This is a genomic window from Kribbella sp. NPDC058693, assembly GCF_042715335.1.
GTDB classification, from domain to species: Bacteria; Actinomycetota; Actinomycetes; order Propionibacteriales; family Kribbellaceae; genus Kribbella; species Kribbella jiaozuonensis.
In genome coordinates, this window is record NZ_JBHXSQ010000004.1 from 720,522 (window position 1) to 834,374 (window position 113,853).

Annotated in this window: 101 protein-coding genes, 2 tRNA genes, 1 other RNA gene and 1 pseudogene (1 of these 105 cut by a window edge); 63 read left to right on the top strand and 42 right to left on the bottom strand. The window is 68.2% G+C overall.

Features of this window, described 5'->3' with window-relative positions:
• Positions 1 to 309: 309 nt before the first annotated feature.
• The 7 genes from ACFWUU_RS29865 to ACFWUU_RS29895 all read right to left on the bottom strand — a co-directional run bounded on the left by ACFWUU_RS29865 (position 310) and on the right by ACFWUU_RS29895 (position 7,807).
• A complete protein-coding gene (locus ACFWUU_RS29865) occupies positions 310 to 1,440 on the bottom strand; it encodes a hypothetical protein (RefSeq protein WP_380180222.1) in 1,131 nt (376 codons plus the stop codon).
• 137 nt (positions 1,441 to 1,577) lie between these two features.
• On the bottom strand, positions 1,578 to 3,017 hold the full coding sequence (locus ACFWUU_RS29870; protein ID WP_380180225.1) for a diguanylate cyclase domain-containing protein: 1,440 nt from the start codon (positions 3,015 to 3,017) through the stop codon (positions 1,578 to 1,580).
• A gap of 72 nt (positions 3,018 to 3,089) precedes the next feature.
• Positions 3,090 to 3,845 (bottom strand): sugar phosphate isomerase/epimerase family protein, encoded by a 756-nt coding sequence (locus ACFWUU_RS29875; RefSeq protein ID WP_380180227.1) that lies wholly within the window; start codon positions 3,843 to 3,845, stop codon positions 3,090 to 3,092.
• 20 nt (positions 3,846 to 3,865) lie between these two features.
• The gene (locus ACFWUU_RS29880) at positions 3,866 to 4,681 is read right to left on the bottom strand and encodes a sugar phosphate isomerase/epimerase family protein (protein ID WP_380180229.1); all 816 of its coding nucleotides are present in this window, start codon (positions 4,679 to 4,681) and stop codon (positions 3,866 to 3,868) included.
• Positions 4,678 to 5,928, bottom strand: coding sequence for a dihydrodipicolinate synthase family protein (locus ACFWUU_RS29885; protein ID WP_380180231.1), 1,251 nt, complete (start codon positions 5,926 to 5,928; stop codon positions 4,678 to 4,680). The genes ACFWUU_RS29880 and ACFWUU_RS29885 overlap by 4 nt, the downstream gene beginning before the upstream one ends.
• Positions 5,928 to 7,088 (bottom strand): Gfo/Idh/MocA family protein, encoded by a 1,161-nt coding sequence (locus ACFWUU_RS29890; protein ID WP_380180233.1) that lies wholly within the window; start codon positions 7,086 to 7,088, stop codon positions 5,928 to 5,930. Before ACFWUU_RS29890 ends, ACFWUU_RS29885 begins: the two co-directional genes overlap by 1 nt.
• Positions 7,089 to 7,099: 11 nt before the next feature.
• Positions 7,100 to 7,807: a cupin domain-containing protein gene (locus ACFWUU_RS29895; protein WP_380180235.1), complete on the bottom strand. Its 708-nt coding sequence runs from the start codon at positions 7,805 to 7,807 to the stop codon at positions 7,100 to 7,102.
• 183 nt (positions 7,808 to 7,990) lie between these two features.
• Between ACFWUU_RS29895 and ACFWUU_RS29900 the strand changes: the two genes are divergently transcribed.
• From ACFWUU_RS29900 to ACFWUU_RS29935, 8 genes are all read left to right on the top strand, one after another.
• The gene (locus ACFWUU_RS29900) at positions 7,991 to 8,902 is read left to right on the top strand and encodes a nucleoside hydrolase (protein ID WP_380180237.1); all 912 of its coding nucleotides are present in this window, start codon (positions 7,991 to 7,993) and stop codon (positions 8,900 to 8,902) included.
• Complete coding sequence (locus ACFWUU_RS29905; protein ID WP_380180239.1) at positions 8,892 to 10,238, top strand: threonine/serine exporter ThrE family protein; 1,347 nt, start codon at positions 8,892 to 8,894, stop codon at positions 10,236 to 10,238. Before ACFWUU_RS29900 ends, ACFWUU_RS29905 begins: the two co-directional genes overlap by 11 nt.
• Positions 10,239 to 10,352: 114 nt before the next feature.
• A complete protein-coding gene (locus ACFWUU_RS29910; RefSeq protein ID WP_380180241.1) occupies positions 10,353 to 11,282 on the top strand; it encodes an ArsR/SmtB family transcription factor in 930 nt (309 codons plus the stop codon).
• Between the two features lie 181 nt (positions 11,283 to 11,463).
• Positions 11,464 to 12,666 (top strand): 3,4-dihydroxy-2-butanone-4-phosphate synthase, encoded by a 1,203-nt coding sequence (locus ACFWUU_RS29915; RefSeq protein WP_380180243.1) that lies wholly within the window; start codon positions 11,464 to 11,466, stop codon positions 12,664 to 12,666.
• A complete protein-coding gene (locus ACFWUU_RS29920) occupies positions 12,663 to 13,442 on the top strand; it encodes a class I SAM-dependent methyltransferase (RefSeq protein ID WP_380180245.1) in 780 nt (259 codons plus the stop codon). The genes ACFWUU_RS29915 and ACFWUU_RS29920 overlap by 4 nt, the downstream gene beginning before the upstream one ends.
• A complete protein-coding gene (locus ACFWUU_RS29925) occupies positions 13,429 to 13,827 on the top strand; it encodes a cyclic nucleotide-binding domain-containing protein (protein WP_130445803.1) in 399 nt (132 codons plus the stop codon). The genes ACFWUU_RS29920 and ACFWUU_RS29925 overlap by 14 nt, the downstream gene beginning before the upstream one ends.
• Positions 13,817 to 14,797, top strand: a complete 981-nt coding sequence (locus ACFWUU_RS29930; protein ID WP_233714812.1) for an adenylate/guanylate cyclase domain-containing protein — start codon at positions 13,817 to 13,819, stop codon at positions 14,795 to 14,797. The genes ACFWUU_RS29925 and ACFWUU_RS29930 overlap by 11 nt, the downstream gene beginning before the upstream one ends.
• 45 nt (positions 14,798 to 14,842) lie before the next feature.
• The gene (locus ACFWUU_RS29935) at positions 14,843 to 15,562 is read left to right on the top strand and encodes a GNAT family N-acetyltransferase (protein WP_380180247.1); all 720 of its coding nucleotides are present in this window, start codon (positions 14,843 to 14,845) and stop codon (positions 15,560 to 15,562) included.
• On the opposite strand, the gene ACFWUU_RS29940 is transcribed toward ACFWUU_RS29935, so the two are convergent.
• Positions 15,559 to 16,764, bottom strand: coding sequence for an HAAS signaling domain-containing protein (locus ACFWUU_RS29940; RefSeq protein ID WP_380180249.1), 1,206 nt, complete (start codon positions 16,762 to 16,764; stop codon positions 15,559 to 15,561). The genes ACFWUU_RS29935 and ACFWUU_RS29940 overlap by 4 nt on opposite strands.
• Positions 16,761 to 17,090: a PadR family transcriptional regulator gene (locus ACFWUU_RS29945; protein WP_130445805.1), complete on the bottom strand. Its 330-nt coding sequence runs from the start codon at positions 17,088 to 17,090 to the stop codon at positions 16,761 to 16,763. The genes ACFWUU_RS29940 and ACFWUU_RS29945 overlap by 4 nt, the downstream gene beginning before the upstream one ends.
• Positions 17,091 to 17,216: 126 nt before the next feature.
• Between ACFWUU_RS29945 and ACFWUU_RS29950 the strand changes: the two genes are divergently transcribed.
• A complete protein-coding gene (locus tag ACFWUU_RS29950; RefSeq protein WP_137255563.1) occupies positions 17,217 to 18,143 on the top strand; it encodes a helix-turn-helix domain-containing protein in 927 nt (308 codons plus the stop codon).
• On the opposite strand, the gene ACFWUU_RS29955 is transcribed toward ACFWUU_RS29950, so the two are convergent.
• A complete protein-coding gene (locus ACFWUU_RS29955; RefSeq protein ID WP_137255562.1) occupies positions 18,140 to 20,068 on the bottom strand; it encodes a Xaa-Pro dipeptidyl-peptidase in 1,929 nt (642 codons plus the stop codon). The genes ACFWUU_RS29950 and ACFWUU_RS29955 overlap by 4 nt on opposite strands.
• Positions 20,069 to 20,212: 144 nt before the next feature.
• Here ACFWUU_RS29955 and ACFWUU_RS29960 point away from each other — a divergent pair, with 144 nt between their 5' ends.
• Both ACFWUU_RS29960 and ACFWUU_RS29965 read left to right on the top strand, forming a co-directional pair.
• Positions 20,213 to 21,226 (top strand): LacI family DNA-binding transcriptional regulator, encoded by a 1,014-nt coding sequence (locus ACFWUU_RS29960; protein ID WP_380180251.1) that lies wholly within the window; start codon positions 20,213 to 20,215, stop codon positions 21,224 to 21,226.
• Between the two features lie 14 nt (positions 21,227 to 21,240).
• Complete coding sequence (locus tag ACFWUU_RS29965; protein ID WP_380180253.1) at positions 21,241 to 22,143, top strand: 1,4-dihydroxy-2-naphthoyl-CoA synthase; 903 nt, start codon at positions 21,241 to 21,243, stop codon at positions 22,141 to 22,143.
• Here the strand turns inward: ACFWUU_RS29965 and ACFWUU_RS29970 are convergent.
• Complete coding sequence (locus ACFWUU_RS29970; protein WP_380180255.1) at positions 22,140 to 23,087, bottom strand: ricin-type beta-trefoil lectin domain protein; 948 nt, start codon at positions 23,085 to 23,087, stop codon at positions 22,140 to 22,142. The two genes, ACFWUU_RS29965 and ACFWUU_RS29970, sit on opposite strands and share 4 nt — an antisense overlap.
• A 225-nt stretch (positions 23,088 to 23,312) precedes the next feature.
• Here ACFWUU_RS29970 and ACFWUU_RS29975 point away from each other — a divergent pair, with 225 nt between their 5' ends.
• From ACFWUU_RS29975 to ACFWUU_RS29990, 4 genes are all read left to right on the top strand, one after another.
• Positions 23,313 to 23,846: a sigma-70 family RNA polymerase sigma factor gene (locus ACFWUU_RS29975; protein ID WP_380180258.1), complete on the top strand. Its 534-nt coding sequence runs from the start codon at positions 23,313 to 23,315 to the stop codon at positions 23,844 to 23,846.
• Entirely contained in the window at positions 23,843 to 24,886 is a 1,044-nt protein-coding gene (locus ACFWUU_RS29980) for a hypothetical protein (RefSeq protein ID WP_137255557.1), read from the top strand. The genes ACFWUU_RS29975 and ACFWUU_RS29980 overlap by 4 nt, the downstream gene beginning before the upstream one ends.
• A complete protein-coding gene (locus tag ACFWUU_RS29985; protein WP_380180261.1) occupies positions 24,877 to 29,376 on the top strand; it encodes an FtsK/SpoIIIE domain-containing protein in 4,500 nt (1,499 codons plus the stop codon). The genes ACFWUU_RS29980 and ACFWUU_RS29985 overlap by 10 nt, the downstream gene beginning before the upstream one ends.
• Positions 29,377 to 29,684: 308 nt before the next feature.
• A complete protein-coding gene (locus tag ACFWUU_RS29990; protein ID WP_202877763.1) occupies positions 29,685 to 31,535 on the top strand; it encodes a DUF222 domain-containing protein in 1,851 nt (616 codons plus the stop codon).
• Here the strand turns inward: ACFWUU_RS29990 and ACFWUU_RS29995 are convergent.
• Positions 31,519 to 31,827, bottom strand: a complete 309-nt coding sequence (locus ACFWUU_RS29995) for a hypothetical protein (RefSeq protein WP_137255555.1) — start codon at positions 31,825 to 31,827, stop codon at positions 31,519 to 31,521. The genes ACFWUU_RS29990 and ACFWUU_RS29995 overlap by 17 nt on opposite strands.
• Positions 31,828 to 31,855: 28 nt before the next feature.
• A complete protein-coding gene (locus tag ACFWUU_RS30000) occupies positions 31,856 to 32,758 on the bottom strand; it encodes a hypothetical protein (protein WP_137255554.1) in 903 nt (300 codons plus the stop codon).
• Between the two features lie 132 nt (positions 32,759 to 32,890).
• Between ACFWUU_RS30000 and ACFWUU_RS30005 the strand changes: the two genes are divergently transcribed.
• Together ACFWUU_RS30005 and ACFWUU_RS30010 are read left to right on the top strand one after the other, a co-directional pair.
• Positions 32,891 to 43,627 carry an actin cross-linking domain-containing toxin gene (locus tag ACFWUU_RS30005; RefSeq protein ID WP_380180263.1) on the top strand — a complete coding sequence of 3,579 codons (10,737 nt, stop codon included), beginning with the start codon at positions 32,891 to 32,893 and terminating at the stop codon, positions 43,625 to 43,627.
• Entirely contained in the window at positions 43,624 to 46,119 is a 2,496-nt protein-coding gene (locus ACFWUU_RS30010; RefSeq protein ID WP_380180265.1) for a right-handed parallel beta-helix repeat-containing protein, read from the top strand. The genes ACFWUU_RS30005 and ACFWUU_RS30010 overlap by 4 nt, the downstream gene beginning before the upstream one ends.
• Positions 46,120 to 46,666: 547 nt before the next feature.
• On the opposite strand, the gene upp is transcribed toward ACFWUU_RS30010, so the two are convergent.
• A complete protein-coding gene (upp, locus tag ACFWUU_RS30015; RefSeq protein WP_137252017.1) occupies positions 46,667 to 47,308 on the bottom strand; it encodes a uracil phosphoribosyltransferase in 642 nt (213 codons plus the stop codon).
• Positions 47,309 to 47,414: 106 nt separating this feature from the next.
• Here upp and ACFWUU_RS30020 point away from each other — a divergent pair, with 106 nt between their 5' ends.
• The 5 genes from ACFWUU_RS30020 to ACFWUU_RS30040 all read left to right on the top strand — a co-directional run bounded on the left by ACFWUU_RS30020 (position 47,415) and on the right by ACFWUU_RS30040 (position 50,343).
• Complete coding sequence (locus tag ACFWUU_RS30020; RefSeq protein WP_130445811.1) at positions 47,415 to 47,597, top strand: hypothetical protein; 183 nt, start codon at positions 47,415 to 47,417, stop codon at positions 47,595 to 47,597.
• Between the two features lie 98 nt (positions 47,598 to 47,695).
• Positions 47,696 to 48,169 carry a tRNA adenosine deaminase-associated protein gene (locus tag ACFWUU_RS30025; protein ID WP_137252018.1) on the top strand — a complete coding sequence of 158 codons (474 nt, stop codon included), beginning with the start codon at positions 47,696 to 47,698 and terminating at the stop codon, positions 48,167 to 48,169.
• Between the two features lie 31 nt (positions 48,170 to 48,200).
• Positions 48,201 to 48,629: a nucleoside deaminase gene (locus ACFWUU_RS30030; RefSeq protein ID WP_380180267.1), complete on the top strand. Its 429-nt coding sequence runs from the start codon at positions 48,201 to 48,203 to the stop codon at positions 48,627 to 48,629.
• A 13-nt stretch (positions 48,630 to 48,642) separates the two neighbouring features.
• Positions 48,643 to 48,733 (top strand) — tRNA-Ser (locus tag ACFWUU_RS30035).
• A 98-nt stretch (positions 48,734 to 48,831) separates the two neighbouring features.
• Positions 48,832 to 50,343, top strand: a complete 1,512-nt coding sequence (locus tag ACFWUU_RS30040) for a potassium/proton antiporter (RefSeq protein ID WP_137252020.1) — start codon at positions 48,832 to 48,834, stop codon at positions 50,341 to 50,343.
• A 2-nt stretch (positions 50,344 to 50,345) separates the two neighbouring features.
• Here the strand turns inward: ACFWUU_RS30040 and ACFWUU_RS30045 are convergent, their stop codons facing one another.
• Together ACFWUU_RS30045 and ACFWUU_RS30050 are read right to left on the bottom strand one after the other, a co-directional pair.
• Entirely contained in the window at positions 50,346 to 50,909 is a 564-nt protein-coding gene (locus ACFWUU_RS30045) for a LytR C-terminal domain-containing protein (RefSeq protein WP_380180269.1), read from the bottom strand.
• Positions 50,910 to 50,938: 29 nt separating this feature from the next.
• Positions 50,939 to 51,232 (bottom strand): type II toxin-antitoxin system VapB family antitoxin, encoded by a 294-nt coding sequence (locus tag ACFWUU_RS30050; protein ID WP_137252022.1) that lies wholly within the window; start codon positions 51,230 to 51,232, stop codon positions 50,939 to 50,941.
• A gap of 165 nt (positions 51,233 to 51,397) precedes the next feature.
• On the opposite strand from ACFWUU_RS30050, the gene ACFWUU_RS30055 reads away from it, so the two are divergent.
• From ACFWUU_RS30055 to ACFWUU_RS30070, 4 genes are all read left to right on the top strand, one after another.
• The gene (locus ACFWUU_RS30055; protein ID WP_380180271.1) at positions 51,398 to 52,942 is read left to right on the top strand and encodes a helicase HerA-like domain-containing protein; all 1,545 of its coding nucleotides are present in this window, start codon (positions 51,398 to 51,400) and stop codon (positions 52,940 to 52,942) included.
• Positions 52,943 to 53,090: 148 nt separating this feature from the next.
• Positions 53,091 to 54,428: a diguanylate cyclase gene (locus ACFWUU_RS30060; protein ID WP_380180281.1), complete on the top strand. Its 1,338-nt coding sequence runs from the start codon at positions 53,091 to 53,093 to the stop codon at positions 54,426 to 54,428.
• A 21-nt stretch (positions 54,429 to 54,449) separates the two neighbouring features.
• On the top strand, positions 54,450 to 54,983 hold the full coding sequence (locus tag ACFWUU_RS30065) for a SigE family RNA polymerase sigma factor (RefSeq protein ID WP_380180284.1): 534 nt from the start codon (positions 54,450 to 54,452) through the stop codon (positions 54,981 to 54,983).
• Positions 54,980 to 55,483, top strand: a complete 504-nt coding sequence (locus ACFWUU_RS30070; RefSeq protein ID WP_380180286.1) for a hypothetical protein — start codon at positions 54,980 to 54,982, stop codon at positions 55,481 to 55,483. The genes ACFWUU_RS30065 and ACFWUU_RS30070 overlap by 4 nt, the downstream gene beginning before the upstream one ends.
• A 602-nt stretch (positions 55,484 to 56,085) precedes the next feature.
• On the opposite strand, the gene ACFWUU_RS30075 is transcribed toward ACFWUU_RS30070, so the two are convergent.
• The gene (locus ACFWUU_RS30075; protein ID WP_380180288.1) at positions 56,086 to 57,282 is read right to left on the bottom strand and encodes a hypothetical protein; all 1,197 of its coding nucleotides are present in this window, start codon (positions 57,280 to 57,282) and stop codon (positions 56,086 to 56,088) included.
• Between the two features lie 155 nt (positions 57,283 to 57,437).
• On the opposite strand from ACFWUU_RS30075, the gene ACFWUU_RS30080 reads away from it, so the two are divergent.
• Together ACFWUU_RS30080 and ACFWUU_RS30085 are read left to right on the top strand one after the other, a co-directional pair.
• Positions 57,438 to 57,953, top strand: a complete 516-nt coding sequence (locus ACFWUU_RS30080) for a SigE family RNA polymerase sigma factor (RefSeq protein WP_134106098.1) — start codon at positions 57,438 to 57,440, stop codon at positions 57,951 to 57,953.
• Positions 57,953 to 59,005, top strand: coding sequence for a hypothetical protein (locus ACFWUU_RS30085; RefSeq protein WP_380180291.1), 1,053 nt, complete (start codon positions 57,953 to 57,955; stop codon positions 59,003 to 59,005). Before ACFWUU_RS30080 ends, ACFWUU_RS30085 begins: the two co-directional genes overlap by 1 nt.
• A gap of 39 nt (positions 59,006 to 59,044) precedes the next feature.
• On the opposite strand, the gene ACFWUU_RS30090 is transcribed toward ACFWUU_RS30085, so the two are convergent.
• A complete protein-coding gene (locus ACFWUU_RS30090; protein ID WP_380180293.1) occupies positions 59,045 to 59,548 on the bottom strand; it encodes a DinB family protein in 504 nt (167 codons plus the stop codon).
• Positions 59,545 to 60,339 carry a helix-turn-helix domain-containing protein gene (locus ACFWUU_RS30095; RefSeq protein WP_380180295.1) on the bottom strand — a complete coding sequence of 265 codons (795 nt, stop codon included), beginning with the start codon at positions 60,337 to 60,339 and terminating at the stop codon, positions 59,545 to 59,547. Before ACFWUU_RS30095 ends, ACFWUU_RS30090 begins: the two co-directional genes overlap by 4 nt.
• Before the next feature lie 113 nt (positions 60,340 to 60,452).
• Between ACFWUU_RS30095 and ACFWUU_RS30100 the strand changes: the two genes are divergently transcribed.
• Together ACFWUU_RS30100 and ACFWUU_RS30105 are read left to right on the top strand one after the other, a co-directional pair.
• Entirely contained in the window at positions 60,453 to 60,815 is a 363-nt protein-coding gene (locus ACFWUU_RS30100) for a nuclear transport factor 2 family protein (RefSeq protein WP_137252031.1), read from the top strand.
• Positions 60,816 to 60,863: 48 nt separating this feature from the next.
• Positions 60,864 to 61,601, top strand: coding sequence for a phytanoyl-CoA dioxygenase family protein (locus ACFWUU_RS30105; RefSeq protein WP_380180375.1), 738 nt, complete (start codon positions 60,864 to 60,866; stop codon positions 61,599 to 61,601).
• On the opposite strand, the gene ACFWUU_RS30110 is transcribed toward ACFWUU_RS30105, so the two are convergent.
• The gene (locus tag ACFWUU_RS30110; RefSeq protein ID WP_380180377.1) at positions 61,582 to 62,439 is read right to left on the bottom strand and encodes an aminoglycoside phosphotransferase family protein; all 858 of its coding nucleotides are present in this window, start codon (positions 62,437 to 62,439) and stop codon (positions 61,582 to 61,584) included. The two genes, ACFWUU_RS30105 and ACFWUU_RS30110, sit on opposite strands and share 20 nt — an antisense overlap.
• Before the next feature lie 89 nt (positions 62,440 to 62,528).
• Between ACFWUU_RS30110 and ACFWUU_RS30115 the strand changes: the two genes are divergently transcribed.
• Entirely contained in the window at positions 62,529 to 63,329 is an 801-nt protein-coding gene (locus tag ACFWUU_RS30115) for a methyltransferase domain-containing protein (protein ID WP_380180379.1), read from the top strand.
• A gap of 461 nt (positions 63,330 to 63,790) precedes the next feature.
• The gene (locus ACFWUU_RS30120) at positions 63,791 to 64,507 is read left to right on the top strand and encodes a hypothetical protein (RefSeq protein WP_380180381.1); all 717 of its coding nucleotides are present in this window, start codon (positions 63,791 to 63,793) and stop codon (positions 64,505 to 64,507) included.
• 142 nt (positions 64,508 to 64,649) lie between these two features.
• Here the strand turns inward: ACFWUU_RS30120 and ACFWUU_RS30125 are convergent, their stop codons facing one another.
• From ACFWUU_RS30125 to ACFWUU_RS30135, 3 genes are all read right to left on the bottom strand, one after another.
• Entirely contained in the window at positions 64,650 to 64,976 is a 327-nt protein-coding gene (locus tag ACFWUU_RS30125) for a recombinase family protein (protein WP_137252036.1), read from the bottom strand.
• Positions 64,973 to 65,158 carry a hypothetical protein gene (locus tag ACFWUU_RS30130; protein WP_137252037.1) on the bottom strand — a complete coding sequence of 62 codons (186 nt, stop codon included), beginning with the start codon at positions 65,156 to 65,158 and terminating at the stop codon, positions 64,973 to 64,975. The genes ACFWUU_RS30125 and ACFWUU_RS30130 overlap by 4 nt, the downstream gene beginning before the upstream one ends.
• A gap of 378 nt (positions 65,159 to 65,536) precedes the next feature.
• On the bottom strand, positions 65,537 to 66,712 hold the full coding sequence (locus tag ACFWUU_RS30135; protein WP_380180404.1) for an MFS transporter: 1,176 nt from the start codon (positions 66,710 to 66,712) through the stop codon (positions 65,537 to 65,539).
• A 47-nt stretch (positions 66,713 to 66,759) separates the two neighbouring features.
• On the opposite strand from ACFWUU_RS30135, the gene ACFWUU_RS30140 reads away from it, so the two are divergent.
• Both ACFWUU_RS30140 and ACFWUU_RS30145 read left to right on the top strand, forming a co-directional pair.
• Positions 66,760 to 67,191, top strand: a complete 432-nt coding sequence (locus ACFWUU_RS30140) for a helix-turn-helix domain-containing protein (RefSeq protein ID WP_380180412.1) — start codon at positions 66,760 to 66,762, stop codon at positions 67,189 to 67,191.
• 24 nt (positions 67,192 to 67,215) lie between these two features.
• Positions 67,216 to 67,992 (top strand): GNAT family N-acetyltransferase, encoded by a 777-nt coding sequence (locus ACFWUU_RS30145; protein ID WP_380180413.1) that lies wholly within the window; start codon positions 67,216 to 67,218, stop codon positions 67,990 to 67,992.
• Here the strand turns inward: ACFWUU_RS30145 and ACFWUU_RS30150 are convergent, their stop codons facing one another.
• The 4 genes from ACFWUU_RS30150 to ACFWUU_RS30165 form a co-directional block, all read right to left on the bottom strand.
• Positions 67,993 to 68,526 (bottom strand): dihydrofolate reductase family protein, encoded by a 534-nt coding sequence (locus tag ACFWUU_RS30150; protein ID WP_380180414.1) that lies wholly within the window; start codon positions 68,524 to 68,526, stop codon positions 67,993 to 67,995.
• Positions 68,527 to 68,584: 58 nt separating this feature from the next.
• Entirely contained in the window at positions 68,585 to 71,101 is a 2,517-nt protein-coding gene (locus ACFWUU_RS30155) for a Tex family protein (protein ID WP_380180415.1), read from the bottom strand.
• A 179-nt stretch (positions 71,102 to 71,280) separates the two neighbouring features.
• The gene (locus ACFWUU_RS30160; RefSeq protein ID WP_380180421.1) at positions 71,281 to 72,762 is read right to left on the bottom strand and encodes a DHA2 family efflux MFS transporter permease subunit; all 1,482 of its coding nucleotides are present in this window, start codon (positions 72,760 to 72,762) and stop codon (positions 71,281 to 71,283) included.
• A 63-nt stretch (positions 72,763 to 72,825) separates the two neighbouring features.
• Positions 72,826 to 73,461: a DUF624 domain-containing protein gene (locus ACFWUU_RS30165; protein ID WP_380180423.1), complete on the bottom strand. Its 636-nt coding sequence runs from the start codon at positions 73,459 to 73,461 to the stop codon at positions 72,826 to 72,828.
• 75 nt (positions 73,462 to 73,536) lie between these two features.
• Between ACFWUU_RS30165 and ACFWUU_RS30170 the strand changes: the two genes are divergently transcribed.
• The 9 genes from ACFWUU_RS30170 to ACFWUU_RS30210 all read left to right on the top strand — a co-directional run bounded on the left by ACFWUU_RS30170 (position 73,537) and on the right by ACFWUU_RS30210 (position 82,693).
• The gene (locus ACFWUU_RS30170) at positions 73,537 to 74,604 is read left to right on the top strand and encodes a substrate-binding domain-containing protein (protein ID WP_380180425.1); all 1,068 of its coding nucleotides are present in this window, start codon (positions 73,537 to 73,539) and stop codon (positions 74,602 to 74,604) included.
• A 39-nt stretch (positions 74,605 to 74,643) separates the two neighbouring features.
• A complete protein-coding gene (locus ACFWUU_RS30175) occupies positions 74,644 to 75,051 on the top strand; it encodes a hypothetical protein (protein ID WP_380180427.1) in 408 nt (135 codons plus the stop codon).
• Entirely contained in the window at positions 75,048 to 75,677 is a 630-nt protein-coding gene (locus ACFWUU_RS30180; RefSeq protein ID WP_380180429.1) for a hypothetical protein, read from the top strand. Before ACFWUU_RS30175 ends, ACFWUU_RS30180 begins: the two co-directional genes overlap by 4 nt.
• A gap of 167 nt (positions 75,678 to 75,844) precedes the next feature.
• Positions 75,845 to 77,119, top strand: coding sequence for an extracellular solute-binding protein (locus ACFWUU_RS30185; protein WP_380180431.1), 1,275 nt, complete (start codon positions 75,845 to 75,847; stop codon positions 77,117 to 77,119).
• Entirely contained in the window at positions 77,116 to 78,054 is a 939-nt protein-coding gene (locus ACFWUU_RS30190; RefSeq protein WP_380180433.1) for a carbohydrate ABC transporter permease, read from the top strand. Before ACFWUU_RS30185 ends, ACFWUU_RS30190 begins: the two co-directional genes overlap by 4 nt.
• The gene (locus ACFWUU_RS30195) at positions 78,047 to 78,958 is read left to right on the top strand and encodes a carbohydrate ABC transporter permease (RefSeq protein ID WP_137252051.1); all 912 of its coding nucleotides are present in this window, start codon (positions 78,047 to 78,049) and stop codon (positions 78,956 to 78,958) included. Before ACFWUU_RS30190 ends, ACFWUU_RS30195 begins: the two co-directional genes overlap by 8 nt.
• Positions 78,959 to 79,421: 463 nt before the next feature.
• Complete coding sequence (locus tag ACFWUU_RS30200; protein WP_380181777.1) at positions 79,422 to 80,201, top strand: nitroreductase/quinone reductase family protein; 780 nt, start codon at positions 79,422 to 79,424, stop codon at positions 80,199 to 80,201.
• Positions 80,202 to 80,222: 21 nt separating this feature from the next.
• The gene (locus ACFWUU_RS30205; protein ID WP_380180435.1) at positions 80,223 to 81,827 is read left to right on the top strand and encodes a LuxR C-terminal-related transcriptional regulator; all 1,605 of its coding nucleotides are present in this window, start codon (positions 80,223 to 80,225) and stop codon (positions 81,825 to 81,827) included.
• A 56-nt stretch (positions 81,828 to 81,883) separates the two neighbouring features.
• The gene (locus tag ACFWUU_RS30210) at positions 81,884 to 82,693 is read left to right on the top strand and encodes a class I SAM-dependent methyltransferase (RefSeq protein WP_380180437.1); all 810 of its coding nucleotides are present in this window, start codon (positions 81,884 to 81,886) and stop codon (positions 82,691 to 82,693) included.
• On the opposite strand, the gene ACFWUU_RS30215 is transcribed toward ACFWUU_RS30210, so the two are convergent.
• The 5 genes from ACFWUU_RS30215 to ACFWUU_RS30235 are packed head-to-tail and all read right to left on the bottom strand — an operon-like array spanning position 82,669 to position 87,704.
• On the bottom strand, positions 82,669 to 83,418 hold the full coding sequence (locus tag ACFWUU_RS30215) for a class I SAM-dependent methyltransferase (RefSeq protein WP_380180439.1): 750 nt from the start codon (positions 83,416 to 83,418) through the stop codon (positions 82,669 to 82,671). The genes ACFWUU_RS30210 and ACFWUU_RS30215 overlap by 25 nt on opposite strands.
• On the bottom strand, positions 83,396 to 83,887 hold the full coding sequence (locus ACFWUU_RS30220) for a nucleotidyltransferase domain-containing protein (RefSeq protein WP_380180441.1): 492 nt from the start codon (positions 83,885 to 83,887) through the stop codon (positions 83,396 to 83,398). The genes ACFWUU_RS30215 and ACFWUU_RS30220 overlap by 23 nt, the downstream gene beginning before the upstream one ends.
• Entirely contained in the window at positions 83,884 to 84,636 is a 753-nt protein-coding gene (locus ACFWUU_RS30225) for a RibD family protein (protein WP_380180443.1), read from the bottom strand. The genes ACFWUU_RS30220 and ACFWUU_RS30225 overlap by 4 nt, the downstream gene beginning before the upstream one ends.
• A gap of 33 nt (positions 84,637 to 84,669) precedes the next feature.
• Positions 84,670 to 87,000 (bottom strand): FtsX-like permease family protein, encoded by a 2,331-nt coding sequence (locus ACFWUU_RS30230; RefSeq protein WP_380180445.1) that lies wholly within the window; start codon positions 86,998 to 87,000, stop codon positions 84,670 to 84,672.
• Entirely contained in the window at positions 86,997 to 87,704 is a 708-nt protein-coding gene (locus ACFWUU_RS30235; protein ID WP_380180466.1) for an ABC transporter ATP-binding protein, read from the bottom strand. The genes ACFWUU_RS30230 and ACFWUU_RS30235 overlap by 4 nt, the downstream gene beginning before the upstream one ends.
• Before the next feature lie 139 nt (positions 87,705 to 87,843).
• Between ACFWUU_RS30235 and ACFWUU_RS30240 the strand changes: the two genes are divergently transcribed.
• The 5 genes from ACFWUU_RS30240 to ACFWUU_RS30260 all read left to right on the top strand — a co-directional run bounded on the left by ACFWUU_RS30240 (position 87,844) and on the right by ACFWUU_RS30260 (position 91,395).
• Positions 87,844 to 88,638, top strand: coding sequence for a sensor histidine kinase (locus ACFWUU_RS30240; protein ID WP_380180468.1), 795 nt, complete (start codon positions 87,844 to 87,846; stop codon positions 88,636 to 88,638).
• On the top strand, positions 88,635 to 89,300 hold the full coding sequence (locus tag ACFWUU_RS30245; RefSeq protein WP_380180479.1) for a response regulator: 666 nt from the start codon (positions 88,635 to 88,637) through the stop codon (positions 89,298 to 89,300). The genes ACFWUU_RS30240 and ACFWUU_RS30245 overlap by 4 nt, the downstream gene beginning before the upstream one ends.
• 92 nt (positions 89,301 to 89,392) lie before the next feature.
• Positions 89,393 to 89,827 (top strand): VOC family protein, encoded by a 435-nt coding sequence (locus tag ACFWUU_RS30250; RefSeq protein ID WP_380180481.1) that lies wholly within the window; start codon positions 89,393 to 89,395, stop codon positions 89,825 to 89,827.
• A gap of 15 nt (positions 89,828 to 89,842) precedes the next feature.
• Entirely contained in the window at positions 89,843 to 90,253 is a 411-nt protein-coding gene (locus ACFWUU_RS30255; protein WP_380180489.1) for a YciI family protein, read from the top strand.
• A complete protein-coding gene (locus ACFWUU_RS30260) occupies positions 90,250 to 91,395 on the top strand; it encodes an RNA polymerase sigma factor (RefSeq protein ID WP_380180491.1) in 1,146 nt (381 codons plus the stop codon). Before ACFWUU_RS30255 ends, ACFWUU_RS30260 begins: the two co-directional genes overlap by 4 nt.
• A 41-nt stretch (positions 91,396 to 91,436) precedes the next feature.
• On the opposite strand, the gene ACFWUU_RS30265 is transcribed toward ACFWUU_RS30260, so the two are convergent.
• On the bottom strand, positions 91,437 to 93,047 hold the full coding sequence (locus tag ACFWUU_RS30265; RefSeq protein ID WP_380180493.1) for a purple acid phosphatase family protein: 1,611 nt from the start codon (positions 93,045 to 93,047) through the stop codon (positions 91,437 to 91,439).
• A 249-nt stretch (positions 93,048 to 93,296) separates the two neighbouring features.
• A tRNA-Ser gene (locus ACFWUU_RS30270) sits at positions 93,297 to 93,384 on the bottom strand.
• 81 nt (positions 93,385 to 93,465) lie between these two features.
• Between ACFWUU_RS30270 and ACFWUU_RS30275 the strand changes: the two genes are divergently transcribed.
• Positions 93,466 to 93,990, top strand: coding sequence for a GNAT family N-acetyltransferase (locus ACFWUU_RS30275; RefSeq protein ID WP_380180495.1), 525 nt, complete (start codon positions 93,466 to 93,468; stop codon positions 93,988 to 93,990).
• Here the strand turns inward: ACFWUU_RS30275 and ACFWUU_RS30280 are convergent.
• Positions 93,967 to 94,782 (bottom strand): TIGR03620 family F420-dependent LLM class oxidoreductase, encoded by an 816-nt coding sequence (locus ACFWUU_RS30280; protein WP_380180497.1) that lies wholly within the window; start codon positions 94,780 to 94,782, stop codon positions 93,967 to 93,969. The genes ACFWUU_RS30275 and ACFWUU_RS30280 overlap by 24 nt on opposite strands.
• A 106-nt stretch (positions 94,783 to 94,888) precedes the next feature.
• Here ACFWUU_RS30280 and ffs point away from each other — a divergent pair.
• Positions 94,889 to 94,985, top strand: an RNA gene (ffs, locus tag ACFWUU_RS30285) — signal recognition particle sRNA small type.
• A 28-nt stretch (positions 94,986 to 95,013) separates the two neighbouring features.
• On the top strand, positions 95,014 to 95,832 hold the full coding sequence (nadE, locus tag ACFWUU_RS30290) for an ammonia-dependent NAD(+) synthetase (RefSeq protein ID WP_380180500.1): 819 nt from the start codon (positions 95,014 to 95,016) through the stop codon (positions 95,830 to 95,832).
• A gap of 14 nt (positions 95,833 to 95,846) precedes the next feature.
• Here the strand turns inward: nadE and ACFWUU_RS30295 are convergent, their stop codons facing one another.
• Complete coding sequence (locus ACFWUU_RS30295; protein WP_380180504.1) at positions 95,847 to 96,245, bottom strand: SRPBCC family protein; 399 nt, start codon at positions 96,243 to 96,245, stop codon at positions 95,847 to 95,849.
• A gap of 2 nt (positions 96,246 to 96,247) precedes the next feature.
• Entirely contained in the window at positions 96,248 to 96,724 is a 477-nt protein-coding gene (locus tag ACFWUU_RS30300; protein WP_380180508.1) for a MarR family winged helix-turn-helix transcriptional regulator, read from the bottom strand.
• Between the two features lie 161 nt (positions 96,725 to 96,885).
• Between ACFWUU_RS30300 and ACFWUU_RS30305 the strand changes: the two genes are divergently transcribed.
• The gene (locus ACFWUU_RS30305) at positions 96,886 to 98,511 is read left to right on the top strand and encodes a long-chain fatty acid--CoA ligase (protein WP_380180535.1); all 1,626 of its coding nucleotides are present in this window, start codon (positions 96,886 to 96,888) and stop codon (positions 98,509 to 98,511) included.
• A gap of 21 nt (positions 98,512 to 98,532) precedes the next feature.
• Here the strand turns inward: ACFWUU_RS30305 and ACFWUU_RS30310 are convergent, their stop codons facing one another.
• A complete protein-coding gene (locus ACFWUU_RS30310) occupies positions 98,533 to 99,345 on the bottom strand; it encodes a nucleotidyltransferase domain-containing protein (protein ID WP_380180539.1) in 813 nt (270 codons plus the stop codon).
• Positions 99,346 to 99,402: 57 nt separating this feature from the next.
• Between ACFWUU_RS30310 and ACFWUU_RS30315 the strand changes: the two genes are divergently transcribed.
• The 8 genes and pseudogenes from ACFWUU_RS30315 (at position 99,403) to ACFWUU_RS30350 (ending at position 108,511) form a co-directional block, all read left to right on the top strand.
• Entirely contained in the window at positions 99,403 to 100,068 is a 666-nt protein-coding gene (locus ACFWUU_RS30315; protein ID WP_380180541.1) for a hypothetical protein, read from the top strand.
• Positions 100,049 to 101,623 (top strand): annotated as a pseudogene (locus ACFWUU_RS30320) (DNA polymerase III subunit gamma and tau); the annotation flags it as partial. The gene ACFWUU_RS30315 and the pseudogene ACFWUU_RS30320, both read left to right, overlap by 20 nt.
• A gap of 2,083 nt (positions 101,624 to 103,706) precedes the next feature.
• Entirely contained in the window at positions 103,707 to 104,309 is a 603-nt protein-coding gene (locus tag ACFWUU_RS30325; RefSeq protein WP_380180551.1) for a YbaB/EbfC family nucleoid-associated protein, read from the top strand.
• Between the two features lies 1 nt (position 104,310).
• Positions 104,311 to 104,910, top strand: a complete 600-nt coding sequence (gene recR, locus ACFWUU_RS30330) for a recombination mediator RecR (RefSeq protein WP_137252073.1) — start codon at positions 104,311 to 104,313, stop codon at positions 104,908 to 104,910.
• On the top strand, positions 104,903 to 105,547 hold the full coding sequence (locus ACFWUU_RS30335; protein ID WP_137252074.1) for a DUF5063 domain-containing protein: 645 nt from the start codon (positions 104,903 to 104,905) through the stop codon (positions 105,545 to 105,547). The genes recR and ACFWUU_RS30335 overlap by 8 nt, the downstream gene beginning before the upstream one ends.
• Positions 105,548 to 105,554: 7 nt before the next feature.
• Positions 105,555 to 106,205 carry a hypothetical protein gene (locus ACFWUU_RS30340; protein WP_380180553.1) on the top strand — a complete coding sequence of 217 codons (651 nt, stop codon included), beginning with the start codon at positions 105,555 to 105,557 and terminating at the stop codon, positions 106,203 to 106,205.
• A gap of 21 nt (positions 106,206 to 106,226) precedes the next feature.
• A complete protein-coding gene (locus ACFWUU_RS30345) occupies positions 106,227 to 108,020 on the top strand; it encodes a serine/threonine-protein kinase (protein WP_380180555.1) in 1,794 nt (597 codons plus the stop codon).
• Positions 108,020 to 108,511, top strand: a complete 492-nt coding sequence (locus ACFWUU_RS30350) for a GNAT family N-acetyltransferase (RefSeq protein WP_380180558.1) — start codon at positions 108,020 to 108,022, stop codon at positions 108,509 to 108,511. The genes ACFWUU_RS30345 and ACFWUU_RS30350 overlap by 1 nt, the downstream gene beginning before the upstream one ends.
• Here the strand turns inward: ACFWUU_RS30350 and ACFWUU_RS30355 are convergent.
• Both ACFWUU_RS30355 and ACFWUU_RS30360 read right to left on the bottom strand, forming a co-directional pair.
• Complete coding sequence (locus ACFWUU_RS30355; RefSeq protein ID WP_380180561.1) at positions 108,485 to 109,294, bottom strand: hypothetical protein; 810 nt, start codon at positions 109,292 to 109,294, stop codon at positions 108,485 to 108,487. The genes ACFWUU_RS30350 and ACFWUU_RS30355 overlap by 27 nt on opposite strands.
• Positions 109,206 to 109,679 carry a hypothetical protein gene (locus tag ACFWUU_RS30360; RefSeq protein ID WP_380180563.1) on the bottom strand — a complete coding sequence of 158 codons (474 nt, stop codon included), beginning with the start codon at positions 109,677 to 109,679 and terminating at the stop codon, positions 109,206 to 109,208. Before ACFWUU_RS30360 ends, ACFWUU_RS30355 begins: the two co-directional genes overlap by 89 nt.
• An 88-nt stretch (positions 109,680 to 109,767) precedes the next feature.
• On the opposite strand from ACFWUU_RS30360, the gene ACFWUU_RS30365 reads away from it, so the two are divergent.
• Positions 109,768 to 110,979 carry an MFS transporter gene (locus tag ACFWUU_RS30365; RefSeq protein ID WP_380180565.1) on the top strand — a complete coding sequence of 404 codons (1,212 nt, stop codon included), beginning with the start codon at positions 109,768 to 109,770 and terminating at the stop codon, positions 110,977 to 110,979.
• Here ACFWUU_RS30365 and ACFWUU_RS30370 read toward each other — a convergent pair.
• Positions 110,862 to 111,455: a dihydrofolate reductase family protein gene (locus tag ACFWUU_RS30370; RefSeq protein WP_380180567.1), complete on the bottom strand. Its 594-nt coding sequence runs from the start codon at positions 111,453 to 111,455 to the stop codon at positions 110,862 to 110,864. The two genes, ACFWUU_RS30365 and ACFWUU_RS30370, sit on opposite strands and share 118 nt — an antisense overlap.
• Positions 111,456 to 111,489: 34 nt before the next feature.
• Positions 111,490 to 111,813, bottom strand: coding sequence for a helix-turn-helix transcriptional regulator (locus tag ACFWUU_RS30375; RefSeq protein WP_130445872.1), 324 nt, complete (start codon positions 111,811 to 111,813; stop codon positions 111,490 to 111,492).
• Positions 111,814 to 112,044: 231 nt separating this feature from the next.
• Between ACFWUU_RS30375 and ACFWUU_RS30380 the strand changes: the two genes are divergently transcribed.
• Both ACFWUU_RS30380 and ACFWUU_RS30385 read left to right on the top strand, forming a co-directional pair.
• A complete protein-coding gene (locus ACFWUU_RS30380) occupies positions 112,045 to 113,313 on the top strand; it encodes an aspartate kinase (RefSeq protein WP_137252081.1) in 1,269 nt (422 codons plus the stop codon).
• A protein-coding gene (locus tag ACFWUU_RS30385) for an aspartate-semialdehyde dehydrogenase (RefSeq protein ID WP_202877510.1) crosses the window boundary here: on the top strand, positions 113,310 to 113,853 show its beginning. It continues 563 nt past the right edge of the window; 544 of the gene's 1,107 nt are visible here — the first part of the coding sequence; its start codon is at positions 113,310 to 113,312; its stop codon lies off the right edge, out of view. Before ACFWUU_RS30380 ends, ACFWUU_RS30385 begins: the two co-directional genes overlap by 4 nt.

A 113,853-nucleotide genomic window follows, 5' to 3' on the forward strand; every position in this document is an offset into this window, starting at 1 on the left:
CCGGCTATCGCCGGACCTGCGGGCTGCCGCCCGCACCCGTGCGCGCTATCGCGCGTGCGACCGCTGCGTGGTCCTGCTGGTTCGTAAGTGTCGAACTGGCTGCGAGCTGCCCCGCGCCTGTAGGTGCTGCTGCGCGTGCGACCGCTGCGTGGTGTGGCTGGTTGGTGCGCGTCGAGGTGACTACGGCAGCTTCGCGCGAGCGATCGCGGCTGCCCTGCGGTGTAGTCGGCTCGTGCGTGTCGAGGTCGCTGCAGACGCAGGCGACTGCGAAGTCGGAGTCAGCAACCGACCAGCACACCGCTAAGACCTTTACGTGGCTGGGCTCGTGAGGAAGCGCTCGCGTAGTTCCGCCAGCAATCGGGTCTTGTCTTCGAAGGGCTCGGTTGCCAGCCAGATTGTTTCGATTGCCGCGGAGAATGCCTCTACGTTGAAAGTTGCGGTGACCACTGTCACGGTGTTGTCGAACGGGTCGCGGTCGTCGAACCACCCGTAGGCCTGGGTCACGAACTGGTGCACCGTGGCGCTCGCCTCTGCCCCCGGTTCGACCGGGCGCGGCGGTCCGTTCAGGGTTTCGAGCCAGTCGGCGCCGCGGTCCATTCGGTCCAAGATGGCGGCGACACGCTCGTTCCCGCCGTACCCAGCTTCCTCGCACGCGCGGCGCGCCGCCCACCGTGCTATCAATCGCAACGTCTGCGGTTCGGTCCGCTCGAGTGCATCCACCAACGCCCGGTCGAAGAGCGCCAACTGCTGGCCGTTCGTGGTGCGCGCCAGCTGCTCGCTCGGCAGCGCACCGCCCCAGGCCGCCATGCGCTCGGCAAGGCGTCGCGCTTCGTCCTGACGTGCCCTCTCCTGCTTCCTCTTGGCGAGCTCGGCAGGCGTCGGCTGTTCGCGGGCGAACTTGTGCCAGTACGCCGCCTGCTTACTGGTCTCCTTCACCACCCGATCCGGCGCAGGCCGAGCCGGCCAGAACTGCAGCAGGTACCGGTCCACGAGCGGCTCGCCGTCCATCGGCGGGGACGCCTGGTGGCCGGCATCCATGCCCCACGCTGAGAACCTGACGCGGTAGTCGGTTTGCGGCTCAAGATCCAGCGGCCACCATCCACCGTCGCCTGCCCACGTGACCAGCATCGCGTCACCGATCGGCCGGTACGACGCTTCGACAACGTCCTCCGCGCTGTACTCGACCGGAGGCATCGTCTCGTGCAGCTCGACCGCAAAGCCGACCTCTCCGGTGTGGAGGCCGGTAATCAAGTACAACTTCCCCGGCACCGCCGCCCCACACAACCCGTTCCGTTGCCCGGCGAAGCATTCTCCTAGTTCGGCGGAGTTCTCCGCACTCTCCACATAGATCTGCGCATAGGCCACCCAAGCGGGCTCGTTCATCAAAGTGCGCGGCATCCGTCGATCCCCCCAGAAATCAATGAGCTTCATTTCAACCACGGGCCCACTCGCGATACAAGGCACCTGAACTGCAGGTTGATGCAACTCGGCGGCAGGATGATCCGCCTAGCACGCCGGACAGTCAGCGTGGGTGGGAGCCGCGCGTAGCACCGCGTGGGGTAGCCGGCAGCTCGCTGCTAGATGCGGCGGTTCTTCGCGTCGTACATGGCCTGGTCGGCTTCGTGGAGGAGGGTGTCGAGGTTGGTGGTGGTGGGGGTGATGGGGACTGTGCCGACGCTGGTGGTGACTTCTACTGCGATGTTGGGGAGGGGGCGGCTGACGGCGGACTCGAGGCGGGTGATCAGCGTGGTCAGGTCGTCGCCGGAGATGTCTTCGGCGAGTACGGCGAACTCGTCGCCGCCCAGCCGGGCAACCGTGTCGCCGTGGCGGACGGCAGTGGTCAAGCGGTTCGCGATCTCGCGCAGCGCGCGGTCGCCGGCCTCATGCCCGTACCCGTCGTTGACGAGTTTGAAGTGGTTCAAATCGCAGAAGAGGAGCGCCCCGGGACGTCCCGTCATACGCGTCCGCTCCAGCACCTTCGTGAACCGGTGCTGCAACAACCGGCGGTTCGGCAGACCTGTCAGCGGATCATGCGCGGCATGATGGCGGAGCTCGCGCTCGGCATCCTTGCGAGCCGTCACATCGTCGATCTGGATCAGCAGGATCCGCGGCCTATCGGCACCCTGTTCGACGATCGCCGCCGTGCCGCCGAGCCAGATGGCGTTCCCGCTCGGCTGTGTGAAGACCCGCTCGAACCGGTACGTTCCGTTGCTAGTGGCAACGTCTTCGAGGTCTGTCCGGGTCGACTGCGGCTCCTCGTCGCGGAGGAACTGGGCCAGGCGCGCCCCGAGCAGGTCGTTCGCGGCGTACCCCGTGATCCGGCAGAAGGCGTCGTTGACGCGCAGGATCCGGCCGCGGTCCGGGCCGTCGAAGCCGATCGTGGCCATCCCGTTGCCGGCGCCTTCGAAGACGAGCCGGAACGTCGCCTCGCTGGCCTCCAGCCGGGTCTTCTCGGCGAGCAGTTGGTCGGCCAGCCGGGCCTTGTCGATCGCCACGCCGGCCTGGGTCGCGAAGATCTCCAGCAGCTCCCGGTGGATCGGACCGGGCCGCCGCTGGTCCTCGGGGAGGTCGACCGAGAGCATCCCGACCAGCTCGCCGTCGGACGAGTACAGCGGCGCGAACAGTGCGTCGAGTGGATGCCACGCGCCCGGGTCGTCAGACACCGGTACGTCGGGCACCCACCCGACCACCTCGCCCTCGGGCAGCCGCTCGTGCGGCACGAATCGGAGCTTGCCCCACGCGTCCGCGATCGCGAACTCGGTGTCGAAGATGTCCGGGGCGCTGACCCGCCCGAGCAGCGCCTCGCGCGCCTCGGGTGAACCTGCGACCGCGATCACCTCGAACTTCCCGTCCGCGTGCCGCAGGTTCAGTACGGCGATCCCGAATCCGAGCCCGGTCACGACCCCGTCGACGACGGCCTGCAGGGTTTCGGCAAGGCTTCGCCCAGCGCCCATCCGGGCGCTCACTTCGTACAGGCGACGGACGGCGGTCAGCCGCACCGTTGGATCGTTCTGCACCCGTCGAGAATAGGCCGATCTCACCACCTGTGAGCAGACGTAATCAGAATTGATCCGGTTAAGCGTTGGTTCTCACAGTTCTGAGTACCGGATTTCGGTCAGGCCGCGGTAGCTGCGTTCGGCCGACTTCCAGGCGTCGGTGGGCTTGTCGTGCTCGACCAGCCACTGCTCCACGCCGCCCGCCTGGGCGTGTTCGAACATCGCGCCGAAGTCCAGCTTCCCGGCGCCGACGTCCTCCCACGAGCCGTCCTCGGCCATGTCCTTGACGTGCAGCGCGGGGAACCGGCCGGGGTGCTCCTGGAACAGCTTCGCCGGGTCGTGCCCGCCGTCCACCGCCCAGTACAGGTCCAGCTCGAACCCGAGCAGCTCCGGGTCCACGCCCAGCAGGATGTCGTACAGCACCTGCCCGTCGACCTCGTCGAAGTCACGCCCGTGGTTGTGGAACAGCAGCTTCAGCCCGGCGTCGCGCGCCACCTTCCCGGCCTCGGTGAACGCGGCTGCCGCAGCCTTGAACCCCTCGATCGAGTGCTGCTCGGACGGGATCGACGGTACGACGGCCCACTGCGCGCCGAGCGTCTTCACATCGGCGAGCGCGCCGGCCCAGTCGTCGGCCAGCCGTTTGTACCCGACGTGCTCGAGCACGATCTTCAGCCCGGCGTCGTCGGCGTACGACCGGATCTCCTCGGCGCTGTGGTCGAACCGGCCGCTCACCCCGACCGTCTGGTAGCCGATCCCGGCGAGGCGCTTCAGCGTCCCCGGGTAGTCCTCGGCCAGGACGTCCCGCATCGTGTAGAGGTGCATCCCGATACCACCGGCGGGAATAGTCATACAGACAGCTCCTCGATCAACTAGATGACGTGTTCCTTGTACCGTGCGAGCGCCAGGTCGAAGACCTCCTGACCAGGCGCGTCCCACAGTTGCTGGTTGAAGATCTCGACCTCGATCGGCCCGTCGTACCCCGCTGCGTCGCAAGCCTCGCGCAGCCGGCGCAGCTCGATCGAACCGTCGCCCATCATGCCGCGCCCGAGCAGCGTGTCCTCGGGCAGCGGAACCACCCAGTCGCTGACCTGGTACGACAGGATCCGCTCACCGGCCCGCTCGATCTGCCGGTACACGTCCGCGTCCCACCACAGGTGGTACGCGTCCACGATCACGCCGACCTGCGACGCCGGGAACTGCTCGGCCAGCTCGAGCGCGCCGCCGAGCGACGACACCACACAACGGTCCGAGCAGAACATCGGGTGCAGTGCCTCGACGGCGAGCTTCACGCCACGTTGTTCGGCGTACGGCGCGAGCTCGGCCAAACCGTCGCGCACCATCGCGCGCGCGCCGTCGAGGTCCCGTGAACCCGCGGGGAGGCCGCCGCTGACGAGGACGAGGACCGACGTACCGATGGTCGCGGCCTCGTCGATCGCGCGGCGGTTGTCGTCGATCTTCGCCTTGCGTTCGGCGGGATCGGTCGAGGTGAAGAAGCCGCTGCGGCAGAGGGACGAGACCTTGAGGCCGGCGTCGGCGACGAGTTTGGCAGCCTGGTCGACGCCGTACTCCTGGATGGGCTCGCGCCACAGGCCGATCCATTCGAGGCCGGCGTCGGCGCTGGCCGCGACGACGTCCTCGAGCGGCCAGTACTTCGTTGTCGCCTGGTTGAGGCTGTACCGATTCATGCGTCGACACCGCTCACGCGCAACAGTTGGCGGAACCGGTCGACGGCGAGCTCCGGATCAGTGAGCACGCCGGCTTGGTCGGCCAGGCGGAACGTGTCGGCCAGGTGCGGCAGCGACCGTCCTGTCTGGAGGCCGCCGACCATCGTGAAGCCGGGCTGATGGCCGTTGAGCCAAGCCAGGAAGGCGATCCCGGTCTTGTAGTAGTACGTCGGCGCGGAGAAGATCTGCCGGGCCAGCGGGACGGTCGGCTCGAACACCCGGGTGTACTCCGCCAGGTCGCCGGAGTCCAGCGCCTTCAGCGCGGCCGCTGCGGCTGGGGCGATCGCGGCGAAGATCCCGAGCAGGGCGTCGCTGTGCCGGTTGTCGTCGCCTCGGATCAGTTCGGGGTAGTTGAAGTCGTCACCTGTGTAGAGCCGCACGCCTTCCGGCAGACTGTTGCGCAGGGCAACTTCATAGGTGGCGTCGAGCAACGAGATCTTGATTCCGTCGACCTTCGCCACGTTGTCGTTGATGAGGTCGACGACGAACGCCATGGCGGACTCGAACGAGTCGCTGCCCCAATACCCTTCCAGCGCGGGGTCGAACATCGGCCCGAGCCAGTGGAGGATGACCGGTCGGGTCGACTGGTTGAGCAGGTGGTCGTAGACCTTGCGGTAGTCGTCGGGGGATTCTGCGGCCGCGCACAGGGCTCGGCTGGCCATCAGGATCGGCTGGGCGCTCACGTCCTCGGCAACAGCAAGCTGCTCCTCGTACGCGCCGATCACCGCGTCCAAAGCCGCCGGACCCGTCAGCTGATCCGTGCCGACACCAACCGCTATCCGCCCGTCCGGCGCCTCACCCGCCGACCGCCGAATCAGCTCCTGCGTAGCCTTCCAGTCCAGCCCCATCCCGCGCTGTGCCGTATCCATAGCCTCAGCCACAGACAACCCCAACGACCACAAGTACCGCCGAAACGCCAGCGTATGCTCCCAATCCACCACCGCAGGAGCCCCCGGCGAGTTGTCCCCCAACGGATCCGCCACCACATGAGCCGCCGCAAACGCCAACCGCGACGAGGCCGGCCGATAGGTGCCCTGAGCAACCGGCACCCCCGACAGCCGATAGGTCTCCAAGCCCCCGCCGTCGTGCGCCGATCGGCTCCCCCTGGGCGCGCTGTCCGGCTGGCTACCACCACCTCCTGCGCCGGTGGCCGAGGCGGGACCGCCGTGGTTCCCGGCGCCCGTAGGCAGCCTGAGTTCCAGCCCCATCAGCGGACCTCGAGGTCGAGCTTCGGCACCTCGAGCTTTCGGCCTTCGTGCCAGGACTGCAGGCCCAGCTCGGCCAGCTGTACGCCCTTGGCGGCTTCGATGAAGTCCCAGGTGAAGGGGGTGTCGTCGACGACGTGGCGCAGGAACATCTCCCACTGGACCTTGAAGCCGTTGTCGAACGGCTCGTTGTCCGGCACCTCGGCCCACTGCTCGCGGAACTTCTCCGTCGCCGGCAGATCCGGGTTCCACACCGGCTTCGGTGTCGCCGACCGGTGCTGTGCCCGGCACCGCCGCAACCCGGCGACCGCGGACCCCTCGGTCCCGTCCACGTGAAACTCGACCAGCTCATCCCGGAACACCCGCGTCGCCCACGACGAGTTCATCTGCGCGACGATCCCGCCCTCGAGTTCGAAGACGCCGTACGCCGCATCGTCCGCCGTCGCTGCGTACTTGTCGCCCTGCTCGTCCACCCGCGTCGGGATATGCGTCGCGCCCTGGCAGTACACGGATTTGACCGACCCGAACGTCTGGTCGAGCACGTACCGCCAGTGGCAGAACATGTCGAGGATGATGCCGCCGCCCTCTTCGGACTTGTAGTTCCACGACGGCCGCTGCGCCTCCTGCCAGTCGCCCTCGAACACCCAGTAGCCGAACTCACCGCGCACCGACAAGATCCGCCCGAAGAACCCACCGTCCACCAGTCGCTTCAGCTTCCGCAGGCCGGGCAGCGACAGCTTGTCCATCACAACGCCGTTCTTCAGCCCGGAGTCGATCACCGTACGGGCCAGGTCGACCGCCGCCTCCAGGCTCTCGGCGATCGGCTTCTCGCAGTAGATCGCCTTACCGGCCTCGACCGCGGCCCGGACGCCCTTCTCGCGCAGCTGGGTGAGCTGGGAGTCGAAGTAGATCTCCACGTCCGGCTCGGCCAGCGCCTCGGCCAGGTCGGTGGTCCACCGCTCCAGCCCGTACTGCTCGGCGATCCGGCGCAGCTTGAGCTCGTTGCGGCCGACCAGGATCGGTTCGGGGATGATCATCGTGCCGTCCGCGGCGGGCAGCCCGCCCTGCTCACGGATCGCCAGGATGGAACGCTCGAGGTGCTGGCGCAGGCCCATCCGGCCGGTGACGCCGTTCATCACGATGCCGATGCGTCGCTCGTTCACAGTCGTACCTCTCACGCTCGAGTGTCATAAACGTCGAGGCGGCCGCACATGCCGTGCAGGCCGGACTCAGTGGGTGCGGGAAGTTGGTGCAGCTCAGCTGATTCCAGGTGCGGCGCGGTGCCGGCCTCCAGTGCGTCGAGCGCGGCCCCGGTCTCGTCGGCCAGGCGGCGCGCGCCCTGCTCCCAGCGCTTCCGCCAGTCCGCCAGTTGCGGTTGCACGAGCCGTACGGCGGCCGCGTAGAACTCGTCCAGCGCGGACGGCCCTTCCGATTCATAGCGCTCCCGCAGTACGGCGAAACCCTGTACTGCGAGGTCGCGCCGCGCCATCGCGGACTGCGTCCGTGCTTCGTCGGTGAGCGCAGTCGCTTTCAGATACGTCTCGCGGTCGGCGAGAAACTCCGGCGGCAGCGTCATCACGGCATCGCCGGCCTCTGGAAGACCGGAGTTCGACATCAGGGCGAGGATCCGGAGACCGCCGCGGTTCACCAGCCGGTGGATCGTCCCGGGGCCGAACGAGACCACGGCGCCAGCCTGCAGCGGCGTCTCGGCGTACCCCTTCGTCGACAACGTCTGTACGGCGCCGTCGCCGGCGAGCACGTAGTACCCCTCGGAGCAGGCCAGGTGCACATGCGGCGTACCGCCGACGTCGTACACCGTCAGCTTCGAGATACCGACCCCGCCCGGCAGCGCCATGCCTGGTCCGGACTCGAACTCACACATGCGCGCCTCCCTCCTGAGCCTGGGAAAGGGCTTTCCGCAGCCTGTGCCCGTAACCATAGGTGGGCGTCCGGACCGAGTCAACCTGTCACGGAAAGCGATCTCCACCACACCCGGTGACAGCCCGCGGGATGTGAGGCTATGCAGTGACGAATATCTGTTCACCACAGCTCGAGGAGTGTGCGTGTGAAGCCGAGTAGACGACGGGTCATCATCGATACCGATGCCAAGAACGAGGCCGATGACCAGTTCGCGATCGTGCACGGGTTGTTGTCGCCGACGTTCGACATCCGCGGTCTGATTCCCGCGCATTTCGGCACCCACCGGACGGACCGGATCATGGAGGAGTCCCGCGAGGAGATCGATCTGCTGCTGGACCTTCTCGATCTGACCGGAAAGGTCCCGGTCGCGAACGGCGCGACCACCGGCATCCCGGACGAGCAGACCCCGCTCGACTCGCCCGGCGCCCGGCTGATCATCGAGGAGTCCAAGCTGGCCTCGAAGGGCGACCCGCTGTTCGTGTCGTTCCTCGGTCCGCTGACCGACATGGCGTCGGCGATCCTGCTCGATCCCGAGATCGTCGACCGGGACGTGATCGTCGTCTGGATCGGCGGCCGCGGCTACAACGGCTACGCGGCCGACCATCGGATGGAGTTCAACCTTTCGAACGACATCCACGCCGCGAACGTCGTGTTCGGCTCCAGGATCACCGTCTGGCAGGTCACGAGCGACGTCTACACGAAGGTCTCGGTCAGCTATGCCGAGCTGGAGGAGAAGATCGGCGCCGCCGGCCCGCTCGGCGAGTACCTGATCGAGCAGCTGGTCGAGTGGAACGCGACGTACCACGGCGAGCCGATCGAGTCCCGCTCGCTGGGCGACTCGCCCGCGATCTCCCTGATGCTCTACCCGCAGAGCGGTAACTTCCGGACCCGTCCGGCGCCGCGTTTCGGTGTCGACGGCTGGTACCTGCCCGGCACCGACAATCCGATCCAGGTCTGCGAGGAGGTCGACGTCCGCTTCCTGCTCGAGGACATGTTCGCCAAGATCCGCCGCTTCGGCCGGCAGAAGATGGGCCATCGTTTACCCAATGGAGCCTGACGAGCAGCGGGAGGTCTACGCCACCATCGACCTGGCCTTGCGGGTCGGTGAGGTGCTGCTGTCCAGCGGCGCCGGTACGGCGGACGCGACCGCGACGATCCTCGGTGTCACCGCGGCCGGCGGACTGCGCGGGTGCGAGGTCGACATCACGTTCACCTCGATGGCGGTCTCGTACCAGGCCGCGCCGGACGTCGCCCCCGAGACGCACATCCGGCTGGTCCGCTACCGCTCGCAGGACTTCTCCCGGCTGACCGACGTCGACCAGCTGGTACGACGGTTCGCTACCGCTGAGGTGACCCGCGAGGAGGCGTCGCGCGAGCTGGCCCGGTTGACGTCGGCGGGTCCGCCGTACCCGCGGTGGAGCGCCGTACTCGCCTGGGGTGTGATGGCCGGCGGCGCGACGCTGCTGCTCGGTGGCGGCTGGCTGATCACGTTGGTGGCGGTGCTCACCGCGATCGTGATCGACGTCAGCAACCGCTGGTTCAACCGGCAGCGGCTGCCTGCGTTCTACCAACAGGTCGCGGGCGCTTTCGTCGCGACCGCGGTCGCCTTGATCCTGTACGCCGTCCACGCGCCGGTGAAGCCGTCCCTGGTAGTTGCCGCAGGCATCATCATGCTGCTGGCCGGGATCGCCCTCACCGGTGCTGTCCAGGACGCGATCACCGGGTACTACGTGACGGCCGCGGCCCGGAGTCTCGAAGCGATGCTGCTCACCGGCGGGATCATCGCCGGTGTCTCGCTCGGTCTCGCGCTGGGGTTGAAGTTCGGCATGCACGTCGGTATCGAGGCGGAGACGATCCAGCTCGGGAACCTTCCGATCATGGTCTTCTCCGGGGCGTTGATGGCGGTCGCCTTCGCGTACGCGTCGTACGCGCCCCTCCGCGCGCTGCTCCCGGTCGCCGTGATGGGTGGCCTCGGATCGCTGGTGTTCACGCTGATGACCCGGGCGTCGTTCGGCCCGGCGTGGTCCACGGCCGCCGCGGCGTGTGTCATCGGGCTGGGCAGCTACTCGATCGGCCGGCGGGTCGGCGTACCGCCCCTCGTCGTGGTGGTCGCCGGTTCGGTCCCGCTGCTGCCGGGACTCACGATCTACAAAGGCCTCTACGAGCTGATGGGCCTGGGCAACCTGATCGGCATCGTCAGCCTCGGTACTGCGGTCGCCATCGGCGTCGCGCTCGCCTCCGGCCTGATCCTCGGCGAATACCTCGCCCAGCCGATCCGCCGCGAGGCCCGTCGGCTGGAAGACCGGCTCGCGGGCCCCCGCCTGGTAGGCCCGCGCCGACCGGTGCGCCGGCGGACGACCCGACCGCGCCGCCGGCGCCGTACCGGAACCTAGATGTCCTTGCTGAGCATCGGTTTCTCCTTACCGGGACGGGCGTTTGCGGTCCAGATCATGGGAGATCGGTCGATCGGCCGACAACCGTTTGACGTATTCGTCAACAATGGATCCATGAGTGAGCTGCAGGTCACCGTGACGCAGTCTCCGCACCAGTCGGTGTATCTGGCCTTGCGGGAGGCAGCCAGCTGCCGCGGCCCGTTCTCGTCCCGGCACGTACTGCGCCCTTTGCACTCGCTCGTCTCGCGGCCCGACTATGCGCGCGCACTGCATCCGGTCCGACGGCATGGCGGCGGCCAACTGGTGCCCACCGCGCTGGTCCCGTTGGCGCCGGTGCGGGACGTGCCGTTGCCGGAGCAGGTCGAGGCGCTGCACGGGTACGGCGGCCAGAAGCTGATGGACGACATCGCGACCCTCGGCTCGGACGCGCCGATCTGGCGCCGGGCAGTCGCCGATCCCGACCGCTGGCTCCGGACGTACGCCGAGCTGATCGACCTGGGCTGGCAGGCCCTCGAACAACGGTGGAACCTGCTTCGCCCGGCCATCGACGCCGAGACCGAACGGCTGGGGGTGGCGACCGTCCGCGGCTGCCTGCCGAGTGCGCTGAACACCATCAGCCCCCGCCTGACCTTCACCGAATCCGGCTTCAGCGTCGACGGCCACGAACCAGTCCCGTACGACGGACGCCGCCTGGCCCTCGTCCCGGGCATCGGCGCACCGGACACGCTCTTCGTCCACTACCAAGGCCCGTCCGTCATCTCGATCGCGTACCCGCTTCGCGATCTCCCCGACGTCAGCCCAGCCCGGCCGGTCGAGGACCCGCTGGAGGTGGTGCTCGGCGTACCGCGCGCCCGGATCCTCCGCCTGCTGCGCGAACCGCTGAACGTCGGCATGATCGCCGCCGACCTGGCCGTCACCCCGGCCGCGGCCACCCGCCACTGCGACGTACTCCTCCGCGCCGGCCTGATCGCGCGCGAACGCCGCGGCCGCCAGGTCCTCATCAGCCGCACCACCCGAGGCGAAAAACTCCTCGACGTGCTCTGAACGAGGTGTGGTTTACTGCCGATTGGTGCGATTCCACGGTGTGACGGTTGGACGTGATTCCAGGCCCGTCGGCTCTGCCGGAAGGCGGAGTGACCCGGTGCGACCGGGGCCACGCGGTGATACCCCGCTTCAGCTCGGACCTGAGTGTCCCTGGCCATGAACGAGTGGCGGAGAGCGAAGCATGTTCACAGGACGAATCGAGAACGTAGGCACGGTCGCCGAGATCGCCGGCGAACTGTTGCGGGTCACGTCGGACGTCGCGGTTGCGCCGGGTGGCGCGGTCTGCCTCGACGGCATCAGGTTCACTGCTGAGCCGGGGCCGCCGGGGGAGATCCGGGTCGTGGTCACGGACGAGACCCGCCGGCGTACGACGTTCGACCGGGTCTGCGGCGGTACGACGCTGCACGTCGAACTGCCCGTTGCCGTGGGCGATCGGATCGACGGGCATCTGATCCAGGGACATGTCGAGGGTGTCGGCAAGGTGGTGCGCGTCGATGTGGAGCCGGCCGGTCATCGGGTGTGGATCAAGCCGCCCGAGCGATTGCTGGCCCGGTTGGTGGCGAAGACCTCGGTCGCGATCGACGGCGTGAGCATCACGGTCGCCGAAGTGCTGAAGGACCGGTTCTCCGTCGTACTTGTGCCGAACACGCTGACGAAGACGAAGCTCGGTGCGTTGGTCGCCGGCGATCGGGTCAACCTCGAGAGCGATCTGCTGGTGCGGATGGCGCGCGAAGGGCACGGGCCGGAGTTGCAGCGGGCGGTGGCGCAGTTGCCTTGGGCTGGTCAGCTGAGCGGCGAGGCCGGCGTACAGAAGGTGGTTGCGCAGATCGCCGCTGGTGGTGGGGTTGTCGTGTGGGATCCGACGGCTGAGGGGGAAGGGGATGTGGTCTTCGCGGGTGAGCGGTTCCGGCCGGAGGCGATGAGATTCCTGCTCACACGGGCTTGTGGGCATACGACGGTGCCGTGTGCGGCCGACGTACTGCGGAGGTTGGAGATCGGGCCGATTCCGGGGAACGGCGATCGGCAGGGTACGGCGATGCATGTGCCGATCGATCTCGCCTCGTCCGACGGGACTGGCGTGTCTGCGGCCGATCGGGCGGCGACGATCCGCCGGCTCGCGTCGGCGGACGCCGTACCGGATGACTTCCTGCGGCCCGGGCATGTGTTCCCGTTGGCGGCACGACCTGGGTTGCTCGGGGAGCGTCAAGGGCACACCGAGGCCACGGTTGCGTTGTGTGTTGCGGCGGGGTTGGCGCCGGTGGGTGTGTGTTGTGAGGTGATGCGGGCGGACGGGGTGATGGCTGGTGCGGCCGACCTCGAGCAGTTCGCGCTGCGGTGGGAGCTGCCGATGATCGACATCCACGACCTGGAACGCTGGCTGTGAGCCTCTACGACAACCCTGCCTTCCTGCGGGGCTACCGGGAACTGCGCCGCACCGGTCGGTGCATCAACGACGCTCTGGAGATTCCGGCGATGGACGCCGCGTTGCCGCCGGTTGCGGGGGCGCGGGTGGTGGATCTGGGATGTGGCGAGGGCGGGCTTGCCGTTCGGCTGGCGGCGGCAGGTGCTGTTGAGGTGCTTGCTGTTGACGCCTCGGAGCAGATGCTTGCAGCGGCGGCTCCGCACCCGCGGGTGCGGTACGTGCGGGCGGATCTGGCTGACTTCGATCTGACGGCGAGGTGCGTGGATTTGGTGGTGAGCAGCATGGCGTTGCACTACGTCGAGGACTTCGACGGGTTGGTTGCGCGGGTGACGGGCTGGCTGCGGCCCGGTGGCGCGTTCGTGTTCACGATCGAGCACCCGGTGATGACTGCCCCGGTGGTGGCTGAGGACTGTGTGGTGGACGACTACGCCGACGAGGGGCGGCGGGAGCGGTCCTGGTTCGTAGACGGGGTGGTGAAGTACCACCGGACGATCGGCTCGACCGTGGCCACGCTGCGGCGGCACGGTTTCCGCCTGGAGCTTGTCGACGAGCCGCTTCCGACGCGTGAGCAGGTGGCCGCTCACCCGCACCTGGCGATCCATCGCCGGCGTCCGCCGATCCTGCTGGTGTCGGCGTGTTCCGCACCTGCGGGTGACCGTGTGGTACACGAACCGTTAGAGTTACTGACTGGAAACATCGGCGGAGCCGACGAGGAGGATCGACGTGGCACTGGGTAGGACGTCCCCGCGGGATCTGCCGTTGTTCGCGGAGCTGTCCGGACGGGACATCAGGGACATCTTCCGGGCCGGCGAAGAGGTTTCGGTGCCGGCCGGCTGGTCGCTGATCCTGGAACAGACCCCGCCCGACGCGGCGTACCTGATCCTCAGCGGCACCGCGGCGGTCCGGGAGAAGGGCCAGGAGATCGCCGAGCTCGGCCCGGGTGACATCGCCGGCGAGGTCGCGGTCCGGAAGAACACGTTGCGGACGGCAACCGTCACGGCGAAGTCGCGGCTGCAGCTGCTGCACTTCACCCGGGAGAAGTTCGACGACCTGACCCGTCGGCTGCCGGCGTTCCGTGACGCCATCGACGCCACCATCGCCGAGCGACGCGGTGGACGCTGACCCTGGGACGCCGGATCTGGCCGCGTTGGCTCAGGAGTTCGAGCGGACGCTGCTGGGCGGAGAGCGGAAGTTCACCCGCGTGCAGGTGTCCGAGCGGGCCGGGATCTCGATCCAGCGCGCCGAGCGGATGTGGCACGCGCTCGGGTTCGCGACCGTCCCGGACGACGAGGTGGCGTTCACCGACGACGACGTCGAGGCGCTGCGGCTGGTCGCGGCGCTCGAGGACGACAAGTTCATCGAGCCCGAGATGGAGTCCTCGCTGGCCCGCAAGCTCGGGCAGACGCAGTCCCGGCTGGCGTCCTGGCAGTCCGCGATGTTCCTGGACTTCCTCGGCAGCGCGAAACTGTCCGCGGACGAGGCGATCGAGGTCGCGGCACTGTTGCTGCCGGCAATGGAACGGCTGCAGACGTACGTCTGGCGTCGGCACCTGGCTGCTGCTGCCGGCCGCGCGGTGGCGGGGTCCGACGAGCTGGCGCGTGGGGTGCGGGCGGTCGGGTTCGCGGACATCGTCAGCTACACCCGGTTGACACGTCGTCTGACCGAGGCCGAGCTCGGGGAGTTGATCGAGCGGTTCGAGGGCACGGCCGCCGACGTTGTCGCGCTGAACGGCGGGCGGGTGATCAAGTCGATGGGTGACGAGGTGCTGTTCGTCGCCGACACCGCTGCGCAGGGCGCCGCGGTCGCGCTGGCGCTGCAGGATGCGGTGAACGCGGACGAGGAGCTGCCTGAGCTGCGGATCGGGCTCGCGTACGGCACGATCCTGATCCGCCTGGGTGACGTGTACGGCGAGGTCGTCAATCTCGCCGCCCGCCTCACCACCGAGTGCAAACCCGGCCGCGTCCTCGCCGACCGCGAACTCGCCGCCGCCCTCGACGGCCACGCCGCCTTCAACCTCCACCGCCTCCGCCGCGTCTCGGTCCGCGGCTACCGCCACCTCGTCCCGTACGCCGTCCAACGGGCGAACAGCTGACAGCTGGTCGCTTACGCGTCAGCGGCGTGACATACGGTTTGGTATGTGCGGGAGATCAAGACGCCGGCCGACCTGGTGCTGGTGAGTGGGCGCGACTCGGTCATTGAGTGGGCTGCGCAGGGGTTCGGAGCCGGAGTGCGGGCGTGGGCCGGTGGGGACGCGGTGGCGGTTGCGTCGCCGGATGTGTCCAAGCACGATCGGCTCGCGGTGATCGGGTCCGTGGACGATGCGGCGCCGTTGGTGCGTGACGTACTGCGTGAGGTGGGTCCGTCGTACCGCCCGTTCGGGGACGAGGAGCTGGTGCGCGGGCTGGCTGAACGCGTGCCAGGGCTGACGTTTTCGGCGTCGTTCGGGTGGATGGATGCCGCTGAGGTACCGGACCTGACCACGACCGCCGCCTGGCTCGACGGGGACGACGGCGTCGAAGCGCTGCTGACCGAGGCGTCGCCCAAGTCGTACGCGTGGCCCGGGCGTCCCGGCGTACGGCGGTGGGCTGCTCTGACCGGGGATCGTGGTGAGCTGTTGAGTATTGCGGCGGATGCGTGGAGTGCGCCGGAGGTCGGGTTCCTGGCCGGCGTGGCGACGCATCCTGCTGCTCGGGCCAAGGGGTTGTCGCGGCAGGTGTGCGGGTTCGTGACGGCCGAGCTGGTCAAGCGGCACGGGCGGGTCGCGTTGATGGTCGACGGCGACAACGCGGCGGCGATCGCGGTCTACCGGCGACTCGGCTACACCTATCGCCGAGTCGCCGCAGCCGGAATGCGCTAGCGCGTCGGCTGGACCGTCAGGGTTGCGCCTGGCTTGGGGGTCGTCGGAGTGGCGGTCGGGCTTGGCGTCGGCGGCGGGGTCGTCCGCGTGGCCGGGGCCGGTGGTGGGACGAAGGGTGCCTTGGTGGTGTCCTTGCAGTTGTCCGGGCCGGCGTTGCCGTTCTCGTCCGGGACAACGACGGCCTGCGGGAACAGGTTGCTGGTCGTGTCGCGGGACTGCGTGCCGTAGTTCGTCTCGCAGTCCTGCTGCTCGAGGCTGATCGGGTTCCCGTCCTGGTCGTACAGCCGGACCGGGACCTGCTTGCCCTGGGCATCGAACGGGTAGATGTTCGTGACCGTGTTCCCGTTCAGCACCAGCCCGTTCGCCGGCGGGTTGTAGTGCGAGGAGCTGCCGCGATAATCGTTGTAGTTGTTGAGGAATCCGAACGACGCCCCGACGTACGCCGCCGCCAGGAACGACGGCACCACGATCGCCGCGACGACGTTCAGCGGTACGACGTACCACAGCCAGCGCCTGTCCTGCTGCGTCTTCCGCCCGATCCAGATCGACACCGCCGCACCCGCGACCGCCGCGACCACCGTCACCGACGGGGCGCCGAACAGCGCGAAGAACCCTCCCGCGCCGATCACGCCGCGGACCACCCACCAGACCGGCTGGCCGATCGTGACGAGCTCGTGCCGGATGTTCGGCGGGATCTGGTCGATCCAGCCGCGGATCGCCGCCGCGCCGTGGGCGCCGCGTGGGGTGTCGAGGACGATCCGCGGATCGTGACCGCGCAACGCCTGGACGCCGAGGAACGCCGCGACGAACAGGATCCCGAGCCCGAGCAGCCCGAAGAACGCGGTCTCGTCCTGCGACCACGCGAAGATGCCGATGGCAATGAAGAACGGGCCGGCGATCGCCGAGATCAGGCCCCAGCGCAAGGCCTTCCAGCCCGCGTCCAGATCGTCCTGACTCACCGGCGCGGTCCGCGGGGGATAGCCGGCCGCGGTCCGCAGCTCATCGGCGTACTGCGCCGGCGTGCCCAGGCGCTGCTGCAGGTCCGCGAGCGTCGGCTCCGCGCCGAACTCGGCCGCCACCTCGGTCAGGTGACCGCTGACGTCCTGCAGTACGTCCTCGAGCTCGCCGGGCGGCAGATCGTTGAGCTGGGCCCGCACCTGGGCCAGGTAGAGCGCGACCGCTCCGGTCAGGGTGCTGTTCACGCGGCCTCCTTCTCCAGCAGCAGCACCGACATCGTGTCGGCGAAGTGGTTCCAGGTCTTGGTGGACTGGGCGAGCAGGTCGCGACCGGTCTTGTTCAGCCCGTAGTACTTCCGGTGCGGCCCTTCCTCGCTCGGCTGCACGTAGGACGTCAATGCCCCGGCCGCGAACAGCCGGCGCAGCGTCCCGTACACGGACGCGTCCGCCACGTCCTCCAGTCCGGCCGCGCGCAGTCGACGCAGTACGTCGTACCCGTAGCCGTCGGCGTCCCGCAGTACGGCGAGCACCGCGAGATCCAGGACGCCCTTGAGTAGCTGGCTCGTATCCATCAGGTCTCCTCCAGCAGGTGTTCCGCGGAGAACAGTACTACACACTGCGGAGTACTGTGGTAACCAGTCTGCGGTTCCGCAATTTCGATCAAGTCGACGGCGGCCGGATGGGGGACAGTGGTGGGCATGGCGGATGTGTTCGAGGAGTTCGTAGCGGTGGTGGCGGCCGGGCTGGCCGGGCCCTGCGAGTCGGTGCACGGGGCCGGGCTCGCGGAGCGCGTGCATCTGTCCCGGTTCCACTTCGACCGCGTGATCGGGGCGGTGGCGGGCGAGTCGCCGTTCGCGTTCCGGCGGCGCGTGCTGCTGGAGCGGGCGGCGTACCGGTTGCTGTCCGAGCCGGTCGCCGTGTTGGACGTCGCGGTCGAGGCCGGGTACGGCTCGCACGAGGCGTTCACCCGGGCGTTCGCCAGGGCTTATGGGATGTCGCCGCGGGACTGGCGACGGGAAGCGTCGCGGGTGTTCTTCCTGACGGCGCCGAGTGGAGTGCATTTCCAGCCGCCGGCCGGACTACGGCTGCCGGCACGTAGAAAGGTGAGAGGGATGGACGTACTGGTCAGAATGGTCGAACATCACGTCTGGTTGACCGGCGAGATGATCGAACGCGGCGCCCGTCTGGACGCCGCCACGCTGGACCGCCCGATCGAACTGTCCGTCGAGGGAATCGACGACGACATCTCGATCAGGTACCTGCTGGACCGCCTGGTCTGGCAGGAGGAGATGTGGCTCGCCTCCGTCGAGGACCGCCCGTTCCAGGTCCCCGAATGCGGACGCGAGGTCAGGACGCCGATCTCCGAACTCCGCACCCGCCACGCCGACGCCGGCTCACGCTTCGTTGCCCTGGTCAACCAGCTGAACGACGACGGCCGCTTCGACGAGAGCTTCGTCGACACCACCTGCGAACCACCACGAGTCTTCACGTACGGCGGCATGGTCGCGCACGTGCTGACCTTCGCGGCCCATCGCCGATCCCTGTTGATCGGCGCGTTCTACACCGCGGGCATCCAGGACCTGGGGTTCGGCGACCCCATGCTTTTCGTAGCTGAAGGCAACTAGTTCTTCGGGTCGTGCAGGTTGGGCCGCTGGGTCGGCGTGGTGATGTCCACGTCGATCGGGTGCAGCTGGGTGGGGGCGGTGATCTTGCCCGACGTCACCGGAACGTTGAGTTTGCTGCCGGCCAGGTCGATGTCGACGGTCGCGCCGGTGTCGTTCGGGGTCGTCCACTCCGTGTCGGAGAGGGTGACGGCCAGGCCGAGGACGCGGCCCTTGGGGATGACCTGGTCCTGAGCGCGGAGCGGGACGTTGACCGTGGTCCACTTGCCGGGGGTCAGCGGCGTCGGGTTCGTCAGTGACTTGCTGTGGGCGGCGTCGATCCAGCCGCGGCTGACGATGCCGTGATCGCTCTGGGTGGTGAGCTTGTCGACGGTGAAGTAGCAGCTGTCGTCGTAGTCGGTGCTCGAACCCTCGCAGGTGCTCTGGTCGGTGGTACGGATCCCGGAGTACCGCGCCGCGTCGCCGTACTCGATCAGGCGGGCTGTGATCGGGGTCGTCGCGGAGTCGGACTTCACCCGGAGCGTGACCGATGGAGTACCGCTGATCCGCATCGGGGCGGTCAGCGGTGCGGACAGGAACATCTGCCGGCCCGCGATCACCTCGGTCGGATCCGCGACGATATCGTCCTCGGTCAGGTCGGGGTCGTCGGTGATCATCAGCGAACCCTTGCCTGCGGCACCTAGTTTGCCCGCGGACAGCGGCACCGAGGTCGGGCGGTTCACGGCCGGCCAGGTCTTGTAGTTGCGCCAGACATCGGGTGACGTCTCGATCGAGACCGACGGCTCTTTCATCACGCCGTTCTGCAGACCCTGCAGCCAGTAGTCGAACCACTTGTGCAGCTCGTCCACCCACTGGTCCCGGCGGAACTCGAACGGATCCACGTGGTCCTCGAGCCCGAGCCACAGCTTGCGCGGCACGTTGTTGCGGGACAGCGCCGACCACCACTGCGAGAAGTGGTTGGTCTGCACGTTGTAGTCGCTGAGCCCGTGCGTCATGAAGACCGAGGCCTTCACCTTCGACGCGTTCTTCGTGTAGTCGCGCTCGGACCAGAACGTCGTGTAGTTGCCGGTGTCATCGTCGTCGTTGTCACCGAGGTCGCCGCGGACGTCGTCACACGCGGGGCTGTCGTGGCCGACGTACCCACCGAGCCAGGGCATGTAGTCGTCCGAGTACGGAACGCCGCCGGAGCGGGTGTAGTCGTACCACGACGAGATCGCCGAGATCGGCACGATCGTCTTCAGGCCCTTCACCCCGGTCGCGGCGACGCCGTTCGCGAGCGTTCCGTCGTACGACTTGCCGATCATCCCGACCGCGCCGGTGGTCCAGGTCGCCTTCACCGCCTGCCCGTCGGCAGTGTGTGCGGTGTTGCGTCCGTTCAGCCAGTTGATCACGTCGACCACGGACTGGATCTCGTCGCGGCCGCCGACGTCACCGCAGCCGGTGGACCGTCCGGTGCCGAGGATGTCGACGCCGACCATCGCGTACCCACGCGGGACGAAGTAGTTGTCGTAGAACAACGGCATCTTCTGGATCACGCCGTCGCCGTCGTACGTCTTCTTCTCGTTCTCGTTGCCGCGTCCGCAGCAGGAGTAGTACGGCGAGGCGTCCATGATCACCGGGATCTTCACACCGGTGAGTGCGGGCTCGCTGGGGCGGACGATGTCGACCGCGATCACGTCGTCGGTGCCGTCGGAATCGGTGTCCATCGTGGTGTCGACGTACACGGACTGACGGATCGCGTTCGCGTAGTCGTAGACCGGCTGCGTGCTCTTGGTGCGCGCGTCGACATGCTGCGGCACACTGGGTGCTGCCGGGGCAACAGCGGGTCCATCCGGGACAGGAGCAGCCACGGCGGGACCGGTAACGGTCGCGAGGCTGAGCACGGCGGACGAGACCAGGATCGTCACCCTGGCGCGGACGGTCGTCATGGCTGGGAAGGCTAGTCACTCGCGCGCCGCAACGCCAGGTTCTGCCGAGATTGGCAGCGACCTGCCCGATACACAGCGTGAGAACGGGCGATTCGATAGGGTGACCGCCACCGCCCCCGGGGGGACGCACGAAAGGGTAGGCCAGTGAATCTGCGAGCACCGGTGACATTGCTGGACGTTGCACAACGTGCGGGTGTGTCGGTCGCGACCGCCTCCCGCGTGCTGAACGGCGGGGACCGCGTTCCCCGTCCGGAACTGCAGGAACGGGTCAAGGCAGCCGCCGACGAGCTCGGCTACACGCCGAACGCGCAGGCACAGGCGCTGGCCAAGTCGTCGACGAACGTCGTCGGCATCCTGGTGCACGACATCGAGGACCCGTACTTCGCCGCGATCGCCAACGGCGTGATGCGCGCCGCGGACGAACGCAATCTGCTGGTGATGATGGCCAGCACGTTCCGGGACTCCGATCGCGAGATCGCTTACCTGTCGTCGTTGCGGGCCCAGCGGGCGCGCGCTGCGGTGATGATCGGCAGCCGGCGGACCGATGCCGAGAGTCTGTCCCGGACAGCGTCCGAGGTGGAGAACTTCCTGAACTCCGGCGCGGGTCTCGCACTGGTCAGTCAGTCCGGGATGCCGGCGCACACGGTCGAGCCGGACAACCGCACCGGGTCGGCCGACCTGGCCCGGGCGCTGGTCGGGCTCGGGTGGCGGAAGTTCGCCGTACTGGGTGGTCCGGAGACGCTTGCGACGGCACGGGATCGGCGGGCGGGGTTCGTCGAGGGACTGGCCGAGGCGGGGTTGCAGCCGGTAGCGATCGAGGCCGGCGACTTCACCCGCGACGGTGGGTACGCCGCTGCCGAGCAACTGCTTGATCGGCAGGCCGATGTGGACTGCCTGTTCGCGGTGAACGATGTGATGGCGGTCGGCGCGATGTCCGCGTTGCGGACGCGCGGCGTCGACGTACCGGGCAAGCTCGGCGTCGCGGGATTCGACGACATCGCGACGCTGCGCGACGTGTGGCCCGGTCTGACGACCGTGCGGCTGCCGTTGGAGCAGATGGGCCGGCGAGCGCTCGAGCTGGCGATCGAGGGCGGCGACGTGACGACCGAGACGTTCAAGGCTGAAGTAGTACTGCGGGAGAGCACCGCCAAGCCCTGAAATATGCTCACGGGGTGACTGTCTCCGAGATCTTCGACCCGTCGGCCTGGAAGCAGGTGGACGGCTTCGAGCTGACCGACATCACCTATCACCGGGCAGTCGATGCCGGCGTGGTGCGGATCGCGTTCAACCGGCCCGAAGTACGCAACGCGTTCCGGCCGCAGACGGTCGACGAGCTGTACCGCGTGCTCGATCACGCCCGGATGTCGACCGACGTCGGGTGCGTGCTGCTCACCGGCAACGGTCCGTCGCCGAAGGACGGCGGGTGGGCGTTCTGCTCCGGTGGCGATCAGCGGATCCGCGGCAAGGACGGTTACAAGTACGCCGAGGGCACGACCGCGGACACGATCGACCCGGCTAAGGCCGGCCGGCTGCACATTCTCGAAGTACAGCGGCTGATCCGCTTCATGTCGAAGGTCGTGATCTGCGTCGTTCCGGGGTGGGCCGCGGGTGGCGGGCACAGCCTGCACGTGGTTGCGGATCTGACGCTGGCGTCGGCGGAGCACGCGCGGTTCAAGCAGACCGATGCGGACGTGGCCTCGTTCGACGGCGGGTTCGGGTCGGCGTACCTGGCTCGGCAGGTCGGGCAGAAGTTCGCGCGGGAGATCTTCTTCCTCGGCGACGAGTACTCCGCCGAGGAAGCGTACCGGATGGGCATGGTGAACAAGGTCGTCCCGCACGCGGAGCTCGAGGCGGTCGCGCTCGAGTGGGGCAAGAAGATCTGCGCGAAATCGCCGACCGCGCAACGGATGCTGAAGTACGCGTTCAACCTGATCGACGACGGGTTGGTCGGCCAGCAGTTGTTCGCGGGCGAGGCGACCCGGCTCGCCTACGGCACCGACGAGGCCGCCGAGGGCCGCGATTCTTTCCTCGAGAAGCGCGACCCCGACTGGTCGCCGTACCCCTACGCTTTCTAGGGTTTGTGCCACTTCTGGTTGGTGCCGCCGGTGCAGCCGCGCAGGGTCAGGCGGCCTCCGTTGCCGGCGGCATCGGCTGTGACGCATTTGCCGGCGCTCGGGTTGACCAGTTCGTTCTGGTTGCTGAGGGCAAACTTCTGGGCCCACCCGCCGTTGCAGTTGACCAGCTGGACCTGAGTGCCGTCCGCGGTCGAGGCCCAGGCGAGGTCCATACACAGGCCCATCGAACGGACCGTGCCGTCGGGCTGGAAGACCCACTCCTGGTTCGCGCCGCGGTTGCAATCCCAGACCTGCAAGGGCGTTCCGTCCTTGCCGACACCGTCTGACGCGTTCTGTACGTCGATGCAGCGGTTGGATCCGTTGTTCAGCAAGGTGACCGGCGCGCTGGCCACCGCCGGCGGTCCTTGGGTGGTGACGCCGCGCGGTGCGGTGGTCTTCGCCGGCGGCTTCGCGCTGACGGTCGTGGTGACCTTCGTGGTTGCCGTTGTGGTCGCCGTGGTCGTGGCCGTGGCGGTCGTCGTCGCGGTGACCGTTGCGGTCGGCGGTTTACCGGCCAGTGGCGGCTTGGCGGTGACCGTGGTCGGAGGCAGCGTGATCGTGACGCCTGGCATCACGACGGTCTTCACGACCTGTTGCGGATCGCCCTTGACGGTCGTCGTCTTCGTCGGCCCGGCGATCGTCTCCGGTGTCGGCGTGATCGTGACGGTCGGTGTCACCGTCGGCCGGCTCTGTGGCACGTACGCGACGTCGGTCGTGGTCGTCGGGCCGGATCCGCCACCAGAGATCGCGGTGGCGCCGATGACGATCCCGCCGACCATGGCGGCGACGACGGCGGTGGTCGACCAGGCGCGCCGGTCGGGCAGGCGGCTGATCCGGGGTAGGCCGGGTCGACTGGCGAAGGTGTCCGCGAACCGGGTTGAACCGGGTGATCGGCGTGACCGCACGTCAGCTCCTGTGCTCTGGGACGGAAGGGCGGTGAGCGTGTCTGAGGCCGAGGATCACCCGGCCACCCCATCGGCGTCAAACGTTGCGCGAAAAGGTGACCCCGATCACTGCATGAGATCAGATTGTTGCTGAGTGTTCATCTATTGGCGTTGTCATGAGAGCGTTCTCAACCTATTTTGAGCCACGCCAGGTTCTCCGCTTAGCGTCGCCCACGAGGGAGATCCATGTACGACGAGCGAGCCCGCCGGACCACTGTCATGGAGCTCTGTCTGGCAGAGCGGGAAAGCCTTCGCCGGTACGTCGGCAGCATCCTCGGCCGGGACAGCCATGCCGCCGAGGACGTGGTCCAGGAGACGATGTTGCGCGCCTGGCAGCTGGCCGACCGGATCGACTGGCAGAACCGGCCGGTGCGGATGTGGTTGTTCCGCGTCGCCCGGAACCTGGTCATCGATCACCATCGCCGCGACGGCCGCGCCGTACCCGTGGGGCTCGGTGCGAGCGAGCTCGGGGAGCCGCACAGCCAGCCCGACCCGGCCGAGCAGGTCATCGACCGCCGGGTGCTGATCGAGATGATGCAGCGGCTGTCGCCGGCCCATCGCGAGGTGCTCGCCCGCGTACACCTGCTGGGTCACGCCGGCGAGGAGGTCGCGGCGGTTCTCGGCGTACCGGTCGGGACGGTCAAGTCGCGCGCGCACAACGCGGTCCGGCTGATCCGGGCCGAGCTCGCCCGCGCCGATTGGACTGGAGTCGCGGCATGAATTCGGCGTTCGGGGGCGGCGGCGTGCGCGGGGTGCTGGGGTACATCGGCATCGCGCTGGCCGTCATCATCCTGGTCAACCTCGTGGTCCGTCGGCTCGGCGGCTGGAAGAAGTTGCTCGGCTGGATCAGCCGGCAGATCAGGCAGACCGTACGGGCGTTCGTCGAGCCGATCGCCGCCCGTCGTCGATACCGTCGCCGGTTGCGGCTGCTGAGCCAGGTCCTGCGTGACAGCGAGGGTTGGGCAGAGGCCGAGCGCGCGATCGTCGCGGCTGCGGGCATCAGTCCAGGCATGGCGCCGTACGCCGTCGCGCTCGCGAAGCAGCGGATCGGGGTGCTGGTCGCAGGAGCCTCCGAGCTGGAGCCGCCGAAGCCGTGGAGCGCGGACTCGCAGGATCCGCGGCTGTGGTGGATCGACCGCGCGGACCTGCCGGAGAGCGTTTCGGTGCGGGAGATGCCGCTGCTCGTCTGCGTCGGCACGGACGCCGGTGGCGGGTACGTGATCATGCTCGACCTGCTGTCCGGGCCGCGCACCCTTTCGGTGTACGGCGTTGACCGGACGGCGCGCGCGGTGGTGCAGGCGATGGCTGCGCAGCTCGACGTACGCCTGCCGGTCGGTGCGATTGAGGTTGCTGAGGGCATCCATCCGCGGCATGACGGGATGCCGCTCGAGGAGGCTGCGCGACGGCTGGGCGCGTGGTTCGTCGTCGGTGTCGGACCGTTGGCCGGGCCACTGCCGGCGGGTCGGCGGATGCTGAGCCTCGGCGTTGCTCGCGGCAGCAGTCGATTGCTGGAGGCAATGCCTGATCAGAGCCTGCGACTGCTCGGCGCTCCGCCGTGGTTGCGGATCGATCCGTTGCCGTTGGCAAAGGCTGTGGCGCGGTCGATCCGGCGGCTGCCACCGCACGAGTTCGAGAGTGGTGTGCCGTTCAGCCCGGCGGCCGTGAGTACTGACGACCTGAGTGATCTGGACGTGTCGGCCGGCACCGTCGGCGTCTCAGCACTGACCTCAGACGAGGGGAAGACGGCATCGTGGAGCTGAACCTGACCACGGTCGAGTCCCGCTCCGGCGCCCGAGCAGACAAGATCGTGCGGGTTCCGCGCGGCCTGTCGGTCGCCGGTTTCGCGGACGGCCTGGGGAAGCCCGGTACGACGTTGTTCCTCGGCCGCAAGCGGCTCGATCCGAGTGTGCCGCTGTCCCGGTCGGGGGTCCGCGAGGGTCGCGTGATCGGCGTCGGTGGGCCGGTCGACGTACCCGATCTGCTGCAGGGTGCGCCGGAGGGGCACGCGCCGGTCGTTGTCGAGCTGCACGCCGTCTCCGGTCCGCAGGCCGGGCGGGTGTGGCGGGTCGGGCCGGGTAGCCATGAGATCGGCTCTGATCCGCAGTGTGCGATCAGGCTTGAGGGTGACGGCGTACCTGCTCGTGGTCTGTGGGTCACGGTCGGCGCGAGCGGCGAGGCTTATTGGCATCGGACCGCGGATGTCGGTGGCGAGGTGTTGAGCCGGCGGATCGGGCCGCCTGCGGACGACGCGGCGACGGCGGCGACGCGTTCGCGCGACGAGGAGCTCGAGGCCGAGCCCGAGCCGCAGCGGGCCGTCGATCCCGGGACGGTGCCGGTTGGTCAGCTGAGTGAGTGGCCGCCGGATGAGGACCTCGTGGTCGGGCCGGTCCTGTTGCGCTGCAGCGGGGAGCTCGAGCCGATGGCCGCGATCCGGGTGGCTGACGACGGGTTCACCCTCGACTACAACCGTCCGCCGCGGCTCGCGCCGCACCTCGACGAGGAGAAGCTCCGGCTGCCACCGCCGCCGGCGCCGCCGTCGAACCGGCCGTTCCCTTGGCCGGTCGTGCTGATGCCGCTGGTGCTAGGCCTCGTCATGGTCGCGCTGTTCAACTCGTACTACTTCCTCGTCTTTACGTTGGTCAGCCCAATGATGATGGGGATGAACTTCTTCTCCAGCCGGAAGACCAACCGGGTCGACCACATCAAGGCCCGGCAGTTGTACTTCGCCCGCAAGGCCGCGCTCGACGAGGAGATCGCCGTCGCGGTCGCCCGTGAACGCGTGATCCGCAACCTGACGGCACCGGACCCGGTCCGGATCGCGCAGCTCGCGACCCGGCCGGGCAGCCGGTTGTGGGAACGCCGCCGTCACGACCCGGACTACCTGCTGCTGCGGGTCGGGACCGCGGACCAGGCGTCCTTGAAGGAGCTCGACGACCAGGGCCGGGAGGAGAACCACCGGACGATCCGGTGGACGATCCCGGACGCGCCGATCGCCGTACCGCTGCGTGGGCATGGCGTACTCGGTATCGCGGGGCCCGCGTCGACTGTGCGCGGCCTGGCGCGTTGGCTGACGGTGCAGGCCGCCGTACTGCATTCGCCGCAGTCGCTGCGGATCGTCGTACTGGCTGATGCGGATACGGCGGAGGACTGGGACTGGGTGCGGTGGCTGCCGCAGCTGCGGCCGGACAAGGCTCCCGCGGCGGTGCTGATCGCGAACGACGAGGCGACCACGGCGGCGCGGATCGGCGAGCTGGTGTCACAGGTGCAGGGGCGTCATCGGCGGATGGAGGCCTCGAGCGAGCGGCAGCCGATGCTCGAGAACGAGATCATGGTGATCGCGGACGGGTCTCGCCGGCTCCGCGACGTACCGGGTTTCGTGCAGGTGCTCAACGAGGGGCCTGCTGTTGGGGTGTACGCGGTCTGCCTGGATCGGGATGAGCGGCTGTTGCCGCAGGAGTGCAGCGGGGTGGTGCTGGCTGAGGACGAGACGCTCGTCGTACGGCGTCCTGGGATCCCGGATCAGAAGAACGTGCGAGCGGACCTGGTCTCGGCGGAGTGGTGCGAGCAGATCGCTCGGTCGCTGGCGCCGGTTCGCGATGTGAGCCCGGATCACGACGCTGGTCTGCCGAAGATGGTGAAGCTCCTCGACGAGCTCGATCTCGAACCGCCGGTTCCCGACGACATCGTGACTCGTTGGCGACGTCGGCCTGCGAGTACGTCGTTCGTGCTGGGTAGTGACTTCGACGGGAAGTTCACCGTTGACTTGGTTGCTGATGGCCCGCATGGACTGATCGCGGGTACGACGGGATCGGGTAAGTCGGAGCTCTTGCAGACGATGGTTGCGTCGCTCGCGGTCGCTAACCGGCCGGACGAGTTGACCTTTGTGCTCGTCGACTACAAGGGCGGTAGTGCGTTCAAGGAGTGCGCAGGGCTGCCGCACACGCTGGGCATGGTCACCGACCTCGACGCGCATCTGGTTGAGCGGGTGTTGGAGTCGCTGGAGGCGGAGCTGCGGCGGCGGGAGCGGATCCTGGCCGCCGCCGACGCGAAGGATCTGTCGGACTATCAGGCCAAGCGGGCCGCTGACGCTGACCTGGCTCGGTTGCCGCGGTTGTTGCTGGTGATCGATGAGTTCGCGGCGATGGTGCGGGAGATTCCGGACTTCGTGCCGGGGCTGATCGGGATTGCGCAGCGAGGGCGGTCGCTCGGGATTCATTTGATCCTGGCTACTCAGCGGCCCGCTGGTGTGGTGACTGGGGATATCCGGGCCAACACGAACCTGCGGATCGCGCTCCGGGTCACGGACCAGGCCGAGAGCCAGGACGTGGTTGACGTGAATGAGGCTGCGTCGATCAGTCCGGGGATTCCGGGGCGGGCGCTGATCCGGCGCGGGCCGCGGCTGGCGGATCTGTTCCAGACCGCGTGGGTCGGGGCCGAGCGGACGGATGGTCAGGAGGAGCCGGCTGGTCCGGCCGATCCGGCTGGGATGACGGTAACGGATCTGCCGTGGACGGAGCTTGGGAAGGCTGTCGATCGGGACGCGGAGCCTGAGCCGGAGGCGGATCAGCCGGCTGCGCCGGCGCCGACGGACCTGCAGGCGTTGGTCCAGGCGCTGCGTGCGGCGGCAGCTGAGTTGCCGGACTTCGCCGTACAGCCGCAGCCGTGGAAGCCGGCGCTTGGGGCGCAGATCTTGCTCGACGAGCTGCCGGATACGAGCGCGACGCCGATGTTTGCGCCGTACGCGCTGGAGGATATTCCGGCGTTGCAGCAGCAGCGGGTTGCAGGGCTCGACTTTGAGACCTTCGGGCATCTGTATGTGATCGGGGCGCCGCGGTCGGGGCGGACGCAGACGTTGCGGACGATGGCTGGGTCTGCGGCGAAGTACTTGAGTGTGGCTGACCTGCACATCTATGGGATTGACGCTGCTGGTGGTGGGCTGACGCCGTTGGAGAAGCTGCCGCATTGCGGGGCGATCGTCTCGCGGCATGACATGGAGCGGATGACGCGGCTGCTGCGGAAGCTGAACCAGGAGTTGAGTGAGCGGCAGGAGCTGGCCGGCAAGCACCATGCGGCTGGGCTGAACGAGCTGCGCAAGGCGTTGCCGAAGGGTGAGCGGCCGGCTCATGTGCTGGTGCTGATCGACGGTTGGGATGCGTTGTCGGCTTCGTTGGATGACAGCGATCACAACCACCTGCAGCAGGACGTGATGCGGTTGCTGCGTGAGGGCGCTGGTCTCGGGATTCATGTGATCGCTACGTCGGAGCGGTCGTTGCTGGGCGGGAGGCTTGCGTCGCACAACGATCACAAGCTGCTGCTTCGGCAGGCGGATCGGACCGATTACCAGGGCGTTGGGTTGCGGACGAAGATTCCGTCGAATGTGGCGCCTGGGCGTGGTTGGCATGTGCTGACTGGGACTGAGACGCAGGTCGCGGTGCTTGCTGTTGGTGGCGGTGCGGAGCAGGTCGAGGCGATCACGTCGATTGCTGCCGAGGCTGCGAAGCGGGATGCGAAGGTGGCGGCTGCGCGTCGGCCGTTCCGGATCGCTGAGTTGCCGTCGGCGATTGAGTTCGCCGAGGCTTATGAGCGGGTCGCGGCGGCGGATCGGCGGCCGCAGTGGGGTCTGATCGGGATCGGTGGGGATGAGGTAGGGGCTGTTGGGGTGGATCTGGCCGGCGTGGGTTCGTCGTACGTCGTGCTTGGTTCGCCTGGGTCTGGGCGGAGCAATGCGCTGTCCTGCTTGGCGGTCTCGTTGCTTGCCGGTGGGTCGTCGTTGGTTGTGATGACTCCGCGCGAGTCGCCGCTGCGGATGCTGGCGCGGCACCCGCACGTCACGCTGATGGATCAGGCGGACCCGTCCGAGGACGTACTGCGGGGTGCGCTGGATCAGCTGCCCGCGGGCCCGAAGGTCGTGATGATCGACGACGCGGACCTGGTGATGACGTCTGCCGCGGACAAGCTGCTGAAGGACATCGTGGTCTCGGGGCGCGACCAGGGCCTGGCCCTGGTCTTCGCCGCCACCACCGACGGCTTCCAGTCCGGCATGAGCGGCTGGGCCTCCGCGGCGCGACGGGCCCGCAGCGGATTGTTGCTCGAGGCCCGCTCCTTCAGCGACGGCGAGTTGATCGGCGTCCGCCTAGGCGCCAACATAACCCGCTCCACCCCCCGCCAAGGCCGAGCCTGGACCACCGGCCCCGCCTCCCAACCCGTAGCCGTCCAGGTCCCCCTCACGGTCCTGAAGCTCCAGCAGTAAATGAGTGCCTGGCTGGGCCCGGCGGTCCAGCGGCAGTCGTCGTGGGCAGCAGGCATCCGCTGATCGGCTTAGATGCGGGTGAGCTGGGAGAGCGGTGCCCGAGGGCCGAGGGTGCACCCAGGCCGACTACCGCGTCGGCGCGGATCGTCTGCTGGAGCTGGTTCGGTTGACGCAACCAACTCCTGCGAAGCGCCAGCGCGCGAGGCCCGATTGCCTGCTCTCGGCGTGCGTGTTCGTCTTGTAAATAAGGGCCTTTGTCGGTCTGGGTCGATTTGGAGGATGGGACGCGAACAGATAGAATCGAACACATGTTCGAGAATGATCTGGATGAGCTCTCGACGGCCGAGCTGCTGGAGTCGGCCGTCGAGCATCGCGTGATGGCCAATCGGGCCGACGCGCGGCTGCTGGAGCACGCCCAGATCTACGCCGACAGGTTCCACCCGTCCGCGTGTGGCGTCCGGCCTGGTCGCCGTCCCAGTGGTGGGCGCGAGCGGGCCGTGGTGCTGGGTGGTGAAGGCTGCCCGGAGATCGCGGAGTTCGCGGTCGCCGAGTTCGGTGTCGTGCTGGGGATCTCGCCGATGGTGGCCGCGCGGTTCATCGGCGAGGCGTTGGCGCTGCGGCACCGGTTCCCGTTCACCTGGGCGCGCGTACAAGCCGGTGACGCCACCCCGTGGAAGGCGCGTCAGCTCGCGTCGGCCTGCCTGAAACTGTCCGAAACAGCCGCCGCGTACGTCGACCGCCGCGTCGCCCCGCTGATCGACTCGATCACGCCGTACCGCCTCGACAAGATCATCCGCGCCGCCAAACTCCACGCCGATCCCGAACTGGCCCGCGACGAGGCCGCCGAGGCAGCTGATGAGCGCGGCGTGTTCGTCGGCCGCAGCGACGATCACGGCAACAAGACCTTGTTCGCCAAGGCTCCCGCCGCCGCAGTAATCCGCCACGACGCAACGATCGCCGCGATCGCCGACGCCCTGAAAACCTTCGGCGACACCCGCCACCTCCAACACCGCCGAGCCGACGCCATCGGCATCATCGCCGACCCCCGCTACACCCAAGAACTCCTCACCCAAGCCCGCAACCACCCAACTCCCAACCCCCCAACTCCCACAACCCCGACGGATACCGACTCCGCCGACTCCGCCGACTCGACCGACTCGGCTCCTGCCTCGTCCCCGCGCACGAACCGGCGCGGTACAGCGACTCGCCCAGCAAGCCGCCGATACGACGGCACGCCCGCAAGCGAGACAGACCCGACGAACGCCGCTCAACCCGCCGTCCACCGCGACCTGACTAGCCCGCACTGCGGACCCGACCGTAGGACGTCCATGAAGTCGGGCGTGCCCGCTCTCCCCAACCCGGTCCACCTGCCCGATCCGCTTGATCTGGTCGAACCACGCGACTTCGAGCTATGCGAGCCGGATCCGGCGACCGATCCGTTCGACAGTCGGCCGATGAGCTACGTTCCCGGTCCGCGGACCGAGCCCGATTCAGGAACCCCAATGGACGCCGCCGCCCAACGGGCGCTCGACGCTCGGCTGGCCGAGATCAGGCGAGCGGCGCACACACATCCCACAGGCTCGACGGGACAGCTGCGTCCTGCGCGGACCGAGGTCTTCGTGCACCTCACCGATCACACGCTTGCCACCGGCAACGGTGTGCTGCGCGCCGAGGGAATCGGTCCGATGCTCGCCGACCAGCTCACCGAACTCGTCGGACACGGGCCGTACGTCGTCAAGCCCGTGATCGACCTCAACGACGCCGTCAGCGTCGACGCCTACGAGATCCCCACCCGGATCCGCGAACGCGTCCGACTCACCCACCCCGTCGAACTGTTCCCGTACGGCAGCCGCGAAACCCACCGCACCATCGACCTCGACCACATCCAGCCCTACGACCCACGCCACCCCGCCGGCGCTGCCGGCCAGACCAGCACCCGCAATCTCGCGCCGCTCAGCCGCTACGCGCACCGGGTCAAAACCCACGCCCGCGGCTGGAACGTCCGCCGCGTCGACCTCAAAACCCTGGAATGGACGACACCCCACGGGTTCACGTTCCACGTCGACCCCACCGGAACCCACCGCGTGGCGTCAGCCGGGCCGGCGCTGTACGCCGAACCCGGCCGGGCAGTTGCCCTTCGTACTACTTCTTCTGGTTGAGGCTGTCGCTGATGCCCTTGTCGAAGTCTTCGGCGTTTTTCATGATGCTGTTGAACATTTCCTTGAAGTCTTCGATGCCCTTGACGGCGAGGTTCAGGCTGGTGTCGAACTGGTTGTACGTGTTGCGGATGACCTCGCTGGACTGCTTGAAGACCAGGCCGTCCTCGACCAGGTGGTTCACCTTGTTCCGCAGGTTGACGATCAGCGGAACGATCTGCTCGTGGGCGTTGTGCAGGAGGTTGGCGACCTCGGTGATCTTGCCGTACTCGAGGTTGATGCCGTCGTACGCCATGACTGCGGTGCCTTTCGGTCGGTGTGACTCACATGGTCACGGGGATGTAGGTGTCGTCCGGGGTGTTGCGGTCGATGCTCTCCTGGGTCTCGACCCAGTCGGCCGAGGTCCCGTCGGAGTTGTCCGGGCCGCGGGTGTAGTCGTGCGTCGTACCGTCGCTGTTCGTCGAGTGCTTGGTCCCGCTGCCGTCGCCGCTCAGCGCGATGTCGCTGGTGTCCTTCTTGCCGTCGGCATCCGTACTCGTGGTGGTCGTCGTACTGCTGCCGTCGTCCTTGAGGTGCGTGTCGTCGTGCACCGTGCTGCCGTCCGGGTACGTCGAGTCCGTGATCAGGTGATGCTTGTCCTCGGTGTACGTCGTGGTCGACGTGTACGTCTTCCCGTCGTACGTGACCGTGGTCTCCTCCTTCACCACGTTGCCCTTGTCGTCCAGGGTCAAGTGGGTGTGGATGTTGCCGCGGTCGGTGGTGATCGTCTGGTCCAGCGGCTGCTGGCCGGGATCGGTGGCGCTGCAGAAGTCCGGCTTCTTCTGGCCGGCCGGGACCTTGTCGCACTCGTCCTTGTGGGCCTGGTAGTAGTCCCACTGCTCCTTCTGCCGGTTCCAGTTCGACAGCGCCAAGTTGCTGTTGGTCACGTTCATGCCCTGGGCGATCTCGGCGTCGAACTGCAGGAACGCCTCGCCCACCGACCCGAACGAGCCGGCCAGCTGCTTCAGGCCCTTCTCGGCCTTGGTCATCGTGCCCTGCGCGTTCGTGTGCAGGTCGGTGATGGCGGTGTCGATCACGCTGCTGCCGAGGATGCTGGAGCTGTCCTGGCCGGCGAGCGTCGCGAACAGGCTGTCGTTCAGCGTCGGCTCGATGTTGTTCGCCAGGTCTTCAAGATTGCGCTTCGCATCGTTCAGCAGGTTGTAGTTCATCTTGAGCTTGTCCGGCACAGCCCCTCCTTCGAACGCCACCGGTTCCACTCCGACCACGCGCGAGCCCGGGGCCGGGTTCATTTCGATCTGAACCTCGACGGGTGCTGCCGCGTGGTCTGAGTGGAGACCGGATCACCAGGGAGGGTGTCGATGGCACGGCCGACCGACTGGGACGCCATCGGACTCGGTGGGGACCCGACGCCGGGCGAGCCCGAGACGATCGGCCAGCTCGCCGAGGTGCTGCAGAAACTCGGCGGCAAGGCGCGGGACATCTTCAACGCGATCCAGTCGGTGATGAACACCAACAACGACAGCGTGTTCGTCGGTCAGACCGCCGACGCGCTGCGCGGCAAGGTCGACGACCGGTTGCGCGGGCATGTCGAGGACGTCGCGAACGCGTTCGAGACCTCGGCCCAGGCCTTGCGCGACTGGCGTGGAGTGGTCGAGGAGCAGCAGCGCAAGGCCGACGCCGCGCTGGCCGCCGGCCGCGGTCTGAAGGAGGACGACCCGGAGCGCGACACCCAGAAGGGGATCGCCGAGCAGGCCGGGCGGGACCAGTCCGACCAGGCGTCGACGTACTCCGGCCGAATCAACGGCGTCTCCGACATCCAGCTGCCGATCTCCGACTGCGAGGCGTTCTGGGAGGCGTTCAAGTGGCTGGCGATCATCCTGATCATCCCGGCGCTGATCTTCGGCGGCCCGATCGCGCTGCTCGCGCTCGGCGTCAACCTGGCGCTGTTCATCAAGACGATCGTCGACGTCGCCAAGGGTGACGCCAGCTTCCTCGACCTGTTCCTGGCCGGCCTCGGACTGATCGCGCCGACCACGAAGGCGCTGCCGATCTTCAGCATCATCAAGGGCATCGCGCAGGGCATCGGCGCCGGCGTCAAGGGCATCGCGAACGCGTTCCGGACCATCTTCAGCAAGGACTTCCTGTTCAAGGCGATGACCGGGCTGAAAGGGCTGCCGTTCATCGCGACGCTGTCGATCAAGGAGACCGGGCTGTTCGTGGTCTCGAACATCCGGAACTTCGCGATCTCGGTCGGCAACTTCGGCGCGAACTTCGGCTCGATCACACTCGGGGCCCTCGGCAAGTTCGGTACGGCGTTCACGCAACTGCCGGCCACGATCGTCCGCGGCTTCAGCGCGATCGGCCGAGGTATCGGCACGGTCTGGAACGGCGGCAAGCAGTTCATCTCCGCGCACTTCGGCGGCCTGCAGTGGACCCGGCTGATCCTGCCGGTCGCGGCCGACGAGATCCGGGCCTTCAAGGCGCTCGGCATGACCGACTTCCAGGCCTTCACCCAGGCGCTGAAGGTCGGCGTGTTCGGGCGCGGCCTGGCCGGCCAGCACGTGTTCGGTCTGCCGATGGTGAGTGCGCTCGGGCACACGGTCAGCGCGATCCCGATCAATACCCCGAAGTTGACGTTCATGGAGAACGTCAACGTGTTCTTCAAGGGGATGCTGCAGCCGCCGAAGCTCGAGCCGGCCGTCCACATCAACGGCTTCGGCTTCGCGACCGAGTCCGGGATCAACGCCGGTAAAGCATTCGACGACCTGCACCTGCCGCCGATGACCACCAACCTCGGGCAGAGTGTGAACACCCCGACGGTGGTCACGCCAGGCGGCGTACATGTGCCGGCAACGGCCGGTATGTCGAGCCTGACGACCAACTTCCCGTCGCCGCACATCGGGCAGCCGTCGGTCAACGGCGTCAGTGGTGTGAACGGCATCCACGGGCTGGTCGAGAACCTGCCGACCTCCAACCACATCGGGATCCCCGGTGTCGGCGTCAACAACGTGACCCAGAACGTCGCGATCCCCGGCAGCGCGACGTCGTTCACGCACGCGGGGATGAACGTAAGCACGCCGACCACCGCGAACGTCGGCTCGCTGCACGTCGCCACGCCGGCGTCGACCAGCGTCGGCGACCTGGTCAGCTCCGGCCTGCGGAACAACACCCCGACGATCTCGCCGCACTTCGCGAGCTCGATCAACGAAGGCGTCTCGCACGGCTTCCAGGCGAACCATCTCCGGCTCTCGCTCGACGAGATCACGCGTACGCCGACCCCCGCGACGAACGGGACCGGTCACGTGGTGAACACGCCGCCGAGCGTCGACCGGGTGAACGCCGCGCTCGATCTCGTCACCGGCGGGCCGGCCGATCTCAAGGTCGGTGCCCCGGGCAACCTTCGGGCCGATACGCCGTCGTTCGCCGGCGTGCAGAACGTCACGACCCCGCCGACGGCTCATGTCCAGCCGGTGAGCGTGCCGAAGACCGACGTACCGCTGCAACCGCAGGCGCAGACGCATACGTTCAGCCCCGGTAAGAGCGAGATCCCGCTGAACGGGCTGCCCGATCATCCGGGGCTGGTGGTGAAGGTCGAGCGGTTCGAGGGCGGGGTGACGCAGTTCAACCTGCATGGTGGCGGCCCGAACGGGCGGCTCGATCCGTTGAGCGGTGGCGGGCTGCGGTTCACGGACACGTCGACCGGCGCGACGACGCGGTTCGACAGCAATGGGGTTGTCGTTGATCAGGGCGTTCGGCTGACGAAGGCGGACGGGCTTGCGCGGATCGACGACCGGGTGCTGATTCGGCAGCCGGACGGCGGGTTCCGGATCACGAGTCTCGACGGGACCGCCGTACCTGATCAGCTCACGATCCGGGCGCTCGACACCGGCGGCGTGCAGGTGCTGGGCAAGGACGGGATGACCTGGCACTACGGGGCGAATGGGAAGCTCGAGAGTCAGTCGATCAACGCGGCGTGGAACGGGGACCTCGCGGCCAAGGCGGGTGTGTTCAAGAAGCCGGGCGACACCGATGCGATGGTCGACGCGAAGATGGACGACTTCACCGGCGTACAGCAGGCGCAGCGCAACTTCGACCTAGCGAACGAGAACGTCGCGATCCACGGCGAACGGATCGACGGCCCGTCGAACGCGCCGTCGGTCGGCGATCAGGTTCATATCGATCTGCAGGGTGCGCAGCATGATCTGGACCTGGCGAAGAACGCGTTCCAGGACAAGCACGACCTGAGCGTCGACGCGATCCAGAAGCAGCTGGACGACATCACAACCGATTCGCTGAACGTGCGACCGCGGCTGCTCGGTGCGGGTCGGACGATGACGTACGACGTACCTGGGCACGCCGGCGTGAAATTCGACGTCAACGGCGGGCAGGTGTCGGTGCATGGGCCGGGGTCGGAGGAGTTCGCGTCGACGGTGGTCGGCAAGACGCTGACGATCAGTGGGAACGGTCGGACGTGGACGTACAGTCTCGGGTTCGGTGGGCGGGCCAACCATGTGGGTGAGTCGTTCCCGCTTCAGGGCGGTCTGTTTGACGGCAAGCCGGTGTCGCTCGAGGGCAAGCTTGGGAACCTCGACAGCGGGGTCGTCGACGGCAAGTGGTCGGTAAAGGTCGGCGAGGACGGGCTCGTGGTCGCGTCGCCGCAGGGGCCGTTGACGTATTCGCGATCGGGCGAGTTCCACGGGATCGGGGACACCGCGACTGGGCAGATGGCGCGGCCGGTTCCGCCGCCGCATCTGGGCGGTGACGACCTGGCTCGGTGGAATGCGCAGGTTGATCTGTCGCGGACCCACCTGACCGAGGCGTCCGGCAACAAGGCGGTCGAGAACCTGATGAAGGATGTGACCGGCGGGTCGTTCACGTCGAAGCGCGGGTACGGCGGGTACGTGAACCCGACCGCGCTGGCCGACGGGACGCTGGTCGCGAAGGTGAAGAACTTCGACACGGTCGCGAAGGACCTGCAGTTCAAGGGGGCTGCGGACCACATCACGGTGTACCGCGGGGTGTCGATGGATCCGATCGCGGCGCAGGCGGATGAGTTCATCGAGCGGTTGCCGATCTCGACGTCGAGCACGCTGAAGTTCCAGGACGACTGGGCGAAGAACGGTGTCGATTCGAACCGGGTCGTGTTCAAGGTCGACGTACCGCCGAATCAGAGCAAGCTCGCGATGTCGTATCCGGAGGGGTACCACCCCGGCGGTGGCGAGGCGCGGGCGTGGAACCAGGACCAGTGGGAGATCACGCTCGGGCCGACGAAGTTCACTCGGACCGGGCCGGACTTCGTCGAGAACGGGCATCGGATCATTCCGGTGAAGGCGGAGCCGATTCCGGCGTCGGCGTTCGATGAGGTGATCACCGCGAAGTGGCCGGGGATGTCGTCGGAGGCGGCGTTCGGGGACTTCGTGAAGTCGTTCGAGACGGGCAATCTGCGTGGGTTCGAGGGGCTGGGCGATGTCACCACGCGGGCGACCACGAGCGTGGACGGGCTGTCGCACACGGTCCATGTGATGAAGCCGGGGTCGGCGGACGAGCTGACGATCACGGTACTGCGGGATCCGCAGACGGACTCGGTGCGGGTGATCTGGACCGCCGACGGGGCGAACCAGTTCGACAAGGCGTGGAAGGGGCAGGACTTCGCGAACCTGGCCACGGATCTGCGCGGGAACGTGCTGCACAACAACGACCAGTTCCTGGGGATGCCGAAGCCGGCGTCGTGGGACCAGGTGCCAGGCAAGGGCAAGGGGATCGCCCAGGCGTGGGACGCCGACTTCGCGGCGCGCTTCGAGGTGTTTCGCTCGCCGGGGGACACCGACGCGATGGTCGGCGCGAAGATGGACGATTTCGTCAACGTCCAGCGGGCACAGGCTCAGGTCGACGCCGCGCTCCACGACATCCGGCTGTACGGCCACCGCGCCGACGGCCCGTCCAATGGTCCGTCCGTAGGCGCCAAATCCTTCGTCAAACTCTGGACCGCCCAGAACAAGCTGGACCTAGCCAAAACCGCCTTCGAAGCAAAGCACCCCGGCGTAAAGGTCGCCGACATCCAGCAACAGCTGGGCGACCTCCTAACCCAATCCCTGAAAGACCGCCCCCGCCTGGTCGGCGGCATGCACGGCGACTCCACCCCCGACCTCCCCGAAACCCACCTCACCCCACCTCCGCCTCCAGCGGCGGGCCACTCGCCGGTCCCACCCCCGCCACCGCCGCCAGGTGGACACGGAGTGCCGTCATCCGGTGGTCACAGCGCTCCCCCGCAGCCTCCGGCTGCGCACCTCACCCAGCCGCATGGGCCGGCGCCGCACGACGTCCCGACCCCGACAACCCACGGCGCTCCGCCGCCGCCTCCGCCTCCTCCGGTCGGGCAGCTGGCTCCGCCTCCGCCGCCTGCTCCTGCCGTTGGGGGGCACGGGCAGTTGCCGGGGGCGCACCTTCCTGCTCGGCAGCCGCGGGTTGTGGCTCCGGAGTTTGGGAAGGTGTTTGAGGAGGCGTCGTTCGGGACTGAGAGTGAACTGGGTGGGTTTGTGGTTGCGATGCCTGAGGGGTCGCATCGGGTGTTTGCGTTTGTGAAGAAGGTGGATACGGACGAGTCCCTGGTGATGGTGACCAAGGACATGAGTAACGGGATCTACCGCAACCCGGGCAACCTTCCGGTCGCGCACAACGGCAACTGGACCACGCATACCGTCGAGCTCGTCAACTACCCGTCCCGGCTCGGCGACCAAGCAGGGATCGCGCTTCGGGACGACGCCACGCAGTTCCTGCTCGACACGTTCAAGAATCGGCTCAACACCGCGAACCACCACCCGATGGACTCGATCGTCTCCGCCGACGGCCGGTTCAAGCTGGAGATCACCAACACCCGGCACGTGATCGCCGGCGGCAGCGGCATGCAGTTGGACGACGTCGGCTCCGTGACGATGCCGCTCGGCGGGCAGCAGTTGACGGTCGGTGTGAAGGCAGCCGACTTCGGCAGCGGTACGACGAACGAGCTGCGACTGCTCCGCGACAACCCCTGGTACAACGCCGAGTTCCGCAACGACGACGCCGTACGCAACCTCGACCACAACACCCTCGACAACCCCGAGGCCGTCGAATCGGCGTACACGTATCTGAAGTCGATCATCAACTTCACCGCGAAGCAGGTCGACAAGCACGGGATCCCGATCGGCGGCCACCCCGGCGCCTCGCCGTTCCACAGCCTGACCGATCCGGCGGTGAAGAACGACTGGGCCGTACTCCCGCGGACCCGCCCGAACATCGTGCTCGACGGCCTCTCGGACGTCGACAAGGCCGCAACCCTCAAGCTCCTCCGCGACATGCCGTCGATCGGCGACGGCACCATCTGGCGCGAGTCCAAGTCGTACATCCTCGGCGGCGGCGAGGTCGCCGGGCATGGCATCAACGACGCGGTGATCGGCGGCGAGAAGGCGCTGCTGTTCGAGTTCCGCACGGTGCCCGACGGGCTGAAGCACCTCGTCCCGACGCAGAAGCTCCCCGTCGCCTCGATCACCGACCTGCTCGCCGATCTCGGTGCCGGTCGCCCCGCTGCGGTCAAGAACATCAACGGCTACATCAGCCACGCCGACAACAGCGGCGACTTCGCCGGCTGGTTCCGCGACAAGTTCCCGAACCACGCCACGAAGAACGACCAGCGCGTCATCACGATCTCCACGGTCCAGCAGAAAGCCGAGTGGATGATGACGCACAACCCGCGGGCCTGGGACCAGGTCCTCGCCGGCCAGGAACCGGTCATCGTCCGCCCCGTCCAGCTGCCCCAGATCCAGCAACACCCACTGGGCGGCGCCTTCAACAACCACACAGTCGTCCGCCCCGAGGGCGGTACGCCGCACGTCACCGGCCCCAACGCCCAGCACCTCACCCTCACCGACTTCGGCGACGACGGCTTCCGCCTGACCGGCCCCGACGGTCGCACCCAGCTGTACGACGGCAACGGCGTACTGCGGGGCGATGGCGTCCGGCTGGATGCGAACCGCTTCACGCTGACCGTCGACGGTCGCGGCGTGCAGCTCGTCGACGTACACGGCACGCAGATCCCGAACATGCAGGTACACGCGCTGCCCGGCGGCGACTTCCGCGTCATCGGCACCCGCGGACAGATGCAGCGGTTCGGTGCCGATGGCACTCATCTCAGCGACGGCGTCGTACTGCGGGATCCGTTCAACGTGCAGGACACGAGGTTTGCCGACGGCAACGGTGCCGGTGGCTTCCACGCCACGGATCTGAACGGCGCGCAACTGCCGCACACCCGGATCGAGCAGCTCGGCGACGGGACGTTCCGGGTCTCGGATGACGCGATCGGCGACGTGCGCTGGTTCGACCAGACCGGTATCCATCGGGGCAGCGGGATCCGGGTGGCCGACCCCGCGCACCCGGGGCAGGTGTTCCTCTACCGGGCGCACGGGATGGATCCGGTGCTCGTCGACAACGCAGGCGGGCGCCTGCCGGGGACGATCGAGACGCTCGACGGCGGCGGCTTCCGCGTCACCGAGGCCAACGGGACCGCGCGGACCTTCGACGGCGCCGGGATCTACCTCGACCGCCGCATCCCGCTCGGCGGCAACCAGACGATCATCCACAACGCCAACAACACCATCGTCCTGCACGACCCGGCCGGTACGACGGCGACCGCGCAGCACGTGCCCGGCGGCGGCTACCGGGTCGTTGACAACGGCAACTACCGTCTCTACGACAACGACGGTGTCTTCCTGGCGAACGGGCATCAGGTCAACCTGCCCGGCCAGGACGGGTTCCTCGAGATCACCACGACCGGCGCGCGACGGCTGGACGGCGCCTATCAACCGATTCCGGGCCGCGACATCACCATCAACGCCGGCGAGATCACCGTCACCCGCGCCGGGGGCTTCGACGTCTTCGACCTCAACGGCGCAGTACTGCGTGAAGTCACCGACCTCGACGGCCACGCGCTCGGTGTCGTCGGCGGCCGCATCACCCGCGACCAGAACGGCGCGATCACCTGGACCGCAGCAGACGGAACCGCGCTGCACACGCCGTACCGATCGAACATCGACGCGAATGGCGTGATCCGGCTGGACGTCCACAGCCCGGGCAGCCCGCGCCACGGCGAGTTCCACGTGTTCGGGCGCGACGGCCACCTGACCCAACAGGGCTTCCCAGTCGTCCGCAACGGCCACCCGACCGGGTTCACGTACGTCGTCAACCGCACCGACAACACATGGGAGCGGATGAACGGTGCGACCGTCGGCACCGGCGCCTTCCACAAGGGCAAGGTCGACGTCGCCGGTCTGGCGAACGGGCGGATCAAGCTGATGAGCTCAACCGGGAAGCCGGTCGAGGTGTTCGAACGGCGCTGGCTACCGGACGGATCGGTGCTCGACAGCTTCCGCAAGACCGACACGTTGGGCTTCGGCCGGTTCGACCGCAGTACGAGCTGGATCACGTACGACGGTGGCGTGCGCACGGGCCACGGGTCGCGGCACTTCGACACCGCGGGCACCGGCTGGCGCGACACGGATCAGTCGTTCCGCACGATCCGCGAGTACCGCGACAGCCTGCAGAAGTACAACAGCTCGACCGGGCATGTGCTCGCCACGAAGCAGGGCGACGGCAGCTGGAACTGGTTCCGGTACGACGACCACGCGTCGCTGATCGCCCAGGGCGACCGCAAGCTGGAGCGGGTCGGCGACGGCTGGACCGACACCTTCACCCGGCCAGGCGGGACCGAGTCCGTGGTCGCGCAGCAGAAGTGGGGCGCGTGGCACGCACCGGAGACGGCCGGCCAGTATCGCGAGTTCACGATGACGCGCGGGTTGGATGGCGCGACCACGAGGGACGGCACCTGGCTGCAGCACGCTCGCCAGGGCAAGGACTCGGGCAGTGCGATCAACCTCGGTGACGAACTGCTGGTCGTCACCCGCCAAGGCGAGCAGCGGCCGCCGGTGTGGTTCCGCGACGGCATCCAGAGCAACCCGCACCCGGGCGGTCCGGTCGCGCACCTCGGCCAGGACAGCCGGTTCCAGATCTTCAGCTGGGCCAAGGGCGACCAGCCCGGCACCCGGTACGTCGGGATGGACGGCGGCATCGTCGACCTCAACGCTCAGGGCGCCTTCGTGCGATCGTCCGGGACGCTCGGCGACGGGACCAAGATCAAGGTCGGCGACCACGCCCGGCCGCCGGCGACGGCGCATCCGCAGGGTGGCGTGGCCTGGGAAGCGGGCGTGGACCGCGGCTGGCGGGTCACGAACGGCGACAGTTGGCAGGACTTCAAGCTGGTCAACGACGAGTGGGTGGTCGTCCGCGAGAGCCGGCCGGGTGGCGTGGTTCGTGAGTACTCGGACCCGAACATCCGGACGCTCTGGACCGACCGCGACGCGCACGGCAACCTGACCGGGATCTCGACCCGCTCCCTCGACCGCGACGGCATCTTCGTCGAAGGCATCGGTGCGGCCGACTCGTCCCGCTGGACCTGGCGCGAGGTCGATGTCAACGGCACCGAAATCGGCGGCCGCGGCGGCAACCGCGAATACTTCCGCGGTTCCTGGGACGAGAGGCTGTCCTGGGACGACTCGTTCCGCGACTTCGATGCCGCTGGCAACCTCGTGCGGGATCGCCGGATGCTGGACGGCGGTCGGTACGTCGAGTCCTGGTGGTCGCTGGGTCGCTGGCACAGCGGCGAGTTCGACAAGCTCGGCAACCGGGTGGCGGGGTCGGCCGATCTGGAACGGGTCTGGAGCAGCGGGGACGGCATCTGGCACCGCGACTGGCAGGCCGGCCGCGGTTACAGCCGCGACCAGATCCCGGGGGTCGACGGCGCGGCACCGGTCGTCGTCCGCGAGACGCCGGTGCACGTCGACGGCGCGCCGGTGCGGGTCCGCGAGTACCACATCGCGAACGGTACGACGGACTTCGGCCGGTGGAAGGAGTTCGACCACGGCAGCGTCGTACACGAGCGGAAGCCGTCCGGGGACAACTTCCTCGAGACGGATTCGTGGCGTGGTCAGTGGAAGCTGTACGACCGCGACGGGAACGTCATCGGCGAGCGGTCCGACAACGGGCTGGTCTTCGAGATGCGGGACGGCCGGTTGCACCTGACCGGCAACGAGTACGACTTCCGCGGCGCGCTGACGGAGATCCGCGGCTGGGGCCGGCGGGTGCGGGAGCCGCAGCGGATGCCGTGGATGACGCATGATGACTGGACTCTGCGCGGCAGCACGGTCGTACCTCCGGGTGGCGCGGCGTTCCGGGAGGCGCGGTACGCACCGGCGTGGAAGGTGATCGCGCAGAAGGCGATGCTCGAGTTCTCCCAGGAGTTCATCCTGGAGTTCGCCGCGAACCTGATCGTCAACGCGATCATCGCCGAGGCGCAGAACAAGCCGTTCACCGGTCAGGATGCGCTGAAGTCATTGATGAATGCGGCCGTTAGCGCGACCATCAAGACCGGCGTCGGTACTGCACTGACCGAGACCAAGCTCGGCGGATCGTTGCGCGAGCTCAAGATGGGTCTGTCCAACGTTGACGGCGGCAAGCACTGGAACCGGCGTCCGCTCAACCACGACAAGAACTGGTCGAACGAGTGGGCCGGCAACGAAGTCGCTACCCGGTGGCGAGCCGGAAGCTTCGACTTCGGCTTCAACCTCGGGCCGTCGGTGCTGGCCGGTTTCGTCAACGGCACGATGAATGCGGCGATCTTCGGGATTACCGATGCTGACGGTCACAAGGTGAAGCTCAGTGGTTGGGATGCGGTCGGGGATGGCGCGATCAATGCGGTCGCTTCGTTCACGTCGGGTGTCAGCACGGCGTTGGTGAAGAACATTGCGCTCGGGTTCGGTGGGTCGCGGTTCTTCCACCGGCAGGGCTTCGCGGACTTCTTCCTGCAGATCCCGTTCAAGATGTTCGAGAAGTCGATCCAGAGCGTGTTCCTGACCAGTGCGATCCGGTCGTCGATCAATCCGTCGTGGTACCAAGGCTCGGGCCAGGGGACCACGTCGGCGCTGGTGCTGCCGGGGAATGTTACGGTGCCGCAGCCGGTGCTGACGTCGTCCGGTCTGTGGGTTCCGCCGGGCGTGGGAGGGACGCAGTGACGAACCGCTACGTGGCCGCAAAGGGGCGCGGAACGTTCCGCCGGATCTCGGAGGCGCTGCGAGCCGCGGCACCTGGTGATGTGATCGTGGTGAGCGCCGGGGAGTACTCCGAGCAACTGCGGCTGGATCGGTCTGTTGCCGTCGTGGCAGAGGGCGTGGTGACTCTCTCCGGCGTTCCGGGTGAGCCGGTGATCGTTGCTGAGGGCCTCGAATGCACGTTGCGCGGGATCACTGTGCGCGGTGCCGATGACGCCGGGCCGCCTGCTGTCGGGGTGGCGCCGGGCGCGGGATTGTTGCTCGAGGAATGCGTCGTGAGCGGCGGCCGGATCCATGCTCGGGGCAACGAAACTGGGCAGGGCTCGGACCTGAGCGGGTACGGCGTGACGACCGTGATGCTGCGTCGGACGCGGGTCGAGAAGGGGCGACTGGCCGGGCTGCATCTGTCCGGGCGGGTGCGGGCCAAGGTCGAGGACACGGTGATCGACACTGTGGACGGGATCGGTGTGGTGCTGTCCGGCAACGCGTTCCTCGACGCTTCGCGGGTTCGATTGAACATTACGTCCGGGTACGGGTTTCGGCTGCGGGGTGCGAGTCGGCTGGAGTTGACCGATGGCGTGATCCGGCAGAGCGGGATGGCCGGCGTGCTGCTGGAGGATTCGTCGACGGCTGCGCTGACCGACGTACGGATCGATCAGGCCGGTGGGCCGGGGGTGCATGCGGCGGGTACGGCGAAGGTCGTGTTGACCGACTGCCGGGTGCGGGGTACGCGGGCCAGTGCGCTGGTGGTGCAGGATCAGGCGGATCTCACCGGGGCTGACTGCATCGTGTCCGATGCGGGCGCGAATGCCTTGCTGGCCTCGGATTCTGCGACTGCGGCGCTGACGGACAGTCGGTTCGATCGGTCGACGTACAGCGCTGTTCATCTGACCGGTACTGCGGTTGTGCGGTTGACGGACTGCTTGATCCGGCAGGGCGCTGAGCACGGGGTGCATGCGACTGCGACGTCGCGGGTGGAGTTGACGCGGTGTGGGATCGCTGACGTTGGGTTGACCGGGTTGTCGGTGGTGGATGCCGCGAGTGCTGAGGCGGAGGATTGCCGGGTTGGCGGCAGCGGGACCGGCGTACGGCTGGAGTCGAGTGTGGCGACCGGGTTCCGTGGGTCGTCGGTGAGTGGATCGGTCGGGACCGGGATCGAGCTGGCGGGCGAGGGGCTGGCCAGTCTGGAGGCGGTTCGGGTCAGCGGGGGGAAGGCCGCGGGCATCGTGGTCGGGAGTAGTGCGGCCGCGGAGATCGCTGCGACGACGATCGAGGACTGCGATGGGTCCGGGCTCGTGGTGTGGTCGGGGGCTCGGCCTTCGGTGCGGGCGTTGCGGGTGGCGGGGGTGGCGAAGAACGGGATCTTCCTTGCGGAGAAGGCGGCTGGGACGTACGCCGATTGTGATGTGACGGGGACGAAGTACCCAGCGTTGCATCTGAGCAAGGGGGCTGCGCCGACGTTCCAGCATCTGCGGGTGCGGGACTGTGTTGAGGCGCTCGGGCAGGAGGACGGGGCGAACCCGACGTTCGAGGACTGCACGATCGACGGCGTGCCGATGGTTGCCGAGTCTGCTGTTGTCGCGGCTGCTGGCGCTCCCGTCGTGACGCCGGTTGGGACGCTCGCCGAGAGCATGCCGCCGGACGACGAGACGCTCGAGGACGTGCTGGAGGAGCTGGAACAGCAGGTGGGGCTGGATCGTGTGAAGCGCGATGTGCAGTCGATGGTGAAGCTGATGCAGACGGTCCGGATGCGCCAGGAGGCGGGGCTGCCTGCGCCTCCGTTGTCGCGGCACCTGGTGTTTGCAGGTAACCCTGGTACTGGGAAGACGACTGTGGCTCGGCTGTATGGGCGGGTGTTGAAGGCGCTGGGTCTGCTGCGGCGCGGGCACTTGGTGGAGGTTGACCGGACTGCGCTGGTCGGTGAGTACGTGGGTCATACCGGGCCGAAGACGACTGCTGCGGTGAATCAGGCGCTGGGTGGGGTGCTGTTCATCGATGAGGCGTATTCGCTGGCACCTGTTGGCATCGGCAACGATTTCGGCGCGGAAGCTATTGCCACGTTGGTGAAACTGATGGAGGACCATCGCGACGACCTCGTCGTGATCGTGGCCGGGTATGTGAACGACATGTCGCGGTTCATCGGGTCGAACCCAGGGCTCTCGTCGCGCTTCACCCGGACGCTGATGTTCGAGGACTACACCGCCGCCGAGCTCGTCGCGATCGTCGAACACCAAGCCGGCGGGCATCAGTACGAGGTAACCCCCGACGCCCGCGTCGCCCTCTCCGACCTCTTCGAGCAACTCCCCCGAGGCGAAGGCTTCGGCAACGGCCGCTCCGCCCGCCAAATCTTCCAAGCCATGACCGAACGCCAAGCCCACCGCCTCTCCGAACTAACCGCCCCCACCCCCGACCAACTAGTCAGCCTAGAAGCCGCCGACCTCCCAACCACCTACTAAGGTCCCCGCGTACTGCGGTTCGCCCCGCGCGCTACGCAGCCGTCTCTCGTCGCTCCGCTCCTCGGCGCGACTGCTTCGCCCGCTACCCACCCACCCCCGGGCTTATCGCCCGGAGCATCCTTTCCGGCTATCGCCGGACCTACCCGGCTATCGCCGGACCTACCCGGCTATCGCCGGCGTTGTGGGCTATCGCCTGTGGCGACTGCCCCGTGGTCACGCGCGTTCGTGGACACAGGTGCTGGTCGTGGCTGGGCGAGCAGCGGCGACCTCCCCTCAGCACGAACGCCAACGTCGGCGCGAAGCCGAAGCGTGGGGAGCTGGATCGTCCGAGCCAGCTGTCGACGAGTGGCCCGGGCGGTGGATGTGCCTACGCCTCCGGCTCCACCAGCAACCGTCTGCGCCTTCTAGCTGCCGCCGGTTGTTGCGGGGCTGCCGCCGGCGTCGACCGCTCCGCGGGGACGCATGCTCGTAGACGGGCAACGTCCGCCGGCGTCACATCGTGGGGTACATCGCGACCCTTGGCCCGCAGGGCTCCCTCGTTGAGTTCCTACTGAGCCACGCCGTACAGGCGGTCGCCAGCGTCGCCTAGGCCGGGGACGATGTAGCCCTTGTCGTTTAGGTGGGAGTCCATGCCGGCGATTACCAGGTTGCAAGGGACGTCTAGGTGGGTGAGCTCGCGTTCTACGCGTTCTACGCCTTCGGGGGCGGCGAGGAGGCAGATGGCGGTGATGTGGTCGGCGCCGCGGTCGACTAGGAACTGGATTGCGGCGGCTAGTGTGCCGCCGGTTGCGAGCATTGGGTCTAGGACGTAGCACTGGCGGCCGGAGAGGTCCTCGGGGAGGCGTTCGGCGTACGTCGACGCGGTGAGGGTCTGCTCGTTGCGGATCATGCCTAGGAAGCCGACCTCCGCGGTGGGCAGCAACCGGGACATGCCTTCGAGCATGCCGAGGCCGGCTCGCAGGATCGGCACCACCAGCGGCTTCGGTGCGGTCAGTTTCACGCCCTGGGCCTCGGCGACGGGGGTCTGGACGGTGACCGGGCCGGTGCGGACGTCGCGGGTCGCCTCGTAGGCGAGCAGCGTGACGAGTTCCTCGGTCAGCCGACGGAACGTGGGTGAGTCCGTGTGCTCGTCGCGCAGCGCGGTGAGCTTGTGGGCGACGAGCGGGTGGTCCACGACGAGGATCTGCATAAGCCGGAACGGTACCGTCGGCGATTCGCCTCGGGAAACCTCGCTCGCTGTCAGACTGGAAAGTGCACCGGAATCTGCCCTGCCTCGCCCATCAGGGAGTACGCCGATGACCCTCGAGCCCAGACCGCGCCTGGTGGTTCCCCGCCGCGACCTCGACCGGCTGCGCCGGCGTGCCGAGTTCCTCCGCGAGCTCGAGGAGGCGAAGGCCCTCCGCGACCGGATCGCGCCCCGCCGGGCCCGGGTCCGGCAGCTGCGCGAGGCGATGCGGAGAGCGACGTACCATCACTGACTGTTGACCGGTGTTGGCGGATCTGATATCGCACCGAGATCGCCTGGAAAGCTGGAGTCTGGGACGATGAGCCGGTGTCTGACGCCACTGTTGGCCCCGTGACCACCGACCTCGATTTCGCGGTCGCCGCCTACACCGAGGACGGGAACTGGACCGTCACCCCGCTGGTACTTCGTGGTGAACCGGACCTCTCCGCGCTGGTGTCTGCCCTGCGCCGGTTCCCGGGCGAGGGCGGTGTGCTGGGCATGGTCTCGGTCGACGAGGACTTCTTCGTACTGGTCCGGGTGGCCGGTGGCCGGGCCCGGTTGCTGATCTCCGACGTGACCGCCGCGACCGAGTGGCCGATCGCCCGGCAGGTCGTGGACGAGCTCGACATCCCGCTGGCCGATGACGACGACGAGCAGGTCCCGGCCGGCGATCTGGCCATCCTCGCCGACCTGGGGATGAGCGCGATGGACCTCGGCGCGCTCTGTGACGACGTCGACCTCTACCCGGAGGAGATGCTCGAGGAGATCGCCGAGGCGCTTGGGTTCGGCAACCAGTTCCACGACGCGATCGAAGCCGTTGGCTAGCCCGATTCTGCGCCGCGAGTGGTCGCGGTTGATGACGCTCGCGCTGGAGGAGGGCGAGAAGGCGCTGCCCGACGTACCGATCGGGGCGATCGTGGTGGACGCCGACGGGCAGGTGATCGGGCGCGGGCACAACGAGCGGGAGACGACGGGCGATCCGACCGCGCATGCCGAAGTACTCGCGATCCGGGAGGCGGCGCGGCACGTCGGCGAGTGGCGGCTGAGCGGGTGCACGCTGGTCGTCACGCTGGAGCCGTGCACGATGTGCGCCGGGGCGATCGTGCTGTCCCGGCTCGAGCGTCTGGTCTTCGCGGCGTACGACGAGAAGGCGGGTGCGGTCGGCTCGCTGTGGGACGTCGTCCGGGATCGCCGGCTGAACCATCGGCCCGAGGTGGTCGGCGGCGTGATGGCCGACGAGGCGGGTGCGCGGCTGCGCGATTTCTTCATTCGTCACCGGCCTTGATATTGTCCTCGGCGGTGGCGTGTCCGAGCGGCCGAAGGAGCGCGCCTCGAAAGCGCGTGACGGGCAACCCCCGTCCGAGGGTTCAAATCCCTCCGCCACCGCCAACCGCCCTTCGGGGCGGAAGATAGGCCGGAGACCCTGATGCTGTGTGATGCGTCAGGGTTTTCGTCTCTCGGGACCTGACGTTCGACGGGAGGGCCCCATGGATGTTTCGGAGCTCGACCGGATTCTGCTGGCGGGGGCTGTGGTCCTGCTGGTCGCGGTCGTCGCCGTTCGGCTGACCGCTCGACTCGGGCTCCCGTCGCTGCTCATCTACCTCGGGATGGGCCTGCTGCTCGGCGAGTCGGGGCCGGGGCACATCCACTTCGAGGACGCGCAGCTGGCGCATGCGCTGGGGTTCGCCGCACTGGTCGTGATCCTGATCGAGGGCGGCCTGACGACCCGGTGGAACGAAGTACGTCCGGTGATGCCGCTCGGCCTCGTCCTCGCGACGGTCGGGGTCGCTGTCAGCGTCGGCGTGGTCGCCTGCGTGGCGCATTTCGTACTGGGGCTCAGCTGGCAGCTCTCCGTACTGCTGGGAGCGGTGACATCGCCGACAGACGCGGCGGCCGTGTTCTCGGTGCTGAGACGGGTGCCGATCCGGCCGCGGCTGCGTGGGGCGCTGGAGGCCGAGTCCGGTCTGAACGACGCCCCGACCGTGCTGCTGGTCACGCTGGTGAGCACGGGCGAGGTCGGCGAGAAGGGCGTGCTGTCGTTCACCGGCCTGGTGCTGTACGAGCTGGTCGTCGGCGCGCTGTTCGGCCTGCTGATCGGCTGGGTGAGCGTTGGCCTGATCCGACGGATGGCGCTGAGCTCGGCAGGGCTCTACCCGCTCGCGGTGATGTCGGTGGCCTTCATCTCGTACGCCGGTGGGTCCGTGCTGCTGCACGTGTCGGGGTTCGCAGCTGTTTACGTCACCGCGCTGACCCTCGGGCGGGCGGAGTTGCCGCACCGGATGGCGACCCGGTCGTTCGTGGACGGGATCGCCTGGCTGGCTCAGATCGGGCTGTTCGTGATGCTCGGGCTGCTGGCGTCACCTGGGCGGTTCCGGCTGAACGACGTACTCCTCGCGCTGGTGATCGGGATCGCGGTGACGGTCGTCGGGCGGTTCGCCTCCGTGGCGATCTCGGCGGCGCCGTTCCGGCTGCCGTGGCGGGAGCAGGCGTTCATCTCATGGGCGGGGTTGCGGGGCGCGGTACCCATCGTCCTGGCGACGATCCCGCTCGCTGAGGGGGTTCCGCAGGCGGACCGGATCTTCGACGTGGTCTTCGTGCTGGTCCTGCTGTTCACGCTGCTGCAAGGGCCGTCGCTGCCGTGGCTGGCCGGTCGCTTGAAGGTCCTGGACGAGAACGCTGCGCACGAGGTCGACATCGATGTGGCGCCGCTGGAGTCGCTCGGCGCGGACATGCTCCAGGTCCACGTCCCGAGCGAGTCCAGGCTGGCCGGGGTCGAGATCGGCGAACTGCGGTTGCCGCCCGGCGTCTCGGTCTCGCTCGTCATCCGCGGCGAACATGCCTTCGTGCCGGACCGCCGTACCGTCCTCCGGGCTGCCGACTCGCTGCTGGTCGTTGCCCCCAGCCCCGTCCGGGAGCAGACCGTACGCCGCCTACGCGCCGTCTCGCGGGCCGGGCGCCTGGCCGGCTGGTTCGGCGAACGCGGCCGCGAGCAGCACTGAGGTCAGTTCGGGTTCTGGCCGGAGGGGATCGGCTGGGGGCTGTGGATAACCGGCAGGCAGACGTTGGTGCCGGGGGCGACCTGGACCGACGGGATGCCCTTGAGGCGGACCGAGCCGAAGCCGGCGCCGATGACCAGGTCGACGGTGTGGTCGGTGCGGCCGTCGGCGACCGGAACGGCCTTCTGGTTCAGCTGGCCGGCTACCAGCGTCAGCTCCGGCGAGTTCGCGGCGACACCGCGGAGCTCGGCCACATCGACCTTGTTGCCCTTGGGCTCGTTGGAGACCTTGCCGATGTTGAAGCCGCGCTTCTTCAGCGCGTCGGCGACCCGCTGCGCGGAGCCCGCCCTCGCGCCGCCGTTGTACACGTTCAGCACGACCTGCTTCGGGACCAGCCGGTTGTTCGCCAGCTTCTGCTCGACGCAGGTCGGCTCGGCGCTGCTGTTGATCAGGGACTTCCAGCCCCACCAGCCGCCGCCGGCGAGAATGCCGAGCAGGATCACCATCGTGATCGGCGTACGCCAGCGAATGCGTGAATGCGGCCGCGGTTGCGGATGGATCGCTGTCATCGGCTCAACCCCCCGTGAGCAGACATGGGTCAGTCCACTACCAAGACCCGAGCGTGGAGAACAGAACGCTGCTGCAACGCGGCCCGCAGGGCGCGGTGCAGGCCGTCCTCGAGGTACATGTCGCCCTTCCACTCCACCACGTGCGCGAACAGGTCGCCGTAGAAGGTCGAGTCCTCGTCGAGCAGCGCGTTCAGGTCAAGGGTGCCCTTCGTCGTGACGAGTTCGTCCAGCCGCACCTGCCGTGGCGGCAGCGAGGACCAGTCCTTCGGCCGCAGCCCATGGTCCGGGTACGGCCGGTCTTCCCCGACGCGCTTGAAGATCACCTCCCGAAGTCTAGCGGGGTAACAGGTCTCAGGTGCAGGTCATGAATGTCACCGGAATAGTCCGGAGCTGGAAGCAACCTTTTGGTGCCGTTGAAGCGTCCAGATGGATGGTGAGGACTAGCATGCCGACCGGGTAGTTCCGTCAACCGGGGAAGGCACGCTGAGATGGCCGAGTCAGATGTCGTGGAGACCGTCAAGCAGGGGTACGCGTTCGAGGGCGCGGCCCTCGAGCTGGGTGCGCTGCTGGTCGACGGTGAGCCGAAACCGGAGGCGGCGGTCCGGATCCCGCTCGGGATGATGAACCGGCACGGCCTGGTCGCGGGCGCCACCGGTACCGGAAAGACGAAGACTCTTCAGTTAATGGCGGAGCAACTGTCCGCGGCGGGCGTCGCGGTGTTCGCGGCCGACATCAAGGGCGACCTGTCGGGCGTCTCGCAACCCGGCGAGGGGAACGACAAGCTGCTGGCACGGACGAAGTCCATCGGCCAGGACTGGACCGCGACCGGCTTCCCGACCGAGTTCTACGCGCTCGGCGGCCAGGGCACCGGCATCCCGATCCGCGCCACGATCACGTCGTTCGGGCCGGTCCTGCTGTCCAAGGTGCTCGGGCTCAACGACGTACAGGAGTCGTCGCTCGGGCTGATCTTCCACTACGCCGACAAGGCCGGGCTGACGCTGCTGGACATCAAGGACCTGCGCGCGGTCATCCAGCACCTGACCTCCGACGAGGGCAAGGACGACCTGAAGGAGCTCGGCGGGCTTTCCGCGGCCACCGCGGGCGTCATCCTGCGGTCGCTCATCGGGTTCGCGGACCAGGGTGCGGAGGCGTTCTTCGGCGAGCCGGAGTTCGACACCGCGGACCTGCTGCAACAGCGCGACGGCAAGGGGCTCATCTCGCTGCTCGAGCTGCCGAACCTGCAGGACCGGCCGGCGCTGTTCTCCACGTTCCTGATGTGGCTGCTCGCCGACCTGTTTCACGACCTGCCCGAGGTCGGCGATGTGGACAAGCCGAAGCTGGTGTTCTTCTTCGACGAGGCGCACCTGCTGTTCAATGACGCGTCGAAGGCGTTCCTGGCCGCGATCGCGCAGACCGTCCGGCTGATCCGGTCGAAGGGTGTCGGCGTGTTCTTCGTGACGCAGACGCCGAAGGACGTGCCGGACGACGTACTGGCGCAGCTCGGTTCGCGGGTCCAGCACCAGCTGCGGGCGCACACGCCGAACGACGCGAAGGCGCTCAAGGCGACCGTGTCGACGTTCCCGAGCTCGTCGTACGACCTGGGCGAGGTGCTGACCCAGCTCGGGATCGGCGAGGCGATCGTGACCGTGATGAACGAGAAAGGCGCCCCGACCCCGGTCGCGTGGACCCGGTTGCGCGCGCCGCAGTCGCTGATGGCGCCGGCGTCCGCGGAGCAGCAGACGGCGTCGGTGCAGGCCTCGCCGAACAACGCGAAGTACTCGCAGGCGGTCGACCGCGAGTCGGCGTACGAGATGCTGGCGGCGAAGGTACAGGCCGGCGCGGCGCAGGCCGAGGCCGAGAAGCAGGCCCAGGAGCAGGCGAAGCAACCGCAGCAGGAGTCTCGGCCGCGGTCGCAGAAGCAGGAGAAGTCGGTGGTCGAGCAGGTGATCGGTTCGTCGGTGTTCAAGCAGTTCGCCCGGTCGGCCGGCCGGGAGATCGTCCGCGGGCTTTTCGGCGCTGCCCGAAAGCGCTGATCTTCCTTCCGTGCAAGGGAAAACCCGCGTCTGATTGTTGATCAAACGACTGAATACTGAAGGACTGTCGATCGTTTCCACATCGTCATCCACAGCCGCGCCGCCACGGATTGGGACCTGACGCTCACTCGTCGTACCGTGTGAGGTGATGGTTGCACAGAGTAGGCGAGCGATACGTTCCTGGGCGCTCTGGACCCTGACGGTCCCGGCGTTCTTCGTCGTGGTGCTCGTCGACCTGGCCGCCATCGGGTACGGCGTGCAGGCGTTCACGGACCGTCCCGACTGGCGCGGCCTGGATGTGGTGTTCGCGCTGACCGTCTCCGCGCTGATCTCGGTCGAGGGCGCCCGCCGGGTGGAGAACCGGCGGCGCCGCGGCGGCGCGCTGCACAAGGACCTCGCTCCGGCCTGGATGATCGCCGCGGCCGTGATCCTGCATCCCGCGCTGGCGATCCTGGTCGCCGTACTGCTCCGGATCTGGTGGCGGATCCGCGCCGGCAAGTGCATCCCGTACCGGTGGGCCTTCTCGACCGCGGTGCATGTGCTCGCGGTCGGCGCCGCGCACGCGGTCTTCGTCTCGCTCCGCGACGTCACCAGCGGCGGCCTCGGTCTGGTCGTCTCGATGGTCGGCGCCTCGGCGGCGTACGTCGCAACCGACACCCTGCTCTGTGGGCTGGCGATCTCGCTGATCATCCCGGGCAGCAGCCGCCGCGAAGCCGTCGGCGGGCTGGACGACCTGGGCACCGACGCGACCGCCGCCACACTCGGCTGCCTGCTCGCGGCCGCCTGCCTGATCAGCCCGTGGTTCGCGTTCGTGGCGATCCCGATCACGCTGACCGCGCAGCGGGCGTTGCTGCTCGGCCAGTTGGAGTCGGAGGCGCAGACGGATCCGAAGACCAGCCTGACGCGGGTCGACTGGTGGCGCCGGCGGACCGAGGAGATGCTGCGGACCTCGCGGACCCAGCGTGAGCCGATGGCGGTGCTGCTGATCGACATCGACCACTTCAAGCAGGTCAACGACCGGCACGGCCACCTGGTCGGTGACGAGGCGCTGCGTGCGGTCGCGACGATCCTGCGCAGCGCGATCCGCGTGAAGGACGTGATCGGGAGGTTCGGCGGCGAGGAGTTCGTGATCGCGCTGCCGGACACCGGGATCGATGAAGCGACGGTCACCGCGGACCGGCTTCGCAACGCGGTGTCGGCGAGTCCGCTGGCCGCGATGTGTGCCGGCGTACTCGACGATCCGGATCTGGATCCGGACACCTTCCATCTGACTGTGAGCATCGGGGTCGCGGTTTATCCGAACGACGGGGTGACCGTGGACGACCTGTTGCTGCGTGCGGATCGTGCGATGTACGCCGCCAAGGCTGCCGGCCGCGACCGGGTCCGCCTGGCCGCCGACACGATCGCGCTGCCCCGGCTGACCGCGTCCACACAATTCTCCGAACAAGCAGAACCTTTGGCCCAGGCGCAGCGTCCTGTGAGGTGAGGGCGGCAGGACGGAGCGCAGATGGCGGCAACGGGGAGTCGTGACGACGACTTCACGGCTTTCGTGCTGGCCAGATCCGCGCGGTTGGTGCACTTCGCGCGGATGCTGTGCGGCGATGCCGGCCTCGCCGAGGACCTGGTGCAGACCGCGCTCGAGAAGGCGTACCTGCGCTGGGACCGGATCGAGATGGCCGACCCGTTCGCGTACGTCCGGCAGGCCGTGGTCAACCAGCATCTGTCCTGGGTACGACGGCGGCCGTGGCGGGAGCGTCCGAGCGGCGGGGCGACCGAGCTCGATCTGTTCCTCGGGCCTGTCGTCGATGATCCGTCCGGTGCGGTCAATCGGCGGGTGGGGCTGGGGGCCGCACTCGCGACGCTGAGCCGGCGGGAGCGGGCGGTCGTCGTACTGCGGTATGTCGAGGACCTGACCGAGCGGCAGACGGCCGAGGTGCTCGGGGTCGCGGTCGGCACGGTGAAGAGCGCCAACGCGCGGGCCCTGGAGAAGCTGCGCGCTGCTCCGGAGCTGAGCGGCGTACCGGTGGGGGAGCGAACATGAACGACATCGAGGACGAACTGCGGGGTCTGTTGGCGCCGGGGGACGCCGGTACGCCGCTGGATCCGACGCGGGTGATCGCGGGTGCGCAGCGCCGGCGTGGTCGACGGAATCTGGCGATGGTTGCCGCTTCGGTTGCTGTCGTGTCGGTGGTGGCGGGAGGGGTGGTCGGGAGCCACTCGCGCGGCGGTCCGCCGGAACCCGCTCGGCCGGGGCCCGCGCCTACCGCGGTGGTCCCCACGCCAACTCCGATGCCCCCGACCGCTACTCCGACGGCGACACCGACGTACCCGACGCGGATGAGCCCGTCGCCGACACACGCGACGCCTCCCACCGCGATACCACCGACTGCGCCGCCGTCCAGGTTGCCGACGAACGTGCCGCTCCGCCCACCGACCTCCCCCACCGCGTCCTTGCCGACGCCGGCCCGGGGCCTTGTTCCAACCGCCACCCCCAGCCGCTCGGCCCACACGGAGACGCCAACCATCGCCCCGACGCGCTGAGCAGAACCTTTCCGCGGTGGTTCGCGTCCTTCAGCCCGACCGAATACCAGAAGGTTGCGGAGGGCAACGATGAGAGAAGTAGGACCGAACCGGCGCGTCACCCGGCTGGTGCTGGGCGGGATCGCGGCCGCGGCCGTGGTGGTTGTCGCAGTCGCGGGGACGGCGATGGCGCGCAGCGGCTCGGCAGACGACGGTACGCCGGTCCACGCCACCCCGAGCCCGTCACCCACCCAACCAACCGTTTCCCCGAGCCGCACTCCCGACCAACCGACTGCCTCCCCAAGCCCAGTCCCACCCAGAACCCCAACCCTGCCCCCGACGGTGTCACCAACCCGCGGCCCCCGCCCCGTACCAACCCTCCCGCCAACAGCAACGCCAAGCCGCGTTCCGACGGTTGCACCAACCAGAGCCCCGCGACCGGTCCCGCCAACCGCGACACCGACCCGCTGGTCGACGCCGGTGCCGAGCGCAACCCCAACCCAGCCCCCACGCGCAGCCCGCCCCACGCCAACCCAGGCCGGCAAATAGCTCAGTCGGTTACAGACCAAGCGCCGGACCGCACGCACGTTGTGCGTGTGGCCGGCGCTTGTCGGGAGTCGGGGTCAGCAGGTGCTGAAGGTGCCCGCTGAGATCCAGGCTTTGGCTACGTACATGCCGGTGTTTACTCGGAGCCAGATGTTGGTGGTGCCTTGGGAGCCGGTGACGGATTCGCCTGTTGTTTGGCATTCGACGGTTACCTGGGCGGATTTGCCGGCCATGCCGACGACTGCGCCGGTCGAGTTCGGTGCGTTGCGGACGTTCAGGTAGCCGGACGAGATCGAGACCGTCCCGCGGCCGCCGTCGCCTGTCCACAGGTAGGTGACGTCTACGAACGAGTTGTCCGCGAGCTTCAGCGCATCCCAGAACACCCCGTCCGCAAGGTCGATCCCGGCCGGGTTGGCAACGGTCCGGCCGAACTGGTCCTTCCTGCCGTTGTACCCGTCCTGATACGCCGCCTGCGCCTCGGGCTTGCCCTGCGGCAGGTCCTTCCACATCTCGCGGGTCGCGCTCGGGTTCCAGTAGTCGTCCTTCGTGTTCCACGGGCCGACATCCCACACCGGCTCGAAGGCACACCGCGACGCAGTACAGACCTTCACCGAGTACGTGCCGGATCCGTTGCCGGACAGTCCGCGCCGTGAGGGCAGCGCGACGAAGTGGTCGCGGCTGACGATCACGTGGCCGTTCGCCGTCGTACCGCCGACCAGACCTTCGCGCGTGGCGAACACGTGCGACTTGAGCGGTGCGGCCTGAACGCTCATGCGTGGAGCCGCAACCTTGTCGGTCGGCTGCACGGTCAGATCGGCGACGGACGGGCTGCCGCCGGTCGGTGGCGCGGTGAGGATCACCCGCAGCTGGACCTGATCGCTGGCGCCGGCCAACGCGGTCGGCATGCCCGCAGTTGCGGTAGTCCACTCTGACCATCGGTTGTTGATCCACGAGCGGACCGCGACGTCGGCGGTCGAGCCATCCGGCGTACCGGACGTGTAGCCGACGATCACGGCCGAGGTAGGAGCGGCGAAGTGCACCGGCGTGAGCTCGGCCAGACCGATGCGTTGGTTGAGCTTGGTCGAGCCGATGGCCGCAGGTGCGTCGCCGAGGATGATGCGGCTGCCCTCGACGCGAACGTTGCTGGATCCGGCAACAGGTTGGGACACAACGGTGGGATCGGGTGTGGCGGCCGTGCTGGGCAAGGTCGCGGTAAAGATCGCCGCGGTCACGGCCAGACAGGCGGCGAGTGCGGCTGGGCGGCTGGTACGCATGGGCGGAACCTCCGGGGCGGTGAAGGCTTGTGCACCCAATGTGACAAACAAACACCACTCCTGTATAGACCGTGAATAAATTTCTCCTGACCGAACAGAACCTGATCGGTGACTCAGCGGGTTTGGACCGGTGTGACAGAGGCTGAGGAGAATCGATGACCCGGACCGCGGACGCCGACTTCGAGCGATTCGTCGTGGCGCAGTCGACCCCCTTGCTCCGCTTCGCGGAGATGTTGTGCGGCGATCGGCACACCGCCGAGGACCTCGTGCAGCAGGCGTTGATGCGGTCGTATCCGAAATGGCACCGGCTGGAGGGCGACCCGTTGCGGTTCGTCCGGCGGGTGCTGGTCAACCGATTCCTCTCCCAGGCCCGCCGGCGCTGGAACAACGAAGTACCCAGTGATCCGGTAGCAAACGATTGGGACCAGCGAGCGGTGGCGGACTTCGCCGGGGCGGTCCAGACCAGGGAGGCCGTGCTCTCGGCCCTCAACGGTCTGACCGTCCGGGAGAGAGCCGTGGTCGCGCTGCGCTACTCGCAGGATCTCTCCGAGGCCGAGACCGCCGAGCTCCTCGGTATGGCGACCGGGACCGTGAAGAGCACGGCCTCCCGGGCGCTGGCCAAGTTGCGTCTGGCACCCGACCTGATCGACAGCGGAGTTGGAGGAAACTGATGAGTGACGAGCAGCAAGTGCGCAACGCGCTGACCTATGAGATGGAGCCGTGGCAGCCGGACGCCGGTGACCTGATGCGGCGCGGCAAGCGGCTGACCTGGCTGCGCCGGGGACTGGCCGCGGCCGGCGTCACCGCCCTGGCCGGAACCGTCGCGACGGTGTCCGCCGCGGTCGGCGGACCGACCCTTCCCGTCAAGAACATCCTGGCCGGTGGAAAGCCGCCGGTGCCGGCAATGATTCCGGCCGGTACGCCGTCGGCGCCGTCGATCGACCCGACCTGCCTGCCGGCCAAGCCGAAGCTGCCGAAGGTGGTGGTGAACAAGACCATCGACCCGAACAACCCGCCGAAGCCCACGCTGCCGGCCAAGCCCACCCTGCCCGCCAAGCCAACCCTGCCCTCGCTGCCGCCCGGCAAGGTGATGCTGCCCAGCAAGCCGAGCCTGCCAGCCACCCGGCCCTCGTTGCCTGGTAAGCCGACCCTGCCGGCGGGCAAGCCGACGCTGCCGACCCGCCCGGGCATCCCCACCACCAAGCCCACCTGGCCGACGACGAAGCCGACGCTCCCGGGCAGGCCTTCGATCCCGACCACCAAGCCGCCCCTGCCAACACTGCCGACGCTTCCGACCGGCAAGCCGAGCCTGCCGGCGAAGCCGACCCTCCCGTCGCTTCCGACCGCCAAGCCCACGCTGCCGGCCAAGCCGAGCCTGCCGACGGCCAAGCCGTCCCTGCCCGGCAAGCCCGCGGTCCCGGCCGTACCGGACTGCGTGCAGGGCGTGCCGACCGGCAAGCCGACCCTGCCGAGCAAGCCGAACCTGCCTGGCAAGCTCCCGACCGCGAAGCCGACCGCGCCGAAGCCGGAGCTGCCGACCGCGACGGTCTCCGCCGGTGTGACGGTGACGGTCCCGGCCAAGCCGCACAGCAAGCCGACGCTGCCGAAGCCGTCGATCCCGACGACGAAGCCGACGCTGCCGGTCCCGACCTCGAAGCCGAGCTTCCCGACGCCGAGCATCCCGACGGCGTTCCCCACCGGCCACCCCTCCTCCGGCCGGTAGGGCTCCCGGCCACCGGCGAGTAGGCCCTCCCTGCAAGACCTACTCGCCGGTGGCCCCATCCACGAGCTCGCGGGCCACGTCCAAGTGGCCCGCGTGCCGTGCGTACTCCTGCAGGACGTGGAACAAGATCCAGTTCAGCGTGGGCCGATCGTCCGGTCCGAACCGTCCGCCTGCCTCGGCAATCTCAGCCGGGTCCGCACCGCCGACCAGCTGCCGCGTGAACTCACCGCCCGCGTGCAGCTGGGCCAGCAGGCTCTCCAGCGAGTCGTCCGCCGTCACCGCCCAGCGACCGTCGGGATCGTCGCCCGAGTCGCCCCACGGATGCTCGACCTGCTCACCGGTGAAACCCCAGCGCAGCCACCGTCGCTCCATGAAGACCAGATGCTTCAGCAACTCGAGTGGCGACCACCCCGACGGCAACCGGCTGCCGCGCAGCTCGGCGTCGCTCAGGCCGGTCAGCTTCTTCTCGATGATCTCGCGATAGCGGTCGAGGTACTGCAGATGCAGCTCGATCGTGTCGGCGACATCCCTGGCAGGCTTCACGAAAGACCTCGCAGGTACTCCGCTGTCGCGTCGTCAGCGGGATAGAACGACTCGATCATCAGCTCGGACACCGTTACGTCGAGCGGTGTGCCGAAGGTCGCGATCATCGTCAGCAGCGACAGTTCCCGCCCGTCATGCGTGAGCCGGAACGGTACGACGACCTCGGCCGAGCCGGGCGGCGCCGGCCTGTCGTCGGCGGCGTACGCGCGGAGTTCGTCGTACAGGTCCTGGAGCTCGGGGTCGGCCGTGCTGGCGGCCTGGCGTTGCAGGCTGGCGAGTGCGCTGGCGCGGACCTCGGCGATGTTGCCGATCCGCCTGGCCAGGCCGTCCGGGTGCAGGGTCAGCCGGAGTGCGTTGATCGGTGCCTGGAGCAACTTTTCGTCGACGCCGGCGGTGAAGATCTGGATGCCGGCGTTCGCCTCGACGATGTTCCACCAGCGGTCGACGACGAGCGCCGGGAACGGCTCGTGGGCCTTCAGCAGCCGGCGCAGCGTCGTACGGACGGCAAGCATCGCCGGCGAGTGCAGCGACGCCTCGCTGTAGATCGGCGCGAACCCGCCGGCGAGCAGCAGCTGGTTCCGGTCCCGCAGCGGTACGTCGAGGTGCTCGGCGAGCCGCAGCACCATGTCCCGGCTCGGCTTGGAGCGCCCGGTCTCGACGAAACTCACGTGCCGGGTGGACACCTCGACCCGGTTCGCCAGCTCGAGCTGGCTGAGTCGGCGGCGCTCCCGCCACCCGCGCAGAAGCTCGCCCACCGGGCGCTGGAACGTCTCCTCGATCGTTGCTGCCATACCCCGACCGTAGCGGTCGGCGTAGACATCGCCATTACCTCTGACGTCATCGACCGCGTGCCGGGTACGGCGGCAAGGTTCTGGTCATCGAAACCTTCCGAGGAGGAAACACCATGAACGCAACGACTCTCGCCGACCAGTACTTCGCGATGTGGAACGCCGCCGACGCCGATCGCCGGGCCGAGCTCATCGCCGGTACCTGGACCGACGACGCGACCTTCCAGGACCCGAGCTTCGAGACCACCGGCCACGACGAGCTGAACAAACTGGTCGGTGCCGCGCAGCAGATGTTCCCGGGCCTGTCGTTCGTCCGTACCGGCGACATCGACGAGCACCACACGTACCTGCGCTGGACCTGGCACCTCAAGGCCGACGGGCAGGAGCCGGTGGCCGGCGGCACCGACATCGTCGTCCTCGACGGCGACGGCAAGATCCAGAAGCTGATCGGCTTCCACGACTTCGCGCCCGAGCACTGAGCCGTTAATTGGGTGGAAGCCCGGCGGTGGGCGGAGCAGCATGGGCGGATGCTCACCGCCGAAGAGCTGGATGTGTTCGAGCGCGACGGGATCGTGAAGCTCCCGTCCGCGTTCTCCGCCGACGATGCCGCGCGGATGCGGGACGGGTTGTGGGACGAGCTGTCCGCGCGGCACGGGATGGATCGCGACGACCGTTCGACCTGGACTCCGACGCGGCCGACGAGTTTGAAGAGCACGAAGTCGTCTCGCGCGGCCCACGCGATCCTCGGCCCGCGGGTGCGATCTGCGCTCGACGGCCTGCTCGGCGAATGGATCGAGCCGAGGCACCAGGGACAGGTCCTCGTCACGATGCCCGAGGGCGTGCCGTGGGCCGTGCCGCATCGCCAGTGGCACACCGACGTGGGCTACGAGGAAGCCCCCGAGGCCGTGAAGATCTGGGCGTTGCTCGGCGATCTCGAGCCTGGTGGCGGCGGGACACCACAGGTCGCGGGTTCGCACAAGGTGATCGAACGGTTCTTGACCACGACCGACGAGCGCGAGTTCAAAGCCGTGCGAGACGCCGTACTGCGGTCAGACCCGTGGTTCCGCAACCTGACGTCGGAGGAGCGCACGGTGGACCCGATGGCGCCGGCCGATCTTGACGGGTTGCCGGTCCGTGTCATCGAGCTCACCGGTCAGGCCGGTGACGTGTACCTGACCCATCCGTGGATCCTGCACTCGATCGCGCCCAACGCGGCCGACACACCCCGGATGATGCGCAGCCGCTTCATCTACAGAGGGCGTTGACCAGCCGGGCGCAACGCACCGGGTCCTCGGTCAGACCCGAGGTCAGTCCCCACAGCCAGTAGTCGACCGTCCGCCAGATCACCCAGTCGCGGGCGCGGTCGCGGTCCAGACCGGCCTCACGGACCGCGAGATCGAAGTACGGGACGATCTCGGTCATCTTGTCGAGGTCCCACCACAGCACGCGGCCGAGGTCGAACTCGATGTCGCCGCGATACAGCACCGGGTCGACCGTCAGCCACGGCTCCCGATGCCCGGCGAGCACCTGGCCGGAGTGGAAGTCGCCGTTGACCGCTGCGTTCGACGTGGTCTCGGTCGGCGCGACGTCGAGCGCCTCGCGCAGGATCGCGACGTCGAACGGGCGGCCGAGCCGCTCCCACTGCGGCTCCAGTTCGGCCGACCGCGTCGTCACGATGTCCGCGGTCGACAGGGCGTCCTCCGGCCCGGGTACGGCGAGTCTGCGCATCATCTGCCCGAGTACGGCGATCGCCTCGTCGACCGGCCGCGTCGTCAACGGTGTCGACAACCGCTCGAGCAGCATCGCCCCGGCCTCGGCATCGTCGTCGAGCAACAGGACCATGCCGCGGCCGTCCCACCACTTCAGCGCGCGAACCTGCTTCGTCACCTCGTCCCCGGGCAGCGACATCCGCAACGCGAGCTCCATGCCATCCCGTGTGACCGGTACGACGATCGCGTTCGACCCGTGCGCGACCGGACCTGCGATGACAAGGTTCCAGCGGCGGCATTGCGCGTCGACTGCCTGCGGCAACGACTCCAGCCACGCCTGCCCTTGCGTCCACCAACCTGGCATCTGGAGGAACGTCTCGGGCAGCTGGATCACCCTGGAACCGTAGCGGGGCAACCCGGGGCAGCGCTTCCGATTTCCAGAAGGCCTCCCCGGAAACGGGATCGCAGACCATGATGTCGGACATGGGCGGAGAGGTTGATGTTGACGGGTTGCAGTTCGACCCCGGGCTTTCCCGGCAGATCGAGTCGGTGTACAAGACGCCGGATGTAGTCGAGCAGCGACGGGTGGTGCGGGCGGCCTTGGCGTTGCGGCCGGGGGACCGCGTGCTGGACGTCGGTGTGGGGCCGGGTCTGCTGGCGGCGGAGATGGCCGGCGAGGTCGGGCCGGACGGGCGGATCTGCGGGATCGACATCAGCGAGAGCATGCTGGCGATCGCGGGCACCCGTACGGATGTCCCCGGCGGTCCCGGGATCGAATTGGAGCTGGCCTCGGCCGCACGGATCCCGCATCCGGCGGAGAGCTTCGACGTGGTCGTGTCGACCCAGGTCTTCGAGTACGTCGACGACGTGGCCCGCGCGCTCGAGGAGGTACGGCGGGTGCTCCGGCCGGCCGGTCGCGTCGTACTGCTCGACACGGACTGGGGTTCGCTGGTGTGGCGGTCGAGTGACGACGAGCGAATGGCCCGGGTACTGACTGCATTCGAGGACCATCTGGCCGATCCGCATCTGCCCCGGACGCTGGCCGACGTACTGGCCAGGTCCGGTTTCACCCTGACCCACGAGCAGGTGGTGCCGATCCTCAACACGGCGTACGACGCGCGCACGTACAGTGCCGGGTTGATCGACATCGTGTCGGACTTCGTGCCCGGTCACGCCGGCGTGTCGGAGGACGACGCGCGTGCCTGGGCGGACGATCTGCGGAGTCTGGGGCCGAGCTACTTCTTCAGCCTGAACAGGTACCTGTTCGTCGCGTCCGCTTTGTGAGACCCCGTACCCCGGCGGGTGCATCCTGGGAGAGACACACCCGCCGGGCCGGTCGTTCTCCCGCCCCTCAGTGGGAGAACTCGCGGCTCGGTGAACACCACCCATGCCCGAATGGCACTGACCGAACCGCGGGACCACCTACAGGTACCCCAGGTCGCGGGTTCGCACACACCCCGGCACGCTGAGCGGACGGAAACTTCACGTTCCTCAAACCTTTGCCGCTGGTTGCCTGACCTGGCAGCCTCCTACCCTGGATGACGATTTCGCCCGCCGGGGGTCGGCGCGCGATCGATCAGGGGGAAGGAACGGGGCTATGCCGGAAGTGTTCGACGACGAGTTGACCGACGACGAGCTGGACCAGCTGGAGGCGCTCGGCGCCGCCGAGGACGCGGAGCTGATCCTCGGCCCGGCGACCGGGGATAAAGATGCCTGAGGCAAGGATTTCCTGGCGCGGCGTCACGATGAACAGACGGACGGTGGCGATGGTCGAGGCCGCCGAGCAGTTGTACAAGTCCAAGTTCGCGATCCTGCAGGGTTCGTACAACAAGGGTGGTGTGGAGGCGTCGGCCGGTACGCACGACGGCGGCGGCGCGGTCGACATCGACGTACGGACGAAGAGCGCCGCGCAGCGGGCCGCGGTGGTGAAGGCGATGCGCGCGGTCGGGTTCGCCGCGTGGCTGCGGACCCCGGCGCAGGGCAGCTGGCCGTACCACGTGCACGGGATCGCGGTAGGCGACAAGGACCTGTCCCGCGGCGCGGCGGTCCAGGTCACGGAGTACCACCGCAAGCTCAACGGGCTGGCCAACCGCGGCAAGGACGACGGGCCGCCCGGGTACTACGGGATGACCTGGGAGCTGTACCTGAAGGCACACCCGCCGAAGCAGCCGGTGCCGGACTCGACGATCTCGCTCGCCGCGATGGCGTACGCGCGGACCCACGACGCGATGACCGGGGTGTGGGGCGCGGATCGGGCCCGAGTGATCGCGTGGGCGGCGCATCCGCGGGTCGGGGCGATCACCAAGGCCGAGACCGTCCCGGCGGCGGGCGTGCCGTGGCACCTGCACTTCCAGCGGGTGATCCGGAAGGTGCAGTTGCACTTCAAGCTCGAGGTCACCGGGATCTTCAACAACTCGGTCGCCGCGGTGATGAAGCGGTACGGATACACCATCGTCGCGTGAAGCCAGACATGGGCAAGGCCCCACCGGTAGCAGCCGGTGGGGCCTTGTTGGTCCACTACCGCCCGGGCATCCCCGGTGCAGCTGTGGAGGTGGAGAGCGGAACCGACGCCGATGCAGGGGTCAAGACGTCAGCTCCGCTTGTCTATGGAGTTGTCACTACCGAGTCGACCGTCCAGACCTGCGCCTGGTGGAACTCGAGGTGTTGCCGCATCTCCGCCGGCGCACCGACCGAGCCGAGATGGTTCATGGTCGGAACGACGACCGCTCGGACGTCGGACCGCTTCACTTCGTCGAGCAATGCGTGGAAAGCAGCAGACTCGGCCGCATCGCGCTCGGTGTAGACGGTGCCGAGGGTGAATCCCTCCGCGCTGGCGAAGGCGGCGAGTGAATCGGTCGCCGCGGCCAGCTCCTCCGCGCAGCTCAGCGCGTCGGCCCGTACATACCCGAGCAACGTCGGCCGGGTGGTCATCGTTCTGCCGTGTCCACCAGCACCGGCTCGCTCGTCACCCGGAGGGACGCGAACCGCCGACGCATGGCTTCCTCGTACTGCCCGGCCTGCTCCACGCTGGTGGTGTGGTCCGCAATGGGATGTCCGCCGAACCAGACCCGCACCCGACGGTGCGTTGCGGGGGTCTCGAGCGTCTCGGTCATCGCGGTTCCTTCAGCAGTGTGTGGTTGGCCCCGAACGGCTTTGTCCGGCGCTGAGTAAAGAACACAACATCGGCGGGCCCTTCGGAACAGTTTGGAAGGGACCTTTACAGAGGCCTAACGCAGAGTAGGGAAACCCTACGAACGCGCAGGTCAACGGCCACTCCGACCAGTACCCGGGGATCCGGGAAACCATGTCAAGAATGTTTGCAGCAATGTGCCGATAACGATTCGGAGACGCCGTGGGGTATTCAACCAGAGCTAAAACCTATGACGTCCTGCTAACCGTTTGCACCGACCTGCTTACGCACCGAAACGGCCGCGACGACAAATTCCCAGCACGGCGGCCGCCAGCGGTACCGCGAGCCCGGTACGACGCGGTCAGGTCTTCCGCGTGAAGCTTGGTGGGTGACGCGGTACGACGACCAGGGTGAGGGCTGCTGCGCAGACGGCTAGTGCTGCGATGAGGTTGAGGGTCAGGGGTAGGTGGAGGACGAGCGTCATCGCGGGAGCGCCGAGGGCACCGATCAGCAGGGCGAGTGAGTCGGCGGCGAAGAAGAGTGCGCCGACGCTGGCCAGGACGGCGGTTGGTGCGGTCCGCTGGATCGTGGTCTGGACGGTGATCAGCAGGATGCTGCCGGGCAGGCCGATCAGGACTGCGGCGGCGACGGCTATCGGGACATTGGGGGCGTTGAACAGCGCGAAGTACGCCAGGGCTGTGACGAACTGGGTGAGGGTGAGCAGCTCGCGGGTGCCGAGCAGTCGGGCGGCTCTGGTGCTGAGCGCGGCGCCGATGAGGTAGCCGGCGCCGAGGCCGGAGATCAGGTAGCCGACGACGTACCCGGGGGCGTGCAGGCGGTCGACGGTGAACGGTACGAGGAGTGCGGTCAGGCCGGCGTTCGCGGTGAGGAAGACGGTCTGGCCGATGAGGATGCCGCGGAGCGCTGGGTGGCTGACGGCGGCGCTGAGCCCTTCGAGGGGCCGCGGTGGTACGCCGGTGGTGGGGTGCCGGCGGGTGCGGACCGTCGCGATGGTTGCTGCTGACAACAAATAGCTGATGATGTCGACGATCAGCACGAACTTGATCCCGGGACCGGCCAGCAGGAGCGCGCCGAGCGGCGGTGCGGCGAGCCGGATCGCGCTGCTGGTGACGGCGTTGATGGAGTTGGCGGTCGCGAGTTCCTTGCCCGTGCCGACGACGGCCGGGAGCAGGGCGCGTACGGCGGGGCGGAAGACCGTGGTCGCGGTGTTCTCGAGCAGGATCGCGAGGTAGATCAGCCAGACGTGATCCCGGTCGGCGAACAGGATCAGTCCGACCGCGGCGGCGCTGGCGAGATCCGCGATCCACATCGCCCGGGCCAGATCCCAGCGGTCGAGTAGTACGCCTGCCCAGGGGCCGATCAGCAACGCCGGAAGGGCTTCCAGGGCCAAGGTCAGTCCGGTCGCGACCGTCGAGCCGGTCAGCGTGAACACGTAGAACGGGATCGCCACGATCAGCAGCCAGGACCCGATGCCCGACACCGCGCCGCTGAACCAGAGTCTCCGGAAATCTCTCACGAAGCCGGAATCTATCCTCTAGAAATAGACAACGGCAAGAGTGTTCTGTGAAGATAGTGCTCATGGAGTTGGGCGAAGTACTGCGCGACCGTCGGAAGGCGGCCGGGCGGACCATCGCGTCCGTGGCCGTCGACGCCGGTCTGTCCGTCCCGTACATCGCGAACCTGGAGAACGGCCGGGGCAACCCCACGGTCGCCGCGCTGGATCGGCTCGCGACGGCGCTGGGCGCGCAGCTCGAGGTGCGGATCGGGGAGGACGTGCCGCCTCCTGCCGTGTCGGTCGGGGCCGAGTTGGTGTCGGACTCTGATCGGGCCGACTCGGTTGTGGCTGCGCTCGCCGATGGCAGGTCGCGCGCGGCTGTCCGGCGCGAGTTGATCGCGACGCTCGACTCGCTCGGTGTGTTGCTGGGTCGTCCGCCGGACGCGGTCGACCTGGGCCGGCTGCTCGACCTGCTCGTGCTATCCGCTCGCGGGCTGTGATCGGCGCATCGTAGGGTCCGGGTCATGGAGATCGGTGCGCGGATCGCCGCGGCTCAGTTGACCGGTTCGGCGCGGTCGAAGCGGCAGGTGATTGCGGGGCCGTTGGCGGGCATGTTGCACGACGACGACACCTGGTACCTGTCCGGCGTACTCGCGGCTGACCCTGGGCGACCGTTCGATCCGGACGAGATCTCGTGGGCGATCGAGACGATCCGCCAGGCGTTCGCCGCCGAAGGGCGCTGGGTGCACGCCGAGTTCGTCGACGAGGCGAACCCCGGCCTGGCCGAGGCCCTCGCGGCGGAGGGCATGGCGATCGTGTCCCACCTCCCGCTGCTCGTGGTCGAGCCGGCCGGCCTGATCGTTCCCGATCTCCCGGAGGGTGTTTCCGTTCGCGTCGTGTCGACCCCCGAGGAACAGGCCGTGGCGAATGCGGTTGCCGCGGAGGCGTACGAGATGGACAGCGCCGACTTCGCGTACAAGCCGGATCCTGCCGACGGCGGCGCGGTGATCGTTTATGTGGACGACGTACCGGCCGCCACTGCGGCGTGGACCGCGGTCGCCGACGAGGTCTCGGAGGTCGCCGGCGTGGGCACGATCCACAGCCATCGGCGGCGTGGGCTGGGCGGAATCGCAACGGCACACGCGACCCGCAACGCCTTCGGGCTGGGCGGCGCAACCCTCGCCTGGCTCACGCCGGGCGACGACGGCGCGGACCGCGTGTACCGCCGCCTCGGCTATGCGCCGCGGGCTACCGCCGTACACCTGGGCGACCCTGGCGGCCACCTGTCCGACTTGCGGTGACTACGGGCGGTACGTGAGCAGGACGACGCCGCTGGGGAAGGTCGTGCTGCTCGTCAACGTCAGGGTCTGAGGTGAGCCGTCGGGGAAGAGGCGTTGGCCGGTGGCGACCACAGTCGGGTAGATGAAGAGGCGGTACTCGTCGACCAGGCCGGCGGCGATCAACTGGTGGGTGAGGTCGATGCTGCCGGTGCAGACGATGTCTCTGCCGGGGTTGTCCTTCAGTCGACGGACCTCGTCGAGGTTGTGGAGGATCGTGGTCGGCTTCCAGCCCGGATCCTGCAGGGTCGAGCTCACGACGTACTTCTGCACCTGGTTGAGGTACGCCGAGACGCCGGTCGGGTCGTCCGTCTGTGCGGGCCAGAAGCCGCGCATCTGCTCGAACGTGACGCGACCGGTGAGGAACGCGTCCGCTCGCGCCATCTGCTCGCGCAGCGCCTCGAGCACCTCGGGCCCACCGTCGGCGGGTCCGAACCAGTCACCCGCCTCGATGACACCGTCGACTGTGATGTTCTGGGTGACGATCAGGTCGCGCATCAGACTCCTCCTGGTTGGATTCACCTGGTACGTCGGACCCGGCCGTCACCCTTCGACATCAGCGAACTGTGAACCCTGCGTTCCGGAATGCTTCGGCGAGCGATGTCTCGTCCATCGGGGTCTCGGCCTGCTTGCCGCCACGACCCTGGCCGCCCTGACCACCGGGCTTCCCACCGCGACCGCCCTGACCGCCGCGACCGCCGCCTTGCCCACCACGACCGCCGCCGCGACCGTCCTGGCCGCCCGGGCCGCGGCCCTGCTCGCCGGAGCCGCCTCGCCCTTGGCCACCCTGACCACCCTGGCCACGGCCGCCGCCTTGACCGCGACCGCCTTGGCCGCCCTGGCCGCCGCCCTGGTTTCCGCCGGACCGGGCGCCGCGATCACCGGGCCGCCCGCCGCCTGCACCCGGCTCGTCGTCCAGGCGCAGCGTCAGCGAGATCCGCTGGCGCGGGATGTCGACCTCGAGCACCTTCACCTTCACGATGTCGCCAGGCTTGACCACCTCGCGCGGGTCCTTGACGAAGTTCTTCGACAGCGCGGACACGTGGGCCAACCCGTCCTGATGCACACCGATATCGATGAATGCACCGAACGCCGCCACGTTGGTGACCTGACCCTCCAGCCGCATCCCCGGCTTGAGATCCGCGATCTTGTCCACACCCTCGGCGAACACCGCGGTCTTGAACGCCGGCCGCGGGTCACGCCCCGGCTTCTCCAGCTCGGCGAGGATGTCCGTCACGGTCGGCAGACCGAACATGTCGTCGACGAAGTCCGCCGCCTTCAGCCGCTTCAGCTCCGACGATCCGATCAGCGACTTCACGTCCGACCCGGTCGCGTCGAGGATCCGGCGTACGACGGGGTAGGCCTCGGGGTGCACGCTGGACGTGTCGAGCGGGTCGTCGCCGCCGGGGATCCGGAGGAACCCGGCCGCCTGCTCGAACGCCTTCGGGCCGAGGCGTGCGACCTCGCGCAGCGCCGTACGTGACTTGAACGGGCCGTTGACGTCGCGGTGCTGGACGATGTTGTCGGCCAGCCCGGGCGTGATGCCGGAGACCCGGGTGAGCAGCGGCGCGGACGCGGTGTTGAGGTCGACGCCGACCGCGTTCACACAGTCCTCGACGACTGCGTCGAGCGAGCGGGACAGCGAGTTCTCCGGGAGGTCGTGCTGGTACTGGCCGACGCCGATCGACTTCGGGTCGATCTTCACGAGCTCGGCCAGCGGGTCCTGCAGGCGGCGCGCGATCGAGACCGCGCCGCGGAGCGACACGTCCATCCCGGGCAGCTCCTGAGACGCGAACGCGGACGCCGAGTAGACCGACGCGCCGGCCTCCGACACGACCGCCTTGGTGAGCTTGAGCTCGGGGTGCTTGGCGATCAGCTCGCCGGCCAGCTTGTCCGTCTCGCGCGACGCCGTACCGTTGCCGATGGCAATCAATTCGACATTGTGCGCGGCGGCGAGCTGGGCCAGGGTTGCGATCGACTTGTCCCACTGGTTCTGCGGGACGTGCGGGTAGATCACGCCGGTGTTGACGACCTTGCCGGTGGCGTCGACGATCGCGACCTTCACGCCGGTACGGAAGCCCGGGTCGAGGCCCATCGTCGCGCGGGTGCCGGCCGGGGCGGCCAGCAGCAGGTCGCGCAGGTTGGCCGCGAACACCCGGATCGCCTCGTCCTCGGCGACCTGCCGCAGCCGCATCCGCAGATCGATGCCGAGATGCACCAGGATCTTGGTCCGCCAGGCCCAGCGAACCGTCTCGACCAGCCACTTGTCCGCTGGGCGCCCCTGGTTCTCGACGCCGACCTTGCGCGCGATGGTCGTCTCGTACTCCGTCGGTCCGTCGACCTCGACGCCCGCGGGCAGCGGCTCGACGGAGACCGTCAGCACGTCCTCCTTCTCGCCGCGGAACAGCGCGAGGATCCGGTGCGACGGCATCTTCGTGAACGGCTCGTCGAAGTCGAAGTAGTCGGAGAACTTCGCGCCGTCGGTCTCCTTACCTTCCCGTACGGCGGAGGCCAGTCGGCCCTGCTCCCACAGGCGCTCGCGCAGCTCGCCGATCAGGTCGGCGTCCTCGGCGAACCGCTCGACCAGAATCGCGCGGGCGCCGTCGAGCGCGGCCTGCGGGTCGGGCACCTCGGCGTTCACGAACACCGCGGCCGCGGCGAACGGCTCGACGTCCGGGTCGGCCATGAGACCGTCGGCGAGCGGCTCCAGACCGTTCTCCCGGGCGATCATCGCCTTGGTCCGGCGCTTCGGCTTGAACGGCAGGTAGATGTCCTCCAGCCGGGACTTGGTGTCCGCGGCGAGGATCGAGGCCTTCAGCGCGTCGTCGAGCTTGCCCTGGCTCTCGATCGACTCCAGCACGGTCTGCCGACGCTCCTCGAGCTCACGCAGATACCGCAGCCGCTCCTCGAGTGTGCGCAGCTGCGCGTCGTCGAGCTCTCCGGTGACCTCTTTCCGGTACCGCGCGATGAACGGGACGGTAGACCCTTCGTCGAGCAAGCCCACTGCCGCCCGCACCTGGTTCTCACCCACCTCGAGCTCATCCGCGATCCGCCGCTCGATCGACTGCACCACCACTGTCCGATTCCCCTCTACCGACAAACCCGCCGAACATTCTGCCCCGGCCGGGCTCCATATCCTTCCCCATCCCACCCCCCACCCCGAAACCCGTCCCACCCCACCTGTGGACAACCGGTGCACACACAGCAAGCTCCCCGGGACCGTGGGGGTCGCCGGGGAGCTTGGGGTGGGGGTCAGGCGGCTTCGCAGAGGGCGGGTTCGGGGGTTTGCTCGGTCTGCTGCTTCGGCTTGGGCTGGCGCATGACCGTCACGGCGATGGCTACTGAAGCGGCGACGATGGCGGCGGCTACGGCGAAGGAGAAGTGGTAGCCGTCGGTCAGGGCCTGTAGGGCCGGCTTGGTGCTGGTGGCGGAGCGGGTGGCGGAGAGGGTGGCCAGGATGGCCAGGCCCAGGGCGGCGCCTACCTCGCCCATGGTGCCGATCAGGCCGGAGGCCAGGCCGGCGTCCTCGGGCTTCACGTCCGACATCGACAGGCCCATCAGCGCCGGGAAGCAGACGCCGCCGCCCAGGCCCAGCAGTACCAGCACCGGCAGTACGTGGACGAAGTAGTTGCCACCGACCGGCGCCTGGGTGAAAAGCGCCAGTCCGACGACGATCAGGGACAGACCGGCGATCAGCGGGCGACGCGGGCCGAAGCGCATGACCAGCTTCTCGGAGTACTTCACCGACAGCAGTCCCATCACCACGGTCGTCGGCAGGAAGGCCAGTCCGATCTCCAGAGCGTCGTACCCGAGCACCCGCTGCAGGTACAGCGAACCCAGGAAGAAGATGCCGAACATCCCGGAGCTCGACAGCGCCTGGATCAGGTTCGCACCGGTCAGCGTCCTGGAGCGGAAGATCCGCAGCGGCACCAGCGGGTTGGCGGCGGTCGCCTCACGGACGATGAAGCCGGCCAGCAGTACCAGCGTCGCCGCACCCAGCGCCAGCGTCCGCGGAGCGGTCCAGCCGAGCTCAGCAGCCGGCTTGACGATCGTGAACACACCCACCATGAGCGCGGCGGTGATCAACACAGCACCCGGTACGTCGGTGCCCTTGCCGATCCCCAGGCCCTTGTCCTTCTCGATCAGCTTCACCGCGAGTACTGCGGTCAGCACGCCGAGCGGGAGGTTCACGAAGAAGATCCAGTGCCAGCTGATGGCCTGCGTCAGGACGCCACCGGCCAGCAGGCCGATCGACCCACCGGCGGACGCGACGAACGCGTACACGCCGATCGCCTTGGCCTGCTCCCGCGGCTCGGGGAACAGCGTCACGATCATGCCGAGGATGACTGCGGAGGTCAGCGCACCGCCCACGCCCTGGATGAACCGGGCGATGACGAGCATCTCCTGCGTCTGCGCCAGCCCGCACAGCACGGAGGCGGCGGTGAAGACGACCAGTCCGGCGGTGAAGATGTTCCGCCGGCCGAGGAGGTCGCCCAGCCGGCCGGCCAGCAGGAGCAGGCCGCCGAAGGCGATCAGATAAGCGTTCACTACCCACGCCAGCGAGGAGCTGGTGAAGCCGAGGTCGTCCTGGATGGCCGGCAGGGCCACGTTCACCACGGTCACGTCGAGCACGATCATCAACATGCCCGCACAGAGGGTGTACAGAGCCAGCCAGCGCGAGCGGCCGCCCTGCGTGGCCGGCGTAGTCGCCAGGGTGTCGGTCGTCGCGTACATCTCGAGGTCTCCTTGCAGTTCGTCGTTGTTGGGCCTTACACCCATACGTCGAACTGGCGGAGCTCAGATTGACACGTCTTCAGAAGTTTTTTCTCGACGCGGCCGAGACATCGCGTACGCCGTCAGCGCCGGCACCAGTCCGGACCCGACAACGAGCAGTGTGGGCACCTGCGACGCCAGAGCGAACCAGGTGAGCAGTACGACGACTCCACCGGCCACCGGCAGCGGCCGCCGCAGCAGGAACAGGTTGGCCGACCGGAACACCGTCTTCATGGTCGCGTCGTCGCCCGCCTGGGGCAGCACGGCCAGTCCGCTCAGGTAGAGCCCGAGGATCATCCCTGTAAGCGGAATCAGTACCACCAGTGCGAACACCCGCGCCGCCCCGCCCGCGAACGCCCAGAACGACAGGCCGAACGCGAGCAGCACGGCACCGGCGTACAAACCGAATCCGGACAGCCAGAACCGCTTCATCGCCCAGCGGAACTCCCCGAAGTACCGGCGCAGCAGCTTCGGCTTGTCCTGGCTGATCGCGTCCGCCAGCACCCGCTGCAGCGCGAACGCGGCCGGGAAGAGCGTGATGATGCCCAGGCTGAGCACTACGAACACCAGTTGCAGCATCAGCAGGTCGCCGACGACCGACAGCTTCGTCAGCACCGTGCTGGTGCGGCCGGCGCCTCCAGCACCAGGGGGAGCAGCCACCGATCGCCTCCTCGTTCCGTCCGGCGTCCCTTGATCGTATGATCACGAACAATCACGCGAAGATCAGGGGACCGCATGCTTGCACAGGAGCGCCACGAGCTGATCCTGCGGAGCCTGCGGCGGCACGGCCGGCTCCGGGTGGCCGATCTGGTGGCTGAGCTGGGCGTCTCCGCGATCACAGTACGCCGGGACCTGGCCGAACTGGACTCCGCCGGCCTGCTCCGCCGCGTGCACGGCGGCGCGATCGGCACCGGCACGGCCGACCAGGGCGCGCGCGGGAGCCAGCTGACGATCGGCATCATCGTCCCGAGCGCGGCGTCGTACTACTCCGACGTGATCCGCGGCGCCGAGGCGATGGCCGACAAGTACGGCGCCCGCCTGGTCCTCGGCGTCTCCGGGTACGACGCGACGATGGAGCGCGACCGGATCGACAAGGTCCTCGGCATCGGGGTGGCCGGCCTGCTGATCAGCACCGCGCTCGGCGACGGCGACGCGGACCGGCTCGACTCGAGGCTCGACGAGATCGACGTACCCGTGGTGCTGATGGAGCGGGCGTTCGGGTTCCCGCACGTGAACCGCGAGTACGACCACGTCCGCACCGATCACGCGTACGGCGCGATGCTGGCGCTGCGCCATTTCGTCGCGCTCGGTCACCGCCGGATCGCGATCAACCTGCAGGCCACGGTCACGGCGTACTGGCTCCGCAGCGGCATCGAGACCGCCGCGAAGGCGCTCGGCGTCGAGGTCTTCCTCTCACCCGTCGACCTCCCGATGCGCGGCGACGACCCCGGCGCCATCACCCAACTCGACGCCTTCCTCGCCGAATGCGAGGCCTTCGGCACCCGCGCCGTCCTCGTCCACTCCGACGAACACGGCGCCCGCCTGGTGGAACGCGCCATGGAACTAGGCCTACGCGTCCCCGAGGACCTGGCCGTCATCGCCTACAACGACGTAACCGCCTCCCTGGCCGTCGTACCCCTCACCGCGATCTCCCCCGCCCGCCGGGCCCTGGGCGAAACCGCCTGCGACCTCCTCCTCCGCAAACTCCAGTCCCCCACCACCCCCACCCAGCACCTCAGCCTCCTCCCCACCCTCAACATCCGCACCTCCTGCGGCGCCCCCGGCATCCTGGTCCCCGGATAAAATCCAGAGGACTACACCGGAACCCGGGGAGAGCGCGCGATGGAGTACGCCGAGTTCGAGGTCCAGTACAAACAGGTCGCCGACATCATCCTCACCGGCCGTAACGGCGCCGACCTCACCGCCGACATCGCCCGACTGCGGGCCCTGGCCAACCAGATCGACGACGAGGACGACCGCGACGACGCGCTGCTGGAGGTCGGGGGGATCGAGTCCGTCATCGCCCAGGACCCCGGCGAACCTCCGTCCGAGGTCATCCTGGAGGCCCGCCGGATCTACGCCGAGGCCGACCGCGACGACGGCACCACGGCCGAGCGCCTGGCCCGCGCGGAGCAGGGCGTCCAGGCCCTGGAGCGACTCGAGGCCGCCACCCCCGAGGAAGAACAGGCGATCGGCTCCCTGGAGCACACGCTCGTGATGCTGATAGGTGCGTTGCGGCTCATGCGATGAAGGTCACCAGCTTCCGGGAGCTGATGCGCGAGCAGGCGAACGCTGCCGTGCGGATCTCGGGTGCTCATCATTCGTCCTGGAACCAGAAGTTCAAGGTGGCTGCCGAGGCGATGTACGACGCCAGCCGGCTGCCTGAGCTGATGCCGCCGGACCAGCGGGACCAAGCGGTCGCGCGGATAGCGGCGGCGATGAACGCCGGATTCGCCAGGGTGGCGAAACTTCCGGAGAGCGCGGATGCCGAGGCCCGCCGCGCGGTCGGCATGCAGGCTGCCGCCGACGGATCCAAGATGGTCAGCCGGCTGAAGAAGCAATGGCAGATGCCGGCGCCGAACCAGCGGGTCCAGCGCGGCGCTGAGCAGCGACGAACCGCCCAGCCCGAACGCGGCGACGGACCGCAGTCGCCCGCACCCTCAGCACCGACTCCGGCATCTCCGGCAGCTCCAACGATCCAGCCGACTCAGGCGGCTCCGGCCTTGCCGCCTGATATTGCGGCCGCGGCCCGGGCCGGGCTGTCCGGGCCGCCGTTGGCGTCGGCCAGTCGGTTGAGCGCAGAGCGGCAAGGTGCGCGGGGTGCGGGAGCGACCGCCCCCGCGGCCCAACGGCAAGCGCCCGAGACCCAACGCTGAGCGCCGACCGCTGAGCACCGGAACAACTGATCGGTCAGGTTCCGATCTTGATCGAATGTGATCATTCGAGCGGTGAGGTATTGACGAGGAAAGCCCTTTCCCATACTTTCGCTGCACTTGAGGGGTCGCGGGCCCCCGGCTGGAACAGGCAGCGAAGGAGTTCCCCTGTGAGACGAGGTGTGGGACTGACCGTGTTGGCGGCTGCGCTCAGCGTGGTGGTCAGCGGTTGTGGCAGCGGGGTGATCGACAAGAGTACGGACGGCGTACCGCCGGCCGAGGCGACCGGGACGTTGCGGGTGCTGATCCCGTCGTTCCCGCCCAGTACGAAGGGGCGGGAGGCGTTCCAGAACGTCGTCGACGAGTTCCACAAGACCTATCCGAAGATGAAGGTCGAGCCGGACTTCGCGACGTACAACAACCTGAACGAGAAGCTGGCCACCTCGATCGCGGCCGGGATCCCGTACGACGTGATGGTCACCGGCGTCGGCTGGGTCCAGCCGTTCGCGTCGAAGAACATCTTCGAGGACCTGGGCAAGTACGGCGTGACGCCGGACTTCATCAAAGAGAAGAGCACCCCGGCGCTGATCCCGGCGGTCACGTACGACAAGAAGTTGTACGCCTACCCGCTGCTCGCGGACGCCCGGGCGGTCGCGCTCCGCAAGAGCGCGTTCATCGAGGCCGGCCTCGACCCGAACAAGCCGCCGACATCGCTGGCCGACATCAAGGTCGCGGCCGAGAAGCTGACCAAGCGGGACAAGAACGGGAACATCACCCGCAGCGGTTTCGACCTCGCCTCCGCGACCGGTTTCCGGCAGTCGTTCACGACGTTCCTGGCCTCGACCGGTACGCCGCTGTACGTCGGCGGCGAACCGAACTTCGACAACAAGGCCGGCCTGGACACGCTGCTGTGGATCAAGTCGATGATCAACAACGTCCAGCCGTACGGACAGACCAACGCTGCCCAGCAACCTCTGGTGCTGACTGGTGAGGCCGCGATGGGGATCGTCAACGGCGCCGTCGACTGCTCGGACAAGGGCATCGGCAAGAAGAACTGCGACGACCTGGAGTTCTTCCGCTTCAACAGCGGCAAGGAGATCGAGTACGTCGGTGGCGACCTGGCCTCGATCGGGTCCCGCAGCCGGCACAAGGACGCGGCCTGGGCCTTCATCCAGACCATGGTCAACAAGCCGACGCTCGACGCGATCGCCAAGCTGAACAAGAAGATCCCCGCCTACAAGGACCCCGGCAGCTCGCCGCAGGCGCAGTCGAACCCGTTGAGCAACTTCACCGCTAACGGCCTGCAGTACGCCGCGAACGAGAACGAGGTGCCGTCCAACTGGCTCGAGATGCGCGGCAACTTCGACATCCAGCTCACCCAGGCGGTCCTCGGTCAGAAGGATCCCGCCAAGGTGCTGCACAACCTGGCAGGACAGTCCCGATGAGCACAACTCTTGAACGTCCAGCACTGGACACCTCGCGCAAGGTCCCCACGGCCAAGGACACCGGCACGCTGCTCAAGGGCCAGAAGCGCACCGGTTGGGCCCTGCTCACGCCGGCCCTGCTGCACTCCGGCATCTTCATCGTGATCCCGGTGATCGCGGTCCTGGTCCTCAGCCTGACCAACTACAGCTTCGGTGACACCTGGTCCTGGGTCGGGTTCGGCAACTATGCGGACCTCGCCCGCGACGTCGACTTCCAGGCCTCGCTGTGGCACACGGTCCTGTACGCGATCGTGGTGATTCCGCTCTCGATGGCGATCAGCCTCGCGGTCGCGGTCGGGCTGAACCAGAAGATCCGCGGCCTCGGCTTCTTCCGGACCGCGTTCTACATCCCGACGGTGACGGCGACAGTTGCCATCGCGACCATCTGGCTGTGGATCTACAACCCGGGCTCCGGCCTGGCCAACGGCTTCCTCAGCCTGTTCGGGTTCGCCCCGAACCGCTGGCTGGCCGACCCGGCGACCGCGCTGCCGTCGCTGATGGTGGTCGGCATCTGGCAGGGTCTCGGTACCAAGATCATCATCTACCTGGCCGCGCTGCAGGGCGTCTCCCGCGACCTGCTCGAGTCGGCCGACCTGGACGGCGCCAGCCGCTGGCAGCGTTTCGTCAACGTCACCTGGCCGTCGCTCGGCCCGGTGCAGTTCTTCGTGCTGATCACGTCGATCGTCGGCACCTTCCAGGTGTTCGACCTGGTGTACGTGATGACGCGCGGCGGACCCGGCAGTGACACCCGCGTGCTGGTGCTCGACATCTACCAGAACGCGTTCCAGGACCTGAAACTCGGCTACGCGTCCGCGGAGACCGTGATCATGATGATCGTGATCGCAGCCTTCATCGGAATCGGGCGCCTGCTCCAGAAGGCGGACACCAATGACTAGCGCTGCGTTGCCCTCGGCCGGCACCACCGTGAGCCGCCGGCCGTCGTCGTTCCGGCCGGGGCGGATCGCGTTGTACGTCGTACTCATCGTCGGCGCGCTGCTGATGATCACGCCGTTCCTGTGGATGTTGCTGACCTCGTTCAAGAGCGACCTCGAGGTGCAGCAGTTCAACTGGCTGCCCGGGGAACTGCGCTGGCACAACTTCGTCGAGGCGATGAACACGGCACCGTTCCTGCGGTACTTCCGCAACAGCCTGTTCATCGCGGTCGGCGAGACCGCGTTCACGCTCGTCGTCTGCACGATGGCCGGGTACGCGCTGGCCAAGGCGCCGATCCGGGGTGGCAAGTCGCTGCTGAACTACTTCATCATCCTGCTGCTGGTGCCGTTCCAGATCATCCTGGTGCCGCTGTTCATGATCGTGAAGTCGATCCCGCTGTTCGGCGGCAACAACATCCTCGGCCACGGCGGCATCGGCTGGCTGAACTCGTGGTGGGGCCTGATCATCCCGCTCGGCGCGGCGCCGCTGTTCACGTTCCTGGCCCGGCAGTTCTACGTGTCGCTGCCGGACGAGCTGGCCCAGGCGGCCCGGGTGGACGGGCTCAGCGAGTTCGGGATCTTCCTGCGGATCATGACGCCGCTGATCAAGCCGGCCCTGATCACGATCGCCGTCTTCCAGATCGAGGCCGCCTGGAACGGGTTCCTCTGGCCGCTGATGATCACCACCTCGGACGAGATGCGACCGCTGCAGCTCGGGCTGGCGATCTTCTCCCAGAACCCGGCCGAGATTCAGTGGCCGTACCTGATGGCCGGTACGGCGCTGGCGACGCTGCCGATGATCGTACTGTTCGTGTTCGCCCAGAAACGCTTCGTCGAAGGTATGGCGAACGTCGGGATCAAGGGCTGAAACCAGCCCTGATCCTCGAACAGGTGCTCACCCCGCCCCGGGTGAGCACCTGCGAGGCCCCCTCCACATGCGGTGGTCCCGAAGAAACACCGGAGCTTCCCACGTAGTCCCCCCACTGGGTCACTCGTCCGGTTTATCGGCGCAGTGTGCCCGCCGTTACAGCATTCATGAGGTTTTTTCGCTAGTTCCCGAAATGATTTGCCGAACTCCGCCCGAAGTACGACGTTTCGCATGCGCGCGACGACGTTCGGTAAGGATCCGGCCATGTGCGGGCCGACGACCTGCCGGCCTGGGTACGATCGTGGCGTGACTGCCGGGTCGGCTGCTTCCAGCCATGCACGAGTTGGGGTCCCGGCTGCGTTCTGAGCGCGGCGCGGGCACCACCGGGCGTTTCTCTCCCGTCTGTATTTCCTTTCACGACACCAGAGAGAAGCGAACCCTGAACGATTTCACCGCACAGCTCATTGACGAGTTCCGGGCGAACGCCGGCCAGGTCGGCGGTCCCTTCGAGAACTCCAGGTTGTTGCTCCTGACAACAACTGGCGCGCGCTCCGGGCAGCCGCGCACCGCGATCCTGGGGTACTACCCGGACCGCGACCGGGTGCTCGTCGTCGGCTCGGCCGGCGGCAGCCCCAGACACCCGGCCTGGTACCACAACCTGCTCGCCGATCCCGAGGTCACCGTCGACCTCGGCCTCTTCACCTATCCGGCCACAGCAGTCGTACTGCGGGGCGCCGAGCGCGACGAGGTCTTCGCGCGACTCGTCGAGGCCGATCCGGGATGGGGCGACTACCAGGCCAAGACCACCCGGACCATCCCGGTCGTCGCCCTGGTCCAGCGCCCTGGTCCGCCACCTTTCGGCAGTTCGTTTGCCGAGGCTTTGAAGACCATCCACGCAGCGTTCCGGCGCGAGCTCTCGCTGATCCGGGCGGAGGTCGCGAAGTCCGGGACGCTGGGTGCACAGCTGCGGATCAACTGTCTGACAGCGTGTCAGGGCCTGCACTATCACCACACCGGCGAGTCGACCGGCCTGTTCCCAGCGCTCGTGGAGCAGCATCCGGAGCTGGCCGGCGTGGTCGCCGTACTGCAGACCGAGCACGACAGCATCGCCGTACTGCTGGAGGAGCTGGAGCGGTTGGCCGCGACTCCGGGCGCGGAGATCCTGCCCCAGGTCGACGAGCTGATCGCTCAGCTCACTGCGCATCTGGATCGCGAGGAGGCCGAGCTTCTGCCCTACCTCTGAGGCCGGGTCTACGGTCGGAACATGACCGAGGACTTCCTGGCGGCCGGCCGGGCTGCGTTGACACGCGGAGCCTGGTCGGCCGCTCGCGGCCAATTCGAGCGGGCGCTCGAGACCGCGACGACGCCCGAGGCGCTCGAAGGACTGAGCTGGGCGACGTGGTGGCTGGAGGACGTTCCGGCCTGTCTGGAAGCGCGGGAGCGGGCGTATCGGTTGTACCGGAAGGCTGATGACGCGCGCGCCGCGGCCAGGATGGCGTTGTGGCTCGGGGACGATCACAACGAGTTCCGTGGTGCCGGGGCGGTCGCCGAGGGCTGGTTCAACCGGGCGGCTCGGCTGCTCGAGGAGCTGGAGCCTTGCCCGGAGCTCGGGTGGCTCCGGGTGTTCGAGGCACATGCTGCGCTCGGTCGGCACGACACGGGCCGGGCGCGCGAGCTCGCCGTACAGGCTCAGGAGCTCGGGCGTCGGCATCGGGCGGTCGATCTGGAGATGTTCAGTCTGGCCACCGAAGGTCTTGCGCTGGTGGAGGAAGGCGCTGTCGAGCAGGGGATGCGGTGCCTGGACGAGGCGACGGCGGCGGCACTCGCAGGGGAGTACGAGAACCTGGCGCCGGCGGCGTGGACGTGTTGCCGGTTGATCTCGGCGTGCGAGGAGATCCGGGACTACGAGCGTGGGGCGCAATGGTGCCGGCAGGTACAGGAGTTCAGCCGCCGGATGGAGGCGCGGTTCGTCACCGGGGTGTGCCGGGCGCACTACGCGGCGATTCTCGGGTGGCACGGCGACTGGATCGAGGCCGAGCGGGAGCTGACCAAGGCGCATGAAGATCTCACTTTGAAGCGCCCGTACTGGCGGGCTGAGGCCGTCGTGCGACTTGGGGAGCTGCGCCGGCGGCAAGGGCAGGTCGGGCAGGCGGAGGCCTTGTTCAACGAGGTTCCGTCGCATCCGCTGGCTAAGCGGGGGCTGGCGGAGCTGAGTCTCGATCGGGGCGATGCGGCCGCTGCGCGCGACGTACTGGAGCGGATGTTGCGGCGGATCCCGGCTGGTTCGGTCAGTCGGGCTTGGCCGCTCGAGTTGCTGGTTCGGGCCGACGTGGCGTTGGGCGAGACGGCTGAGCTTCATCTGGCTGAGTTTTGCGCGATCGCGGACTTGCTGCGGACGCGGCCGTTTCGGGCGGCGGCGCGGTTCGCGGAGGGCATCTGCGCTGCGGCTCGCGGCGAGCATGAGGAGGCGTGCGCGTGTCTTGAGGAGGCGGTTGATCTTTATGAGGGACTGGCTCCGTTCGAAGCCGCGCACGCCCGGTTGGAGTTTGCCCGCAGCCTGTTGGCGCTCGGCCGGACCGATGCCGCCCGCCGCGAGGCTCGTACTGCGCTCCCGTCAATCCCCGTGCCGCGCCAGGATCAGGTCGAGTTGCTGGTGGCGCTCGGGCTGGTCGGCCCGCCTGTGCTGAGTGCGCGTCAGGTCGACGTACTGCGGTTGATCGCCGACGGACTCGGGGATCGGGAGATCGCCGGGCAACTGGTGATCAGCGAGCACACGGTGCATCGGCATGTGGCGAACATCTTCACCCGGCTGGACTGCTCGACGCGGGCGGCGGCCGTCTCGCGCGCCGCCGGGCTGGGTTTGCTCTAGCGGGATGGCCTGTTCGGGTGACGCGCTCGGGTTTCGTTTGGTCGATTGTGGATGGCATGGAGAGGTTGGCGGAGTACAAGGTGTCTGTCCGGACGACGTGGGCCACCGGGGACTACGACGCGATGATGCGCGAGGAGGGGCTGTACGAGGTCGGTCAACGGTTGGTGGACGCGTTGGCGGTGCAGTCTGGTGAGGACGTGCTGGACGTGGCTTGCGGGACGGGGAATGCGGCTCTTCCGGCGGCACGGTCCGGTGCTCGGGTCACTGGGCTCGATCTGACACCGGCCATGCTGGTGAAGGCTCGCGAGCGCGGGGCGGGGCTTGGGATCGATTGGGTCGAAGGCGATGCCGAGGAGTTACCGTTCCCGGACGGGAGCTTCGATGTGGTGCTGTCGAGCTTCGGCTGCATGTTCGCGCCGCGGCACCAGGTCGTCGCGAGGGAGATGGCTCGCGTACTGCGACCGGGCGGCCGGTTGGGCGTGTGCGCGTGGACGCCGGAAGGGACGATCGGGGAGTTCTTCCGCGTGGTCGGTGGGTATCTGCCGCCCGCCCCGGAGTACGTCGATCCGCCGCTGGCCTGGGGATCCGAGGACGCGGTGCGGGCGCTGTTCGAGGGGATCGAGCTGTCGTTCAGCCGTGAGCTGGGGATGATCGGCCACCCGTCGATCGTCGAGGCGGTGGATTGCTACGCGACGCAGTTCGGGCCGGTGGTGCTTGCTCGCGACGCGCTCGGCTCTAGGTGGCCTGCGCTTCGCGATGACTTGATCGAGCTCTTCGAGCGGAACAACAGTTCTGGATCTGGTCGTTTGGTACTGCCGGCTGAGTACTTGGTGATTCGGGGTCAGCGGCGGGCCAGCAATGCGTAGGAGTTCGGGAGGCGGCCGGACCAGGCGGCGGCGTTGGTGTCGTCCTGCGGTCGCCAGAACGGTTCGGCGTACTCCTCGAGGGTTTCAAGATGCAGGCCGGCTGCGGTGATCGCGGTGACGATCTGGCCGAGGTTCCATTGCCATTCGCGGGCGCCGTTGCCGGGGAACGTGTCGTTGACGTGCGACTCGGCGAAGTAGCTACGGTCCGGCCGGATCCGCGGCTCGTCCTCGTCCCAGGTCCACAACGGCACGGCCGGGTGCGCTTCGAACATGAACAGGTGGCCGCCGGGCCGCAGTACCCGCGCGATGTCCCGCGCCCACGCGTCGAGGTCCCGCATCCAGATCAACGCGCCCTTGCCGGTGTAGACGAGATCCGCACAAGCATCACGCACAGGTACGCCGGGCACCTCGGCCACCAGGTAGTGACACGCCAAGCCCAGCTCCCGAGCCCGCCGCTGCGCCGCACCCGCAGCCACCGAGCTGTAGTCGATCCCAGTGACGTGTTGCGCGCCCGCTTTGATGAGCCCGATGTCATCCAACCCATGCCCACTCTGCAGATGCACAACAACGGGTTCTGCAGCGAGCACCGGCGCCAGCAACTCAAGCTCACGCGTCAGCAGCAGCCCATCTCCCCGCGCCTCCTCGAGCAGCTCGTCATACTCCCGAACGTGCTTGGTCGAAGCCTGCTCCCACACCACCCGATTACCAGCCACCACCTCGTCCATGCTCCAAGTCAATCTCATCCAGCAACCGCATATCGTGCAGATCCTGCGGTCTGAACTCGTACCCCTCATGCGACCGCCGCTGCGCGCTGGCCGGCATGCATCGCACCTGTTGTCCGCCGATCCAGCCGTCGACGGCGGGTGGGATGAGGTAGGTGTTTCCGTCGAAGTCGAGTTGTTCGGTGCCTCCGCCCGGCATCGGCGTACTCGGGTGTAGATCCACTCGATGCCCGTCTGCATGAGTCAGTTGCACGGTGACCTGCACGTACCGCGCGTCCGTGATGTCGTAGCCGAGCCCACCCAACACCTCCACGACGCGATCCAACTCCGGCCGAGCCACGCCGAGATCCAGATCGCCGTGCGTCCGCGTCTGCCGGCCGACCAGCGCGTCCACGCCCCACCCGCCGTCGACCCACACATCCAAGCCGGCCAAGGCATCCAGCACCTTCAGCACTCGCTCCGCTGTCATCATCGAGCCACCTCATAGCGAAGGCTCACCACGCCGTCGGATGTGGTACTGCTGAACAACAGCCGCAGCTGCGTCGGGAGTGCGCCAGGCTCCAACTCAGGGCCGTCGAACACTGTCGGCACCCCCGCACCTCCGATCGCGGCCGGGAACAGAATCAGGTGCAGCTCGTCGACCAGATCGGCCCGCAGCAATGCGCCGTTCAGCCCGCCACCGGCCTCAGACACGACGCAGGTCACCCCGAGCCGTTCGCGCATCCGCCGTAACGCGAGATCCAGATCCACGCGCTCCTCGCCGGCGACGAGGTACGGGATGTTCTTCCGCCGCAGATAAGCGAGGTACGTCGTCGGCGTCGAGCGGGACGTGATGACCAACAGGTCAATTCCCTCCCCGCCCTTCTCCGTCCACAGGACCCGCCCACGACCATCCACAACTGTGAACCACTTGCGATGCGCCGGGTTGTTCACCACGTCGTCCGGCAGGAAGTCGTCGTACGAGCTGGTTGCCTCGGGCAACTCCAGCGGGCCGCTGTCCACGGTGACGAACGTCCCGCTGCCCTCGAGGATCGCCGTCGGCGCGTAGAGGGACTCCAGTAACGCAGTACGCGCACCATCCACCGTCGTGAACCCCTCCGGCCACAACGATCGCCACAGCTGCCCGGCCTCCTCGGTCAGCAGGAGACGGTCCCGGCCGACGGTTACGCGTCCGTCGACCGAGGCCGTCACTGATACCACCACTCGCGGTCTCTCGCCCATGAACACCTTCCTATCAAGGCGTTCCGACAGTTTTCATTCGTTGTGCAGGACCTTCGCGATCGTCGTGTGGGCCGCTGACCGCGCAGGGAAATAGGCGCCGGCGGAGGAGATCAGCACCCCGGCGAGGACCAGCAGGACCAGGAGCGACCAGGGGTACACGTGCAGCATGAAGTCTGGGAGCTCGACCTGAGCCCCGTTGGCCATCGCCGGTACGACGAGGCGATGCGCGAGGATGCCCAACGGGATACCCAGCACGCCGCCGACGGCCCCCAGCGCAGCCATCGAGGTCACGACCATGACGGTGACCTGCGAAGGCGTCATGCCGATCGACTTGAGCATGCCCAGGTCACGGCGGCGTTCGCGGGTGTTGAGTATGACGGTGTTGAAGACACCGAGCGCGGCCACCGTCCCCAGCATCAGAGTCAGGAGTGTGACGGTCGCCACCGCGATCGGTACGAACGCGCCCGACTCCTGCCCCGACGTCTCCTGCAGACCCGGATCGCCCTTCTGCACGGCCTGTACGAACGCATCCAGGTCCGTCCCGGGCTTGACGTTGACCTCGTACAGCGAGGCGCGCAGGGTCGGCGCGACCAGCGCGAGCGTCTGCCAGTTCGACAGCACCTCGTCACCGGAGTTGTACATCGCCTTCCCGACGATCTGCGCCCGGACCGTCTTCCCCTGCGCCTGCAGTGTGATGGTGTCGCCGACAGCCAGACCACGCTGCCGCAGGAACCGCTCAGAGACGACCACCTGCCCCGGACCGTCGAACCAGCGCCCGTCAAGCATCCGATAGCCGAGCTGGGTGAAGTCACCGCGGTAGAAGGACACCTGCAGGTCAGTACTGGTTCCAGCCAGCCGCATCGGCACATTCGCACTCGCCGTCACCGACGTCGTGCCCGCGATTGACCGAATCAGTGCCTCGTCCGCCGCATCGCCGAGCTTGGGTGCTGGTGGCGCATCCGGATCGTTGACCGCCGGCCCGCCATCCAGCGCAGGCGCGAAGAACGAGACGTCCACGGCATTCACCCGACTCGCCGCAGTCTGGTACTCCGTCAGCGACTTCCCCAGCCCCACCGCCAGCGTCACGCTGGTCACCCCGAGCACGACGGCCGCGAGCGTCAACGCCGTACGGGCAGGCCGTGCGAACGGGAGCCCCAGCCCAAGCGACACCGACCGCGGCAATCGAGTACCGCTCAGCCAGCGCTGCACCCGCAGCCCACGTCCGGCCCGCGGCGCACTGCCCGCGCTGATCGCCTCAGCAGCCGACAGACTCCGCGCACGCAGCGAAGGCAACAGAGCAGACAGCGCGACCAGCACCGGCACGCCGATCACGACCACCACGTCCACCCAGATCGGCATAGCGATGCCATCGGCGCCATAGTTCTCGAAAGCCCTTGTCAGCAAGGACTCTGCGAGCACAGTGCCGAGTACGGTGCCGCCTGCGCACCCGATGATCGCCGGGATGGAGATCATGGTCAGGTAGACCGCCATGACCTGCGTCGGTGTGAACCCCAGTGCCTTCAGTACGCCGATGTGCTTGAACCCGGCGACCACAGCACCGCTGACCACGTTGGCCACGATCAGTACCGCTACCGCCAGCCCCAGCCAGCCGAACACCATCAAGAACGGCACGAATGTGTTCGGCTCACCGGTGGCGAGTGCTCGCAGCCCGAGGTACGACTGTGTGCCCACCAACGCGCCCGACGGCAGTCCGGACGTCACTGCGGTCTGACCAGCAGACACCTGCTCGTTGGTCGCCGCCTGGGCGAAGCGGTACAGCATCTGCGTCGCTGTCGGCTTGAGCGAAGTCATCTGCGCCGGCGTGACCCAGGCGTCCGCCGACTGACTCACGCTGTACGCGAAACCGACGATCGTCAGCGTCTGACCTGCCACGCCCATGGTCGATCCCACAGTCGGTGCTCCGCGCCCCTCGGACGCAGTGGGGTTCAGGTTGAGGACGATCTCACCAGGCTTGTCCGCCCAGCGCCCCTTCCATACGTTGAGGCGGTCGACCGGTCCGCCCGGGTCGGCGCGTCCGACCGTCACCAGTGACTGCGGTGCGCCGAACTGCCCGTTGGAACCCAGGTCCAGCGTGGCCATCGCGAACGGACCGGCGTACGCCTTGGCAGCCGACGCCGCCTTGGTCAGCTGACTGTCGCTGACCTTGCTCGGATCGTACGACGCAGCCAGGTGTGCACCGCTCTGCCGCGAGTACGCCTGGTCGAACGGACCGCTCGAAGCGGCCAGCAACCCCAGTGCGACCACGATCATCGTGGTGGACAGCAGTACGACGACACCGATCACCACGGTCTGCACACGACGTCGGCGTACCGCTGCGCGCGACACCGGCCAGACGGCGCTCACGACGTACGCTCCAGACTGCGCTCGCCAGCGATCTGTCCGTCGACGAAGTCGATGACCCGGCTGGCGCACCGCGTCGCGAGCTGCTGGTCATGCGTCACCAGCAACAGCGTCTGGCCGATCTGGTTGAGGTCCAGCAGGAGGTCCATCACCTGCTCGCCGGCACGGGTGTCCAGCGCACCAGTGGGTTCGTCGGCGAGCAGGATCGCCGGACGGTTCATCAGTGCGCGAGCCACGGCGACACGCTGGCGTTCGCCGCCACTCAGCTGCGCCGGGTAGGTGTTGCTGCGGTCACCGATGCCCAGCTCCTCGAAGAGTTCGAGTGCGCGCTTCCGTGCGTGCGGAGCCGACGTACCGGTGAGCTGTGCGGCCAGTGCGACGTTGTCGAGAGCAGACAGGTCGTCCAGCAGGTTGAAGAACTGAAAGATCATGCCGATCCGGCGGCGGCGGAACAGCGCCAGCCCCTTCTCGTTCAGCGAGCCCAGGTCGTCGCCGTGTACTACGACGGCTCCCGAGGTCGGCCGGTCCAGTCCGGCCACCATGCTGAGCAGTGTCGACTTGCCGCTGCCGGACGGTCCCATGACCGCGACTGCCTCGCCGGCGTTGATCTCCAGCGACACTCCGTCGAGTGCGACCGATTCGCCGTACTCCTTGCGTACGTCGGTGAGCCGCACGACCGTCTGTTCGTTGCCTAGGTCCTCCGTCATGCTGCTCACGCTAGGGCCGGTCCGGCGCCGGTGACGTCACCCTGCCGACGTAATCTCCGCGGGCCGTCATCCTGCAGATGTACGGCGTGCGCCGGGCGGATGATGCGCTTTGGTGAACAGCTTTGGGACAGTGGACGGTGTGATCACCCTGTGGCTGCTCGTCGCGGTACTGGCTGTGCTGGCCGGTCTGTTCGCGTTCGCGCTCGTCCGGGCGCGGCGTGCCCACACGCGGGCGCTGGAGGAACGCGGGTGGCTGCTGGAGCGCGAACGGGAGACAGCCGCCCGGAACGCAGTCGACGCGGAGCGGGCGCGGATAGCGCACGACCTGCACGACATCGTGAGTCACAACGTCAGCGTGATGGTCATCCAGACCGGTGCGGCGCGACAGGTGCTGGCAGCCGAGCCGGAGCAGGCTGAGGCGGCTCTGCTCGCTGTGGAAGCCGCAGGTCGCGACACGATGGCGGAACTGCGCCATCTGCTCGGACTGCTCGCCCCGAAGGCGTCAGGTGAGGACGACGAGGCCTTGTCGCCGCAGCCGACTCTGAGCCGTTTGAGTGAGCTGATCGACCGGATCGCCTTTGCTGGGCTGCCCGTGGAGGTGCGGGTCTCGGGCGATCCTCGACCGCTCCCGACCGGGCTCGACGTGACGGCGTACCGGATCATCCAGGAGGCGCTGACGAACGCGCTCAAGCACGGCGACGGCGTCAAGGCTGAGGTGACAGTCCGGTACGCGCCTCATGCTCTGCGGGTGGAGATCCTCAACAGCGGCCCCAGCATCCTGACCGGCGGTCGTCCGCCTGCGCTCGGCGGCGACGGACGCGGTCTGCTCGGGCTGAAGCAGCGGGTGGCTGTGTACGGCGGCGACCTGGATGCGCGCCGTCGTCTGGGCGGCGGCTTCCGGGTCCGCGCCAAGCTGCCGCTGGAGCGTCCATGACTCGAGTGGTGATCGCAGACGACCAGGCGCTGGTGCGGACCGGCTTCCAGATGATCCTCAAGGCCCGGGGCATCGAGGTCGTCGGCGAGGCAGCGGACGGGGCCGAGGCGGTTGACGCCGTACGACGCCTGCAGCCGGACGTCGTGCTGATGGACATCCGCATGCCCGTCATGGACGGCCTGGAGGCCACCCGCCGGATCCTGGTAGGCCAGACCGACTGCCGCGTACTGATCCTGACGACCTTTGACCTCGACCGCTACGTGTACGCCGCTCTCGCCGCCGGGGCCAGCGGCTTCCTGCTCAAGGACGTCACGCCCGAGCACCTGGCAGCCGCAGTACGCCTGGTCACTACTGGAGACGCCCTACTGTCTCCGTCCATCACCCGCCGCCTGGTAGAGCGCTTCGCCGTCCCAGCCGTCTCCCAACCCGCCATCCACCGCGACCTGACCAGCCTGACCCCACGCGAACTGGAGGTCCTCACCCTGATGGGCCAAGGCCTCTCCAACGCCGAACTGGCCACAGAACTGGCCCTCAGCGAGGCAACCGTCAAAACCCACGTAGCCCGCATCTTCGCCAAACTAACCCTCCGCGACCGAGCCCAAGCCGTAGTCCTCGCCTACGAAACCGGCCTCGTCTCCCCAGGCAGCCGTGACGAACAGTAGTTTCAAATTTCCTTCGGCGAGCATGTCGAGAACGCGGGGGTGGCTCCGTCCCGGGTGTGTAAGAGGCCGCGAGAGCTAGGAGAGACACAGTCATGATTCAGATGGACAACGTCGGCATTGTCGTGGAGGACATGGATGCTGCCGTCGCCTTCTTCACCGAGCTTGGGTTGGAGGTGGAGGGGAGGACGCAGGTCGAGGGGCCGTGGGCGGACAAGACCGTCGGGATCGAGGGGATCCGCTGTGAGATCGCGATGATGCGGGTGCCGGACGGGCATGGGCGGCTCGAGTTGTCGCAGTACCTGACGCCGGTGGCGAGTCCCGCCGTACCGGAGGACGCGCCGTACCACATCCTGGGTATGCATCGCGTGATGTACCGCGTCGAGAACATCGACGAGTTGCTGCCCCGCCTGCGCAAACACGGCGGCGAGCTCGTCGCCGAGGTCGTGCAGTACGGCGACAGCTACAAGCTCTGCTACGTCCGCGCCCTCGGGGGCGTCATCATCGGCCTGGCCGAACAGCTCAACTGAGACAGGGAGAATCTGATGGCTAAGTACCTGCTGCTGAAGCACTACCAGGGCGGTCCGACCCCCGTCGTGGACGCCGGGCCGATGGACAAGTGGACGCCGGAGGAGGTCAGCGCACACATCCAGTTCATGAGCGAATTCGGCGCGCGGCTGGAGGAGTCGGGCGAGTTCGTCGACATGCAGGCGTTGACGCCCGAGGGCGCGTTCGTGCGGTACGGCGGTGAGGGGCAGCCGCCCGTGACCGACGGGCCGTTCGCCGAGACCAAGGACCTGATCGCCGGGTGGTACGTCATCGACGTGGAGTCCTGGGACCGCGCCGTACAACTTGCGAGCGAGCTCTCGGCGGCCCCAGGGCCCGGTGGCAAGCCGCTGCACGAGTGGCTGGAGGTCCGGCCGTTCTGGGGCGAGCCGCCCACGGTCACCGAGTGAACGAGCAACTGCTGCGGGACCTCGTACCCGCGGTGATCGGCGTCCTCGTACGGCGCGGTGCCGCCTTCGCGCCGGCCGAGGACGCCGTACAGGACGCCCTGGTCGAGGCCGTACGCGCGTGGCCGGACGACCCGCCGCGGGACCCCAAGGGCTGGCTGGTGGCCGTTGCCTGGCGCAAGTTCCTCGACGCCACCCGCGCCGAGAACTCGCGGCGGAACCGCGAGGAGCGTGTCGAGGCCGAGCCGACGCCCGGCCCGGGCGAGACGTTCGACGACACGCTGCAGCTGTACTTCCTGTGTGCGCACCCGTCCTTGACCCCGGCATCGTCGGTCGCGCTGACGCTGCGCGCGGTCGGCGGCCTGACCACGCGGCAGATCGCGCAGGCGTACTTGGTGCCCGAGGCAACGATGGCTCAACGGATCAGCCGCGCCAAGCGGACTGTCTCGAGCGTCCGGTTCAACCAGCCCGGCGACGTCGCCACCGTCGTACGCGTGCTCTATCTGGTCTTCAACGAGGGGTACTCCGGCGACGTCGACCTCGCCGCCGAGGCAATCCGACTGACCCGGCAGTTGGCGGCCCGGACGAACCACGAGGAGGTCGCCGGCCTCCTCGCACTCATGCTGCTCCACCACGCCAGGCGCCCGGCCCGGACCCGCGCCGATGGCACCCTCGTACCGCTCGCGGAGCAGGACCGCAGCCTCTGGGACACCAAGCTGATCGCCGAGGGCGTCGACGTACTCCAGACAGCCCTCGCCCGCGACCGCCTGGGCGAGTTCCAGGCCCAGGCCGCCATCGCCGCCCTCCACGCCGACGCCCAGACGGCGGAGGAGACCGACTGGATCCAGATCGTCGAGTGGTACGACGAACTGGTCCGCCTCACCGACAGCCCGGTCGCCCGCCTCAACCGAGCCGTCGCAGTAGGCGAAGCCGACGGCCCCCAAGCCGGCCTGACCGCTCTGTCTGCCCTGGACCCCGCCCTACCCCGCTACACCGCAGCCTCGGCCTACCTGCACGAGCGGGCCGGCGACCCAGCCACCGCAGCCCGCCTGTACGCCGAAGCCGCCCGCGCAGCCCCCAACCTCCCCGAACGCACCCACCTGACCCGCCAGGCCGCCCGCCTCAACACCCAACTACGCAACTGAGGGCCGATCGCTTCCGCGACCGACCCGTCAGCTCATGTCCGTCAGTGCCGGCCGCCGTCGCTGCGGCGGCGTTGGAGGGTGAACTTCTCGAAGACCGACAGCTCGCCGGTGGGCGTGATGATGTTGTAGTAGGTGACGTAGATGCGGGTCATGTCACCGGGGTGACGGCCCGGGTCGACACTGAACTCGGCGAAGCCGTACGGATGCTCCGCGTCGCGGACGCCGACCCAGACCGCGGTCTCCTTCTCTTTGCGCGAGTTGAACTTGCCGAGGTGCTCCATCTGGACCAGGGCCGAGTGATGCCCGTGACCGTCGGCGTCGTCGGTGGTGAAGCTGTTGTTGGTGATGCCGGAGACGCCGCCACCGCCGAGGACCATGTGCGTCGTGCCGTGCGCGCTGTCGATCACGTCGAGTGCGGTCTGGCTCGGGTTCGGCGTAAGAGTGACGCTGCCGGCGACGACGCCACGCACCGCCAACGAGCGCTCGTAGTCGTGCTCGTGGCCGCAGACCACCAGGTCGACGCCGTACTTGTCGAACAGCGGTCCGTACGCCGCGCGCAGTGCGACGTCGGGGCCGTTCGCGGCGGTGGCCGAGCTGATCATCACCTGGTGCATGCAGACGACGATCCAGTCGATGTCCCTCGACGCCCGGCCTGACTTGAGCTCCCGCTCCAGCCAGGCGAGCTGCCGGCCGCCGGAGTAGCCGTTGATGTAGATGTCGCCGCCCTCCTGCAGGGCGATGTCGTCGTTCTGCAGGACTATCACCTTCACCGAGCCGACCGTGAAGGTGTACCAGAGGTTGTCGAGCTCGGGCTGGTTCTCGGTCGAGGGCAGCTCGAAGTAGGTCTGGTACGCGTCGAGACCGAGCTTGCCGTTGCCCGACTCGATCTCATGGTTACCCGCGGCCGGCATCCACGGACGGAATCGCGCCGAGCGGCTGTTGTTGGCGAGGAAGTCGTGCCAGACGCGGACGCGGTCGGGGCCGGTGTTGGCGTAGCAGAGGTCACCGTTGAGGAGGTGGAACAGCGGGCCGACCTTCTCGATGCCGGTGACGATGTCGGCAGCGGCGGGTGTGGCGTTGGGCTCGAAGTCCCGGCCCGAGGCGTCGGCCGGGTTCGCTCCGGTCTTCCACGTCACACTGGGCGAACCCTGGTCGCCGAAACTGGTGAAGGTGAACGGAGCCCTGCCGGACGGCGCCGTGTGGAAGGTGCCGGCGTCGGGGGTGGCGCCGTCGTGCTGCGCCGCGTACAGGTAGTCGGTGTCGGCCCTCAGCTTGTCCAGCTGCGCGTGATGGACCCAGACGGTCCGCCCGGAGGTGCCGTCCAAGTAGGTCTTCGTCGTCGCGTGCACCGTGGAGCCGAAGCCGCCACTCAGCGTGCCGTAGACGACGCGCGGCTTCTTGACGGCTGCGTCGGTGACCCACGAGACGACCATCTGGTGGCGCGGGTCGGCGCCGAAGGTCAGGTGCAGGCCCTGGACGGGCGTCGTGGTCGAGCCGGTGGTGAGCCCGGTGACCTCCGACTTCGCCGGGACTGCCTCGGCGTTTCCGGCGCCGAGGATCAGTGACCCGGCGGCGGCGCCGGACACAGACGCGCCGAAGACGCCGAGCGCGTTGCGGCGAGAGATTCGAGTTTGCTTGGGTGCTTCGGACATTCCGGGGCCTTTCGCGTCGTCGGGTGCAGTCGAACACCAACCGGAGAGCAGCGGTTCGAACCTGACAGCGGTCGGCGGCAGGCCAGTGGTGCGCACACAGACGGACGCTAAGAACCACGGACGACCGGCGCAGCGCGACGCGCATGAACGTCAGATGGCAGTCAGCACAACGGAAGGCAACTCCCGACGGCCGCGGGAGGCGGCCGAACGCAAAAGGCCGGACCACGGCAGTGATCCGGCCCTCTGAGATGGCGGAGGATACGAGATTCGAACTCGTGAGGGGTTGCCCCCAACACGCTTTCCAAGCGTGCGCCCTAGGCCTCTAGGCGAATCCTCCAAGCGGAGAGGATACCGAAGGGGACGGGGGAATCCGAAATCGGGGCGTGGACCTTGGAGCCGCTCGTCTAGGGTCGGCCGCATGGACGAGCTTGTACTGCGGCCGATCGCACCGGGTGACGTGGACGCGCTGCAGGAGCTGATCGAGTCCGATCCGGGATACACCGAGCGCATCACCGGCTACCCGCCAGGGCCCGCGGATGCGCAGAGTCTGCTGCTCATGCGTCCGGAGGACCTGCCGGAGGAGTCGAAGGTTGTCCTGGGTGTGTTCGCCGCGGACCAGCTGGTTGCGGTGGTTGACCTGCTCAAGGGCTTCCCGAACGACCAGACTGCGTTCATCGGTCTGTTGGAAGTCCACGCCAAGCACCAGGGGCTCGGCTACGGCAGGACGGCGTACGAACTCGTCGAGCGGTACGTCGGGACCACGCGGCCCGAGATCCGGACGCTGCGCCTCGCTGTCGTGGACACCAACGCCCAGGTCGCCACTGGGTTCTGGCTGGGGCAGGGGTTCGAGCCGACCGGCGAGGAACGTCCGTACCGCTACGACAAGCTCGAGTCGGTCGCCCGCCTCTTCGAGAAGCCGCTACCCGAGCAGAGTGGGAGCTAGCGCCCGCCACTGCTCGATCGGCTGGGGACCGGTCTCACCGGTGATCACGTTGACCGCGACGTGGTCGGCGCCGGCCTCCAGGTGTTCGGTCAGCTTGGCCTTGATGTCGGCCGGACTGCCCCACGCCGCCAACGCATCGATCATGTGGTCGGGCAGCTCAGCCTGGTCGCTCTCACCGAACCCCTGCCGCTTCAACGACGCGATGTACCCCGGGATACGCGTGAAGAAGCCGATCGTGTCCCGCGCGATCGCCCGCGCCCGGTCCGCGTCCGTCTCGAGCACGGCGAGGTGGCTGACAGCCAGGAGCTTGTCCGGACCCAGGACCTTCCGCGCCTCGGCGGAGTACGCCGCACTGGTCAGGAACGGGTACGCGCCGGCAGTCCGCTCGCCGGCCAGCTTCAGCATCTTCGGACCGAGCGCAGCGAGCACCTGACGCTCCACAGGTACGTCCAGCTCGTCCAGATACGCGTTCAGCGTGGCGATCGGCTTGGGACCGTGCGCTCCACCAAGACCAACTGTGAACCGTCTCGGCGCGGTCGCTTCCAGCGCGGTGTACGTCGCAGCCACGTCCGCCGCGGAGTACTTCGACACCGCCAGGATCCCGCTGATGAACTTGATCGCCGTCGTCGCTCCGACCAGGTCCACGATCGTCTGCAGCCCGGGCAGCGGGCCGCCGGACAGCCAGATCGCCGGGTACCCGAGGTCCTCCGCCGCCCGTGCTGCGGCGATCGACTCAGCACTGCTGTCAAGCCCGGTCGTGATCCCGAAGGGGCCGAATTGATGATCCGTCACTCATCCAGGGTGAGCCCGGATCGGGTCAGGCGGCCAGGCTGTTCGCTCAGAGCGTGTGCGGTGGAGTCCGATTCCCGGTTGGCGCGAGGGATCCCGTACACTCATGGCTGGTTCCCCGCGTGGCGGTATCTCGCCCAAACCCCCCAGGGCCGGAAGGCAGCAAGGGTAAGTGAGCTCTTCCGGGTGCGCGGGGAATCCTTATGTCCGGGGCCTGGCGTCGTGAGGAGTCCGATGAATCCCGAGAGCCGATACCTGCAGGAACTGATCATCGCCGAGCTCGGCGTGCCCACGACGTTCGACGTGGACAGCGAGATCGAGCAGCGGGTCGAGTTCCTGGCCGACCGGCTCCGGAAGACAGGCGCGGCAGGCTACGTGCTCGCCATCAGCGGCGGGGTCGACTCCGCGGTCGGGGGCCGACTCGCGCAGCTCGCGGTGGAGCGGATCAGGTCCGAGGGCGGTCAGGCGACGTTCGTCGCGATGCGGCTGCCGTACGGCGTGCAGGCCGACGAGGCGGACGCGCAGCGCGCACTGCAGTTCATCAAGCCGGACGAGACGCTGGACGTGAACATCAAGCCGGCCACCGACGCCATGGTCGAGTCGGTCCGGCACGCCGGGCTGGGCGACCGCGAGGACTTCCACGTGGGCAACATCAAGGCCCGCCAGCGCATGGTCGCGCAGTACGTCGTGGCCGGTGCTCGCGGCGCGCTGGTCATCGGCACGGACCACGCGGCGGAGGCGGTGATGGGCTTCTTCACCAAGTACGGCGATGGCGCCTGCGACCTGACACCGCTGTCCGGTCTGAACAAGCGTCGCGTCCGCGCCGTCGGCGAGCGGCTCGGCGCCGACCCGGAGACCACCGGCAAGGTGCCGACGGCCGACCTGGAGACCAACAACCCCGGCGTACCCGACGAGGCCGTGCTGGGCGTCACGTACGACGAGATCGACGACTTCCTCGAGGGCCTCGACGTGGACGAGAAGGCCGCAAGCACGATCATCGCCACCCACCACCGGACCGCCCACAAGCGCGCAGTGCCCCTCGCCTTCAGCTGACGTGGGCCAGAGCGTCAGGCGGCGTGGCTGAACTGGCGGACGCGGTTGGCGAGGCGGGCCAGGCGGATGGTGGCGATGTTGCGGTACGCCGGGCGTAGGACGGTCGCCAGCGGACCGGACTGCTCGAACGTGTGGGTGACCTGGCTGTCCGGACCGATGGTCCACGTCCCGACCTCGCGGAACCCGGGCACCTGCCAGCTGATCTCGATCCGGTCGGGCTCGACCACTGTGTACTGCAGCTCACCGGCGAAGCCCGGCCGGACCCGCAACGCGTAGCTGCTGCCGAGGTCGGCCTCGTCCGGGCCGTCGATGGCAAGGAACGCCTCGTTCCACTCCGGGAGCGCGAGCGCGTCGAGCAGGACGTGGCGGATCGCCGCGGGGCCGGCGTGGATGATTTCGGTGGCCTGTTCCATGACTAGTTCTCCTGAGTGGCGAGTTCGGGATCCCGGCGCCGGGCCAGGGCTGCGCCGGCCGGGAAGGCGTCGGCGAGCGTGCGGAGCGTGGTGATGGTCTCGTCGAGCGCCTGGCCGGCGACGAGGTCGTGCATGGTGCGGTGCAGCCGGTTTTCCGCGGTGACGATGCGGCGGTGCAGGGCGCGGCCCTGCGTGGTCAGGCTGAGCGTGAGGTAGCGCCGGTCGACCTTGTCGATGCCGCGTTTGACCAGTCCTTGGGCGACGAGGCGATCGACGAGCCGGCTCGGGCTGTTGCCGGTCTCGCAGACCAGCAGGCCGCCGAGCGCATTCAGAGTGAGCGGGCCGTGGTCGCGCAGGACGCGCAGAACCTCTGCCTGGGAAGGCGTTATGCCCAGCGGGCGCAGCTCGGCGGCGAGCAGCCGGTTGCCCTCGCGCTGGATCGCCAGCACGAGATAGCGAAGCTCCTCGACAACCCTCATGACCGATATGTTACACGACACGTGTGTCATGACATCTATTTGGCGCGAGTGTTCCGATCGGTGAGAATCTGTTGCCTGAGGCGACGGGTTCCGGAAGAGTGCCGGAGAAAGTCCGGTTGAGGTCATGGCCAAGGCGACATCGCGGCTGGCACAGTGTCTGCATGAAGGGTCTGATGCAGAACTACCAACTGTCCCTGGACACGATCTTCCGCCGGGCCGAGCAGTTCTACCCGGACAAGACCGTCTACACCGGCGGTCCGGCGCCGACCAAGCTGACGTACGCCGAGTGGGCGGAGCGGACCAGACGTCTGGGTGGCGTGCTCGACACGCTCGGGGTCACCTCCGACGGCCGCGTCGGGACATTCGCGTGGAACTCAGGACGTCACCTCGAGTTGTACTTCGCCGCGCCGTGCACCGGCCGGGTGCTGCACACGCTGAACATCAGACTCTTCCCGGACCAGATCGTCTACATCGCGAATCACGCCGAGGACGAGGTCGTGTTCGTCGACCGCTCGCTGCTGGGGGTGTTCCTGCCGCTGCTCGAGCGGCTCCCGCAGATCCAGCACGTGGTCGTGATGGACGACCTGCCGCCTGGGGCGCCGGGTGCGGAGGTCCCGGACGACTCACGGTTCCACGACTACGAGGAGCTCCTGGCCGCGGCCCAGCCGGTTGAGTTCCACGTCGAAGACGAGAACCAGGCCGCCGCGATGTGCTACACGAGTGGTACGACGGGGCATCCGAAGGGTGTCGTCTATTCGCATCGGTCGACCTGGCTGCACTCGATCGGCGTACTGACGAATGCCGGGATCGGGCTGACCGAGACCGACACGGTCATGCCGGTCGTGCCGATGTTCCATGCGAACGCTTGGGGTCTGGCGCACGCGGCGCCGATGGCCGGCGCCTCGCTGGTGTTCCCGGGGCCGGATATGACTCCGGCCGGGATCCTCAAGCTGCTCCAGGAGCAGGAGGTCACGCTGTCGGCCGGGGTGCCGACGATCTGGCAGGGGCTGTTGCCGTTGCTCGACGGCGTCGAGTTGCCGAAGCTCCGGCGGATCCCCTGTGGCGGTTCGGCCGTGCCCTTAGCGCTGTCGGAGGCGTTCCGGCTGAAGCTCGGCCGGCCGATCCTGCAGGCGTGGGGCATGACCGAGACGAGTCCGGTCGCGACCGCCTCTCATGTTCCCTCGCGGAATGCGGATCTTCCTGAGGAAGAGCAGGCACATCTCCGCGCCCGGGCCGGTCTGCCGCTGCCTGGTGTCGAGGTGCGCATCGTCGAGCCCGGTTCGATCGAGGCGCTGCCGTGGGACGACGAGGCCACCGGTGAGCTGCAGGTCCGTGGCCCGTGGATCGCGGCGGAGTATTACCGTCCCGACGACGGTGTCCAGCTGAACACCGAGGACGGCTGGATGAAGACGGGCGACGTCGCCGCGATCGACCAGTACGGTTCGGTCCGGATCGTCGACCGGACGAAGGACCTGGTGAAGTCCGGTGGCGAGTGGATCAGCTCCGTGGAGCTGGAGAACCTGCTGATGGCCCACCCCGCAGTACGAGAAGCGGCGGTCATCGGCGTGCCGCACCCGAAGTGGGTCGAGCGGCCGCTGGCGTGCATCGTCCTGCAGGAGGGTGCGACCGCGACCGGCGAGGACATTCTCGAGTACCTGCGCCCGCTGGTCGCGAGTTGGTGGGTCCCGGATGCGGTCGAGTTCATCGACGAGGTTCCGAAGACATCGGTCGGCAAGTTCTCCAAGAAGGATCTGCGCACCCGCTTCGCCAACTACCACCTGGAGTGAGGTGCGTGCCTCCGGCAACCATCAGGAGAAGTCGACCCGGAAGTGGTTCCGGAGGTGGGTGAGGGTTGCGTCGACGAACTCGGTCGGCCAGGGGTTGTCGGTCAGCTTGGCCAGTGCGGTGCCGCGGGTGATGAACTCGCGGCAGATGTACTGGTTGGCCGCGATGATGTCGGCGGGCTCGGTGCCGGCGGCCGGAACGGCTTCCAGGGTGGCGCGTTGCTCGTCGGAGAGGAGGGCGTTGAGGCGCTTGGCTCCGGTGGTCCGGCGTACGCCGCGTTCGGCCAGCATGAGCGCGACGAGTTGATCGCGGACGACACCGACGCCCTGGTTGCCGACGATCCGCTCGTCACGACCGAGGACCGTCACCAGGTTCCCGAGGAAGTAGAAGAAGAGGTTGACGTTGGTCGCCGGCCAGTACGGTTCTCCGGGCCGGCCGCCCTTCGCAGCGATATCGCCGTCCGAGAACAGCGTCCCGTCCCGGTCGAACAGGACCCGCACCCCGTCGTACTGCTCCCGCTCGAACGAAGCCATCGGGTGCACGAACAGATCCACGTGCAACCAGTCCGGCGTGATCCCCAGCCCACCGATGAGCCCGGGAACCCTATCCGTCATCACGGTCGGCCCGGTCAGCTCCCGCAGTACGTCGTCCCAGTGCTCGCCGAACCACTCCAGGCTGTCGTCCGTGACCACGAGATGTACGTCGACATCGCTGAACCGGTCGGCCGCGCCGGTCGCGTAGCTCCCGATGAGGTAGACCCCGAGCACCCGCTCGTCCTGCGGCAGGACCTCGGCCGCTCGCGCGATCACTGCCTGCTGCCGCTCGTCCCCAGTCATCGCTCCACGCTAGATCGTGGCTGGCGTTTCCCGGGATCAGGGGCCTACGGTCGAGGGGTGACGACTCGGCAGGCCGTTCTCACGCGGTTGATCGAGTCGATCGTCGGCATTTCTTCGGATCGTCCCGTGCGGGTCGCGGTGGACGGGCCGGATGCGGCCGGGAAGACGACGTTGGCCGACGAGCTGGCGGCCGCGTTGTCCGGCATCCGTCCGGCGATCAGGGCGAGGGTTGACGACTACATCCGCCCCGCGGATGAGCGACCGCAGTCGCCGGGCGTCCCCGCGGCGGGCTACTTCGACGACAATTTCGACTTGGCTGCGCTGGTCGCTGGGTACCTGATTCCGCTGGGGCCGGGCGGCGATCGCAGCTATCGGGCCGCGGACGGCTCGACAGGGCTCGCGCCGTACGACGCGGTGCTGCTCGTCGATGGCGTGTTTCTGCTCCAGGACCGACTACGCGCGTACTGGGATGTCGCTGTCTACCTGCACATCGGCGAGGACGAGATGCTGCGGCGAGGTGTGCTTCGTGATCGGGACAGCTACGGCGGGGAGGACGCCGCGCGGGGGATGTTCGAGACGCAGTTCATCCCGGGCTGGCGTGCGTACCAGGCTCAGCATGATCCGGCCGCGGCGGCCACCGTCGTGATCGACCACGCGGACCCGTTCCACCCGGTCATCCGGCCCGGCAGCGCGGGCGAAGGAAATGTCGGGCGGCAGCGCTAGGGTTGCGGGCGTGGAAGCACCCCTTGCGCTGTACCGCCGGTATCGCCCGGAGACGTTCGCGGAGGTGATCGGGCAGGAACATGTCACGGCGCCGTTGCGGAACGCGTTGAGCAACAACCGGGTCAATCACGCCTACCTGTTCTCCGGACCGCGAGGGTGTGGAAAGACCACAAGTGCGCGGATCCTCGCCCGCGCGATCAACTGTGAGAAGGGCCCGATCGCCGAGCCGTGCGGGGTGTGCAAGTCGTGCACCGACCTGGCGCGTGGCGGTCCCGGCAGCATCGACGTGATCGAGATCGACGCGGCGTCGCACGGTGGTGTGGACGACGCCCGCGATCTGCGCGAGCGTGCGTTCTTCGCCCCGGTCGAGAGCCGCTACAAGATCTACATCATCGACGAGGCGCACATGGTGACCACGCAGGGCTTCAACGCCCTGCTGAAGCTGGTCGAGGAGCCGCCGCCGCACCTCAAGTTCATCTTCGCCACCACCGAGCCCGACAAGGTCATCGGGACGATCCGGTCGCGTACCCATCACTACCCGTTCCGCCTGGTGCCGCCGAAGGTGTTGGCTGATTACATGGCCAAGCTGTGTGAGGCGGAGGGCGTCGCGATCGAGTCGGCTGCGCTGCCTCTGGTCGTGCGGGCCGGCGCGGGTTCGGTGCGTGACTCGCTGAGCGTGCTGGACCAGCTCATCGGTGGGGCTGGGCCGGAAGGGGTGACGTACCAGCTGGCGGTGGCGCTGCTCGGGTTCACTCCCGACTCGTTGCTCGATGCGTGTGTTGATGGATTCGCGGCGCATGACAGCGCTGCCGTGTTCGAGACGATCGAGAAGGTCATCGAGACTGGCCAGGACCCGAAGCGGTTCGCGGAGGACCTGCTGCGGCGGTTGCGGGATCTGGTCGTGCTGTCCGCCGTCCCGAATGCGGTTGCGTCGGGTCTGATCGAGGCTGCCGAGGACCAGGGTGAGCGGCTGCAGACGCAGGCCGCTGGCATCGGTCCGGCGGAGCTGACGCGGGCCGCGGACATCGTCGCTGCGGGTCTGCTGGAGATGCGCGGCGCGACGGCGCCCCGCCTTCAACTCGAGCTGATCTGCGCCAAGGTCCTCCTGCCCGGCGCCGACGACTCCACCAACGGCATCCAAGCTCGCCTCGACCGCATGGAACGCCGCCTGGCCATCGGTGCGCCTGCCGGTACGCCGGACGCCGCGCAGTCAGCCGCCGCTGGTACTGCGCCTGCGGGGCAGCCGGCCGGATCCGGCACCGTGAACGCGGGACAGCGACCCGCGTCCGGTGCTGCGAACGCGGGACAGCGACCCGCGTCCGGTGCTGCGAACGCGGGCGAGCCGCCCGGAGCTGGCGCGGGTACTCCGGGCGCTGCCGCGCCGGGTGGTGCCTCGGACGACTTCGGCGTACCCGGAGGGGACGCGGCGACAAGCAGGGCGGCAGCACGCGCTGCTGCAACCGCGGGTGGCTCCCGGACCGCCGCCGCCGATGGCGCGTCGGACGCTGGTCCTGCCGGAGCATCGGCTGCTGGAGCTGGTGCACCTGGTGGAGCAGGAGTCGCGGCTGGTGGGGCAGATGCAGCTGGCGCCGGTGCCGGATCTGGAGGGGCGGCCGGAGCTGGCGCGGGTGCCGGAGCTGCTGGGGCCGGTGGAGCTGGTGGGGGCGCTGGAGCTGGTGGTGCCGCTGGAGTCGGCGCGGGTGGCGGAGCTGGCGGAGCTGGCTCGGGTGCCGGAGGTGCTGGGGCTGGTGGAGTTGGTGCGGGGGCAGGTGGTGGGTCTGCTTCGGCGGGTGCGCGGCAGGCCGGTGCCTCGACCGGAGCCCCGAGTAGCTCTTCGGCTGGTGGTGGGCGTACGGGGGCTTGGGGTGATGGGGTTGAGTCTTCGGTTGGCGGTGAAGTTCCCGCTGAGGTAGCTGCTGGGGGTGCTGGTTCCGGCGGGGGTGGGGCTGCGGCTGCGGCTGGTGGGGGTGCAGGTGGGGCGGTTGGGCTGGCTGACATTCGGCGGTTGTGGCCTGAGGTTTTGGAGGCTGTGAAGAGCAAGCGGCGGTTTGCTTGGATCATGCTGAGCCAGAACGCGCAGGTCATCGCGATCGACGATCAGACGTTGACGCTCGGGCTGGTGAACGCGGGGGCTCGGGAGAGCTTCGCGCGTTCGGGCAGTGACGAGATCCTGCGGCAGGCGATGAACGACACCATCGGCGTCGACCGCCGAGTCGAAGCCGTCGTCGACCCCTCCACGGACCCAGGCGCCGGCGGTTCGGGCGCCGGTGGTCCCGGTGGTCGACCGGGTGGTGGCCCCAGTGGCAGCACGCCAGCTGGCTCCGGCGGCGGTGCCCAGGGTGGACCCGGCGGCGGTGTCCAGGGTGGACCTGGCGGAGTCGGCCAGAGCGGGCCGAGTGGTGTTGCGCAGGGCGGACCCGGCGGCGGTGTCCAGGGCGGACCCGGCGGGGTCGGCCAGAGCGGGCTAGGTGGTGCTGCGCAAGGCGGAGCCGGGGACCACGATGCACCCGGAGGTCACGGTGGTGGTGCTCCGGGTGATGCCGGTGGTGGTTACGCAGGCGAGTCTGGTGTGGGCGCGCCGGGAGGCCATGGTGGAGATGTGGCGGGCGGACGCGGGCGGGGTGCTTCTGGGATGGGCAGCTCTGGAGCGGGTGGCTCACACGAAGGCGGTCTAGGTGCGGGTGCAGGCACAGGCGGGCCGGAGGCGGACGGGTCTGATGTCGGTGGAGCGGGCCTCGCTGCTACCGGACCGGTTGGCGCGGCCTCGCTTGGCGCGGGCACAGGTGGTTCTGGCACAGGTGGTTCTGGCGCAGGTAGGCCAGGTGATCGCGTAGCCGCTGGGGGCGGCGTGGACGGAGCTGTGGCGACTGGTCCTGCGGCTGGAGGGTCGGCTGGTGGTGGTCCTGCGGCGGGCGGGTCGGGTGTCGGTGGCGCTGATGGGCGCGGGTCGGCGGGGCGGGCAGGAACGGCCGCTGGTGCGTCCGGCGAGCCGGGTGGCGGTCGGGAGTGGGCGGACGGAGCGGGGAGTGTTGCGCTGCGGGAGCCGCCTGAGTCGGAGTACGACGTGCCGCCGGGGGTGGATCCGTGGGAAGACGGCCGAGGAGGTGCGGCCCAACCGGTCCAGCCGGTCCAGGCGGCTCCGGTGGATCGGCGGGAGCAGGCGGCTAGTAAGCGGCGGGCGGCGGAGGCTGCGGTGGCGGCTGAGCAGGCTCGGGCTGCGGCGCGGGCGCCGGTTGTGCCTGAGGTGCCGTTGACGCCTGAGGAGGAAGCCGCCTCGATCGGTGAGGACGACGTGGTGCTGGATGACGATCCGCGGTCGCACACCGACCTGCTGCGGGAGACTCTTGGTGCGCAGATCATCACCGAAGAGCCGAACTGAGTTCAGCTGAAAGTCGCTCGCACAGGATCGTCCACAGCCAGGACTAGACCGGCACGGTGGGTGTCCACATCATCCACAACCCTGTGGGAAAGATGTCCACAAGGTTGTGGATAACTTTGGGGAGACTGGTCGGTTTCTGGGCGTGCGTGGGGTTGTCCGACCGACCGGCTAGTGTGGAGTCTCCGGTCGTCGGACGCGTGTCAGGGGCCGGGTAGGCAAGCTCGGGGCTCGGGAGAGCGGTTCGGACGAGGAGATCGCAGTGTTCGACGGTGGCGGTGCTGGGGGCTTCGACATGTCCAACCTGCTCGCGCAGGCGCAGGCGATGCAGAACCAGCTGATGGAAGCGCAGGCAGACCTCGAAGGTCAGGAGATCGAGGGGTCGGCCGGTGGCGGTTTGGTGACTGCCCTGGTGTCCGGCACGGGCGAGCTGCTCAGCCTGAACATCAAGAAAGAGGCCGTCGACCCGGACGACACCGAGACGCTGGCCGACCTGATCGTCGCCGCGGTCCGCGACGCCTCGGAGAACGCGAAGCAGGCTGCTGCTGCCGCGATGGGTCCGCTGGCCGGTGGACTGGGCGGCGCGTTCGGCGAGGGCGGCATCCCCGGTTTCGGCGGTGGAGCCCCGGCGCAGTCCGCGCCTGCCGGATTCGGGCTGCCGAGTGCGACGCCGCCTGCGGTAGAACCGGGCGACGACAGCACTGCGACCGAGCCGGGCAAGCCTGAGCCGAGCGGTCCGGCAGACGACGAGGGCCGTGCGCAGGCGTCCGAGGGGACCCATGGCTCGGATGACCAGAATCGTGGCGGCGTCGGGTTCGTGAACCCGGGGAGCGGGGCCGGCGCTTCCGGTCAGAACCCGGTCTGACGTGTACGAGGGTGCCGTTCAGGACCTCATCGACGAGCTGGGGCGGTTGCCCGGAGTGGGTCCGAAGTCCGCGCAGCGGATCGCGTTCCACCTGCTCGCGGCCGACGAGACCGACGTACGACGGCTTGCGCATGTGCTCGTGCAGGTCAAGGAGAAGGTCAAGTTCTGCGAGATCTGCGGCAATGTCTCGGAGGAAGTGCAGTGCCGGATCTGCCGTGACCCGCGCCGGGACCTGAGTCTGATCTGTGTGGTCGAAGAGGCCAAGGACGTGGTCGCGATCGAGCGCACCCGCGAGTTCCGCGGCCGGTACCACGTGCTCGGCGGGGCGATCTCGCCGATCGAGGGGATCGGGCCTGACGAACTCCACATCAAGGAACTGATGCAGCGGCTGGCCAGCGGTGAGGTGACCGAGATCATCCTGGCCACCGATCCGAACCTGGAGGGTGAGGCGACAGCCACCTACCTGAGCCGCCTGCTGCGGCCCATGGGGTTGCGCGTCACCCGTTTGGCTAGTGGACTTCCTGTAGGCGGTGACCTCGAGTACGCCGACGAGGTCACACTCGGACGGGCGTTTGAAGGGCGACGATCAATCGATGACTGAACCAACCGATATTGCAGAGCGCGCATTGGCCACGGACTCCGAGGACCTCACCGAGTTCGCCGAACAGATCGCCGACCAGGTCCGGAGCTTCCTGATCTCGGTGCGCGACATCGCCGCGCAGCCGGACGAGGACGGGGTCGACGAAGGCCTCGCCTCGCTGCCGTACCTGCTGCTCGAGGTCAGCCAGCTGCTGCTCGCGGGCGGCCGACTGGGCGCGTTCGAGGACTTCGTTCCGGAGGAGCGGTTCGAGAGCGACGCCGGTCCGGACCCGGACCTGGACGCGATGCGGGACCGTCTCGCGGTGCTGTTCGAGGGCCTCGACGAGTACGCCGAGGTCTTCGACCCGTACGCCGCTCCGCCGGAGATCACCGTGAACCGGCTCTCCGACGACCTGACCGCGATCGCGACCGACCTCGTGCACGGCCTCGCGCACTACGAGGACGGCCGGGTCGTCGAGGCGCTGTGGTGGTGGCAGTTCTCGTACGTCTCCACGTGGGGCGCGGCTGCGAGCGCCGTACTGCGGGCCATTCAGTCGCTGATCGCGCACGACCGGCTCGAGCCGGCGCACGACGCGGAGACCGAGGCGACCGATCGTGAACTCGTCGAGGTTGCCGAAGAGGCCGTCCAGCGCCGTTGACCACGGAGTGTCTGTTCATGAGGTGATCCGGCGGTTGCCGGATGTCGGTACGGTTCGGCGGGTCAGTCGGGCGTTGGCCGTGTTGGACCTGGTGCTCAACGAGGACGAGCGCACCAGGTACTACGAGTTCGACGCGCGCTGGTCCGAGACCGAAGAGGCCGCGTTGATGCGGAACGGGTCGGGGGACGAGTACTCGATCGTGTTCTCGCCGGACGGGGCGTTCGCGTACGGGTTCGACCATGAGTCGCCGATGTCGCCGTACGTGAATGATCAGAAGGTTTGGCCCGGCCTGCTTGAGGGTGTGCCGGAGGTGTTCCATGCGGCGCGGGACGACAAGGCGTTCAGCGATGAGGGCGTGCCGCGCGCGACGGTGTGCTTCTGGCGTACGGCCGATGACTCGGCCTGGCACTCCGGTCCGGTGGAGGACGTGGACCGCGATGGGGCTGATTGGATGTTCGAGCTGGTTGCTGATAGCCGGCCCGAGGCGTACCTGACGTTTGCCGAGGAGTACTACGAGGTGGCGCTCGACCTCGACGCGATCCGGCATGTGTATGCGCTGATGCCGTTGACGGAGTACGTCGTGACGTCGCTGAACAGGCAGCGACGACTGAGCGATCTCTCCGATGGGATCGCCGAGATCGGTTACCCGCGGTCCTGAAGCGCGTTAGCGTGTCGCCCGATGACAACGCATCCACACGATCCGGCCGTGGTCGGATCGTTCGCGATCCAGGGCCGGCTCGGTCGTGGGGCGATGGGTGCGGTCTACCTTGCGCGTTCGCCGGGCGGCCGGTTGGTCGCGGTGAAGGTTGTGCGCGAGGAGCTCTCCGATGATCCGGGGTTCCGGGCGCGGTTCGCGCGTGAGATCGACGCTGCGCGGAAGGTGAGTGGGGCGTTCACGGCGGCCGTTGTGGACGCTGATCCGGATGCGGATCGGCCGTGGCTTGCGACGGAGTACCTGCCGGGACCCACGCTGCAGAAGGCGATCGAGACCTCTGGACCGATGTCGCCGGGTGGTGTGCAGTCGCTCGCGAGTGGTTTGGCCGAGGCGTTGATGGCGATTCACGCGAGCGGTGTCGTGCATCGCGATCTGAAGCCGTCGAACATCGTGCTGACCGACAACGGGCCGCGGGTGATCGACTTCGGGATCGCTCGGGCGTTGGAGGAGGCGAGTCTTACTGCGACGGGGATGGTGATCGGGACGCCGGGCTATCTGTCGCCGGAGCAGATCACGGGGACGGGGATCGGGCCGGCGAGCGATCTGTTCGCGCTTGGTGCTGTGTTGGTGTTCGCGGCATCGGGGCGTGGTCCGTTCGCGACGGGGAATCCGGCGTCGATGCTGCACCGGATCGTGAACGAGCATCCACACATCCCGCCGCTCCCGGGGCCGCTGCATGACGTCGTACGCCGGTGCCTGGCGCGCGATCCCGCGCAACGCCCGACACCGATGGAAGTCCTGCATGCCCTAGGACCGCCGATACCAACAGCCCTCCTCAACCCACCCACGATCCCCATGTCACCCGCCACAAAGGTCCTCCCACCAACGGGACCTTTCCCGACGGCGCAGCTGCCCGATGGTGTGTCGCCGCCGAGCCCGCCTGCGGGGGCGGACGGCCCAGCCTGGTCGGCCGGTGCAGCGGCACCCAGTGGTCCCGCGGGGTCGGGTACCGCGGCATGGCCGGGTGGTGCGGCGGGGTTGGGCGGTGTGTCGGGGCCTGGTGGCGCACCGGCGCCCGCTGGTCCCGCGTGGGCGGCTGGCCCGGCCGGGCTGGGTGGTGCGGTGGACTCGGGCGGCGCGTCGGCCCCGGGTGGTCTGGCTTGGTCAGGTGGTGCGGCGGCACCGGGTGGTGTGGCAGGGCCGGGTGGTGTCGCAGGGCCGGGTGATGTGGCGGCACCGGGTGGTGTGGCGGGGCCGGGTGGTGTGGCGGGGCCGGGTGGTGTGGCTTGGTCGGGGGATGGGGCGGGGCCGGGCCGGGTGGGGGCTAGTTTTGCGAGCAGTCGAGCGCGACCGGGTTTGTTCGCGGGGATTTTCACGGTGCTTTGGCTTGCGTTTGTGCCGGTTGATCCGCAAGTGAAGGCGCTTCATCCTGTGTTGTCGACGTTGTCCGGGTTGGTCTCGTTGGTGTTTTTGTACTTTGCGGTTCGGCATTGGATTCTTGTGCTCAGGCCGAAGGTTGTGCTTCGGCTGTCTCCGCAGGGATTGACGGTCAAGCGCGCCTACCGCGAGGCGACCATCCCCTGGTACGGCGTCACGCGGCTCCATGTTGGTGGGGACAGCAAACGGCCCTGGCTGATCGCATGGCTTGAGCCGCAGTTCCAGAACCAGTTGCCTGTCTCGCATCGCCGCCACCACGGCGGGCTGCGGATCTACCCGATCGCTCATGGCTCCACGCAGGCCCGCCGTCGGACTCAGGTCAACGAGCTCCGCGCAGCCCTCAACTGGTACGCGGGTCGCATCCACGACAATTCCTACTGATGAACATTCGACCAGCCACCGCGGCCGACAGCGCCGCCATCGGCGACCTGCTCCAGCAGTCCTGGGGTAGTCACATCGCGGTCGCCCACGGCGTCGCGTACGACGCCACCACGCTGCCCGCCATCGTGGCCGAGGAGGACGGCCGGATCGTCGGCCTGCTCACCTACAACCTGCAGGACGACGAGCTGGAAGTCGTCACAATCGACGCGCCGGCCCAGCACCGCGGCGTCGGCACAGCCCTCCTGCAGGCCGCCACCGAAACAGCACAAGCAGCCGGAGCACGCCGCCTCTGGCTGATCACCACCAACGACAACCTCGACGCCCTCCGCTTCTACCAACGCCGCGGCCTGCGCATCGTCGAAGTCCGGCCCGGCGCCGTCGACGAGTCCCGCAAGCTCAAACCCACGATCCCACCGACCGGCGCCTACGGAATCCCGCTCCACGACGAACTCGTCCTCGAGCTGCTAATCGGGCAGCATCGGCATCTCTAGCCCCTGCCGCTTACCCAGCAGGATGCCCCGCGTAATGGCGTCCGTCCCGAACTTGTCCTTGACCTGATCGAGCGCCGAGTCGAGCTCATTGTTCGCCGCCTTGTCGAACGGCAGCGCCAACTGCAACGCCGCCTCGTTCTCCAGGTTGCCGACCGAAATGCCGATCATCGTGATCCCTTGAGCCGCGATCAGCGGTTGCGCAGCCCGGAGCAACGCCCGCGCCGTGATCAAAATCGCCCGCGTCTGATCCGTTGCCTGAGGCAACGTGTGCGATCGGGTCGCACGAGTGAAGTCGTCGAACCGCAGCCGCAGCGTGACCGTCCGGCCCGAGCGCCCCGCATTGCGCATCCGGCGCGAAACCCGGTCGACCAAGCCAGCCAGTACGGCGTCAAGCGTCGCCGGCGACTTCGGCGACCGCCCCAGCGCCCGCTGCGAACCGATCGACCGCCGCCGTCGCCCGACCTCGATCGGTCGCGGATCCCGGTTGTGCGCCAGCGCATGCAGATGCCGCCCGGACGCCCGCCCGAGCATCGCCACCAACGCCGCCTCGGGCAGGATCGCGACATCGCCAACCTTCGTGAGCCCCCGGCTGCGCAGCTTCTCCGCCGTCACGTCGCCGACACCCCACAGCCGCGAAACATCCAACGGATGCAGGAACTCCAGCTCCCGATCCGGTGCGACCTCGAGCAGCCCGTCAGGCTTCGCGACCCCGCTCGCCACCTTCGCCAGGAACTTCGTCCGCGCCACCCCGACCGTGATCGGCAGCCCGACCCGGGACAGCACCTCGGCCCCGCAACCGGCGCGCGATCTCCACCGGCGTACCGCGGATCTTCCGCAAGCCGCCCACGTCGAGGAACGCCTCGTCGATCGACAACCCCTCGACCAGCGGCGTCGTGTCCTCGAAGACCTTGAACACCGCCTTGCTGGCCTCGGAGTACGCGGACATCCGCGGCTCGACGACGATCGCGCCCGGACAGCGGCGCAGCGCCTGGCCTCCGTTCATCGCCGTACGCACGCCATAAGCCTTGGCCTCGTAGCTGCACGCGAGCACCACCCCCGCTCCCACGATCACCGGCCTGCCGCGCAGGCGTGGGTCGTCCCGCTGCTCGACCGACGCGTAGAACGCGTCGAGGTCGGCATGCAGGATCGTCGCTCCACCCAAGGGCACGAACACATGTTCGCATATACCACCGACAAAACGAGATAGGGAGAATTCCCGAAGCGGTGGCCGACGATGTCAGGAAAGAATGCACCGTATGGACCTGTCGGCGTACCGCGATCTCTGGAAGACCCACGGCGTGGTGGCGCTCCTGGCCTCGGCGCTGGTCGCGCGGATGCCGGTGCTGGCGACGATGGTCCCGTTGTCGTTCCTGGCGAAGGACGCCGCCGGCAACTTCGGCTGGGCCGGTGTGGTCGCCGGCGCCTACTCCGTCGGTACTGCGGTCGCCAGCGTGGTCTGGTCACGCATGGCCGACCGCAAGGGCGCACGCAAGGTCGTCATCGGCACAGGTATGGCCTGGGGCCTGTGGATGGCAGTGCTCGCGCTGATGCCGTACAGCTGGTACCGACTGCTCCCGATCGCCGCCGTGCTGGCCGGTGTGTTCGTCTCACCGGTCACCTCGGCCCTGCGCGCCAACTGGCCGCGGATAGTCCACGGCTCTCGTCTGCGAGCGGTCTACTCGCTGGACGCCACCGCGCAGGAGCTCCTGTTCGTCTTCGGCCCGATGCTCGGCGCACTGATGGTCAGCTTCGCCAGTCCGCGTGCCGGCCTCCTGGCGTGCGCAGTTACAGCAGCAGGAGCCATCTGGTGGTTCGGTATGAACCAGCGGACCGACGTACCGCACGACGAGACCGCCGGACCGCGTCCTACCGCCTGGCAGCTGATCTTCCACTCGCACCGCACGCCGATCCTGCTCGCCTGGGCCTGTCTGGTGATGGGGTTCGCGTCGATGTCGCTAGGCATGGTCGCCGTGGCCGATGAGCACGGCAACCGTTTGATTGCAGGCATTCTCGAGACGGTGGCCGCGGTGGGCAGTGTCACCGGCGGCATCATCAACGGCGCCCTCCCCGGCGGTCGTACGTCGGCAGTCTGGCGGCGGATGCTGGTGTTCACCGCGCTGGTAACGGTCTGCATCTTCGCCACGTCGTCCGTCCTCGCACTGGCGGTGGCGATGTTCGCAACGGGCTGCATGATCGCACCGACCGTCGCGGCGCTCTATGAGCGCGTAGGCACGCTCACACCGACCGCCGCGCACACCGAGATCTTCGGCTGGACGCAGAGCGGCGGCATGGTCGGTTCCGCGATCGGCTCAGCTGTCGCCGGTGCGGTGGTCGAGGCGTTCGGCGTCCGCTACGCGTGGGTCCTGACGGCTGGCCTCGCCGTACTCGCGACCCTGTCCCTGCTCCGCGTCCCGCCCCACCGTCCGGCCGAGACAAGCGCGGTGGAGGGTACGGCGGTTGCCGCGTAGCGCACGCGGTAGTTCGCCTCGAGTACGCCGCCATCCCGCGCGCACATCGAGATCAGTCGCAGCGGACGGCGATCCAGCAGCATGCCGCGACCCGCAGCGATCGGGTGGATGAGCAGCGAGACCTCGTCGATCAGACGCCACCGCAACAGCGAGCGGACCAGCGACAGACTGCCGATCACGTGCAGGTCGTCGCCGGGCACGGACTTCAAGGCAGCCAGCACGCGGCGAGTGTCGCCCAGAAGCATCTCGGTGCCGGGCCGGGCGACCACCGGACGGGATCCGATCACGAGGTTCCGGGTGTGCTCGAGCCCGGTCAGCGTTCCGGCGTACCGCTCGAACGTCTTGCGGCCGAGCAGGACGGTTCCGGCCCCGGTGACCAAGTCTCCGAGGGCCGGCTGGGGGTCGGACAGCCACTGCTCCGGCCGTTCGACGATGCCATCTTCGGACATGCACAGCCTGGCGACGATGTTCCGCATACCAAGCCTGATGCAGGTGATGGCCCGAAGGTTGTCAGTCTTTCCGGCGACCGCGGTGCAGTTCGGTCTCGAGGGCGTCGAGCCGGTTGATCCAGAACTTGCGGTACCGGTCCAGCCAGGTGTCGATCTCGCGCAGCGGGCCGGGGTCGACGGCGTACAGCCGCCGGGTGCCGTCGACAGTCACGGTCGCGAACCCGTTGTCGCGCAGTACCCGCAGATGCTGCGAGACGGCCGGCTGGCTGATGCCGAACTCCGCGCCGATCGTGCCGGCGATACTGCCGGCCGGCAGCTCGCCGTCGGCGAGCAGCTCAAGGATCCGGCGCCGGACCGGATCGCCGAGGATGTCGAACGCGTGCACCGGACAAGTATTTCAGCGATGACTTATATGAACAAGTCACCGGAGGGTTTGCGGTTGGCGACGACCCGGCGCGGGGAACCTTCCGGTACTGACAGTGATCTGCCGGACGGGGCAGCTCGGGTGATGGTCAGCCGGTAGGCAACGGTCAGGTCACGGCTAGAATGACCGCGAGACTACGCCTGGTGCAACGCCGCACGGCGTACCGCAACCAGTGGTTTGAGGAGAAACACTGTGGGACGCGTCGTACACAAGTACGGCGGTTCTTCGGTCGCCGACGCCGATTGCATCAAGCGCGTGGCCCAACGGATCGTCGCGACAAAGAAGGCCGGGAACGACGTCGTAGTGGTGATCTCCGCCATGGGCGACACCACCGACGAACTGATGGACCTGGCCCAGCAGGTCTCTCCGCTGCCCCCGCCGCGCGAGCTGGACATGCTGCTCACCTCGGGTGAGCGGATCTCCGCCGCGCTGCTGGCGATGGCGATCGCCAACCTGGGGTACGAAGCCCGCAGCTTCACCGGTTCGCAGGCCGGCGTGATCACGACGTCCGCGCACGGCAACGCGCGCATCATCGACATCACCCCGGGCCGGATCGAGGGTGCCCTCGGCGAGGGCCATATCGCGATCGTGGCCGGTTTCCAGGGCGTCGCCCAGGACACCAAGGACATCACCACGATGGGCCGCGGCGCGTCCGACACGACCGCGGTGGCGCTGGCCGCCGCGCTCGAGGCGGACTACTGCGAGATCTACACCGACGTGGACGGCATCTTCACCGCGGACCCGCGGATCGTGCCGGCCGCCAAGCACATCCCGAAGATCTCCTACGAGGAGATGCTCGAGATGGCCGCCTGCGGCGCCAAGGTGCTCCACCTGCGTTGCGTCGAGTACGCGCGGCGCTACAACGTCCCCGTCCACGTGCGTTCCTCCTTCTCGCAGAAGGAAGGCACCTGGGTCGTCGATGCCAAGGAAATGGATGAGATGGAACAGGCGATAATCTCCGGCGTGGTCCAGGACCGCAACGAGGCCAAGATCACGGTCGTCGGCGTACCGGACAAGCCGGGTGAGGCGGCCCGGATCTTCGAGACGGTCGCCGGCGCCGAGACCAACATCGACATGATCGTGCAGAACGTCTCGGCGGTCGCCACCAACCGCACCGACATCTCGTTCACGCTGCCCCGCGTCGACGGCGCCCGGGCGATGTCCGCCCTGGCCCGGATGAAGGACGAGGTGGGCTACGAGCAGTTGCTGTACGACGACCAGATCGGCAAGGTCTCGGTCGTCGGTGTCGGAATGCGCTCGCACCCGGGCGTTTCGGCGAAGTTCTTCTCCGCGCTGGCCGACGCCGGCGTGAACATCGAGATGATCTCCACCTCGGAGATCCGGATCTCGGTAGTCGTGGACGAGAACCTGGTGGATGCTGCCGTGACCGCGGCGCACACCGCATTCGATCTGGACGACGAGCACACCCAGGCTGTCGTGTACGGAGGAACTGGACGGTGACCCCTGTGAGCGCTGTGGAGAACACGATCGAGGACCGGGCGGGCCTGCCATCGCTGGCGGTGGTCGGTGCGACCGGAGCCGTCGGGTCGGTGATGCTGACCCTGCTCTCGACCAGGGAGAACGTCTGGGGAGAGATCCGGCTGATCGCGTCCGAGCGCTCCGCGGGTAAGCGGTTGAAGGTCCGCGGCGAGGAGGTCGAGGTCGTCGCGATCAGCGAGGACGCCTTCGACGGTATCGACGTGGCGATGTTCGACGTACCGGACGAGGTGTCCGCGCACTGGGCGCCGATCGCGGCCGCCAAGGGCGCGGTCGTGGTGGACAACTCGGGCGCGTTCCGGATGGACCCGGACGTCCCGCTGGTGGTCCCGGAGGTGAACGCCGAAGCGGCCCGGAACCGGCCGAAGGGCATCATTTCGAACCCGAACTGCACGACGCTGTCGATGATCGTGGCGATGGGCGCGCTGCACCACCGCTACGAGCTCGAGCAGCTCGTCGTCGCGTCGTACCAGGCCGCGTCCGGCGCCGGCCAGGCCGGTATCG

Bases quoted from the DNA above. Each gene is read 5' to 3' on its own strand.
- ACFWUU_RS30145 (WP_380180413.1), top strand. From the start codon at position 67,216: ATGGAGATCGGTGCGCGGATCGCCGCGGCTCAGTTGACCGGTTCGGCG.
- ACFWUU_RS30115 (WP_380180379.1), top strand. From the start codon at position 62,529: ATGGGCGGAGAGGTTGATGTTGACGGGTTGCAGTTCGACCCCGGGCTT.
- ACFWUU_RS30040 (WP_137252020.1), top strand. From the start codon at position 48,832: ATGGATGTTTCGGAGCTCGACCGGATTCTGCTGGCGGGGGCTGTGGTC.
- ACFWUU_RS30070 (WP_380180286.1), top strand. From the start codon at position 54,980: ATGAACGACATCGAGGACGAACTGCGGGGTCTGTTGGCGCCGGGGGAC.
- ACFWUU_RS30250 (WP_380180481.1), top strand. From the start codon at position 89,393: ATGATTCAGATGGACAACGTCGGCATTGTCGTGGAGGACATGGATGCT.
- ACFWUU_RS30195 (WP_137252051.1), top strand. From the start codon at position 78,047: ATGACTAGCGCTGCGTTGCCCTCGGCCGGCACCACCGTGAGCCGCCGG.
- ACFWUU_RS30370 (WP_380180567.1), bottom strand. From the start codon at position 111,455: ATGCGGAACATCGTCGCCAGGCTGTGCATGTCCGAAGATGGCATCGTC.
- ACFWUU_RS30180 (WP_380180429.1), top strand. From the start codon at position 75,048: ATGAAGGTCACCAGCTTCCGGGAGCTGATGCGCGAGCAGGCGAACGCT.
- ACFWUU_RS29910 (WP_380180241.1), top strand. From the start codon at position 10,353: ATGAGTGAGCTGCAGGTCACCGTGACGCAGTCTCCGCACCAGTCGGTG.
- ACFWUU_RS30045 (WP_380180269.1), bottom strand. From the start codon at position 50,909: ATGACAGCGATCCATCCGCAACCGCGGCCGCATTCACGCATTCGCTGG.
- ACFWUU_RS30150 (WP_380180414.1), bottom strand. From the start codon at position 68,526: ATGCGCGACCTGATCGTCACCCAGAACATCACAGTCGACGGTGTCATC.
- ACFWUU_RS29880 (WP_380180229.1), bottom strand. From the start codon at position 4,681: ATGAATCGGTACAGCCTCAACCAGGCGACAACGAAGTACTGGCCGCTC.
- ACFWUU_RS29915 (WP_380180243.1), top strand. From the start codon at position 11,464: ATGTTCACAGGACGAATCGAGAACGTAGGCACGGTCGCCGAGATCGCC.
- ACFWUU_RS30255 (WP_380180489.1), top strand. From the start codon at position 89,843: ATGGCTAAGTACCTGCTGCTGAAGCACTACCAGGGCGGTCCGACCCCC.
- ACFWUU_RS30310 (WP_380180539.1), bottom strand. From the start codon at position 99,345: ATGACTGGGGACGAGCGGCAGCAGGCAGTGATCGCGCGAGCGGCCGAG.
- ACFWUU_RS29990 (WP_202877763.1), top strand. From the start codon at position 29,685: ATGTTCGAGAATGATCTGGATGAGCTCTCGACGGCCGAGCTGCTGGAG.
- ACFWUU_RS30005 (WP_380180263.1), top strand. From the start codon at position 32,891: ATGGCACGGCCGACCGACTGGGACGCCATCGGACTCGGTGGGGACCCG.
- ACFWUU_RS30130 (WP_137252037.1), bottom strand. From the start codon at position 65,158: ATGACCGAGACGCTCGAGACCCCCGCAACGCACCGTCGGGTGCGGGTC.
- ACFWUU_RS30300 (WP_380180508.1), bottom strand. From the start codon at position 96,724: ATGAGGGTTGTCGAGGAGCTTCGCTATCTCGTGCTGGCGATCCAGCGC.
- nadE (WP_380180500.1), top strand. From the start codon at position 95,014: ATGAATCCCGAGAGCCGATACCTGCAGGAACTGATCATCGCCGAGCTC.
- ACFWUU_RS30160 (WP_380180421.1), bottom strand. From the start codon at position 72,762: ATGTACGCGACGACCGACACCCTGGCGACTACGCCGGCCACGCAGGGC.
- ACFWUU_RS30275 (WP_380180495.1), top strand. From the start codon at position 93,466: ATGGACGAGCTTGTACTGCGGCCGATCGCACCGGGTGACGTGGACGCG.
- ACFWUU_RS30245 (WP_380180479.1), top strand. From the start codon at position 88,635: ATGACTCGAGTGGTGATCGCAGACGACCAGGCGCTGGTGCGGACCGGC.
- ACFWUU_RS29885 (WP_380180231.1), bottom strand. From the start codon at position 5,928: ATGGGGCTGGAACTCAGGCTGCCTACGGGCGCCGGGAACCACGGCGGT.
- ACFWUU_RS30345 (WP_380180555.1), top strand. From the start codon at position 106,227: ATGACAACGCATCCACACGATCCGGCCGTGGTCGGATCGTTCGCGATC.
- ACFWUU_RS30235 (WP_380180466.1), bottom strand. From the start codon at position 87,704: ATGACGGAGGACCTAGGCAACGAACAGACGGTCGTGCGGCTCACCGAC.
- upp (WP_137252017.1), bottom strand. From the start codon at position 47,308: ATGCAGATCCTCGTCGTGGACCACCCGCTCGTCGCCCACAAGCTCACC.
- ACFWUU_RS30225 (WP_380180443.1), bottom strand. From the start codon at position 84,636: ATGGGCGAGAGACCGCGAGTGGTGGTATCAGTGACGGCCTCGGTCGAC.
- ACFWUU_RS30305 (WP_380180535.1), top strand. From the start codon at position 96,886: ATGAAGGGTCTGATGCAGAACTACCAACTGTCCCTGGACACGATCTTC.
- ACFWUU_RS29895 (WP_380180235.1), bottom strand. From the start codon at position 7,807: ATGTGTGAGTTCGAGTCCGGACCAGGCATGGCGCTGCCGGGCGGGGTC.
- ACFWUU_RS30080 (WP_134106098.1), top strand. From the start codon at position 57,438: ATGACCCGGACCGCGGACGCCGACTTCGAGCGATTCGTCGTGGCGCAG.
- ACFWUU_RS29945 (WP_130445805.1), bottom strand. From the start codon at position 17,090: ATGGATACGAGCCAGCTACTCAAGGGCGTCCTGGATCTCGCGGTGCTC.
- ACFWUU_RS30105 (WP_380180375.1), top strand. From the start codon at position 60,864: ATGCTCACCGCCGAAGAGCTGGATGTGTTCGAGCGCGACGGGATCGTG.
- ACFWUU_RS30220 (WP_380180441.1), bottom strand. From the start codon at position 83,887: ATGATGACAGCGGAGCGAGTGCTGAAGGTGCTGGATGCCTTGGCCGGC.
- ACFWUU_RS30125 (WP_137252036.1), bottom strand. From the start codon at position 64,976: ATGACCACCCGGCCGACGTTGCTCGGGTATGTACGGGCCGACGCGCTG.
- ACFWUU_RS30215 (WP_380180439.1), bottom strand. From the start codon at position 83,418: ATGGACGAGGTGGTGGCTGGTAATCGGGTGGTGTGGGAGCAGGCTTCG.
- ACFWUU_RS30055 (WP_380180271.1), top strand. From the start codon at position 51,398: ATGGCCGAGTCAGATGTCGTGGAGACCGTCAAGCAGGGGTACGCGTTC.
- ACFWUU_RS30060 (WP_380180281.1), top strand. From the start codon at position 53,091: ATGGTTGCACAGAGTAGGCGAGCGATACGTTCCTGGGCGCTCTGGACC.
- ACFWUU_RS29905 (WP_380180239.1), top strand. From the start codon at position 8,892: ATGGAGCCTGACGAGCAGCGGGAGGTCTACGCCACCATCGACCTGGCC.
- ACFWUU_RS30210 (WP_380180437.1), top strand. From the start codon at position 81,884: ATGGAGAGGTTGGCGGAGTACAAGGTGTCTGTCCGGACGACGTGGGCC.
- ACFWUU_RS30065 (WP_380180284.1), top strand. From the start codon at position 54,450: ATGGCGGCAACGGGGAGTCGTGACGACGACTTCACGGCTTTCGTGCTG.
- ACFWUU_RS30365 (WP_380180565.1), top strand. From the start codon at position 109,768: ATGGACCTGTCGGCGTACCGCGATCTCTGGAAGACCCACGGCGTGGTG.
- ACFWUU_RS30175 (WP_380180427.1), top strand. From the start codon at position 74,644: ATGGAGTACGCCGAGTTCGAGGTCCAGTACAAACAGGTCGCCGACATC.
- ACFWUU_RS29980 (WP_137255557.1), top strand. From the start codon at position 23,843: ATGAATTCGGCGTTCGGGGGCGGCGGCGTGCGCGGGGTGCTGGGGTAC.
- ACFWUU_RS29950 (WP_137255563.1), top strand. From the start codon at position 17,217: ATGGCGGATGTGTTCGAGGAGTTCGTAGCGGTGGTGGCGGCCGGGCTG.
- ACFWUU_RS30335 (WP_137252074.1), top strand. From the start codon at position 104,903: ATGACTGAACCAACCGATATTGCAGAGCGCGCATTGGCCACGGACTCC.
- ACFWUU_RS29955 (WP_137255562.1), bottom strand. From the start codon at position 20,068: ATGACGACCGTCCGCGCCAGGGTGACGATCCTGGTCTCGTCCGCCGTG.
- ACFWUU_RS30170 (WP_380180425.1), top strand. From the start codon at position 73,537: ATGCTTGCACAGGAGCGCCACGAGCTGATCCTGCGGAGCCTGCGGCGG.
- ACFWUU_RS30190 (WP_380180433.1), top strand. From the start codon at position 77,116: ATGAGCACAACTCTTGAACGTCCAGCACTGGACACCTCGCGCAAGGTC.
- ACFWUU_RS29975 (WP_380180258.1), top strand. From the start codon at position 23,313: ATGTACGACGAGCGAGCCCGCCGGACCACTGTCATGGAGCTCTGTCTG.
- ACFWUU_RS30095 (WP_380180295.1), bottom strand. From the start codon at position 60,339: ATGGCAGCAACGATCGAGGAGACGTTCCAGCGCCCGGTGGGCGAGCTT.
- ACFWUU_RS30100 (WP_137252031.1), top strand. From the start codon at position 60,453: ATGAACGCAACGACTCTCGCCGACCAGTACTTCGCGATGTGGAACGCC.
- ACFWUU_RS30120 (WP_380180381.1), top strand. From the start codon at position 63,791: ATGAACAGACGGACGGTGGCGATGGTCGAGGCCGCCGAGCAGTTGTAC.
- ACFWUU_RS30085 (WP_380180291.1), top strand. From the start codon at position 57,953: ATGAGTGACGAGCAGCAAGTGCGCAACGCGCTGACCTATGAGATGGAG.
- ACFWUU_RS30020 (WP_130445811.1), top strand. From the start codon at position 47,415: ATGACCCTCGAGCCCAGACCGCGCCTGGTGGTTCCCCGCCGCGACCTC.
- ACFWUU_RS30350 (WP_380180558.1), top strand. From the start codon at position 108,020: ATGAACATTCGACCAGCCACCGCGGCCGACAGCGCCGCCATCGGCGAC.
- ACFWUU_RS30295 (WP_380180504.1), bottom strand. From the start codon at position 96,245: ATGGAACAGGCCACCGAAATCATCCACGCCGGCCCCGCGGCGATCCGC.
- ACFWUU_RS29995 (WP_137255555.1), bottom strand. From the start codon at position 31,827: ATGGCGTACGACGGCATCAACCTCGAGTACGGCAAGATCACCGAGGTC.
- ACFWUU_RS30030 (WP_380180267.1), top strand. From the start codon at position 48,201: ATGACGCTCGCGCTGGAGGAGGGCGAGAAGGCGCTGCCCGACGTACCG.
- ACFWUU_RS30265 (WP_380180493.1), bottom strand. From the start codon at position 93,047: ATGTCCGAAGCACCCAAGCAAACTCGAATCTCTCGCCGCAACGCGCTC.
- ACFWUU_RS30075 (WP_380180288.1), bottom strand. From the start codon at position 57,282: ATGCGTACCAGCCGCCCAGCCGCACTCGCCGCCTGTCTGGCCGTGACC.
- ACFWUU_RS29875 (WP_380180227.1), bottom strand. From the start codon at position 3,845: ATGACTATTCCCGCCGGTGGTATCGGGATGCACCTCTACACGATGCGG.
- ACFWUU_RS30205 (WP_380180435.1), top strand. From the start codon at position 80,223: ATGACCGAGGACTTCCTGGCGGCCGGCCGGGCTGCGTTGACACGCGGA.